Source organism: Sphaerisporangium rufum (assembly GCF_016863395.1).
Taxonomy (GTDB): Bacteria; Actinomycetota; Actinomycetes; order Streptosporangiales; family Streptosporangiaceae; genus Sphaerisporangium; species Sphaerisporangium rufum.
Genome location: NZ_BOOU01000024.1, coordinates 1 through 113238, shown reverse-complemented (window position 1 = coordinate 113238; position 113238 = coordinate 1). Strand labels below are relative to the sequence as shown.

The 113238-nt window shown below is 72.1% G+C and carries 106 protein-coding genes, 1 tRNA gene, 3 pseudogenes, 3 CRISPR repeat arrays and 1 riboswitch (1 of these 114 only partly in view); of the genes and pseudogenes, 42 read left to right on the top strand and 68 right to left on the bottom strand.

Annotation, left to right across the window (positions count from 1 at the left end; all coding sequences use genetic code 11):
- Together Sru01_RS08285 and Sru01_RS08280 are read left to right on the top strand one after the other, a co-directional pair.
- Positions 1 to 876: the 3' portion of a lytic transglycosylase domain-containing protein gene (locus tag Sru01_RS08285; protein WP_203983291.1), read on the top strand. Its footprint begins 96 nt before the window's first position; 876 of the gene's 972 nt are visible here — the last part of the coding sequence; the start codon falls outside the window, past its left edge; it ends in the stop codon at positions 874 to 876.
- A 140-nt stretch (positions 877 to 1016) separates the two neighbouring features.
- Positions 1017 to 1640, top strand: a complete 624-nt coding sequence (locus Sru01_RS08280) for an SSI family serine proteinase inhibitor (RefSeq protein ID WP_203983290.1) — start codon at positions 1017 to 1019, stop codon at positions 1638 to 1640.
- A 247-nt stretch (positions 1641 to 1887) separates the two neighbouring features.
- On the opposite strand, the gene Sru01_RS08275 is transcribed toward Sru01_RS08280, so the two are convergent.
- The 4 genes from Sru01_RS08275 to Sru01_RS08260 form a co-directional block, all read right to left on the bottom strand.
- Positions 1888 to 2724 (bottom strand): hypothetical protein, encoded by an 837-nt coding sequence (locus Sru01_RS08275; protein WP_203983289.1) that lies wholly within the window; start codon positions 2722 to 2724, stop codon positions 1888 to 1890.
- A gap of 1 nt (position 2725) precedes the next feature.
- Positions 2726 to 3319 carry a hypothetical protein gene (locus Sru01_RS08270; RefSeq protein WP_203983288.1) on the bottom strand — a complete coding sequence of 198 codons (594 nt, stop codon included), beginning with the start codon at positions 3317 to 3319 and terminating at the stop codon, positions 2726 to 2728.
- Entirely contained in the window at positions 3316 to 3990 is a 675-nt protein-coding gene (locus Sru01_RS08265) for a Rab family GTPase (RefSeq protein WP_203983287.1), read from the bottom strand. The genes Sru01_RS08270 and Sru01_RS08265 overlap by 4 nt, the downstream gene beginning before the upstream one ends.
- Positions 3991 to 4248: 258 nt before the next feature.
- Positions 4249 to 5289, bottom strand: a complete 1041-nt coding sequence (locus Sru01_RS08260) for a LacI family DNA-binding transcriptional regulator (protein ID WP_239137111.1) — start codon at positions 5287 to 5289, stop codon at positions 4249 to 4251.
- A 168-nt stretch (positions 5290 to 5457) separates the two neighbouring features.
- On the opposite strand from Sru01_RS08260, the gene Sru01_RS08255 reads away from it, so the two are divergent.
- Positions 5458 to 7731: a glycoside hydrolase family 9 protein gene (locus tag Sru01_RS08255; RefSeq protein WP_203983286.1), complete on the top strand. Its 2274-nt coding sequence runs from the start codon at positions 5458 to 5460 to the stop codon at positions 7729 to 7731.
- A gap of 201 nt (positions 7732 to 7932) precedes the next feature.
- Here Sru01_RS08255 and Sru01_RS08250 read toward each other — a convergent pair whose 3' ends face one another.
- Positions 7933 to 9537 (bottom strand): RICIN domain-containing protein, encoded by a 1605-nt coding sequence (locus Sru01_RS08250; protein WP_203983285.1) that lies wholly within the window; start codon positions 9535 to 9537, stop codon positions 7933 to 7935.
- Positions 9538 to 9799: 262 nt separating this feature from the next.
- On the opposite strand from Sru01_RS08250, the gene Sru01_RS08245 reads away from it, so the two are divergent.
- Complete coding sequence (locus Sru01_RS08245) at positions 9800 to 10624, top strand: SAM-dependent methyltransferase (protein ID WP_203983284.1); 825 nt, start codon at positions 9800 to 9802, stop codon at positions 10622 to 10624.
- A 154-nt stretch (positions 10625 to 10778) separates the two neighbouring features.
- Here the strand turns inward: Sru01_RS08245 and Sru01_RS08240 are convergent, their stop codons facing one another.
- The 3 genes from Sru01_RS08240 to Sru01_RS08230 form a co-directional block, all read right to left on the bottom strand.
- Positions 10779 to 12122 (bottom strand): pectate lyase family protein, encoded by a 1344-nt coding sequence (locus Sru01_RS08240; protein ID WP_239137109.1) that lies wholly within the window; start codon positions 12120 to 12122, stop codon positions 10779 to 10781.
- A gap of 297 nt (positions 12123 to 12419) precedes the next feature.
- A complete protein-coding gene (locus Sru01_RS08235) occupies positions 12420 to 12578 on the bottom strand; it encodes a hypothetical protein (protein ID WP_203983283.1) in 159 nt (52 codons plus the stop codon).
- 64 nt (positions 12579 to 12642) lie between these two features.
- A CRISPR array of direct repeats spans positions 12643 to 13072; the repeat unit is 30 nt; unit sequence GTTGCGACCCCTCGTAGGGGCGATGAGGAC.
- A 167-nt stretch (positions 13073 to 13239) separates the two neighbouring features.
- Positions 13240 to 14319, bottom strand: coding sequence for a hypothetical protein (locus tag Sru01_RS08230; RefSeq protein WP_203983282.1), 1080 nt, complete (start codon positions 14317 to 14319; stop codon positions 13240 to 13242).
- A gap of 163 nt (positions 14320 to 14482) precedes the next feature.
- Here Sru01_RS08230 and Sru01_RS36550 point away from each other — a divergent pair.
- Positions 14483 to 15599, top strand: a pseudogene (locus Sru01_RS36550) (IS701 family transposase).
- Between the two features lie 753 nt (positions 15600 to 16352).
- On the opposite strand, the gene Sru01_RS08220 reads toward Sru01_RS36550, so the two are convergent.
- Together Sru01_RS08220 and Sru01_RS08215 are read right to left on the bottom strand one after the other, a co-directional pair.
- A complete protein-coding gene (locus Sru01_RS08220) occupies positions 16353 to 17102 on the bottom strand; it encodes a hypothetical protein (RefSeq protein ID WP_203983281.1) in 750 nt (249 codons plus the stop codon).
- Positions 17102 to 17479 (bottom strand): mCpol domain-containing protein, encoded by a 378-nt coding sequence (locus tag Sru01_RS08215; RefSeq protein ID WP_203983280.1) that lies wholly within the window; start codon positions 17477 to 17479, stop codon positions 17102 to 17104. The genes Sru01_RS08220 and Sru01_RS08215 overlap by 1 nt, the downstream gene beginning before the upstream one ends.
- A gap of 148 nt (positions 17480 to 17627) precedes the next feature.
- Between Sru01_RS08215 and Sru01_RS36675 the strand changes: the two genes are divergently transcribed.
- Both Sru01_RS36675 and Sru01_RS08205 read left to right on the top strand, forming a co-directional pair.
- Positions 17628 to 17876, top strand: a complete 249-nt coding sequence (locus Sru01_RS36675; RefSeq protein ID WP_203983279.1) for a transposase — start codon at positions 17628 to 17630, stop codon at positions 17874 to 17876.
- 308 nt (positions 17877 to 18184) lie between these two features.
- A pseudogene (locus tag Sru01_RS08205) lies at positions 18185 to 19546 on the top strand (IS256 family transposase).
- Between the two features lie 542 nt (positions 19547 to 20088).
- Here Sru01_RS08205 and Sru01_RS08195 read toward each other — a convergent pair.
- The 14 genes from Sru01_RS08195 to Sru01_RS08130 all read right to left on the bottom strand — a co-directional run bounded on the left by Sru01_RS08195 (position 20089) and on the right by Sru01_RS08130 (position 34177).
- Complete coding sequence (locus Sru01_RS08195) at positions 20089 to 20496, bottom strand: hypothetical protein (RefSeq protein ID WP_203983276.1); 408 nt, start codon at positions 20494 to 20496, stop codon at positions 20089 to 20091.
- Between the two features lie 79 nt (positions 20497 to 20575).
- Positions 20576 to 20785: a DUF397 domain-containing protein gene (locus Sru01_RS08190; protein ID WP_203983275.1), complete on the bottom strand. Its 210-nt coding sequence runs from the start codon at positions 20783 to 20785 to the stop codon at positions 20576 to 20578.
- A 119-nt stretch (positions 20786 to 20904) separates the two neighbouring features.
- On the bottom strand, positions 20905 to 21075 hold the full coding sequence (locus Sru01_RS08185) for a hypothetical protein (protein WP_203983274.1): 171 nt from the start codon (positions 21073 to 21075) through the stop codon (positions 20905 to 20907).
- Between the two features lie 107 nt (positions 21076 to 21182).
- Positions 21183 to 21533 (bottom strand): hypothetical protein, encoded by a 351-nt coding sequence (locus Sru01_RS35400; protein WP_239137107.1) that lies wholly within the window; start codon positions 21531 to 21533, stop codon positions 21183 to 21185.
- Positions 21534 to 21597: 64 nt separating this feature from the next.
- On the bottom strand, positions 21598 to 22803 hold the full coding sequence (locus Sru01_RS08175; RefSeq protein ID WP_203983273.1) for a helix-turn-helix domain-containing protein: 1206 nt from the start codon (positions 22801 to 22803) through the stop codon (positions 21598 to 21600).
- 211 nt (positions 22804 to 23014) lie between these two features.
- A CRISPR array of direct repeats spans positions 23015 to 23308; the repeat unit is 30 nt; unit sequence GTTGCGACCCCTCGTAGGGGCGATGAGGAC.
- A 131-nt stretch (positions 23309 to 23439) separates the two neighbouring features.
- The gene (cas2, locus tag Sru01_RS08170; protein ID WP_203983272.1) at positions 23440 to 23703 is read right to left on the bottom strand and encodes a CRISPR-associated endonuclease Cas2; all 264 of its coding nucleotides are present in this window, start codon (positions 23701 to 23703) and stop codon (positions 23440 to 23442) included.
- Positions 23704 to 23709: 6 nt separating this feature from the next.
- Positions 23710 to 24690: a CRISPR-associated endonuclease Cas1 gene (gene cas1 / locus Sru01_RS08165; RefSeq protein ID WP_203983271.1), complete on the bottom strand. Its 981-nt coding sequence runs from the start codon at positions 24688 to 24690 to the stop codon at positions 23710 to 23712.
- Positions 24691 to 25188, bottom strand: coding sequence for a CRISPR-associated protein Cas4 (locus tag Sru01_RS08160; RefSeq protein WP_203983270.1), 498 nt, complete (start codon positions 25186 to 25188; stop codon positions 24691 to 24693).
- A gap of 43 nt (positions 25189 to 25231) precedes the next feature.
- Entirely contained in the window at positions 25232 to 27589 is a 2358-nt protein-coding gene (cas3, locus tag Sru01_RS08155; RefSeq protein ID WP_203983269.1) for a CRISPR-associated helicase Cas3', read from the bottom strand.
- Positions 27586 to 28254 (bottom strand): CRISPR-associated protein Cas5, encoded by a 669-nt coding sequence (gene cas5 / locus Sru01_RS08150; protein WP_203983268.1) that lies wholly within the window; start codon positions 28252 to 28254, stop codon positions 27586 to 27588. Before cas5 ends, cas3 begins: the two co-directional genes overlap by 4 nt.
- Positions 28251 to 29285 carry a type I-B CRISPR-associated protein Cas7/Cst2/DevR gene (gene cas7i, locus Sru01_RS08145; RefSeq protein WP_203983267.1) on the bottom strand — a complete coding sequence of 345 codons (1035 nt, stop codon included), beginning with the start codon at positions 29283 to 29285 and terminating at the stop codon, positions 28251 to 28253. Before cas7i ends, cas5 begins: the two co-directional genes overlap by 4 nt.
- Positions 29286 to 30704: a Cas8a1 family CRISPR/Cas system-associated protein gene (locus Sru01_RS08140; protein ID WP_203983266.1), complete on the bottom strand. Its 1419-nt coding sequence runs from the start codon at positions 30702 to 30704 to the stop codon at positions 29286 to 29288.
- On the bottom strand, positions 30701 to 31429 hold the full coding sequence (locus Sru01_RS08135) for a CRISPR-associated endoribonuclease Cas6 (RefSeq protein WP_203983265.1): 729 nt from the start codon (positions 31427 to 31429) through the stop codon (positions 30701 to 30703). The genes Sru01_RS08140 and Sru01_RS08135 overlap by 4 nt, the downstream gene beginning before the upstream one ends.
- A 265-nt stretch (positions 31430 to 31694) precedes the next feature.
- A CRISPR array of direct repeats spans positions 31695 to 33304; the repeat unit is 30 nt; unit sequence GTCCTCATCGCCCCTACGAGGGGTCGCAAC.
- Positions 33305 to 33460: 156 nt separating this feature from the next.
- Entirely contained in the window at positions 33461 to 34177 is a 717-nt protein-coding gene (locus Sru01_RS08130; RefSeq protein ID WP_239137105.1) for a DUF433 domain-containing protein, read from the bottom strand.
- Between the two features lie 484 nt (positions 34178 to 34661).
- On the opposite strand from Sru01_RS08130, the gene Sru01_RS08125 reads away from it, so the two are divergent.
- Positions 34662 to 34895 carry a hypothetical protein gene (locus tag Sru01_RS08125; protein ID WP_203983264.1) on the top strand — a complete coding sequence of 78 codons (234 nt, stop codon included), beginning with the start codon at positions 34662 to 34664 and terminating at the stop codon, positions 34893 to 34895.
- A gap of 55 nt (positions 34896 to 34950) precedes the next feature.
- On the opposite strand, the gene Sru01_RS08120 is transcribed toward Sru01_RS08125, so the two are convergent.
- On the bottom strand, positions 34951 to 35157 hold the full coding sequence (locus Sru01_RS08120) for a hypothetical protein (protein WP_203983263.1): 207 nt from the start codon (positions 35155 to 35157) through the stop codon (positions 34951 to 34953).
- 99 nt (positions 35158 to 35256) lie between these two features.
- On the opposite strand from Sru01_RS08120, the gene Sru01_RS08115 reads away from it, so the two are divergent.
- Positions 35257 to 35871 (top strand): hypothetical protein, encoded by a 615-nt coding sequence (locus Sru01_RS08115; protein WP_203983262.1) that lies wholly within the window; start codon positions 35257 to 35259, stop codon positions 35869 to 35871.
- 374 nt (positions 35872 to 36245) lie between these two features.
- Here Sru01_RS08115 and Sru01_RS08110 read toward each other — a convergent pair whose 3' ends face one another.
- Both Sru01_RS08110 and Sru01_RS08105 read right to left on the bottom strand, forming a co-directional pair.
- On the bottom strand, positions 36246 to 37421 hold the full coding sequence (locus Sru01_RS08110) for an MFS transporter (protein ID WP_239137102.1): 1176 nt from the start codon (positions 37419 to 37421) through the stop codon (positions 36246 to 36248).
- Positions 37406 to 37870 carry a GNAT family N-acetyltransferase gene (locus Sru01_RS08105; protein ID WP_203983261.1) on the bottom strand — a complete coding sequence of 155 codons (465 nt, stop codon included), beginning with the start codon at positions 37868 to 37870 and terminating at the stop codon, positions 37406 to 37408. Before Sru01_RS08105 ends, Sru01_RS08110 begins: the two co-directional genes overlap by 16 nt.
- A gap of 465 nt (positions 37871 to 38335) precedes the next feature.
- Between Sru01_RS08105 and Sru01_RS08100 the strand changes: the two genes are divergently transcribed.
- A complete protein-coding gene (locus tag Sru01_RS08100) occupies positions 38336 to 38698 on the top strand; it encodes a PRC-barrel domain-containing protein (RefSeq protein ID WP_203983260.1) in 363 nt (120 codons plus the stop codon).
- 399 nt (positions 38699 to 39097) lie between these two features.
- On the opposite strand, the gene Sru01_RS08095 is transcribed toward Sru01_RS08100, so the two are convergent.
- The gene (locus Sru01_RS08095) at positions 39098 to 39733 is read right to left on the bottom strand and encodes a nucleotidyltransferase family protein (RefSeq protein ID WP_239137100.1); all 636 of its coding nucleotides are present in this window, start codon (positions 39731 to 39733) and stop codon (positions 39098 to 39100) included.
- A 74-nt stretch (positions 39734 to 39807) separates the two neighbouring features.
- Here Sru01_RS08095 and Sru01_RS08090 point away from each other — a divergent pair, with 74 nt between their 5' ends.
- The 4 genes from Sru01_RS08090 (at position 39808) to Sru01_RS08075 (ending at position 41750) form a co-directional block, all read left to right on the top strand.
- Entirely contained in the window at positions 39808 to 40338 is a 531-nt protein-coding gene (locus Sru01_RS08090) for a DUF1360 domain-containing protein (RefSeq protein WP_203983259.1), read from the top strand.
- A complete protein-coding gene (locus Sru01_RS08085; RefSeq protein ID WP_203983258.1) occupies positions 40335 to 40589 on the top strand; it encodes a hypothetical protein in 255 nt (84 codons plus the stop codon). Before Sru01_RS08090 ends, Sru01_RS08085 begins: the two co-directional genes overlap by 4 nt.
- Entirely contained in the window at positions 40586 to 41242 is a 657-nt protein-coding gene (locus Sru01_RS08080; RefSeq protein ID WP_203983257.1) for a DUF6328 family protein, read from the top strand. The genes Sru01_RS08085 and Sru01_RS08080 overlap by 4 nt, the downstream gene beginning before the upstream one ends.
- 358 nt (positions 41243 to 41600) lie before the next feature.
- Positions 41601 to 41750 carry a GPGG-motif small membrane protein gene (locus tag Sru01_RS08075; RefSeq protein WP_203983256.1) on the top strand — a complete coding sequence of 50 codons (150 nt, stop codon included), beginning with the start codon at positions 41601 to 41603 and terminating at the stop codon, positions 41748 to 41750.
- Between the two features lie 227 nt (positions 41751 to 41977).
- On the opposite strand, the gene Sru01_RS08070 is transcribed toward Sru01_RS08075, so the two are convergent.
- Positions 41978 to 42718, bottom strand: coding sequence for a metallophosphoesterase family protein (locus tag Sru01_RS08070; protein ID WP_203983255.1), 741 nt, complete (start codon positions 42716 to 42718; stop codon positions 41978 to 41980).
- Positions 42715 to 43002, bottom strand: coding sequence for a BON domain-containing protein (locus tag Sru01_RS08065; RefSeq protein WP_239137098.1), 288 nt, complete (start codon positions 43000 to 43002; stop codon positions 42715 to 42717). The genes Sru01_RS08070 and Sru01_RS08065 overlap by 4 nt, the downstream gene beginning before the upstream one ends.
- A 319-nt stretch (positions 43003 to 43321) precedes the next feature.
- Between Sru01_RS08065 and Sru01_RS08060 the strand changes: the two genes are divergently transcribed.
- The 3 genes from Sru01_RS08060 (at position 43322) to Sru01_RS08050 (ending at position 45980) form a co-directional block, all read left to right on the top strand.
- On the top strand, positions 43322 to 44539 hold the full coding sequence (locus tag Sru01_RS08060; protein WP_203983254.1) for a glycosyltransferase: 1218 nt from the start codon (positions 43322 to 43324) through the stop codon (positions 44537 to 44539).
- Positions 44540 to 44707: 168 nt separating this feature from the next.
- Positions 44708 to 44965: a hypothetical protein gene (locus Sru01_RS08055; RefSeq protein ID WP_203983253.1), complete on the top strand. Its 258-nt coding sequence runs from the start codon at positions 44708 to 44710 to the stop codon at positions 44963 to 44965.
- Positions 44966 to 44981: 16 nt separating this feature from the next.
- Positions 44982 to 45980, top strand: coding sequence for an SDR family oxidoreductase (locus Sru01_RS08050; RefSeq protein WP_203983252.1), 999 nt, complete (start codon positions 44982 to 44984; stop codon positions 45978 to 45980).
- Between the two features lie 327 nt (positions 45981 to 46307).
- Here the strand turns inward: Sru01_RS08050 and Sru01_RS08045 are convergent, their stop codons facing one another.
- From Sru01_RS08045 to Sru01_RS08035, 3 genes are all read right to left on the bottom strand, one after another.
- The gene (locus Sru01_RS08045; RefSeq protein WP_203983251.1) at positions 46308 to 46562 is read right to left on the bottom strand and encodes a DUF4235 domain-containing protein; all 255 of its coding nucleotides are present in this window, start codon (positions 46560 to 46562) and stop codon (positions 46308 to 46310) included.
- A gap of 11 nt (positions 46563 to 46573) precedes the next feature.
- Positions 46574 to 46984, bottom strand: a complete 411-nt coding sequence (locus Sru01_RS08040; protein WP_203983250.1) for a hypothetical protein — start codon at positions 46982 to 46984, stop codon at positions 46574 to 46576.
- A 344-nt stretch (positions 46985 to 47328) separates the two neighbouring features.
- Positions 47329 to 47607, bottom strand: a complete 279-nt coding sequence (locus tag Sru01_RS08035; protein ID WP_203983249.1) for a DUF6458 family protein — start codon at positions 47605 to 47607, stop codon at positions 47329 to 47331.
- A gap of 361 nt (positions 47608 to 47968) precedes the next feature.
- Between Sru01_RS08035 and macS the strand changes: the two genes are divergently transcribed.
- The gene (macS, locus tag Sru01_RS08030; RefSeq protein ID WP_203983248.1) at positions 47969 to 49099 is read left to right on the top strand and encodes a MacS family sensor histidine kinase; all 1131 of its coding nucleotides are present in this window, start codon (positions 47969 to 47971) and stop codon (positions 49097 to 49099) included.
- A gap of 9 nt (positions 49100 to 49108) precedes the next feature.
- Complete coding sequence (locus Sru01_RS08025; RefSeq protein ID WP_239137097.1) at positions 49109 to 49756, top strand: response regulator; 648 nt, start codon at positions 49109 to 49111, stop codon at positions 49754 to 49756.
- Positions 49757 to 49925: 169 nt separating this feature from the next.
- On the opposite strand, the gene Sru01_RS08020 is transcribed toward Sru01_RS08025, so the two are convergent.
- The 4 genes from Sru01_RS08020 to Sru01_RS08005 all read right to left on the bottom strand — a co-directional run bounded on the left by Sru01_RS08020 (position 49926) and on the right by Sru01_RS08005 (position 52241).
- Complete coding sequence (locus Sru01_RS08020; RefSeq protein WP_203983247.1) at positions 49926 to 50216, bottom strand: YiaA/YiaB family inner membrane protein; 291 nt, start codon at positions 50214 to 50216, stop codon at positions 49926 to 49928.
- A 44-nt stretch (positions 50217 to 50260) separates the two neighbouring features.
- Positions 50261 to 50710 (bottom strand): DUF6069 family protein, encoded by a 450-nt coding sequence (locus tag Sru01_RS08015; RefSeq protein WP_203983246.1) that lies wholly within the window; start codon positions 50708 to 50710, stop codon positions 50261 to 50263.
- Between the two features lie 254 nt (positions 50711 to 50964).
- On the bottom strand, positions 50965 to 51624 hold the full coding sequence (locus Sru01_RS08010) for a VC0807 family protein (RefSeq protein ID WP_203983245.1): 660 nt from the start codon (positions 51622 to 51624) through the stop codon (positions 50965 to 50967).
- On the bottom strand, positions 51621 to 52241 hold the full coding sequence (locus Sru01_RS08005) for a TetR/AcrR family transcriptional regulator (protein ID WP_203983244.1): 621 nt from the start codon (positions 52239 to 52241) through the stop codon (positions 51621 to 51623). Before Sru01_RS08005 ends, Sru01_RS08010 begins: the two co-directional genes overlap by 4 nt.
- 125 nt (positions 52242 to 52366) lie before the next feature.
- On the opposite strand from Sru01_RS08005, the gene Sru01_RS08000 reads away from it, so the two are divergent.
- Positions 52367 to 54553, top strand: a complete 2187-nt coding sequence (locus Sru01_RS08000) for a glycoside hydrolase family 6 protein (protein WP_203983243.1) — start codon at positions 52367 to 52369, stop codon at positions 54551 to 54553.
- A gap of 292 nt (positions 54554 to 54845) precedes the next feature.
- Here the strand turns inward: Sru01_RS08000 and Sru01_RS07995 are convergent, their stop codons facing one another.
- The 7 genes from Sru01_RS07995 to Sru01_RS07965 form a co-directional block, all read right to left on the bottom strand.
- Entirely contained in the window at positions 54846 to 55832 is a 987-nt protein-coding gene (locus Sru01_RS07995) for a C40 family peptidase (protein WP_239137095.1), read from the bottom strand.
- A 241-nt stretch (positions 55833 to 56073) separates the two neighbouring features.
- Positions 56074 to 56778 carry a hypothetical protein gene (locus Sru01_RS07990; RefSeq protein WP_203983242.1) on the bottom strand — a complete coding sequence of 235 codons (705 nt, stop codon included), beginning with the start codon at positions 56776 to 56778 and terminating at the stop codon, positions 56074 to 56076.
- A 51-nt stretch (positions 56779 to 56829) separates the two neighbouring features.
- Entirely contained in the window at positions 56830 to 58116 is a 1287-nt protein-coding gene (locus tag Sru01_RS07985) for a hypothetical protein (RefSeq protein WP_203983241.1), read from the bottom strand.
- Between the two features lie 30 nt (positions 58117 to 58146).
- On the bottom strand, positions 58147 to 58887 hold the full coding sequence (locus Sru01_RS07980; protein ID WP_203983240.1) for a hypothetical protein: 741 nt from the start codon (positions 58885 to 58887) through the stop codon (positions 58147 to 58149).
- On the bottom strand, positions 58884 to 59651 hold the full coding sequence (locus Sru01_RS07975; protein ID WP_203983239.1) for a hypothetical protein: 768 nt from the start codon (positions 59649 to 59651) through the stop codon (positions 58884 to 58886). The genes Sru01_RS07980 and Sru01_RS07975 overlap by 4 nt, the downstream gene beginning before the upstream one ends.
- A 369-nt stretch (positions 59652 to 60020) precedes the next feature.
- Positions 60021 to 61667 (bottom strand): ABC-F family ATP-binding cassette domain-containing protein, encoded by a 1647-nt coding sequence (locus Sru01_RS07970; RefSeq protein ID WP_203983238.1) that lies wholly within the window; start codon positions 61665 to 61667, stop codon positions 60021 to 60023.
- 10 nt (positions 61668 to 61677) lie between these two features.
- Complete coding sequence (locus Sru01_RS07965; RefSeq protein WP_203983237.1) at positions 61678 to 62892, bottom strand: Cmx/CmrA family chloramphenicol efflux MFS transporter; 1215 nt, start codon at positions 62890 to 62892, stop codon at positions 61678 to 61680.
- Between the two features lie 501 nt (positions 62893 to 63393).
- On the opposite strand from Sru01_RS07965, the gene Sru01_RS07960 reads away from it, so the two are divergent.
- A complete protein-coding gene (locus tag Sru01_RS07960; protein WP_203983236.1) occupies positions 63394 to 64764 on the top strand; it encodes a hypothetical protein in 1371 nt (456 codons plus the stop codon).
- Between the two features lie 313 nt (positions 64765 to 65077).
- Entirely contained in the window at positions 65078 to 65836 is a 759-nt protein-coding gene (locus Sru01_RS07955; RefSeq protein WP_203983235.1) for an NUDIX hydrolase, read from the top strand.
- 52 nt (positions 65837 to 65888) lie between these two features.
- Here Sru01_RS07955 and Sru01_RS07950 read toward each other — a convergent pair whose 3' ends face one another.
- From Sru01_RS07950 to Sru01_RS07940, 3 genes and pseudogenes are all read right to left on the bottom strand, one after another.
- Complete coding sequence (locus Sru01_RS07950) at positions 65889 to 66398, bottom strand: NsdA family TPR-like regulatory protein (protein ID WP_507763312.1); 510 nt, start codon at positions 66396 to 66398, stop codon at positions 65889 to 65891.
- Positions 66298 to 66909: pseudogene (locus Sru01_RS07945) on the bottom strand (NsdA family TPR-like regulatory protein); the annotation flags it as partial. The gene Sru01_RS07950 and the pseudogene Sru01_RS07945, both read right to left, overlap by 101 nt.
- Before the next feature lie 12 nt (positions 66910 to 66921).
- Complete coding sequence (locus Sru01_RS07940) at positions 66922 to 67260, bottom strand: hypothetical protein (RefSeq protein ID WP_203983232.1); 339 nt, start codon at positions 67258 to 67260, stop codon at positions 66922 to 66924.
- Between the two features lie 223 nt (positions 67261 to 67483).
- On the opposite strand from Sru01_RS07940, the gene Sru01_RS07935 reads away from it, so the two are divergent.
- From Sru01_RS07935 to Sru01_RS07900, 9 genes are all read left to right on the top strand, one after another.
- A complete protein-coding gene (locus tag Sru01_RS07935; RefSeq protein ID WP_203983231.1) occupies positions 67484 to 68278 on the top strand; it encodes a 2-keto-4-pentenoate hydratase in 795 nt (264 codons plus the stop codon).
- 345 nt (positions 68279 to 68623) lie between these two features.
- Entirely contained in the window at positions 68624 to 68812 is a 189-nt protein-coding gene (locus tag Sru01_RS36540; protein WP_373869505.1) for a sterol carrier protein domain-containing protein, read from the top strand.
- A 203-nt stretch (positions 68813 to 69015) separates the two neighbouring features.
- The gene (locus Sru01_RS07930; protein ID WP_203983324.1) at positions 69016 to 69867 is read left to right on the top strand and encodes a metallophosphoesterase family protein; all 852 of its coding nucleotides are present in this window, start codon (positions 69016 to 69018) and stop codon (positions 69865 to 69867) included.
- On the top strand, positions 69864 to 70535 hold the full coding sequence (locus tag Sru01_RS07925; RefSeq protein WP_203983230.1) for a 4'-phosphopantetheinyl transferase family protein: 672 nt from the start codon (positions 69864 to 69866) through the stop codon (positions 70533 to 70535). The genes Sru01_RS07930 and Sru01_RS07925 overlap by 4 nt, the downstream gene beginning before the upstream one ends.
- A gap of 118 nt (positions 70536 to 70653) precedes the next feature.
- Positions 70654 to 70971 (top strand): putative quinol monooxygenase, encoded by a 318-nt coding sequence (locus Sru01_RS07920; RefSeq protein ID WP_203983229.1) that lies wholly within the window; start codon positions 70654 to 70656, stop codon positions 70969 to 70971.
- A gap of 188 nt (positions 70972 to 71159) precedes the next feature.
- Positions 71160 to 71696, top strand: coding sequence for an NAD(P)H-dependent oxidoreductase (locus tag Sru01_RS07915; protein WP_203983228.1), 537 nt, complete (start codon positions 71160 to 71162; stop codon positions 71694 to 71696).
- A gap of 182 nt (positions 71697 to 71878) precedes the next feature.
- Complete coding sequence (locus Sru01_RS07910; RefSeq protein WP_203983227.1) at positions 71879 to 73570, top strand: SpoIIE family protein phosphatase; 1692 nt, start codon at positions 71879 to 71881, stop codon at positions 73568 to 73570.
- Positions 73567 to 74712, top strand: coding sequence for a cobalamin B12-binding domain-containing protein (locus Sru01_RS07905; RefSeq protein ID WP_203983226.1), 1146 nt, complete (start codon positions 73567 to 73569; stop codon positions 74710 to 74712). Before Sru01_RS07910 ends, Sru01_RS07905 begins: the two co-directional genes overlap by 4 nt.
- Positions 74713 to 75051: an STAS domain-containing protein gene (locus Sru01_RS07900; RefSeq protein ID WP_203983225.1), complete on the top strand. Its 339-nt coding sequence runs from the start codon at positions 74713 to 74715 to the stop codon at positions 75049 to 75051.
- A gap of 16 nt (positions 75052 to 75067) precedes the next feature.
- Here Sru01_RS07900 and Sru01_RS07895 read toward each other — a convergent pair whose 3' ends face one another.
- The 3 genes from Sru01_RS07895 to Sru01_RS07885 all read right to left on the bottom strand — a co-directional run bounded on the left by Sru01_RS07895 (position 75068) and on the right by Sru01_RS07885 (position 78780).
- Positions 75068 to 76384, bottom strand: a complete 1317-nt coding sequence (locus Sru01_RS07895) for an alpha/beta hydrolase (RefSeq protein WP_203983224.1) — start codon at positions 76382 to 76384, stop codon at positions 75068 to 75070.
- A gap of 78 nt (positions 76385 to 76462) precedes the next feature.
- Positions 76463 to 77581, bottom strand: a complete 1119-nt coding sequence (locus Sru01_RS07890; protein WP_203983223.1) for an MBL fold metallo-hydrolase — start codon at positions 77579 to 77581, stop codon at positions 76463 to 76465.
- Between the two features lie 173 nt (positions 77582 to 77754).
- Entirely contained in the window at positions 77755 to 78780 is a 1026-nt protein-coding gene (locus Sru01_RS07885) for a D-2-hydroxyacid dehydrogenase (protein ID WP_203983222.1), read from the bottom strand.
- A gap of 150 nt (positions 78781 to 78930) precedes the next feature.
- On the opposite strand from Sru01_RS07885, the gene Sru01_RS07880 reads away from it, so the two are divergent.
- The 3 genes from Sru01_RS07880 to Sru01_RS07870 all read left to right on the top strand — a co-directional run bounded on the left by Sru01_RS07880 (position 78931) and on the right by Sru01_RS07870 (position 82805).
- Complete coding sequence (locus tag Sru01_RS07880) at positions 78931 to 80895, top strand: hypothetical protein (protein WP_239137093.1); 1965 nt, start codon at positions 78931 to 78933, stop codon at positions 80893 to 80895.
- Between the two features lie 231 nt (positions 80896 to 81126).
- Positions 81127 to 81873, top strand: coding sequence for a helix-turn-helix transcriptional regulator (locus Sru01_RS07875; RefSeq protein ID WP_203983221.1), 747 nt, complete (start codon positions 81127 to 81129; stop codon positions 81871 to 81873).
- Positions 81870 to 82805, top strand: a complete 936-nt coding sequence (locus tag Sru01_RS07870; RefSeq protein WP_203983220.1) for an aminoglycoside phosphotransferase family protein — start codon at positions 81870 to 81872, stop codon at positions 82803 to 82805. The genes Sru01_RS07875 and Sru01_RS07870 overlap by 4 nt, the downstream gene beginning before the upstream one ends.
- 79 nt (positions 82806 to 82884) lie before the next feature.
- On the opposite strand, the gene Sru01_RS07865 is transcribed toward Sru01_RS07870, so the two are convergent.
- From Sru01_RS07865 to Sru01_RS07845, 5 genes are all read right to left on the bottom strand, one after another.
- On the bottom strand, positions 82885 to 83670 hold the full coding sequence (locus tag Sru01_RS07865; protein ID WP_203983219.1) for an HAD family hydrolase: 786 nt from the start codon (positions 83668 to 83670) through the stop codon (positions 82885 to 82887).
- A complete protein-coding gene (locus Sru01_RS07860; RefSeq protein ID WP_203983218.1) occupies positions 83667 to 84194 on the bottom strand; it encodes a nucleotide triphosphate diphosphatase NUDT15 in 528 nt (175 codons plus the stop codon). Before Sru01_RS07860 ends, Sru01_RS07865 begins: the two co-directional genes overlap by 4 nt.
- The gene (locus tag Sru01_RS07855) at positions 84191 to 85522 is read right to left on the bottom strand and encodes an NAD(P)-binding protein (protein WP_203983217.1); all 1332 of its coding nucleotides are present in this window, start codon (positions 85520 to 85522) and stop codon (positions 84191 to 84193) included. The genes Sru01_RS07860 and Sru01_RS07855 overlap by 4 nt, the downstream gene beginning before the upstream one ends.
- 130 nt (positions 85523 to 85652) lie before the next feature.
- Positions 85653 to 86813 (bottom strand): LD-carboxypeptidase, encoded by a 1161-nt coding sequence (locus tag Sru01_RS07850; RefSeq protein ID WP_203983216.1) that lies wholly within the window; start codon positions 86811 to 86813, stop codon positions 85653 to 85655.
- Positions 86810 to 90595: a non-ribosomal peptide synthetase gene (locus tag Sru01_RS07845; RefSeq protein ID WP_203983215.1), complete on the bottom strand. Its 3786-nt coding sequence runs from the start codon at positions 90593 to 90595 to the stop codon at positions 86810 to 86812. Before Sru01_RS07845 ends, Sru01_RS07850 begins: the two co-directional genes overlap by 4 nt.
- A 432-nt stretch (positions 90596 to 91027) precedes the next feature.
- Here Sru01_RS07845 and Sru01_RS07840 point away from each other — a divergent pair, with 432 nt between their 5' ends.
- From Sru01_RS07840 to Sru01_RS07830, 3 genes are all read left to right on the top strand, one after another.
- Positions 91028 to 92374 (top strand): TrkH family potassium uptake protein, encoded by a 1347-nt coding sequence (locus tag Sru01_RS07840; protein ID WP_239137091.1) that lies wholly within the window; start codon positions 91028 to 91030, stop codon positions 92372 to 92374.
- Positions 92367 to 93035, top strand: coding sequence for a potassium channel family protein (locus Sru01_RS07835; RefSeq protein ID WP_203983213.1), 669 nt, complete (start codon positions 92367 to 92369; stop codon positions 93033 to 93035). The genes Sru01_RS07840 and Sru01_RS07835 overlap by 8 nt, the downstream gene beginning before the upstream one ends.
- A 103-nt stretch (positions 93036 to 93138) precedes the next feature.
- The gene (locus Sru01_RS07830; protein ID WP_203983212.1) at positions 93139 to 94068 is read left to right on the top strand and encodes a dioxygenase family protein; all 930 of its coding nucleotides are present in this window, start codon (positions 93139 to 93141) and stop codon (positions 94066 to 94068) included.
- Between the two features lie 39 nt (positions 94069 to 94107).
- Here the strand turns inward: Sru01_RS07830 and Sru01_RS07825 are convergent, their stop codons facing one another.
- The 6 genes from Sru01_RS07825 to Sru01_RS07800 form a co-directional block, all read right to left on the bottom strand.
- On the bottom strand, positions 94108 to 94800 hold the full coding sequence (locus Sru01_RS07825) for a glycoside hydrolase family 12 protein (RefSeq protein ID WP_203983211.1): 693 nt from the start codon (positions 94798 to 94800) through the stop codon (positions 94108 to 94110).
- Positions 94801 to 95017: 217 nt separating this feature from the next.
- Complete coding sequence (locus Sru01_RS07820) at positions 95018 to 95707, bottom strand: CHAP domain-containing protein (RefSeq protein ID WP_203983210.1); 690 nt, start codon at positions 95705 to 95707, stop codon at positions 95018 to 95020.
- Positions 95708 to 95961: 254 nt separating this feature from the next.
- Positions 95962 to 97134, bottom strand: a complete 1173-nt coding sequence (locus tag Sru01_RS07815; RefSeq protein WP_203983209.1) for a WXG100 family type VII secretion target — start codon at positions 97132 to 97134, stop codon at positions 95962 to 95964.
- Positions 97135 to 97138: 4 nt separating this feature from the next.
- Positions 97139 to 97462: a hypothetical protein gene (locus Sru01_RS07810; RefSeq protein WP_203983208.1), complete on the bottom strand. Its 324-nt coding sequence runs from the start codon at positions 97460 to 97462 to the stop codon at positions 97139 to 97141.
- Positions 97463 to 97532: 70 nt separating this feature from the next.
- The gene (locus tag Sru01_RS07805; RefSeq protein WP_203983207.1) at positions 97533 to 99695 is read right to left on the bottom strand and encodes a beta-galactosidase; all 2163 of its coding nucleotides are present in this window, start codon (positions 99693 to 99695) and stop codon (positions 97533 to 97535) included.
- Between the two features lie 115 nt (positions 99696 to 99810).
- Positions 99811 to 100806, bottom strand: a complete 996-nt coding sequence (locus Sru01_RS07800; protein ID WP_203983206.1) for a LacI family DNA-binding transcriptional regulator — start codon at positions 100804 to 100806, stop codon at positions 99811 to 99813.
- Between the two features lie 301 nt (positions 100807 to 101107).
- On the opposite strand from Sru01_RS07800, the gene Sru01_RS07795 reads away from it, so the two are divergent.
- The 4 genes from Sru01_RS07795 to Sru01_RS07780 all read left to right on the top strand — a co-directional run bounded on the left by Sru01_RS07795 (position 101108) and on the right by Sru01_RS07780 (position 105647).
- Complete coding sequence (locus Sru01_RS07795; RefSeq protein ID WP_239137089.1) at positions 101108 to 102172, top strand: carbohydrate ABC transporter permease; 1065 nt, start codon at positions 101108 to 101110, stop codon at positions 102170 to 102172.
- Entirely contained in the window at positions 102169 to 103092 is a 924-nt protein-coding gene (locus Sru01_RS07790; protein ID WP_239137087.1) for a carbohydrate ABC transporter permease, read from the top strand. Before Sru01_RS07795 ends, Sru01_RS07790 begins: the two co-directional genes overlap by 4 nt.
- Before the next feature lie 24 nt (positions 103093 to 103116).
- Positions 103117 to 104493, top strand: a complete 1377-nt coding sequence (locus Sru01_RS07785) for an ABC transporter substrate-binding protein (protein ID WP_203983205.1) — start codon at positions 103117 to 103119, stop codon at positions 104491 to 104493.
- A 377-nt stretch (positions 104494 to 104870) separates the two neighbouring features.
- Entirely contained in the window at positions 104871 to 105647 is a 777-nt protein-coding gene (locus Sru01_RS07780) for a DUF8757 domain-containing protein (RefSeq protein ID WP_203983204.1), read from the top strand.
- Here Sru01_RS07780 and Sru01_RS07775 read toward each other — a convergent pair.
- Positions 105625 to 106077, bottom strand: coding sequence for a DUF488 domain-containing protein (locus Sru01_RS07775; protein ID WP_203983203.1), 453 nt, complete (start codon positions 106075 to 106077; stop codon positions 105625 to 105627). The genes Sru01_RS07780 and Sru01_RS07775 overlap by 23 nt on opposite strands.
- A gap of 256 nt (positions 106078 to 106333) precedes the next feature.
- Here Sru01_RS07775 and Sru01_RS07770 point away from each other — a divergent pair, with 256 nt between their 5' ends.
- A complete protein-coding gene (locus Sru01_RS07770) occupies positions 106334 to 107575 on the top strand; it encodes an IS256 family transposase (RefSeq protein WP_203983202.1) in 1242 nt (413 codons plus the stop codon).
- A 151-nt stretch (positions 107576 to 107726) separates the two neighbouring features.
- Here the strand turns inward: Sru01_RS07770 and Sru01_RS07765 are convergent.
- The 6 genes from Sru01_RS07765 to Sru01_RS36150 form a co-directional block, all read right to left on the bottom strand.
- A tRNA-Lys gene (locus Sru01_RS07765) sits at positions 107727 to 107800 on the bottom strand.
- Positions 107801 to 107964: 164 nt separating this feature from the next.
- Positions 107965 to 108735: a hypothetical protein gene (locus Sru01_RS36535; protein WP_373869500.1), complete on the bottom strand. Its 771-nt coding sequence runs from the start codon at positions 108733 to 108735 to the stop codon at positions 107965 to 107967.
- Positions 108736 to 109046: 311 nt separating this feature from the next.
- Positions 109047 to 109178, bottom strand: a riboswitch (cyclic di-AMP (ydaO/yuaA leader).
- 944 nt (positions 109179 to 110122) lie between these two features.
- Complete coding sequence (locus Sru01_RS07755) at positions 110123 to 110521, bottom strand: OsmC family protein (protein WP_203983201.1); 399 nt, start codon at positions 110519 to 110521, stop codon at positions 110123 to 110125.
- 30 nt (positions 110522 to 110551) lie between these two features.
- Positions 110552 to 110827, bottom strand: coding sequence for a hypothetical protein (locus tag Sru01_RS07750; protein WP_203983200.1), 276 nt, complete (start codon positions 110825 to 110827; stop codon positions 110552 to 110554).
- Between the two features lie 52 nt (positions 110828 to 110879).
- Positions 110880 to 111884: an NADP-dependent oxidoreductase gene (locus Sru01_RS07745; protein ID WP_203983199.1), complete on the bottom strand. Its 1005-nt coding sequence runs from the start codon at positions 111882 to 111884 to the stop codon at positions 110880 to 110882.
- Between the two features lie 56 nt (positions 111885 to 111940).
- Positions 111941 to 113233: an RNA polymerase sigma factor gene (locus Sru01_RS36150; protein WP_275412145.1), complete on the bottom strand. Its 1293-nt coding sequence runs from the start codon at positions 113231 to 113233 to the stop codon at positions 111941 to 111943.
- Positions 113234 to 113238 lie beyond the last annotated feature (5 nt).

Sequence of the window (113238 nt, the reverse complement as noted above, 5' to 3'; positions counted from 1 at the left end):
GCGCCGGCCGCCGCGCCACCCTCGTCCGGCGGAGAGGGCGCCACCGGCACCACGGCCGCCACGTCCGCGCCGCCGTCGGCCACCCCGGCGGCGAGCACCACCGAGCAGGCCGGTCTTCCCGACCCGGAGGAGAAGATCCCGCAGGACCCGGCGAAGCTGGCCGCCGCGCTGAAGACCACCACCGCCCGGCTGTACCGGGCCATCGACGACTGGACCGGCGGCGACGGCGGCGCCAAGGGCCGCCCGCCGGAACCGGTGGTGCTGCTCGCCCTGTACCAGCAGCGCATCTACCGGCACGCCGCCTACCACCCCGAGCTCGCCCGCAAGGCGTTCGCCCGGCTGCCGGACCGGCTCGCCGCCGCGGCGAAGGACGACGTCACCGCCATCCGCGAGATCATCTCGCTGGCCCGCCCGGTCAAGAAGGGCGTCCCGTTCAAGACCCAGGAGCCGCCGCCCGCCGCCACCCTGCTCGGCCACTTCAAGAAGGCCGAGCGCCGGTTCGGCGTCGAGTGGGAGGTGCTGGCCGCGGTCATGTTCGACGAGACCAAGTTCGCCCGGGTGAAGTCCGCCAGCCACGCCGGCGCCCAGGGCCCCATGCAGTTCCTGCCCGCCACCTGGAAGGCCTACGGCCTCGGCGGTGACATCCACGACCCGGGCGACGCGGTGATGGGGGCCGCGAACTACCTGCGCGCCTCCGGCGCCCCGCGCGACTACCGGCGGGCGCTGCACGCCTACAACCCCTCCGACGCCTATGTGAACGCCATCCTGGCGCACGCCCGGCAGATCAAGCGGGACGTGCGCAACTACTACGCCTACTACAACTGGCAGGTCTTCGTCCTCACCACCACCGGCGAGCGCCGCCTCACCGGCCCCTGACCCGGACGCCCCGGCCACCGGGGGTTCCGCTCCTCCCGCGCTCGGCCACCGCGGGGAGCCGGACCGCCGCCCCGGCGCGTCCGCTGGAGGCCGCCGGGCCGTAGCTGGCAGAGTTCCGGTCCGAGGCGAAGGGGAATGAGGTGGCCGGCACCGCACGGCTGGCCGGCGCGGCGCTGTGCGCGGCCGCGCTGACCGGCCACGCTTCGGCTCCGCTCGCCGGACCGGCGAGCGCGGGCCCGCCGGCGGACCGCCCGCCGGCCGCCGGCCACGACCGGGTACCGCCGCCCCGGGCCACGACGCGCGCCGCCCACCCCGGCGATTCCCATGCCGGCCGGCCGGCCGCGCCGGCCGGTGACGCCCCCCGCCACCGACCGGCATCCCCCGCCCCACCGCCCGGCCCCCGCGCCGCGCCGCCCGCCCTGTCGCGCTACTGGGTCACCCTCGGCGTGAACGGCGGCGGCCTGGAATGGCCGCCGGTCTACGTCACCTACCTGAACTGCGATCCGGCCGTTCCCCCGGTCGCCCCGCGCGCCGCCTGCGCGAAACTCGGCGCGGTGCGCGGCGACATCGGCCTGCTGCCGGTACCGGCGAACCTCGTCTGCCCCGAAGATTACGATCCGTCCCGGGCGTGGGTCATGGGCCGGTGGGGCGGCAGACCGGTCAGCGGAGAACGCGTGTTCGGCAACCCCTGCCGGATGTACGCGATCATGAAAGACATCGTGCCTGCCCGGGAACTCCCCCTCCCCCGGCCGGCGGGCGGCTGACCCCGCCCCGGGCGGCACGACGCCGCTCGAGATCACCATCTGCTCCCCCGGTGGCGGCCGCCCGGACCGCCCCGGCCGGCGTGGACCGGCTCAAGATCACGCTCTGTTCCCGGGCGGCCGGGCACCAGGCTCACCACCGCTCCCGGACGGCGGCCGCGCCGGCTCTGGCCCGCCACAGCGGATCACCTACGGCGGGTCACGGCCGGCCCCTGGCCGCGCCGGGTACCCGACCGGCCGGGGCGGCCCTTCAGCCGGGCGGGGCGGGGCGGGTGAACCAGACCTCGACCGAGACCTTGGCCTGCCGGCGCTCGGACCGGGTGCGCTCGAAGGCGTTGCTCAGCTTCACCCCGGCGGACGCCGACTCCGGCCCGGCGGCCAGCTCCAGCCGGGCCGCCGCGTCCAGCAGGAAGGTCAGGTCCCGGTCCAGCTCGCTGAGGAAATCCACCCGCCGCGACCAGCGGTCGATCCGGTTCCCCGGCGCGGCACGCAGGTCGATCAGCTCGCGCAGGTCCCCGGCGACCGCGCCGGACCGGCCCTCGACCGCCGCGCGCGCCTCGGCGATGTCCGGCTCGCCGCCCGGCCACTCGCCGGCCGTCTCCAGCAGGTACACCAGCTCCTGCCGGACGTCCCGGGTGAAGGTGGCCGACACATCCCGGGTGAGCCCGGCCCGCACCCGCCCGGCGTCCGGCCCGGCCGCGGCGTCCTGCCCCGTTCCGGCGTGGAAGGTGTTCTTGGTGGAGTCCTTGCCCAGGTGCGACCCGGACTCCAGCGAGGTGACCTTCACCGCGCCGAGCAGCCCGCAGACCCGCAGGAACAGGTCGCCGTTCGCCCGGGCCTCCTGCTGGAACGCCTCGGCCAGCGTCAGGAACCGCCCCGGGTCGGCCGGGTCGCGCAGGTAGGCGCCGCCGGCGCCGAGCCGGGCGCCGCGCAGGCCGGCAAACTCGTGCCACCGGCCGAGCAGCGGGACCGGGACGATCGTGACGTGCTCGTCGTCCAGCGACGAGCCCCGGTCGTCCATCGCCCGCACGTAGTCCTCGCGGGACACCACGATCAGCCGGTCGGCGAGCCGGCGGGGAACGCGCATGTCAGTCTCCTCCCCCCAGGGCGGGACGCCGGCCGGCATCGCGAACCGCCGCGCGGAACCGGGCGAACCATCCGGCGAGCCGGCGGACGGGAAACGGGCGGGCCAGCTCGGCCCAGCTCCCCTCCAGGGCTTCGGCGAGCAGCCCCTCGTCGGCGTGGATGCCGGCGCCGGCCAGCAGCCGGCCGGCCCGCGCGGCGACCGGGGCGGCCCACCCGGCCCCGGCCCTGCTCCCGGCCCTGCTCCCGGCCCTGTTCCCGGCCCCGTCCCCGGCCCCGTCCCCGGCCCCGGACAGCACCAGCAGCACGCCCTGGTGGCCGCCATCGGCGTGCCGGACGCCCCAGGAGGTCTGCAGCAGCAGGTCGTCGTTGGTGCGCACCGCCGTCCCGTACCGGCCGCGCGCGGTGCGGTACCGCCCGGCGGTGGTGATCTTCCGCAGCAGGGACCGCTCCCCCGCCCGGGCGAAGTGCCCGACCAGCCGGTGCGCCGCCAGCTGCTCGCCCGGCGGCAGCTCGCGCCCGTCCAGCCAGGCGTACGGCGGCCGGCCGCTCTCGTACTCGGCGTAGACCAGCCGTAGCCGGGCGCCGCGCCCGCTCACAGCAGGCTCCGCACGACGCTCTCGGCCAGCTCCTCGGCGGCCGGCCGGGTGGCCAGGCTGCCCGCCACCACCCGGGTCCGGCCGGGGGCGCCGATCGCGTCGATCACCTCTTTGAGCTGCTGCCACACCTGCGCCTGGTACTCCTCCGGGCCGAGGGACGCGTGCCGGGGGTCCTGGTCGGTGTGCGTCACGACCAGCACCACCCGGTCCGCCTCCCGGCCGTAGCGCTTGATCCGGTAACCGTCGTCGATGATCCGCACCCACTCGTCGGCGTGCCCGTGCTCCGGCGGGCGCCGCTCCTCGGCGTACAGGTGGTTGGCGTCCACCAGGTAGATGATCGCCTTGGCCGCCTTGACGTCGGTGCGGAAGTTGAACATCGTCTCGTCGCGGCCGGAGATGTCCACGCCGTTGCGGAAGATGAACTTCTTGTTCACCAGCAGCGTCTTCTCCCCGGTCTCCACCTTGATCGTGCGGACCGTCTCGGGGTTGAGGCTGGTGCGCGGGAAGTTCGCCGACCAGTTGCCCATCCAGGTGTTGAGCAGCGTCGTCTTCCCGGTCAGCGCCTGCCCCAGCACGATGATCTTCATGGGCCGGCGGACCTTCCGCACGAACAGCGCGGTGCCGATCGCGCCCGCGCCCGCGACCACGGCCGCGGCGAGGATCCCATACACCGTCGGACTCCCTCCTTCGACCGGTGTGCGTGCCACCAGCCAACCCGCGCCGCCGCCGCGCCACCTCGTCGAAAGATGAGATTCCGGCCGGCCGCGCCCGGTGGATCCGGCCGGTCCGCCCGCCGCGTCCGTCCACCAGATGAGCGGGACGGATCCCCGCGTAGACCGCAGGCTCCAGGGCGGCGTGCCGGACCCGTGCGCCAGGTCCGTTCACCGGTCCCGGCGGGACCGGCCGGCGGGCCGGGGCAGCGGGCCTGGTCAGCGGGCCGGCGGCGCGGTGCTGGCCCGGACCACCAGGCCGCAGGCCAGCTCGACCCGGTCGTGCTCGGGCCGCTCCCCGGCGGCCATGGCCAGCACCAGACCGGCCGCGGCGGCGCCCATCTTCGCCAGCGGCTGCCGCACCGTGGTCATCGGCGGGTCGGCCCACCGCGCGAGCGACACGTCGTCGAAGCCCACCACGCTCAGGTCCTCCGGCACCCGCAGGCCGGCCCGCAGCGCCGCCTGGTAGGCGCCGAGCGCCTGCAGATCGTTCGCCGCGAACACCGCGGTCGGCGGGTCGGGCAGCGCCAGCAGCTCCACCGCCGCCGCCCGGCCGCCCTCCACGTAGAGCGGGCGGCGGCGCAGCAGCGCCGGCTCGACCGGGACGCCCGCGGCCTCCATCGCCGACCGGTAGCCGTCCTGCCGGGCCCGGCAGCACAGCAACTCTCCCGGTCCGTTGATCATGGCGATCCGGCGGTGGCCCAGCTCCAGCAGGTGGCGGGTGGCCAGCAGGCCGCCGTTCCAGTTGGTCGCGCCGACCGAGGGCATGTGATGGTCCGGCTCGCCGTACGGGTCGACGGCCACCACCGGGATGGCCCGGCTGGCCAGCCGCTCGTGGTCCCGCTCGCTCAGCATGGCCGACACCGCGATCACCCCGGCCGGGCGCCGGGTGAGCACCCGGTCCACCCACTCGCGGTTCGGGGTGTGCCCGCCGCGCATGTCGGTGAGCGCGACCGTCATGCCGGCCTCGCGCACCGTCTCCTCCACACCCTGGATGATCTCCAGGGCCCACAGGCTGTCCAGCGCCCGGAAGAGCAGCTCGACCATGGTCGCCGGCTCGGCCCGCTCCGGGCGCCGCTGCCAGCCGTGCTCCCTGATCAGCTCCTCGATCCGCCGCCGGGTCGCGGTGGACACCCCGGCATGGCCGTTGATCACCTTGGACACGGTGGGCGGGGAGACGCCGGCCATCTCGGCGATCCGGGCGACGGTGATATCGCGGCGGCGGCGGGCCGTCCGCGCGGTCGGGTCGGGGACGGTCACGGTGCGCAGTCTACGCAGACCCGCGAACCGTTCCTGAAATATTCAGAACCGTTCGTCCGGCGCACCGGGGTGAGCTGCGACGTTTCCCCGCCCGGTGTTCCGGGCCTGTCTCCGGCCGGTCGCGCGGCCCCATGATGCCGCCACCAGCAGACGTCGGAGGTTCACATCATGCAGTCACCAAGGCGGCCCCGCCGCCGCACGGTGGTGTCACTGGCGCTCGCCGTCGCCGCCGCATCGTTCGCGGTGGGCGCGGCGCACGGCGCCCAGGCCGCGGCCCGGCCGCCGCTCGGCCAGAACATCAAGGTCAACCAGGTCGCCTACGCCCCCGCCGAGGCCAAGCAGGCCACGGTGATCAGCAACAGCGGGTCCCCGCTGGCCTGGACCCTGCTGAACGGGTCCGACCAGGTGGTGGCCAGCGGCACCACCACCGTGTTCGGCCAGGACTCGCCGTCCGGCGACAGCGTCCACAAGATCGACTTCTCCGGGTACACCGGGACCGGCACCAACTACGTGCTCACCGTGGGCAACGAGTCCAGCCGGCCCTTCGACATCGGCACCGACGCCTGGAAGAAGCTGCCCTTCGACGCGCTGGCGTTCTTCTACCACCAGCGCAGCGGCATCGCGATCAGCTCGCAGTACGTGGGGAACCAGTACGCCCGGCCCGCCGGCCACGTGAACGTCTCGCCCAACCGCGGTGACAACAGCGTTCCCTGCCGGACCAGCTGCGGCTACACGCTGGACGTGCGCGGCGGCTGGTACGACGCCGGCGACCACGGCAAGTACGTCGTCAACGGCGGCATGTCCGCCTGGCAGCTCGTCAACATCTACGAGCGCGCCAAGTACGCGGCCGGGGCGAGCCCGGCGGCGTTCGGCGACGGCACCATGGCCATCCCCGAGCGGGCCAACGGCGTGCCCGACGTGCTGGACGAGGCCCGCTGGGAAATCGACTTCATGCTCAAGATGCAGGTGCCGGACGGCCGGCAGAACGCGGGCATGGTGCACACCAAGATCACCGACCAGGCGTGGACCGGGCTGCCGATGCGGCCCGAGCAGGACCCGCAGCCCCGGGTGCTGTCCACCCCGTCCACCGCCGCCACGCTGAACCTCGCAGCGTCCGCCGCGCAGTGCGCCCGGGTCTGGACCGGCATCGACGCGACGTTCGCGAACCGCTGCCTCACCGCGGCCGAGAAGGCCTACGCCGCGGCCAAGGCCAACCCGTCCATGATCGCGCCGGCCAACGACGACCAGGGCGGCGGCGCCTACTCCGACAACAAGCTCACCGACGAGTTCTACTGGGCCGCCGCCGAGCTGTACGCCACCACCGGCAAGCAGAACTACCGCACCGACCTCACCGGCTCGCCGCTCTACTACGGCAAGAGCTTCACCGGCGACGGCCCGTCCTGGCCGGAGGTCGCCCCGCTCGGCGACATCACCCTCGCCCTGGTGCCCAACGGCCTCACCTCGTCCATCGGCCCGGCGCTGCGCGACCGGTTCGTCAGCGCCGCCGACTCGCTGCTCAGCTCGATGCGCGGCCAGGGCTACCCGGTGCCGTACGCGCCGACCGGCGGCGGGTACGTCTGGGGCTCCAACAACGCGGTCATGAACAACGCGGTGGTGCTCGCCCTCGCCTACGACTTCTCCCAGCAGGCCCGGTTCCGTGCCGGGGTGTTCGAGACCATGGCCTACGCGCTGGGCCGCAACCCGCTCGGCCGCTCGTACGTCACCGGGTACGGCGACCTGCCCGCGCGCAACGTGCACCACCGGTTCTGGGCCAACCAGTCCGACGGCTCGCTGCCCATCGCCCCGCCCGGCGCGCTGGCCGGCGGCCCCAACAGCGCCCTGCAGGACCCGGTCGTCCAGGCCCAGCTGGGCGGCTGCCGGCCGCAGAAGTGCTACCTCGACGACATCGGCGCCTACTCGGTGAACGAGGTCGCGATCAACTGGAACGCGGCGCTGGCCTGGGTGAGCGCCTGGACCGCCGAGAAGGCCGGCGGCCCCACCCCCACGCCGACCCCCACCCCGACCCCGACGCCTACTCCCACGCCGACTCCGACTCCGACGCCTACTCCCACTCCCACTCCGACCCCCACGCCGACGCCGACCCCGACGCCCACGCCCACCCCGACCCCCGGTGACCAGGGGTGCACCGCCACCTACGCCGTCACCAGCCAGTGGCCGGGCGGCTTCGGCGCGACCGTCACGGTGAAGAACACCGGCTCGGCCCCCATCAACGGCTGGACGGTCACCTGGACCTTCCCCAGCGGCCAGACCATCACCCAGCTGTGGAACGCCTCGCACACCGTCAGCGGCGCCACCGTCCGGGCCACCAACCTGTCCTGGAACGGCTCGCTCGGCGCCGGGGCCACCGCCTCGTTCGGCTTCAACGGATCCTCGACCGGTAGCAACACCACCCCGTCCCCGGTCACCTGCACGGCCGGCTGAACCACCCGGGCGCGTGCTCCCGGGCACGCGAAGGAGGGCGCCGGACTTCCCCGGCGCCCTCCGCCGTTCCCGACCCGGAGCTCACCAGGTCCACCGCCGTGCGCTCGACCTTCCGCTCACCGGGTGCCGGCGGGATCCGGCGTCGTCGGCGCCGGGGCCGCGCGGGTGGTGCCGGGCCCGCGCGCCCCGGTGCCGGGCCTGTCAGGGCACGATGTCCGCGCCGCCGACCCCGGCGCCGGCGGCCGGCGGGGTGGCCGAGGCGGATCCGGCCGAGTAGCTGTACGACGGACGCGAGACCGAGCCGTCCGCGCGCAGCCAGTCGCTCATGGTGCTGCCGCTGGAGTTCGCCCGGGTGATCGTGGCGATGTTGTAGTAGTTGCTGGACGCCCAGGTCAGCCGGGTGTCACCGAAGTCCTCGGTGATGGTCTTGGCGCCCTTCACGTAGTTGCTCTCGGCGTAGATCCGGCCGCCGACGCCCAGGCCGAGGAAGTAGTCGGTGACGCTCACGTAGTTGGCGTACCCGTGCGCGTACCCGAACCGCACCCGGGGGTGCCGGGTGTTCGACCCGTCGAACCAGTTGTGGTGGTAAGTGACGTTCAGGTAGCCGGTGTCCTGCGCGGCGTTGCCGTCGCTGTGGCCGAGCAGCATCGACTTGTCGGTGCCGACGTACCGGTTGTAGGACACCGTGGCCAGGTCCGAGCCCCGCTTGATGTCCACCGAGCCGTCACCGGCCGGGTAGAAGGTGTTGTGGTCCACCCACACGTGGTGCGAGTAGCACTGCATGTTGACCGAGTCGTCCGGCGAGTTACGGAAACTCAGATTCCGGATGATCACGTTCTGCGTATGGGTGAACCGGTCCCGCTCCGCCGGATCGCAGATGTCACCGCCCCAGGCCACCTCGTCCGGTCCCCAGCCGTTCACGTCGAACCCGAATCCGCTGATCGTGGCGTTCGTACCTACCCCGATGATGGTCTTGTTCGACCCGACGTCCAGCATCTCGGCTCCGGTGCCGGTGATCGTGCCGGACACCTTGACGATCCGCGGCGCGTCGTCGGCGACCGCCGCCGCCAGCTGCGCGTAACTGGCGACGGTCACGGTCGGCCCGCCCGCCCCGCCGTTGGTGCCGGTCCGGCCGTACCCGCTCGTCGTGGCGAACCCGACCAGGCCGCTCGCGCTGCCCGGCGGGCTGGTCGGCGTGGACGTCGGCGTAGGTACCGGGGTGGGCGTCAGGTTCGGGCCGGTCGGGGTGGGCGTCGGCGTCGGCCCCGGGCCGCTCCCGGTCTCGAAGGCCCACAGCTTGCTGGTCACCGAGTCGCACGAGTTCTGCTGGAGCAGCGCTCCGGCCGCGGTGGAGCCGTCCTTGACGTTCAGGCACTTGCCGCCGTTGGCGTTCACCACCCGATACCGCTCCCCGGACGCGGTCAACGTCCAGGTCTGGGACGCGGCACCGGTGCAGGCCTCCTGCTGGACCGCCTTGCCCGCCGAGGTGCTGGCGTCCCTGACCCCGAGGCACCTGCCGCTGTGCGCGGCCACCAGCCGGTAGCCGCCGCTCACCGCGGCCAGGGTGAAGGTCTGCCCGGCGGCGCCGGAGCAGGCGTCCTGCACCAGCTGGACCGCGTCCCCGGTGCTGCCACCCGGCACCGCGGCGCACAGGCCGCTGGCCGCGTTGACCAGCCGGTAGCTCCCGCCGGCCACCGGCACCGCGGCGGACGCCGGCAAGGACGCCGCCACCGCTCCGGCGGCCAGCAGCACGCCACCGGCCAGCACCGCGCCGAACCGCGTGGCCGCCCTCCTGGTTCCTGCCATGGTCAGGGCTCCTCCTGTTCATGTATGTGAATCGCATTCATCCTCATGAACGTTGCCCGACCGTAGACACCACCTCTCCGCCCGTCAAGCGCCTTATCGCCCCGTCCCGACCTGTGGTGCGATCCCGCACCTCACCATCGGGGCGGCCCCCGCCATCGCGGGCCGCACCGGAAACTTTCAATCGATCAACCACCCGGCGCACCTGCCGCGGGCGCGGTCCCCCGGGATAGCCTTCCGACCATCACCCAGGCGAGGAGACCCAATGGCCGACGACTTGTCCGTCCCGCGCCCGGCGTCCGGCGGTGCCGGGCCGGTGGAGATCGACACCTCGGTGCCGCACTCGGCGCGGATCTGGAACTACATGCTCGGCGGCAAGGACAACTACCCCGCCGACCGGCAGGCCGGCGACCGGATCCGCGAGATCTTCCCCGGCATGGCCGACGTCGCGCTGCACTCCCGGCACATGCTGCGCCGCTGCGTGCGCCACCTGGCCGAGGAGGCGGGCATCCGGCAGTTTCTCGACATCGGCACCGGCCTGCCCACCGTCGACAACACCCACGAGGTAGCCCAGCGGGTGGCGCCCGAGTCGCGGATCGTCTACGTCGACAACGACCCGCTGGTGCTGGTGCACGCCCAGGCGCTGCTCACCAGCACCCCGCAGGGCGCGACCGACTACATCGAGGCCGACGTCCGCGACCCCGAGCTCATCCTGCGCGAGGCGGCCCGCACGCTGGACTTCACCCGGCCCACCGCGCTCATGCTGATGGGCATCCTCGGGCTCGTCCCCGACTACGACGAGGCGCGCTCGGTCGTGGACCGGCTGATGGCCGCGCTGCCGTCCGGCAGCTACCTGGCGCTGTACGACGGCAGCGACACCGACCCCGACTACGTCCAGGCCCTGAGCACGCACAACGCCCGCAAGGGCGTCACCCCCTACACCCCGCGCAGCCCGGAGCTGATCGCCGGCTACTTCACCGGCTTCGACCTGGTGGACCCCGGCGTCGTCCCGGTGACCCACTGGCGCCCCGACCCCTGGGACACCCCCCGCGACATCGCCTGCGCCGGCGGCCTCGCCCGCAAGCCCTAGCCCCGGACACCGAAACGGCCACCGCCCGCCCCGGCCGGCCTGACCCGGCGCGGCCGGCCGGCTGCGCACGCCCGGCCCGGCCAGGTGCGCGCCCGGTTCCGGCGCCGGATGCTCCGGCGCCGGAACCGCCCTGGGAGTCGGTGACGCGACGGGATCAGCGCGCGCCGGCGCCGCCCGTCACGACGGACTTCACGCTGGAAGCGCTGTCCAGCGTGTACGAGTACGGAATGGACGCGACGCTGCCGCCCGTGTCGCCGGCCCCGGAGTTCACCTTGTAGTTGTCCCGGGCCACCAGGCTGCCGCCCGGCGAGTCGCCCTCACCCCGGTGGTAGGGGTCCTTGACGTTCTCGAAGTAGTTACCCTCGACCAGCACGCCGGCCTCCATCGTGGACGCCACGCCGTACCCGCTGTTGTTGTAGTAGTAGTTGTTGAACACGTGCACCGGGTTGCCGAACCGCACCCGCGGGTGCCGCTGGGTGGTGCCGTCGAACCAGTTGTGGTGGTACGTCACCCGCAGGTGCCCGCGGTCCTCGCTACCGTTGCCGTCGTCGTGGCCGAGCAGCATCGTCTTGTTGTGGCTGAACACCTTGTTCCACGACACGGTGACGTAGTCGCTGCCGCGCTTGACGTCGACGGCGCCGTCGTACCCGTTGGACAGCGTGTTGTGGTCGATCCACACGTTCTTCGAGTACTGCACGTTGATCGCGTCGTCGTCCCAGTTCCGGAAGTTCAGGTTCCGGATGATGACGTTCGACGCCTGGTTCACGTTCAGCCCGCAGCCGACGATCGCCGCCCCGGAGGCGCCGACGATGGTCTTGTTCGACCCCACCTTCAGCATGCCCGAACACGAGATCGTGCCGGACACCTGCACCACCGAGGCGTTGGTCCCCTGGATGGCCGAGGTCAGCGCCGAGGCGTTGTTCACCGTCACGGTGCCGGCGCCGCCACCGCCGGTGGTCCCGCCGTTCTGCGTCGCCCAGCCGACCAGGCCGCTCGGCGGTGGCGGCGGGGTGGGACCGTGCGTGGGCGTCTGGGTGGGCGACTGGGTCGGGGACTGCGTCGGGCCGGGGCCGCCGACGTCACCGGTGCAGGCCACCCCGTTCAGGGTGAACGCCGCAGGCACCGGGTTGGCCGAGCTCCAGCTCCCTTGGAACCCGATCGACACGCTCGCACCGGTGCCGAGGGACCCGTTATAGGAGACGTTGGTGGCGGTCACCGCCGCGCCGCTCTGGGTGAAGCTCGCGTTCCAGCCGCTGGTCACCTGCTGCCCGGCGCCGAAGGACCAGCCCAGCCGCCAGCTCGACACCGCGTCCCCGAGATTTGTGATGTCGATGCTCGCGGTGAACCCGCCGGCCCACTGCGAGCCGATCGTGTACTTCACCGCGCAGCCCGCGGCGGCCGTCGCCGCCCCGGACGTCGCCGCCACGACCCCGGCCGTGGCCGCCACCATCGCGGCGGCCGCCGCCAGGATCGACCGGCCCTGCTTGCTCGATGCCATGCCTGACTCCCCTTCCAGGAGGGCATGCGGGACCGGACGGCACCGGACATTGCGGAGTCTCTCCGCCGGCCCCGGGACGGCGACCGATCGGCCTCGCGTAAGGATTCGCCACGAAAGTACGGGCATCTCCGGTTAACCGGTCAACAACGCCTTAACGTAAGAGCCGCGAACCCTTCAGCCGGGCAGCATTCGCCCTGGTAGCAGCCCGAGACCACCGAACCGCCATTTGTAAATTTCAGCCCCCGCCGCCGGTGCCCCGGCACGGCCGACCAGCCATGCCCTGCGGGACGCCCGCTTTCACGGGGTGTGCGTAATGCCCAACCATTCGGCGACGGTCAGCGTCAACGCCTCACGCGGCACCCGCAGGGGCAGAATGTGCGGGACGACGAGCAGGTTGTCGTCCGCGCCGACGTGCACGGACGCGACATCGGTCCGCCCGGAGCAGGTGTCCATCATGGTCCCCCATCCTGGCAGCCCTCACCGACAATTGGATCTAGCCAACGAGCCGGACGGCAGCAGAATTTTGACCCCTCGTAGGAGCGATGAAGACTGGAACATACTGCAGCCCAAGGGGACGCTCTGGAAGCTGCGACCCCTCGTAGGGGCGATGAGGACGCAGCTCAAGACGCGCGTCGCGGCCGGCGAGCTGTCGTAGTTGCGACCCCTCGTAGGGGCGATGAGGACCCGGACGCCGCGGTGGTCGACGGGCCCACCGTCACCGCGTTGCGACCCCTCGTAGGGGCGATGAGGACGACGAAACCCACATCTACCACGGCCAGCACATCGGTTGCGACCCCTCGTAGGGGCGATGAGGACGCAGGTCATCACTCATCGTCGGCGCCTCCCCAGCGCTGTTGCGACCCCTCGTAGGGGCGATGAGGACTGGACGTACTTCGCGACGGCCGGCACCCCGTACAGGCGTTGCGACCCCTCGTAGGGGCGATGAGGACCCCAGGGTAAAGAACCTGGTTGGGGCGCCTTGCGATGGGGTTGGGCGGCGGTGTTTTGCAGTGGACCTCCGGTTGTGCAGAATACCCCGGAGGTTCGCTGCAATTCCATAATCATAAAGGCGTCGCGACGGGCCTTACGTGTTCCTGTTGGTGTCCCTCCGACCCCGCTATGACGGTTCGCATGCCGCGGGCTCCGGACGGGAGGTCCGGCGGCGGGGTGTCGCCGAGGTCTGGGTCTCGGTCCAGTCGAGGCCGGCCTGGACGGCGAGGTGGACATGGGCCCGGACGAAGGTGGCGGCCTTCGCTTCGTCGTAGGAGAAGGTGCGCGCCGTCCACGGGACGACGCCCTCGCCGCCTCGGGTGTCGGCGGCGCAGATCCGTGTCAGGAGGGCGCGGTACACGGTGCCTTCCGAGCCCTGGATGAGCTTGGTGACGGCGTGACGGGCGTCGGACTGATCTTCCGCTTCGATCAGCAGCTCCTCTGGGGTCTGCGGAGGGTTGATGAGATCTCCGGTGGCGGCGTCCTTGTCGATGTGGACGGCGACGTTGGCGATGTAGAAGTCGCGGCGTACGGCGCGCAGCCGGTCGAAAGCCGCGCGCAGCAGTTGCCAGGCGGCCGGCAGGTCGAGGTCGTACTGGTCCAGCAGGCGGCGAGGGATGGCGTACGGGTCGGTCGCGCCGCACCGGAGACGCTCGATCGCGTCGATGAGCAGGTCCAGGGCGGCGGGGTTCTCCCGGAGCGGCGTGGCCCAGCGGCTGGCGGTGAGGTCGCGACGGGGGTGGGCCGCACCGCCGCGGCTGATGGCGTCGGCTCGCCGGGTCTCTGCCTCCAGCTTCTGCAACGGGTAGTAGACGAGCTGCGCGCGGGCGGCGCGCAGGCCGGCCGGTTCGCCGTCCACCGGCCGGTTGCGGAGCCGGCGAATGGATCGTTCCCAACCCGCCGGGTCGGCTACCAGCGAAGTCATCCAGCGCACGGCGGGCTCCATCTCGTGGACGGTCTCGCCGGTCCGGGTACGTGGTGGACGACCGTCAGTGGCCCGTCCGAGCCGCTCATAGCCGGCCAACATTCGGTCGTGAATGTCGGATACGCAGTCGTCACAGAGGTATCGCCGGTCGATGCCACCGCAGGGGGCTCCGTTGTGCCGGGCCCGCCGGAGGGGCACGCGTGCGGCGTCCCGCATGGCCGGGAACACCAGCGAGTAGTAGGCGCTGAAGGCGACAGGGTGCGACGCGGCGGCGAAGTTCATATCGGACCCCTCCGAGGCATGCGGAAGAACACCCTAATACTCCAGCCGCACGTGGAGATCTCGGGTTGATGGAGGCCGGGACGTGAGACGGCCACCGCTGTGATCATGTGGGTGTGTTGGAACCATATGACCGGTGGTGGCCGTGCCGTCCACTGTAGTGGAGATCGACCCGTCGGTTTGGGCCGATGGGCTGGAGGAGCTGTTCGCGCAGGTGGTGGCCTCCTGCTTCGGGAGGCGTGAGCCACGGCTGCGGGCTCGGGGCTATCTGGGGGGCCTGCTGAGCTCGCTGGAGCGCAAGAACGGCTGGTCGCTGGAGGAGTTCGCCGGTGATGCGACTCCGGACGGGATGCAGCGGCTGCTCAATCACGCCCGGTGGGACGCCGATGAGGCGCGGGACGCGTTTTGGGCCCAGGTCGCCGAGCGGATCGGTTCCCTTGCCGGTGTGCTGGTGGTCGACGATACCGGTTTTGAGAGGCAGGGCCGGGTTCGGCGGGGGTGCAGCGGCAGTACACCGGCACCGCCGGGAAGATCACCAACTGTCGGATCGGGGTGTTCTGCTCGTATGTGACCCCTGATCGGCAGCGGGTGCTGATCGACCGGGAGTTGTACCTGCCCGAGTCGTGGTTCGGTGCCCCTGATCGGCTGGCCGATGCGGGGGGTGGCGGCCGGGACGGAGTTCGCCACCAAGCCGGAGTTGGCATGGCGCATGATCGAGCGGGCCGCCGATGATCCGCTGCTGGTGTTCGGGTGGGTGACCGGGGATGAGGTACGGCGACAACCCCACGCCTCGTGCGCGCTGCCGGCGGCGGGGCCTGAATCACGTGTTCGCCGTCTCGCGGGCTCATCCGCTGGTGGTCGCGGGTGTCAAGACGCGAGCCGATCGTGCTTTCGCCGCGGTGGGAGCCGATGCCTGGCAGCGGTACTCCTGCGGGCCGGGGGCCAAGGGCGAGCGGTTGTACGACTGGGCGTGGATCGGGCTGGGCGTGCGGGAGTGGATGCTCGCCCGGCGGTCGATCACCGACCCCACCGATGTGGCCTTCTACCGCTGTTATGCGACGCGTCCGGTCGGCTTGCCCGAGTTGGTACGGGTCGCGGGGTCCAGATGGAGTGTGGAGGAGTGCTTCCAGGCAGCCAAGAACGAGGTCGGCCTGGATCACTACCAGGTCCGTAAGCACATCGCCTGGTATCGGCACGTCACCTTGGCGATGGTCGCCCACGCCCATCTGGCCTTCCTTGCCGCGGCGAGCCCACCTGCCACTTCGCGAGGTGATCATGGCTAGGTCCACGACGGCCCCGCCACACAGGGGGCCCAAGACGAACGGACAATCAGCAACCAACAGTGCGAACAAGGATGATCCCGGCGAGCTGATCCCGCTCACCGTCAACGAGATCCGCCGCCTGCACGCCCACCTGAACCGGCCCCGCCACCCTGCCGGGCACCGCATCCACTGGTCACACTGGCGAGGCCGCCACCAAGCACGTGCTCGCCGCTGCCACCACGACCGCCAGCGGCAACGCCTCATCGATCACTAAATGCGGCTGGAGTACTGATGGGGTGATCTTGCATAAGTCGGTCTCGGACGTTTCCGAGGCTTCTCAGACGGAGGACGACGACCGGCCATGGACCCGTCCACGGTCGAACCGGACGAGACGGCGATAGCCCTCGAACGCCGCGTCTCGTTGATACAGGATTCATCGCCTTGCCCGCGAGATCCTGCCACGGCCTGATCACGAGGTCATCGCCCCTCCGCGTCCATCCCTTGCTGCAACACGCCCCAGGACCGTACCGGCCGGTCAGATGCATCCTCCGGGCTTGAGGGGGGATCACGGGATGCGCCCGGCCTTGACACGGGCGAAGAACGCGGAGAGCGCCTTGTCCAGACGGCGCAGCGTGGCCTGCTAGGAGGAGAGCGATCAGCGGCCCTGCCCCTCGCTGCCCTCGGCGCGGATGTGCTTCAGATCGGCGAATGCTCACCTTACTTGATGCTCACCCTGGCCTTGCCATAGGCGATGCAGCGGTGCTCCAGCGCGGCTTACGGTCCAGATCTTGTCGCCAAGGCCTGCAATGCGCCGCTAGCAATGCCTATGATGTTGGCCGCGAGGCCAACTACCGCCAACACGGTGTTACTTGAATCAATAAGTAACAACGTTGCAAAGCAAACGACTCCCACCAGCGACACCATGGCAGTTATCCATAGAACTCGCCTCACATTAATGAGCTGTCGAACACTATTATGCACGGCGAGATCTCGCGCAAGCGGAGGATAGTCAAAAGCGCCAGGCGGCATCGCAAAATAGAGAGACCGCTCCGGGAATTCGCGATCAACCCGGTGTCGCAACTCAAAGGCGTAAACATGGAAACCGCCAACAAGACATACTAGCAGCACACGCGCCATAAGGATCTTCGGCAAACCTGTAACGTCCACGAAGAGTTTGGCTCGCCCCGTCTCCGCTACCTGCTTAGCTAATAGATCGGGTAACTCATCCAACGATACGACCTCAGTGGATCTTGAGTTCGATTTCAAGTTGGCAGCAAGTGTTGCATATTGCCCGGCAGTCCGAGCGTCGATCTCCACGCACCTTTTCTCATAGGTCCCGCTGGCTAGATCCTCCAGGGCCAGCACAATAGTCTCGACAAAACTTGTTTGCGGCCCTTCAATCATTGCACCAGTAACAAAAACGAATTTAAAGTCGGAGATATTGTGCTTGTCACTCAGATACGCTAGGGCATTAAGATAGGGCCCCACATCATTCGAGCAGACAAATATTAATGCAGCACTCATTAAAGTTCTCCCGAATCGGCGGCAATGACCCTGTCTTTGCCGGACGCCTTAGCGAGTTTAAGAGCAAAATAGGCATCTCGAAGCGTCCGACCATATCCGCCAGAGAATGTAAAGTCCGTTCCGTCTGTCGCATTCCGGATTATCCTTATTACGCTAGAGATCTCGGCCTTCGATAGCTCCAATAGGAGACTGTCACCACCGCGGAGTAGCGCAACGACAGACGAGCAGTCTTCGATATCTCGATAAATTTTATCAAGAACGACACCAAACGCTGACGCGAACGCCCTGAGGCCGTCGACGTTCTCCGTTAACATGCGTAGTTCTAGATGACGGCCGATGTCATCACCATCAAGGGCCAGGAACCACTTGTCCACCACCCTGCACATCTTGCCAGAAGACTGGCTCTGATAAAAGATTCGGCCTACGAGAGGCTGCCAACTTATAGCCCCCCCCCGCTGGGACGGTCCCCTCCCTCACCCGGTCTACGAAGGTTGCGGCGCGCGCACCGTATACGCACCTGGTACCGTGCTGCACATCGTCCGCAAAGCGCCGGGACAGATCGGGTTCGCGGTGATCGAACGGCGATGGGTCGTCGAACGATCCCTGGCATGGCTGACCAGCCACCGCCGCCTGGCCCGCGACTACGAACGCCACCCCTCCACCGCCGAGGCCATGATCCGCTGGGCCGCGATAAGCGGCATGGCACGCCGCCTCACCCGGGGAAGCGCCGCAGCCCGCCAGCAGCGTTTCACCCTTACTCATCCAGCAAAGTAGCCCTTCTCAAACATGTTCTTAGAGAGCGGACAGGCAGGGTGCCACAAGGGCCATTTTGGCATGATCGAATGGAGTGCTTAAGCGAGAGCTCATCTTTCCACTTGGTGTCCCGTGACAGCATGGCGCGTGCCGCGTTCTCGCTTACGATTCTCACCGCCGATTTGGTGTGCCCCGAGTTCCGTGGGGCTGAATTACTGGATCTCATGCCACGGTGGTGGGGTCGCGTCCGAGATGCGGTGTAAAAGAGAACGAGCGTAGGTTGCCGTGCTGAACCGACCAAAGTTCGCACAACGCAAGGACCTACGCTCGTGGCACGCACACTACCGCCCGTTCAGGCCATCCGCGCCGAGATCGACGCCCTGTTCGCCGAGGGCCGTGACCTGGTCGAGGTCATCGAAGACGTCGCCCGTCTCGGTGCCCGCCTGATCATCCAGACCGCCGTCGAAGCCGAGGTGGACGCCTTCCTCGGCCGCGCCCGATACCAACGGGCCACCGCTGCCGACGACGGCCGGCAGATCGTACGGCCCGGTCACCGCAACTGGCACTGCCCGACCACGATCAAGACCACCACCGGTCCGGTCACCATCGCGCGCCCGAAGTTGCGGGGCACCACCGAGAAGTTCACCTCCAGCCTGTTCGGCACCGGCGTGACCCGCACCAACGCGCTGGAGACACTGGTCATCGCCTCGTTCGTGCGCGGCTTGTCGGTACGCGACGTCGAGGGCGCCCTGGCCGACGCCCTCGGCCCGGAGGCCGCGCTGTCCAAGTCGACGGTCTCAGCCATCTGCCAGGCCATCGTCACCGAGTACGACGCCTGGTGCCACCGCGACCTGCGCGGCGTCGAGCTGGACTATCTCTTCTGCGACGCCTTGCACTTCAAGATGCACGATGGGCAGCGCGCCGAACCCATCCTGGCCGCCTGGGGCATCACCACCGACGGCAAACCCGTCTTCATCGACCTGGCCCCGGCCGCCGCGGAATCCACCGACGCCTGGCACGACTTCCTCACCGGCCTGGCCACACGCGGCCTGCGCCCGCCACTGCTGGTCATCTCCGACGGCGCACCCGGCCTCATTACCGCCGCCGAGCAGGTCTTCCCGGCCTCGCTGCGTCAGCGCTGCGTGATCCACAAATGCCGCAACGTCCTATCGAAGGTCAGCGCCGGCGATCAGGCCGAGGTCAAGGCCGCCTTCTGGGACATATTCGACACCAGCGGGCTGCAACAGGGCGATCAGGAGATCGAGCCGGGCCACGACCTGGTCACCTGGGTGCAACGGCGCATCGACGCCTTCGCCGATACCTGGGGAGGGCTCGCTACCCGGCGGCGGTCAAGAGCCTGCTGGCCGACCGCGCCTCGCTGACGACCTACCTGCGCTTCCCGCTTGAGCACCACAAGCGCATCCCGCCACTCCAACTTCATCGAGCGGACCTTCGGTGAGACCCGCCGCCGGGTCAAGGTCATCGGCCGCTTCCCCGGCGAGACCTCCTGCGTCAGCCTGGTGTGGGCGGTTCTCGACCGGGCAGCCCGCGGCTGGCGCGGCTTCACAATGACCTCCAAGGGCCTGCGCATCCTGCAGGACCTGCGTCGAGTCCTGCTTACCCCGCCCAGCCGGCTCCGCCCGGCAACCACCCCAGCCACCGACTCGACACCCGAAACGGCAGCCGCCTAAGATCAACCGACGGCACCTACCTCGTTGAGCTTTTACACCGCTCCGAGGACGCGACCCCGGGGCGATGAGGACGTGGGCTAGTTGCTGGGGAGCAGGATGGCCATGGGTTGCGACCCCTCGCAAGGGCGATGAGGACCCCACGGTAAAGGCGCAGGTGGGGAACGGCAAAAGCGACACGCTGGAGGAGGGTTTTGCAGTGAACCTCCGGTCGTGCAGAAAACCCGGGAGGTCTGCTGCAAAAACATGATCAACAACGTCCTCCACGAGGGTCAGCGTACGCCACTGAGACGGGCCGCTAAGCGCCCACTGGGGTACCGGATCAACGCGATACCGAGCCGCGAACTGCTCCAGAGACCCAGAGGCAGACGCGGAGAACCCCTTTCACTTGCCGCGCTCGCCACGGTGGATCATCCAGGCGAGGAGCAGGCAGGTGACGATCCACAGTCCGGCTATTGCCAGCGCGGTGTGGTGGCCGTGCACGAGGTGTCCTCCCGATTGTGGATCGCGGCCGGAGGGTGGTGGAGTGCTCTCCGCCGGAAGAATTACGAGCCAGAGGGGCAGGGGTGGTCGGCGTGGCGGTTCGGGGAGCAGCAGATGACGGCGGGGGTGGTGAAGTTCCCGCCACGGAGCCAGATCCCCCACTGCACATCGACACCGTCGGCAAGGTGCTGCTCGGCGAGTTCCAGCCGGAAGTCCAGCCCGACGCGGGCTTCACCGCCCGGGTGCAGGAACGAGGGCTCCGCCGCGCGGTAGCGTGCGGCGAGCCAGGTCAGCGCGTCGGGCACGGTGGCCGGCGAGGCCGCGATCCGGGTGCGCGGCTTGAGCAACCAGTCGCAGGTCCGCATCGGCGGCAGCGGTGACGCCATGAACCCCGGGTGCAGCGGGCGCCGCTCACCCTCGCGCGCCCGTTCCGCGCCGGGCCCGGTCCAGGTGTAGCAGTGCAGGTGCATGGCGACTCCCCCACTTCGTACAGTGGTAGGCGGTCCCTGCCTGTCGCTAGCGGGCAGGGGCCGCCTACCATGCGAATCGCTAGATGGTCATCCCGGCGGCGCGAAGCTCGTCACCGGTGAACCGCAGGGGCGCGGCGGCCGGGTTCTTGCTGTCGCGCAACGCGAAAGCGTCGGCGACACCGGGAATCGGCGCGACCTCCACGCAGGCCTCACCGCCCTCGGTCCCGTTGTTGCCGCCGCACCGGCGCTGGTATCGCGCACCGGTGAGGTCCTGCTGGTAGAGGTCCATCAGGACTCCTTTCGGACAGGTCCGGCGGTTCCGCCGGACAAGGTGGGCACCCTCCTCATGGAGGACGCCGGCCCGGTCGAAGGGCAGGGGGAAGTCTTCGACCCGGGAGTCTGCGGGGTCTATACGGCGTCGCCGAGCAGGACGCGCCGCCACAGCTCCCTGGCGTGGACATGACGCATCCGCTCGGTCTCGACCCGGCCACCCGGCCCGGTGCGCGCGATGTACATCTGGCCACCGGCCGCGATCAGGTAGTAGACCGTGCACCGGCACTGGCACGTCCAGCGCAGCACGCGCTGGCACCCCTGGTGCGGCCGAGGTGACTACCATCGGATGGACTCGGCCGTCGTGTTGGGGCGTGGGAAATGCGGTCCGTGTTCCGCGTGATCCGTGGGCGCGTTCATATCTGGGAGGCAGCGATGCTCTCCTGCTCAGAGATGGCGCGCCGCACTTCAACCTCAGTGTCGCCGTCTACAGTCCGCGCGGCACCGTCACGCGCGGCCTGCGCATCGAAGGGACGGTCTCGGGTGGCCCACCAGCGGCCGTGGTCCGACCGCCAGATGTGCCATCCCTCCGTGAAGCCACGCAACACCGTGCGCAGAGCGGCCAGGCTGTCCGCGCGGTGCTGCTGATCCCCCTTGGTGGCCGTCCACCCGGCGGTCGCGTGGGTGAAGGACCATCCCGGAAACTCGTGTTTCGTCTCAGCAAGCAGACGGCCCATTACGGCGTCTTCCTCGTCGGTCAACATCATGACCGTGACCGTAGAGTGACTCACTGTCACTGAACCGAACAGCTAAGTACGAACTTTGAGTTCGTCACATGGCGATGCGATGACGGTCAGCGAGGTGGCGCACTTCGGATGCCCATGACGGGCGGGCGCGCAGCCCCAGGGAGCGGATCATGTCCCTCAGGCTGAGCTTGTAGTCCAGTTCCTCGGGGCACTCCCGCTCTATCCGCAGCAGGTACACCAGGCTGGCGGCGTCGTCCCCGGTGTCCTCGCAAGCGCGGGCGACGTGGCCAAGATGGGTGGTACGGCGCTCCAGCGACGGGCTGCGACTCACCTCAACGTCATCAGCGATTTGCAGCAGGGCCTCCGGCCGCCGCTGCTCGTACGCGACGCTGGCCATATGAATCGCCACGTTAGTCGGCCCGAAAGCAAATCCGCCGTAATTGACACGTTCGTCTACCCGGCGGGCCAGGGCCAGCGTGGGGCCGGACAGCAGCTCCCGCACCGCCTGTTCCTCGCCCGTGCGGGTCATGGCAATTGCAGAAAGCAGATGAAAGGCGCCGTAAACGGCCAAGTGTCGCTCGTCGCCGTCGTGCAGTTCCGGCTCCATGAACTCCATGCCTTTTCGGGCTACGTCCGCAGCGACCTCCGGCATATCGTCGGCGAGCACGGACTGCCCCAGGTTCCACAACGCGCCACCGATCATCAGCGGATCCTCCGCTTGCTCGGCATAGCGCATCGCACGGTCCGCGGCAAGGTGGGCCAGGTCAATGCGGCCGAAGTGCTTGAGCACGCCCCGGGCGAGAATGTAGGCATCGGCGGCGACGCCGCAGGCCCGCCGTTCGGCGTCGGGCCTGCCGCTGCTGTTCAGGATGAGCCGCTCAACATCGCTGATGAGCTTGGGTAGCTGGTTCATGAGGATGGAGTACCGGCGATGTGATCCCATCCAGGCCGCACGGGCGGCTGTAACGCTCTCGGCCAGTTGGTCGACGTCGGGCGGCTCGGCGTCATCGCTCAGCGTCTTGTAGGTGAACAGCGCGCGCTCGATAGGACCTACACCGACCCGGCCAGGCTCCTGACTCTCCCGCGGGCTCTCCCCGAGCAGCACGGCGGTACGGACGCCGAGCGCCTTGGCGATCTCACGGAGCAGGGGCAGCGAGGGGATTCTCTTGCCCTGCTCGATGAGCTCGATATGGCGAACGGTGCAGCCGGCCCGCGCGGCCAACGCGGTGGTGCTCATGCCCATCCGCTGCCGCTGAAGACGAATCATGTTGCCGGTGTTGTTGTCGCCCATAAGCCCCGCACCTCCTGAGACCTCGACACTCTCAGGCTAGGTGCAGGGCGTCTTGTTGTCTCGGGCCTTGGACATGCCATACGGCACGAGTGACCGAATAAGAAATACAGCCGATCGGGGACACGGCATTTGTCGGGTTGATTCACCGATAGGACCCGGGCAGGGGCGATGAAGACCTCCTCGCCATCAGCATCATCTCGTGAGGCGCTCGGTTGCGACCCCTCGTAGGGGCGATGAGGACCTTCGCATCGACTGGGCCGGCCACTTCCGTCCCGAGTTGCGACCCCTCGTAGGGGCGATGAGGACCGGGCTGCTGGTCATCGGCACGGTGGACGAAAAGATGTTGCGACCCCTCGTAGGGGCGATGAGGACCACCCCGGGCATCCAGACCTACACGGGGCTGTCGGCGTTGCGACCCCTCGTAGGGGCGATGAGGACACGACACCAGACGCCTGGGCAGGCTCCTCGGCATCACGTTGCGACCCCTCGTAGGGGCGATGAGGACCCCACGGTAAAGGCGCAGGTGGGGAACGGCAAGATGGACGCGGTAGAGCCGGTTTTGCAGTGAACCTCCGGTCGTGCGGAGAACCCGGGGGGTCTGCTGCAGAAACATGATCGTTCGCCCCGCTGTAGCCGTTAGATTATGTCGCTCGGGGCGGGTTGCGGGACGCCCCATTCCTGGCGTTCCGGGGTGGTGCCGGGTGGGAAGGTGAAGACGAGGACGCTGTCGTAGCCGGCGTCGATGACGCCTTCGACGCCGTGACGGAAGCGGCGTAGCTGGGCCGGGCTGAGGGCGCCCTCGAAGACACTGCGCTGCACGTGGTGAAGGTACTGGCGGCAGAGCCGCAGGATCGCGGCGTTGCGTTCGGCGAGGGTGTCGTAGACCACCACCACATACACCGACGATCACCACCAGATCTTGAAGGGCTTGTACGGGGTGCCTTCCAGGCAGGTGCGGGTGAGCTGGAGTGCCTCCAGGTACAGCAGCTCGTCGTAGGCGACGTTCCGGCCGAGGGTGCGGTGCTGGACGGTGACGGCCAGCTCGTCCCGGACGGTCTGCACGACGAGCTTGCGGCCGGACTCGCTCAGCATGGCCTGGTTCACCTCTACATCGAAGTGGGCCGGTTTGAGCTGGCCCCGGCCGGCCAGGCGGAGAAGTAATCGCTCGGCGAACATGGGCTTGAACACCTCGGCGAGATCCAGCACCAGCGAGTGGCGTTGCCGTTCCATGCTGCTGTGCAGGAAGGCGACGCCGGTGTGCAGCGGCGTCAGGCGGATCGCCGAAAGCACGCGGGCATAGATGATGCCGTTGACGTAGCTGACGAAAGCGTTGCCGGCGTTGAGCGGCGGGCGGCGGCTGCGGCCGCCGAGTCGCAGCCATTCGGGGAGGCGGGTGTCCAGCACCGCCCAGGCGGAGCGGCGGAAGGTGCCTTCGGCGCCCATGAGTTCCTCGCGGGTGGTGGCGCCGGCGACGGAGGTCTGCAGTACTTCCATCGGCCGGGTGAGCAGCTTGCGGTCGACCACCCGCCGGACGTTCGCTCCGGCGCTCAATACCAGCGAGCGGGCGACCGCGAGTGACGCCGCCGGGTCGCCGGCCAGCCTGGCCTGGGCGATGACGGTCTGCCCGGAAGTGCTGGTGTCGGAGGTCAGCAGCGAGCCGGCGTAGTCTCCGTACGCGCTGAGGAAGTGCACGTTGATGCGGTGCCGGTTGAGCAGGCCGATAACCGCGGTGTTGATGTCGACGGATTCGCACGCGACGATGTCCCGCACGTCGGTGACCGGAATGTGCACCGGGGAGCCGTCCACCCGTTCGATACGCAGTGACTGGTCCTTGCGGCGGATCCGGCAGGCGGTGGTGAGCCAGTAGGTCCTTGCGGCGGTGGGCATCTACTCGTTCCAGCAGTAGTCGAGGTAGGAGCACCCCTTGCACCGCGAGCGGGCGAGGAGGGGTGGGGAGGTGGCCGCGGACACGACGTCCAGGACCTCGGCGATGTCGGCTTCGGCCTGGGCGGCGGTCTCGGGCGTGTAGTGGACGCGTTCGGTGCGCCGCGTCTTGGGATAGTGCAGGATTCCGCCCTGCGCCGGCACGCCGATGGCGTGCAGCCGGTGGCAGTAGTGGATGGCCTGCGCGGTGTCCGCCCGGCTCGGCCGGGACGATGACTTGACCTCGTGTACCCAGGCGGCGCCGTCCAGGTGGTCCAGCTTGGCCGCCCCGAGGTCGACCGGTGAGCTGCGCGAGTAGGACGTCTCGTGGACCGCCTCGCCGAGTTCGACGGTGGCGTTGAGGTACTCGGGGCGGAACCCGCGCGCGTAGAGCCACAGCTGGCGGCGACAGTGGTAGAGGTACTTGACGTGCACTCCGCCCACGTCGTCGGCGTCGATCACAGCACGTCACCCGACTGACGGTTCGGCCGGCACCCTGGACAGATCACAGCACCTCGCCTGCCTCGTATCTCTGCGCGGCCGGGCCGTGTACCTGGCCGAGGCCGAGCCGCTCGTCGTAGTCGGCGTTGACGATGCGCGCACCGATCCGCTTCTCCCAGGTGGTGAGCGGCGTGGTCCAGTGCGGCATCGGGACCAGGTAGCGTTCGGCCAGCAACCGGCCGGCGGCCGCCGAGCCGTCAACCTGTCGCAACGCCGCCTGGTAGGCGTCACGGTCCTGTTCTAGGACGGCTTCGGTGCCATCGAACAGCTTGTCGAAGAGCTGCGCCAGGTCGTCCCGGGCGACGAAGGGGTGCGCGAAGCGCAGGAACGCGTCCTCGAATGTGACGCGGCTCCGGGTCACCTCCGCGTACCAGTCGTGGCCCCACGTGGAGTCGTACACCTCGTCCAGCCAGGTCCGGGCTTCTCCCTCATCGACGTCGGCCCCTTCGTGCCGGCCGAGGATGCGCCAGGTGATCTCAACCGGTGCTCCGAGGTAGACACCGTCGGCGTGCTCGGGACCACCGCCCTTACGGGGCGCGAAGGCGGCCGGGTGGACGATGACGTCGGCGGGTGGCCGGGCGGCGATCCGGTTCACCCGGCCGAACCGCTGGAGGAGCGCCTCCAGCGGCGCCGCCGAGGTGAACAGGACGTCGAAGTCCACGTCCAGGCTCACCTCCACCACCTGGGTGGCCACCACCAGCCCGCCGCGGCGCGGCCGGTCGACGCCGAAGCGCTCGGTGATGGCCTGCTCCAGCGCGGCCCGGTCCATCCGGCGGAAGCGCGAGTGCAGCAGGTAGGCGTCCTCGGGCTCGCGGCCGGAACCCTGGGTCAGCTCGGCGTACAGGTGCTGGGCGTCGGCCACGTTGTTGGCGACCACGAGCACCGCCCGCCCGGCGTCGAGCGACCGGCCGATCTCTTCGATCGTCGCGGGGTCGGTGAGATGCCGGTCGCGCAGCCGCAGCCGGTGGCGCCGCCGGGAATCCGTGGTGTCGGCTTCCACCAGCTGGACGTCGCCATGGAGGGTGTCGCGGAAGAGCGCGGTCAGCGCGTCCGGCAGGGTGGCGGACAGCACGGCGATCCGGCCGCCGAGCCGCTCCCACAGCCGGGCCGTGGCCAGGATGTAGCCGAGCCGCCGGGGGTCGTAGGCGTGCAGCTCGTCCAGGACGAAGACGGAGTTGGCCGCGTCCACCAGGATCCCCGCGTGGGCCGGTCCGGCCAGCGCGCCGCGCAGGATCTGGTACGGCGTGCCCACCCGGAGGGTCTCCTGGAACAGCCGGGTGGCGGCGGCCCGGGAGGCCGCCTTTCTGGCCGCCGTGGCCTCGGCCTCGTCGCCGTCCTGCGGGCAGATGGCGGTGGACAGGTGGTAGGACCCGGCCCGCGAGTGCATCACCCCGACCGCGCTCTCGTCACCGAGCAGCCGGCCCAGCCGGCCGGCCATGGCGTTGATCGAGGCCAGGTAGGGAAGGGTGAAGAAGACCCGCGGCACGCCGCCGACCCGGCCGGCGGTCGTGACGACCTGGGACGCCGCCCACAGCAACCCCGATTCGGTCTTGCCGGACCCGGTGGGCGCGCGCAGCAGCAGATGTCCATCGACCTCGGCCGCCCGCGCCTGGTGGGGGTACAGCGCCCGGCCCTGATCAGTGAACTTCTTCTCCAGCAGCGAGCGGAATCCGGCGCCGAGCGGCTGGCGGGTGTCGAGCCGTCCGTGGGCGGAGGAGACATGATCGGCCAGGGTGACGGCGCCCTGGAGTAGGACGGCGGTCAGCCCGGTGTCGGGATCGACCGGCAGCTCCCAGGTGTCGAGCAGGTGGTGGAACACCTGCCAGGATGCCTCGACCAGGTCACCGGCACCGGACGAGGCGGGAAGGACCGGCAGGCCGGCGGAGGCGGCGGTGCCGGCCAGCCAGGTCGTCAGCTCTGCCACCGCCTCCGGCGGGATGGGGTGCAGCCGCTCCCGCCACTCCTCGACCGGGACGGCGTAGAAGGGGGTGAGCGGTCCGCGGCCGCCTTCGAAGGACCGGTGGTGGGTGACCACCCCGGTGGCGACCCAGGTCAGCAGCGGTCCTTCCGCGATCAGCCGGGGAAGGAAGCCGAGGGACACGACCTCGTGGCGCTCCCCCCAGGACCGGATCCTTCCGGCGAGCATGGCCTGGAACCCGTCCGGTACCTTTCCGGCGTCGTGGCAGAGCGCGGCCAGCCGCACCGCCGTCCAGAAGATGGCGCCAGTGACCTGCTCCGCCACCGCGATGCGTCCAACGCGTTCTTCCAGCGCGCCGGCGCCGGCCAGGGTCGCCGCGAGGTGGCCGGTCAGCAGCTCCTTTGGTGAGCTCTTGGCCAGCATCCGGCCCAGCGTCGCCGTCATGCGATCCGGGCCGGATGCACCGGCGGCAGCAGCGCGACGGCGCGCCCCTCCTCGTCCGCCCAGTCGGCGGGCACGATCGTCGTCGCGGTGCCGGAGGCGTCGAAGCGGTAGGCGTCCCAGCGGGTCCGATCCCGGTGCGCGGACACCGCGGTCGGCAGCCGGAGCAGCGTGCCGGCCGCGGCTTGATCAGGTGCGGGCGAGTCCGGTTCGGGCAGCAGCGCCGCCGCCTGGCGGCCCGGTCCGGGACGCAGGGCGACCGGGCGGGTCGCGACGGCCACCAGATCCTGGCTGCGACCGAGCCGGAGGGGCCAGACCGGCCGGCGCAGCCGCCTGGACCATTCGGCGAGCCGGTCGAAGATCCACACGGTCAGCGTGACGTCCACCAGGAACCCTCGCTCCCGGGGGGTGGGGTCCGCCTTCTTCCCCGAGCCGTCCAGCGGGTGATAGGTCTCCAGGTCGACCCCCTGGCCGCGCGCGTGGAAGGCCATGGCGAACCGGAACTCCGGATCGACCGCCGGCCAGCCGCCCGCCGCCGCGGCCAGCATGCCGCCGACCGTCGACGGCGGCGGGCACGGCAAGGCCACCTGCACTCCCGCGTACAGCGGGTTGCGGAAGGAGGCGATCGGCGCGGTAACCGTCACCTCCAATGCCTCCAGGCGGGTCATTCCTTGGGGTCCTCGAACCAGCCGTCCCGCTCGCCGCGCTCGATCCGGGCGGCCAGGTCGCCGAGCAGGACCCGCGGATGGTCGATCACCAGGCTGCCCGCCTCGACGAGGTCGGCCAGGTCCGCCTTGACCTGGTCGCGCTGGTCACCGAGGAAGCCGGGCGCCCAGCCGAGCAGGACGGGGCCGTCCAGCTCGTCCGCCCAGGCCGCCATCTCCGCCCGCAGTACCTCGCCGTCGAACCGGGTGCGCTCGTTCCGCACGCCCAGCACGCGGGTGAATGGGTTCACCCCGCCCTTGACCGGAGCCAGCAGGACAAGTCCCGGCGTGCGGTCGCCGTAGTGCAACGCCTGCTTGGCGCCGCCACGGACGGCGGTAAGCGTCCGCAGCAGCAGCGCGGCCCGCCGGCGACGCTCGGCGATGTCCAACCGGAGCGCCGAGCAGCCGCGGAAGGTGAGCCGCTCCGCGCCGGCCGCCTGGACCTCCTCGGCGGCGGGCGCGGGCAACGCCACCTTCAAGCCGGCCCCGTCGACCTCGAACACCCCGATGCGGGGCAGGTCCAGCAGCACGTCCGCCGCCAGCTCGGCGCTGTAGAACTCGTGCTCGTGGATGACCGGGTTCTCCCCCGCCGCGAAACCGCGGCTCATCGTGCCGAAGTCCTTCTGCGGGGTGCGCGGGGCGACCGAGATCAGCGTCCCGGTGGCGAACACGGTGTCCCGCTGGCACGTCTTGGTCTTGTCGCCCTTGACCGCGACCATGTAGCCGAACAGGTCGTCGTCCACGTACTGGTCCGGCCGGCCGGCCGTGTACGCCTGCTGCTTCTGGCCGGTGCCGGCCCGGGTGACCAGGGAGACCGGTTCGCCGGGCGGCAGCGAGTCGCGCACCCAGCGGCGGAACGCCTGCGCCGACACGTACGGATGCACGGCGCGGCCGACCCGCAACTGCTTGACCCGGGCCACGTTGTCCTCGCCCAGCCCGTTGTTGGGCGCCCCGGCCACCACGTCCAGGGCCACCTTGCCCACCAGATAGGTCATCTACGACTCCTCGCCGTTCAGGAACGCCTTGTCTTCGGCACGCTCCAGGTCCTCGTCCTTGAGGGCCGCCGCGACCTCCGCACCGTCCGCCGGGCGGAAGTCCAACTCGTGCAGCCGCTGGACGACGGACACGGTCAGTAGCTGGCGGTGGAACCAGGCATGCTCCACCTCGGGGTCGAACAGCAGCCGGAACTGCTCCTCGGTGATCAGTGGGCCCTCGATCGGGCTCTTAGGGTCCAGCAGGGCGTCCAGGTTGCGACGCCTCAGCCAATGCTGCATCCGCGACTTGTCGCGCACGGTCGCGTTGAACTGCCGGAGCGCACCGGCCGAGTTCTCCGCCGCCACCCAGGCGGCCACCTGACGGCCGGCCGCCCTGATCTCGTCGGTCTCGTGCTGGTTCATGGTCAGTACCTCGGTGACTAGGGAGAAGCACAGTTCGGCCAGGTCGGCCGTGTCGTCCCGGACGACCCCACGGTCCAGGCCCGCGATGAGATACCGGGCGCATGCTCCGGCGATCCGGTCCGGGGAGCGGAAGGCGTTACGCGCCAGGCCGACGATCCCGGGCGTGCCGGGCCGGGCGTGTGCTCGTAGCAGCGCGGGGAAACCTCGCCGGCGGGGCGGCCGGGCCGACCGCCGCAGCCATTCGGCGAGCGGCTGCTCCATCGACTGGATCTCCAAGGTCTGGCCCCGGTTGTTGTTGCTGAAGACCATCAGCTCCACCCCGGCCGTCATCCGGTCCTCGTGCCCGCGAAGCGCTTGAAGCGCGACCACCTCACGGGCCGGGATGCCGCTGCTGTCGGGTTTCCCCAGGGCGATCAGCATCTTGTTGCGCTCGACCCGCCGCGACAGCGTCCGGGCCATGAACTTCTCATCCCAGCTGTACAGGGCGATGGACGGCCCGCCGGTCAACCGGCACCCGTACGGCAAGGCGTAGAAGGCGGACAGGCAGGGGTGGCAGAGCGCCATTCCAGCGTGGCCGCGTGGCGTGCTGTTGCGGTACAGGTCACTCTCGGCCAGCGGGACGTCCACCTTGCCGTAGAACCCGACTGCTCGGCGTCCGCACAGCACACAGGCCGCGTCCGGCCAGGATTCCGGCGCCGGGCACTTCCGCCACGTCTGGACCGCTTCGGTGACCGTCGCGTCGTCCTTCTTGGCGTTGCTGAGATGGTTCATCTTGGAGTTCGGGAAGAACGACATACTCGCCTTGAGCCAGAATCCGTTGTCCCGCTTGGTGTTCCGGACCAGCGCGGCGTGCAGCGCGTCTTTGGTCATGGTCTTCACGGCCTGGTCGAGCGCCTCCGGGGTCAGCCGGTCCGGCGTCGGCACCCCGCCGAGCACAGCCAACGCGTACGCGCCGACCCGCTGCAACGGGTGTGCGGTGAGCCGGACCGGTGATAGTGCGGCCTCGCGGTCCGTCACGCCGTGACCCAGCCGAAGCCGGCGGCGTTCGCCTGCCCCAGGCCCCAGCTCCAGATCGCCTGCAAGGTCTCCGGCGGGCCGGTCAGCTCGACCTCCACCGGGGCGCCCGGCTTGAGTCCGTGACCGACGGAGAACGAGCGCTTGGCGCCGATCCACGAGATGCGCGTCAGCGACACCTCCGGGTCCAAGCCCAGCGTCTCGGCCTTGCGGCGGAGGTTGCGCTGGAAGAACACCGGGAACTCGGTGTCCGCCGGCAACAGCCACGCCTGGCGGGTGGACCGGGCGCCCGTCTCGTCACGGCCGGTGCCCTTCATCACCACCGGGGTGGTCGTACGGAACCGAGCCCGGCCGGACGCGAACGACGGCGGCTCCACGATGGCCACGCTGAGCACCCGGAAGGCCGCCCCGCCCCAGTCGAGCAGTTCCCGCCGCTTGACGCCCTGGGCCAGCACGTTCACCACCTCGAACAGCGGGCTGCCCAGCTCCACCTGGCCGCGCCCGCCGACCGCGTACCTCCCCTTCGCCTTCGCGGCCCGAGGGAACACCGGGGCTCCGTGACCCAGCGGTACCATGCCGTACGGCCCTGCGCCCGCGGCGTGCAACTGCCGGCCGACCGCCGGCGCCTCCCGCGCCAGCAGGTCGTAGATGAGCGACCGCCCCGGTGCCAGGACCTTCGGCCACGGCAGCTCCGTAGCCGTGGTGCTGACCTCGACCCGCACCCGCATTCCGCCTCCCCTTTCCTTCGCCGTCACCCAACACAGACGGACGGAAGTCACCGGAGACGCGCTTCGACGCGTTTCCGCAGGTCTACGTGCATCCACCGGGATACGATCGAAGAGAGTCCGCCGCGAGCAGCCAGCTCGACACGCAGGAAGAGGATCATGAATTTGCAGCAGACCTCCCGGGTTTTCTGCACGACCGGAGGTTCGCTGCAAAACACCCCGCCAGCGCGTCCCTCTTGCCCTCCCCCACCAGCGCCTTTACCGTGGGGTCCTCATCGCCCCTACGAGGGGTCGCAACACCATCTACCTCGACACGCGCCCCCTGATCAGCAGTCCTCATCGCCCCTACGAGGGGTCGCAACCCGCGAGCTTCACCCCGCCGTTCCCCGGATTCCAGTCCTCATCGCCCCTACGAGGGGTCGCAACTTGTTGACGCTGTCGGACGACGAGCGGCTGCTGCCGTCCTCATCGCCCCTACGAGGGGTCGCAACCGCGTCAGCGAAGCGCGTGACTGACCGTTTCACGGTCCTCATCGCCCCTACGAGGGGTCGCAACGCGCCGTCCAGCTCGCCGTTGGGGGTGATGTACTCGTCCTCATCGCCCCTACGAGGGGTCGCAACGAGTACAGCCCCCCGAACAGGGTGTTGTCGAGGCTGGTCCTCATCGCCCCTACGAGGGGTCGCAACACGTCTGGCCGGCGCTGGTCCCGGTGACCGCCACGGTCCTCATCGCCCCTACGAGGGGTCGCAACCGCGTAGCGCGATCTTCTGTCCGGGGGCATCGAGTCCGGGTCCTCATCGCCCCTACGAGGGGTCGCAACTGCGATCCTCGCGACCTTGCCGGCGGTGCGTACGAGTCCTCATCGCCCCTACGAGGGGTCGCAACGCGAGCGACTGCGGCTGGACGGGAGTCGTCTGGGTGTCCTTATCGCCCCTACGAGGGGTCGCAACGCGCGGTGTCCTTCGCGGACGGCGTCGCCCGCGTCGTCCTCATCGCCCCTACGAGGGGTCGCAACGGTAGATCCTGCCGAGAATCCCGGTTGCCGTAGTCGTCCTCATCGCCCCTACGAGGGGTCGCAACCCAGACTTCCGCCCGCGCGCCACCTGCGACACGTAGTCCTCATCGCCCCTACGAGGGGTCGCAACAGAAACCGGCGCCGGCGCTGGCCGTAGGGATCGCCTGTCCTCATCGCCCCTACGAGGGGTCGCAACGAAAGTATTGGGAGGAGACCTCCGAGCTTCACAAGTCCTCATCGCCCCTACGAGGGGTCGCAACACCGGCGGCGCAAGCTCGTCAACGAGCGAGAGCAGCGCGGTCCTCATCGCCCCTACGAGGGGTCGCAACACCGTCCACCAGCCGGGGCCGCCGCTCAGGATGCCGGTCGTCCTCATCGCCCCTACGAGGGGTCGCAACCCGGGACCGCTCTTGCTGAGGGCGGGGGTCGTCCTCATCGCCCCTATGAGGGGTCGCAACGCGATGGTGGGGCGGCGGCCGCGGCCACCGGCCAGGGCGTGTCCTCATCGCCCCTACGAGGGGTCGCAACGCTTCCGTGACATTCTCCTCAGGCCACCACCTTTGTCCCGTCCTCATCGCCCCTACGAGGGGTCGCAACACGAACTCGACACGCTGGAACCGGCGTTCACGGCCGTCCTCATCGCCCCTATGAGGGGTCGCAACATCAGGACTGGGTCTCGCCCGAGGACCCCGCTGCCAGTCCTCATCGCTCCTACGAGGGGTCGCAACCTGCTGGTCCCACCCGGGACGGCCGTGACGGCGATCGTCCTCATCGCCCCTACGAGGGGTCGCAATGTGATGTCCTTCAGCTTCGCGCCGAGCTTGCCGCGCCGGGTCCTCATCGCCCCTACGAGGGGTCGCAACCATCCGGCGGCATGGCGCGCGGCGGCGTCGAGGCGGTTCTGCGAGAGGTGCGAGTGATCAACGGCGCGAGGATGGAGTGGCCGCCGGCCCTCGCCCTCATCGCTCCTACGCAATCGTCCTATGAGGTGACAATGTCACCGTTCACCATCATGCTGATCAGGGCCTGATAGAGAGGGCGAGGGCAGTCGCACTGCTGTTCCCCTGGAGGTCGCAACTGTCCACGTAATCCGCGAAGTCGGCGGCGTCCAGCGCGGCCGTAGCCGAAACGCTCGGGTAGTACTCCGCGATGCGCTCGGCCGGCACACCGTCGCGCAGCAGCTCAGCGATCTCGTCGTACGGAACCCGGGTTCCGTCGATCACCGGCATCCCGCCACGGATCGACGGGTCGACGGTGACGTGTTGCCGAGGGCGAAGCAGATCGGGGATGTGGCGCCCATCGCGATAAAAGGGCCGAAGGACGTCGACCAGTTCGTGGATGACGATGTTGGCCTTACGGTGCACCAGGTCGGTGACCTGCCCGCGCTCGAGCAGATAGATGGTCGAGCCATCGGCCACCAAGCGGTAGGCCGACAGATGGTCGCGTTCCTGGAGGTCGCCGCGGAGGGTGTCCAGCGCCCGGCGGATCTTCTGCAAGGACGCGTCGTTGCGCAGTTTCACGCAGGTCCGCAGGGCCACCACATCCCGGAACGAGTACAGCACCGGACGCACCGGCGAGATCTCCGGCACCAGCACCGCCCCGCGGCTCACGCCCGTTGTGCGCCAGTGCGCGAGCTGGCGAAGGGTGGCGCCAGACAATGCCGCCGCCAGCTTTGGGGTGTAGGACACCGGCTTCACCTCCTCCGATCCCACCGGCCCGCCCATCATCGCAAACATCGTCGCCGTTTACTTAAAGTCGCCGGATAAGGCCTCTGGGTAACGATCTCTGTCGCCTGGTCACGACGCCACCGGCGGCCATTGGTCATCAGGCACGCAGGGGCATCGGCGAGCGAGCGGCCGCGACTCCTCATCACCCCTGGGCGAAGTGGAAGCCGTCAGTCCGTTCGTTCACCGCTGCTCACACATGCGGAGTTTCTACTTAACGTCACCGATCCGATACCGAACGTTGGCAACCGGTCCGACGTGTGCAGCGTCTCCTATTGGTCTATCCCGGCAGTCTCAGGAGGCGCATATGTGGATCTCGGGTGGCCTTGGTCCGGTGCGACTAGGAGTCAGCAGCAGGGGCCGGGTGTCCGGCAGTATCGGTGTTGGCCCCATCCGCGTTGGGGGGTCCACGCGGTCGCGACGGCGATCCAAGGACGGTGAGGGCCTGGAGGCCGCGGTCCAGCTGCAAGCCCAGTGGGCTGGTGCCATCGAGCGGATGTGGAAGCGCCCGCTTTGGGGTCATGCGCTTCAGGGTGCGGTCGGGGCCGTCTTCCGCGTCATCTTCGGCACCCTCTGCATGGCCTGGCGTGTGACGAGCACGGTCCTGTTCGCCTGCTATTCGCTCGTGCTCATAGCAACAGTTCTCGCTCTGCTCCTACTGCTGGTGTCCGCCGGTCTCGGACTTCTCTACGCCGCCGGAAGCGTGATCTACACGCTGCTCACCTCCTGATCTCCAGGAAGTAGCAGCTCGGCTACGTGAGCCTTCCTCTCCAGCGCGGCCTTCTCTACCGTGTCCTCGGCCGCACCTCGTAGATGTCGGCCACAGCGCCGTCCTCGCACACCTCGAAGCGGCGCATCGGCACGCAGCTCGCGAAGACGTTGCTCTTCTCCTCTGCGGCGAGAAGCAGCAGGTGCGGAGGCTTGCTGATCCACAGGCCGCCCAGAGGTGCGGACAGGAGTCCGGGCGGCAGGTCGTCGGCGGCGCGCAGCACAATCCACTAGGCTGCGGGCCCGTCGCCGGCCCGGCGCGTGCCGTCGTACCGGACGGGAGAAGGGTTCGCCGGGTGGGCGACTGCTGGGACAGTGGTCCCATGACACGTGTCATTCTCATATCCCTGGGCCTCGCCATTCTGATCGTTGCCCTGGTGGTCGGCGGCCGTGCCTTACTAAGAGGACGAGAGTCCCCCGGCCCGTTCAGCCAGGCCGCGGCCGAGCAGGCTCTCCACCAAGGCGTGGCGCCTGACTTGATCTACGCGGTCGAAGTGAAGGGATTCGCCATCCAGAACATGTCCGTCGGCGCCATCGGTGACGAAGGGTTCGGCGCCCTCTATGCGTCCAACGATGGACGAACAGTGCAGTTGCGTATCGATCGCGGCGCGATGACGGACGCCACCTGCGCCGGTACTCCGGTGACAGGCACGGGACCAGGGGCGCCGGTGCGATGCGAACGCGACGAGGCCGGCTGGTACCGGGTGAGCGGCGAGCAGCACGAGTACGTCGCCGCGCACGGAGATCACCTGATTAGGCTGGCCGGCCGGCTGCAGGATGTGGACCGGGCCATTCTGAAGGCGGCCATCACCGGAGCGCGCCAGGTCACCGTGACGTCCTCCACCGGTACATCGCCCGGTACCGGCCCGGTGCCGAGAGGTGACCTGCCCACCACCGGCGACGGGGCTCCCATCCAGAACAACGGGCCAGGTGGCTGATGGACACCCTCGCGCCGACCGCCGGACCCGACAGGCACGGCCCGTTGCAAGGCCTCGACATGTCATCCACGCGCGAGCGGCCGAAGATGAACGTTGCGACCCCTCGTAAAGGCGATGATGACGCCGCCGCTGCGAGGGACTGTACGGTCTCGACTGGACATTCCCAGGACCGCTGGGCCCGCCGAACGTGAGCGGACCGGCCGGCGGGACGCCCATCCGTAATGCCAAGCCACTCGGCGACGGTCAGCGTCAACGCCTCGCGCGGCACCCGGAGGGGCAGGATGTGCGGGACGACGAACAGGTGGTCGTCAGCGCCTCGCTGAGAGGACGCGAGTCACCGGGCCTGGGGCTACAGCGGTTGCCGTCCGAACTGGTCACAGCCGGGCTGTTGTCGTCAGCGTGGCAGCGGTGAGCGCGGCGAGCAGGGCCCAGGCGGGAGCGAAGCTGTTGGTCATGTCCGTGAGGAGGCCGAGCATAGGGGGTGCCAGGATGACCGCCACCTGGTTGACGGCCATGGCCAGGCCGAGCGCGGATCCGGTGCGGTCCGGCGGCGCCGATTCGGCGGCGTAGGCGACCCAGGGGCCATACCAGCCGATCCCGAAGAAGCCGAGCCAGATGAAGAGCAGGCAGGCCGCGATGGTGGATCGGCCGATGGGGGTCGTCAACATCGTCATCCCGACGACCACGGCGGTCAAGCATGTCAGGACGCAGGCGTAGCGGCCAGATCTGTGGTGGTCGCTCCAGGTCGCCAGGAGGATGCGGCCCAGCGCACCGGCGCACTGGACCGCGACGTATACCAAGGCCACCGAGGCGGAGTCCATGGACGTCACCTCATGCAGGTACAGCACGGTGAGGACGCCCACGCCGCCGTGCACCGACACCATGCTCGCGCCGGATAAGATGATCTTCTTCATGTACGATTCGCGGAGCAGCTCCAGACTCACGCGGGATGTGGTCGGTACGGGGCGTTGGTCCGGCGGGTGCCGGTAGAAGGCCATGAAGGCGACGGCTCCTGACAGCGCGACAAGCGCACCGGCCATGAGCGTCGACCGCCAACCGCAGGCCGTTGCCAGTGCGGGAAGTGCGACGGCGGCGAGGACGCCCCCGAGCGGGAGCCCTGCCTGACGGATACCCATGGCCAAGCCACGCTGGGAGGCGTCGAACCAGGACGCCACAGACTTACTGCCACCCGGTTGAATAGTGCTGTACCCCGCACCGACGATCAGCAGAACGACGAGCAAGGAGACGTACCCTGGGGCCGCGCGTCCAGCGGCCAGCGCGAGGGCGACCACAAGAGCACCGGTCCCGACGATCCAGCGTTCGCCGTAGCGGTCCAGCAGCCTTCCCGCCACGAGTAACCCGGCCAGAGGAAGTAGCTGAGCCGCCGACAGCAGCAGCCCCAGCCGGGTCGTGTTCAGCTCCAGATCTCGTTGCAGATGGACACTCATCGCGCCGATGCCCTGCACGAAGAACGCGGCCGCGGCCTGAGTGAACGTCGCGATTCCCAGAATGACCCAGCGGTATCGCGATGTCGTCACGGCTTCCAGCACAGCAGGGGATCGGGATGGTCGGAGAAGCCGAGTCGGCGGTAGAGCGGTTCCGCCTCGTGGGAGGCGGTGAGGTCGACCCGTACGGCATTACAATCGCGGAACCAGTCGAGCAACCCGAGCATGATCGCCCGGCCGTACCCACGCCGCCGGTACGACGGGTCAGTGACCATGCCGATGACGTGGCCGATCCTCCCGTTGCGAGAGTGAGGTCCGGGAAACCACTGTTCGATCGTGCCGATCCCGCAGGCGGCCAGGCCGGTGTCGCCGTCCACGACGAGGATATGGCAATCGGGTTCGGTCAGCTTCTGCTGGAAAACCCGTGCGAGGGCGTCACGCCAGTCATCCCCGGCGTTCGAGGGGTTGAAGAAGTCGCCGCCGAGGTCATCGAAAAGCAGTGCCCGCAGGCGGACGAGTTCTGGAATGTCGTGCTGTGTTGCTGCTCGCGTCATGATGTACAGGCTGACGTAATGAGCTTGTGCATCTCAACCCTTACAGTCCGGACGTCATGAACTTCGCCGCGGAATCGGCGAACCGCCCGCCGGCGAGCGCCGATGAACCCGTCGACCGCCTGACGCGCGGCCGGTCAGGTACTGGAACGTCCCGCTCGTTCATGCCCCTACCTGAACCGGCCGGCGGTCGACCGTAGCTGACGTCGCGGGAGCCGGTCGTCACCCCTGCGAGGGGCATAGAAATGTGCGTGTCGTGCTCGCCGCCCGTCCAGAGTCCGTTCCTTCGCGCCAAGGCTCGGCACGATCTTTCAGTTGCCGGAGGCGAATAGTTCGGTCTGCACCAGGGGCGACGTGCCGAGGTCACCTTTGGTAAGACGGTCCTGCCGTGGGCACGGCGTTTGCGGGCAGGGCTTTGGGTAGTCGGGGGGTTGTCCGAACGAAGCGGATCGAAAGGAGACGTTGACAGTGCGGGATCTTTGGTCCTACGACGAGACCGTCACCGGCGCCGATCAGACCTTCGATGTGGTGGGTTACCACGTGGAAGCGACCGACGGCAAGATCGGCTCTGTGGACGATGCCACGCACGAGGTCGGCGAGAGCTACCTCATCGTGGACACGGGCCCGTGGATCTTCGGCAAGAAGGTGCTTTTGCCGGCGAGCACGGTGACCCGGATCGACCCGCAGGAGAAGAAGGTCTACCTGGCTCGTACCAAGCAGGAGATCAAGGACGCCCCGGAGTTCGATGAGGCGACCTTCAAGGAGCCGGAGTACCGCAACCAGATGGGCGAGTACTACGGCCGCTTCCCCCACGGGCCGGGCACGCTCTAGTTCCGCTGAGGTAGTAGAGCGTCCGATCGGAGGGCCGCGCCACCCGGCGCGGCCCTCCGCCGCGTCCATGGGCAGGCGATCATGCCGGCAAGGCCGGCGCCTGTCCCGCCATACGGATGACCGCGGACTGCCGGTGCGTGTCCCGCCGTACGGATGACCCCGCCGGCTCATGCCCCGCCGTACGGATACCGGCGGACACCCGGCGCATGTCCCGTCTTACGGGTTCCGCGTGGACGCGGTCGTTGCGGGCCGTGGTGATCGCGCCTGTCGGGTGCCGCGCCTGGCCTCGCCGCCAGGCCTCGCCGTTTCACCGGCGGCGTCCTCGCCCACGCCGGCCCAAGAACGGGTGCGCCCGCCCGCCGGGGCGGTGGCCGGCGGGCGGGCGTGGGTGCGCGGGGGTCAGGGCCAGGTGGTGTCGGGGTGGTCGCCGGGGGGTTTGGGGCAGGCGACGCCGAGGCGGTCCAGCAGGGTGAGGAAGGTGGAGGCGTACGGGGAGACGGAGGCGACGGCGGCGACCCGGTCCCAGTCGACCTGCTCGCGCAGCGCCCGTACCTGGGGCAGCATGGCGCCGTAGTTGCAGCTGTGCTCGGACATCGGCAGGATCCAGGAGATCACCAGGTCGGTGGCGTCCAGCACCGGCAGGCTGAGCGCCGCGGTGTTGATCAGGTCGGACCGGTCGATCATCTCGGCGGTGACGTCCCGCTCGTGGATGCGGAAGATCAGGTCGACCAGCCGGTCGCCCTCGTCGAACGCCTTGACCAGCCAGTCCTCCGGCGGCTTCTCGGTGCGGAAGCCGGCCTGGCGCAGCGTCTCCAGGGCGCGCGGCACGTCCTCCTCGACCAGCACGAAGTCGACGTCGTGCAGCGAGGGCGCGGCGCCTCTGGCGTAGGCCGCGCAGCCGCCGCAGAGCGCGAACCGGATGCCTTCCGCCTTCAGGGCGGACCCGGCGCGCTTGAGCGTGTCGATGATCGCGTCGGTGACCTCGTGCGAGTGGCTGCCCACCTGCCGACCCCCCTGCTGGACGATACGTTCCAACGATCTTCGCTACCCGCCGATATCCGGGTCTAACGCCGGGCATGGACGGGGGCTGCTCGGGTACTTCGCGCGCTATGACCAACGATTTCGTGGATTCATTGCGTAAGGAGGAACGCGCTTACGAGAACGGGACAGAACGGCCTCTCGGCTCCTATCTTCGCGTTCTTGGCGTCTATGGCGCCGCGGTGGCCGGCCTGTTCGCGGCGGGACGGGTCACCGGTGCCCGGCTCCCGAAGCGCATCTCCACCAAGGACCTCGTCCTCATGGGGTTGAGCACCCACAAGCTCTCCCGGACCATCACCAAGGATCCGGTGACGAGCCCGCTGCGTGCTCCCTTCACACGTTACGCCGGGGTGAGCGGCCCGGCCGAACTGCACGAGGAGGTGCGCGGGCACGGCATCAAGCACGCCGTCGGGGAGCTGATCACCTGCCCGTTCTGCGTGGCCCAGTGGGTCGCGACCGCGTACGCGGCGGGCATGGTCTTCGCGCCCAGGTTCACCCGGCTGGCCGGGGCCACCATGACGGCGGTCACGATGTCGGACTGGCTGCAGCTGGGCTATTCGCGTCTCATGCAGTCCGCCGAGGGAAAGGGGGATGACTCGTGACGGAGCTGTCGCTCGCGTCGCTGAAGGCTTTACAGCACAACCCGTACGGGAAGTGGGCGGGGTTCGCCCTGCTGGCCGTGCTGGCCTGCCCGTTGCTCGCCGTCGCGGCGGGCCAGGCCGGGTTGCTGTGGCTGACCGTTCTGCTCGGCGTAATGGCGTACGCCGCGCTGGCGGGGTCGCTGTTCTTGGTCCGACGGATGGTACGAACGCACCGGCGCCGTGCCGGGCGCAAAAGCAGGATGGATAGATGACAGTGAGTGACGTTTCCGCCCCCCACCCCCCATCGTCACCGGAAAAGACCACCGATCCCGGCCAGCAGGGCGAGACCTCCAAGGAGGACGCCTCCGCCCGGGAGACGGCGGTCCCTCCGCAACGGGCCGAGTCGCCCAGCTTCTTCGGGTTGCCGGACGAGAGCCCGCGTGATCCGGACGAGAGCCACAAGGAGCGGGTGGACCGCGAGCTGGGCGAACTGTTGCAGGGGCTGCGGGTGTCGGCCACCGGCGTGCAGGTGCTGTTCGCGTTCCTGCTGACGCTGCCGTTCGCCAGCGGGTTCGACAAGGTGGACGAGACCGGGCGCTGGCTGTTCTACGTGGCGATGCTGAGCGCGGCGGTGGCGTCGATCTGCTTCATCGCCCCGGCGACCCAGCACCGGATCCTGTTCCGCAGCGCGCTGAAGGAGCTGATGCTGCACCGGGCCAACCTGCTCGGCGTGGTCGGCGGGCTGTCGCTGGCGGTGTCACTGACCTGCTCGACGGGGTTGGTGGTGGAGGCGTTCCTCGGGGTGCTGCCCGCGGTGTTGCTGGCCGGCGCGGTGGCTTTCCTGAGCTGCTGGCTGTGGTTCCTGCTGCCGATGATCTCGCGTTACCGGCAGCGCAAGCGGGTCGCGAACGGCGAGGCCGGGTAACGGCCACCGAACGGCGTACGGCGCCTCCCGGGCGGTGAGCTCGGGAGGCGCCGTTGCGTTTTCCAGGGTCCTCCCGGCCGCCGCCTCCTATAGCGCGCCGTTCGGTTTCCCGAGGTCTTGACGCCATCTCCAGGCCGTCTCCCGGCCGCCGCCTTCCGTGTCGCGCGGTCACGTTTCCGAGGTCTTCCCGGCCTCCTTTCTCGGGCGTCTCCTCCTCCGGCCGGTCCGCCGTTCCCCTATGGCGGGTCGTTCCGTTCGCCGTTCCTTGATCGCGCTGTTACCGAAATGCGGCCTAATCCAGGGGAGAAGTTGGTTCGCCGACGCGTTAAGGCGTGATTTGTCAGGGCAGTGCATTGCCATGGCTACACTTCTTTGGATCATCGCCGTCGTACTGGTCATCGCCGGGATCTACGTCATCCTGGCCCGTCGCGATCTCCTATGGGGGATCGTCCTCATCGTCCTCGGGTTCCTCGTCGGCCCGGGCGGCGTCAGCATCTTCAATCCATAACCGGTAACGGTTCTCAAGACGAAGAGCGCTGCGGCACGCGGGACCGGCGGACCGGGATTGACCGGTCCGCCGTCCGCGCCACCTTCGGGTGACCGCCGTGTACGACCCGGCCTCGGCCCGATGGCCGGTCTCCACTGAATCCTCGACCTTGATTCCCACGACCACGAAGAAAGAGGCGGTCAGGGCGTACTGCCCGTGACCGCCTCTTCGTCGTCACCGGCCGCCGTTCAGCAGCTCTCCGGGTCCTCGCCGCCCAGGCAGTAGACGGCGTACGCCCTCCCGAGCACGGGCAGCGCGACGTTGCGCACCCGCACCCCGCCCGGGGTGACGCCCTTCTCGGTGCCGTGGTGGGCGTGCCCGTGCAGGAACAGGTCGGCGCCCTCGGCGTCGGCCGCCTCGGCGAGCAGGTAGCTGCCGAGGAACGGGTAGATCTCCAGCGGCTCACCGGCCAGGGTGTCCTTGGTGGGCGAGTAGTGGCTGAGCACGACCCGGTGGTCGACGTCGTCCAAGCCCTTCAGCGCCTTGTGCCACCGCTCGGCGATCTCCCGGGTGTGCCCGACGAACGACTTCATCTGCGGCTCGCCGAACTCGCTGGCGCACTTGCCGGCGAACCCGCCGCCGAAGCCCTTGCCGCCGGCCACGCCGAGGCGCGTACCGTCGTCCAGGGAGATCACGGTGGCGTCGTCCCGCAAGACGTGGATGCCCGCGTCGTCGAGCATCGCGCCGATCTCGTCCTCGGCGTCGGAGTGGTAGTCGTGGTTGCCGAGCACGGTGACGACCGGCACCGGCAGGCCGCCGAACTCCTCGGCGACGATGCGGCCCTCGGCGGGCGTGCCGTGCCGGGTGAGGTCGCCGGCGAGCAGCAGCACGTCGGCGTGCTCCTCGATGCCCTGGAGTTTCTCGCGGTAGCGCCCGCGGATGTCCTCGCCGAGGTGGACGTCCCCGACCGCCGCTACTCGGATCTTCACAGGGTCTCCTCCTCCCCCGGTCCTCTTACCTCCATCACGGTGACCTCGTTGTGCACCTTCAGCCCGGGGGCGTTCTCGCCGGCCACGTCGGTCATCCGGGCGCGGCGCTCGGCGCACTCCACCTGGCCGCGCAGGTAGAGATCGTCGCCGCGGACGTCCACCCGGACCCCCAGCTCGCTGGTCCGTTCGTCCTCGGCGAGCGCCTGCTGCACGCGGGCGGCGACGTAGTGGGGGGCGTCGTGGCTCGAGGCGGCCTGCTGCCTGGCCTCGTCTGACATGGTCATCCCTCCCGTCGGATACGTGATCTCGCCTGCCCGGGCGGGTCGCGGCGAAACCGGAGGGGTTTGATCCTTCTTCCCCAGGATAGGTGCGATGCCTGACGGAACCGCCCGCCGGCGACGAGCCATGCACCTTGACGCCCGTGCACCCGCCACGAGCCGGCACTCCGGCGGCCCGCCGTCGCCTTGCCCGCGTGGCCGCCGGTGAGCCGGCCGGTGCGCGGCATCGTTCGACGCGAGCCGCTCCGGCGTCCCGGGCGGTCTTCCTGGCTCCCTGCGCCCCGAGCCGGTGACCCGGCAGGACCGGTCGAGCCAGAGGAGACCAGTGAAGATCGCGATGGTGTCGGAGCACGCGAGCCCGCTCGCCACGCTCGGCGGGGTGGACGCGGGCGGGCAGAACGTGCACGTGGCCGCGCTGGCCCGCGGCCTGGCCGCCGCCGGGCACGAGGTCACGGTGTACACGCGGCGGGAGTCCCTCGACGCGCCGGAGGAGGTCGTGTTCGCTCCGGGGGTGTCGGTGGTGCACGTGCCGGCCGGGCCGCCGGCCCCGATCCCGAAGGACGACATCCTGCCGTGGGTGCCGGACTTCGCGCGATATCTGCGGCGCCGATGGGCTTTCCAGCCGCCGGACGTCGTGCACAGCCATTTCTGGATGAGCGGGCTGGCCGCGCTGGAGGCCGCGGCGGGCACCGGGGTGCCGGTGGTGCACACCTTCCACGCGCTGGGCGTGGTGAAGCGCCGCCACCAGGGGCGGGACGACACCAGCCCGCGGCAGCGGCCGGCGCTGGAGGCCGCGGTGGCCCGGGGCGCGGACCGGATCGTGGCGACCTGCGCGGACGAGGCGGCGGAGCTGGCCCGGATGGGCGCGCCGCGCAGCGCGGTGCGGGTGGTGCCGTGCGGGGTGGACGGCGCGGAGTTCCGGCCGGCCGGGCCGGTGGCGCCGCGGCCGCGCGGCCACCGGGTGCTGTCGCTGGGGCGGCTGGTGCCGCGCAAGGGGGTGGGCACGGTGATCGAGGCGATGCGGCTGGTGCCGGACGCCGAGCTGGTGGTGGCGGGCGGTCCGCCGCCGGGGGCGCTGGACGGTGACCCGGAGGTGGCGCGGCTGCGCGCGCTGGCCTCGACGGCGGGGGTGGCGGGCCGGGTGCGGTTCACCGGGCAGGTGGGCCGGGCGGACGTGGCGGCGCTGATGCGGTCGGCCGACGTGGCGGTGTGCGTGCCGTGGTACGAGCCGTTCGGGATGGTGGCGCTGGAGGCGATGGCCTGCGGGCTGCCGGTGGTGGCGTCGGCGGTCGGCGGGCAGCGGGAGACGGTGGTGAACGGGGTGACCGGGCTGCTGGTGCCGCCGCGCACGCCGCGCACGCTGGCCACCGCGGTGAACATGCTGCTGGAGGACCCGGATCTGCGGGCCTCCTACGGGCTGGCCGGGGCGGAGCGGGCCCGGGAGCGGTACGGCTGGCCGCGGATCGCCGCCCGGACGTGCGCGGTGTACGAGGAGGTGCTGGCCGAGCGGGGCGGGGTGCCGGCCGGCCGCCGGGCGTCGTGATCGGCTGCCGGCCGTCCGGTCAGGTTTGGCGGGCCGGGCGGGCGGTAGCTGGAGATGGATCGATGAGCACCACGGATGCGACGCGGGGCCCGGGCCGACGCTTGCCCGGTATTGGACATGGCGTGCGGTTCGCCGGGTAGGGGAAGCGTTCAGCGGAAAGGGGGCCCGATGACGTACGAGACACCGGAACAGCGGTCGGAGCGCGGCAGGCCCATGACCGCGGCCACGCCCCGGGATCTGATCCATGTCCGGCTGGGGTCGTTCGTGATCTTCTTGGCCTTCGCCGTCGGCGTGCTGTCACTGATCATGGGGCTGACGGTCGTGACGATCGTGGCGGCCGTGGTGGCGGTGGCGGCCGTCGTGGACGTGGTGCTCGCCGTGCGGCGCCAGCGCCGGCTGGGCACTGGGCCGCAATCCACCGGCTGACCGGAAGGAACCGAACATGTTGAGCGGCAAAGTCGTCGTGGTGACCGGCGCCAGCGGTGGCGTCGGGCGCGCGGTCGTCCGGATGCTGGGCGTGAAGGGGGCGAAGGTCGCCCTGATCGCCCGGGGGGAGACCGGGCTGGCGACCGCGGCCACCGAGGTGGGGGTCGAGGGCGGGACGGCCAAGGTCTTCCCGGCGGACATGGCCGACCACGAGCAGGTGGACGCGGCCGCCGACGCGATCGAGCGGGAGCTCGGCCCGATCGACGTGTGGATCAACGTCGCGTTCTCCTCGGTCTTCGCGCCGTTCCTGGAGGTGGAGCCGGCCGAGTTCGAGCGGACGACGGCGGTGACGTACCTGGGGTACGTGTGGGGCACCCGGGCGGCGCTGAAGCGGATGCGCGAGCGCGACCAGGGTGTCATCGTGCAGACCGGGTCGGCGCTGGCCTATCGCGGCATCCCGCTGCAGGCCGCGTACTGCGGGTCCAAGCACGCGATGAAGGGGTTCACCGAGTCGGTGCGCACCGAGCTGCTGCACCAGGGCAGCGGCATCAAGATCACTATGGTCCAGCTGCCGGCGGTGAACACCCCGCAGTTCGACTGGGTGCTGTCGCGGCTGGGCCGGCATCCGCAGCCGGTGCCGCCGATCTTCCAGCCGGAGGTCGCCGCCCAGGCGATCGTGTACGCGGCCGAGCATCCGGCCCGCCGGGAGTACTGGGTGGGCGGCAGCACGGCGGCCACGATCATCGGCCAGAAGTTCATCCCGGGGCTGATCGACCGCTACCTGGGCAAGACCGGCGTCGGGTCGCAGCAGACCGACGAGAAGCCGCCGACCGGGGTGGGCAACCTGTGGGAGCCGGCCGACGAGGACCGCGACTACGGGGCGCACGGCAGCTTCGACACCAAGTCCAAGGACCGCAGCGTGCAGGTCTGGCTGTCCCAGAACCGCAACAAGGTGGCGGCCGGGGCGGGTGCCGCGGCCGCGGCGCTGCTCGCGCTGCGGGCCGCCCGCCGCTGACGTCGCTTCGCACCGGCGCCGGCGTCCCTCCGGGGGCGCCGGCGCCGCCGTGTCCGGCACGTGCCGCCGGACGGGCAAAAGCGCGCCCGGCCGTCCGGAAGGGGCACGACAGCGCGCCAGGCGTCCGGGAGGGCGCGATGGCGCGTCAAGCGTCGTGCGCCGTGGAAGCGCCGGAAGGCGGGAGAACGCCCCGGGCCCAGAAAGGCCGGAAACGCTCAGGTATCTGGCAGGCGGGAGCACAGGCGGGCATTCGGAAGGCGTGAAGAAGGCCGGTGGGCGGCGGAGATGCTCCGCCGCCCACCGGCCTCCCGGGCTGCCGCCCGGCCGTCAGTCGCCCGGCCAGGTGCCGGTGGCGCTGTGCACGGTCTCGGCGCTGGCGCGATCGATCGCGGCCCTGACCACGCCGAAGATCGCGCCCTGCACGGCGGCCGCGACCAGCACCTCGCCCCAGCCGTACTCGGTGGAGGTGGCCTCCGGGGTGTCGTCCTTGCCGGCGACCAGCTTCCACACCTGCTTGAACACCAGACTCGACAGGTAGCCGCCGACCACACCGGACAGCAGGCCGACGGACCTGTAGGCCATCTTCTTCACGATTACTTCTTCCTCCGCAGCATCCGCAGCAGGAGCAGCACGCCGGCGACCGCCGCGGCGGCGGCCCACGGGCGGTTCCGCGCCTGGGCGACGGCCTTGTCGGTGAGGCCGCGCACCTCGTCGGGCAGGTTCTCGCGGGCCTTGCCGGCCAGCTCGCCGGTCTTGCCGCCGGCCTTGGCCGCCAGCACCTCGGCCTGCGCACCGACCTTGGCGGACAGCTCGCCGGCCTTGTCCCCGGCCTTGGCGGCGATCACGCTCGCGGTGTCGCCGGCCTTGGCCGCCAGCTCGCCGGCCTTGTCGCCCGCCTTGGCGGCCAGCACGCCCGCCTTGTCTCCTGCCTTCGCCGCCAGATCGCCGGCGTTCTTCTTCACGTCGGTCAACGTGTCCTGCGTACGGTTGGTGATGTCCGCCATCGCGCCCTCCTTTGCCGTGAAACCCCAGCTACCCGCAGGGACGGGCCTCTAACCGGTCCGGCCGGACCTGGTCCGCGCATGAAAAAGGCCGGCCCGTGGCCGGCGTCGTCCCGGGCTCCGGTCCGGCCGGACCGGAGCCCTCGCTGTCTGCCGGCGGGCCGGGCCCGCCGGTGCCTCCGGCGGGGCCCGCTCGCCGTCGAACGGGGCGGCCGTGCCGCCGCCGGGGAAACGCGCTTCCCCTGCCCCGCCATCCGGTGCCATGGCACCGGCTGTTCTTCCATGTTCTTCACACCTGCCCGGCGCCGTGCCGGGCCACCCGCCCGCCCTGCCGTCGGCGTGGCGGGTCAGACGATCGGGTCGTCGTAGCGGCGCTCCTCGTAGACCTGGGTCCGGGCGGTCTCGCCGGGGTACACCTGGCCGGCGGGCGCGACGCCGGTGCGGGTGGTCACGGCGGTCCGGCGGGCGTTGGTGAGCCGCCAGATGCCGAACAGCAGACCGGCGATGCCGCCGAGCATCAGGATGACGCCGACCACGTTGATGTCGACACCCGCGAGGTCGAACTCGACCGCCCATGTGAGGATGGCGCCGAGCATGATCAGGAAAATGCTGCCGGCTATGGTCATGGAATTGCCTCCTTCGTTCCTCGCCACCCCCTCTTTCCCGTACACGGATCTCAAACGTAAAGAAATGCGCACCTCTCCCTGAGCTGGGCCGGTGATGGTGGCGGATCGGCCGGCGGCGGGGTGATCGGATTGCCGCCGCCGGCGGCGGGTGGTAGCCATCTCCCATGGCTTTCGCCGACGAACCCCCCCTTATCGGCAGGCGGGTGGTACTACGGCCGGCCGGCCCTGCGGCCGTGCCAGGGCTGCCGGAACCGCGCGCCGGCGAGGGGCCGGCGCGCGGGGAGGGCGGGCGGTACGACGCCGTCCTGATGCCCGTTCTCGCCCCGGCACGGCCCCGGCGCCGGGGCCGGCCGGCCGGCTGATGGGCGTCGAGGCGTCGTTCTGGCGCGCCGTCGCGGTGTTCCGGGTCGCCTCGCTCGGCTACGCCGCGCTGCTGCTGGCCGGGGCGGACGGCTACCCGCACCCGGCGGCCGGCTGGCTGGTCATCGGCGTGATGGCCGGGTGGACGGCGGTCACCGGGATCGCCTACCCGGCGCGGCGCGCCCGGCCGCTGCTGGCCGCCGACCTGCTGGTCACCCTGGCCTGCCTGCTCGCCTCGCCGTACGTGCAGGGTCCCGCGGCGGGGTCGGCCGGGGTGATGCCGCTCACCGCCACCTGGGTGGCGGGCCCGGTGCTGGCCTGGGCGGTGCACGGCGGCCGCCGCGCCGGGATCGCCGCCGGCGTCGTGGTGGCCGCCGCGAACCTGTGGCTGCGCGGCCTGGCCGGCGCGCGCGGCCTGGACCTGTCTGCGCCGGCGAACGGAGCCGTGTTGCTGCTGCTGGCCGGTGCCGTGGTCGGGCACGTCTCCCGGCTCAGCCGGCGTGCCGAGGAGCGGATGCAGCGGGCCACCGAGATGGCGGCGGCCGGCCGGGAACGCGAGCGGCTGGCCCGCGGCATCCACGACTCGGTGCTGCAGGTGCTCGCCCTGGTGCAGCGGCGCGGCCTGGAGATCGGCGGCGAGGCGGCCGAGCTCGGGCGGCTGGCCGGCGAGCAGGAGGCGGTGCTGCGCGAGCTGGTCCGCGGTGGTCCGCCGCCCGCGGACCGGCCGGGCGGCGCCGGGCGGGCGGATCTGGCCGCGCTGCTGCGCGGGCACGGCTCGGCCTCGGTCACCGTGTCCACCCCGGCCGGCCCGCTGCTGGTGCCGGCCGCGGCCGCCCGCGAACTGGCCGCGGCCACCGCGGCGGCGCTGGACAACGTGGCGCGGCACTGCGGGCCGGACGCCCGGGCGTGGGTGCTGGCCGAGGAGGGGGACGGCGAGGTGACCGTGACGGTCCGCGACGATGGGCCGGGCATCGCGCCGGGCCGGCTGGCCGAGGCGGCGGCCGAGGGCCGGCTCGGGGTGGCGCAGTCCATCCGCGGCCGGGTCGCGGCGCTGGGCGGCCGGTCGCGCTTCGTCACCGTCCCGGGGCAGGGCACCGAGGTGGAGCTGACCGTCCCGGTGGATCCGCTCTAAGGTTGGCCCGTGAGCGGGCTGCGCGTGATGGTCGTGGACGACCACCCCATGTGGCGGGACGCGGTGGCCCGCGACCTGGCCGAGGCGGGATACGAGGTGGCCGCCGCCGTCGGCGAGGGCCGGCAGGCGCTTCGGGTGGCGGCGGCCGTCCGTCCGGACGTCGTGGTGCTGGACCTGCGGCTACCCGACCTGCCGGGCGCCGAGGTGGCCCGCGGGCTGGCCGCCCTGCCGGACCCGCCGCGGGTGCTGGTGCTGTCGGCGAGCGCCGAGCAGGACGATGTGCTGGAGGCGGTCAAGGCCGGCGCCTCCGGTTACCTGGTGAAGTCGGCGGGCCGGGCGGAGTTCCTGGACGCGGTGCGGCGGACGGCCGGCGGCGACCCGGTGTTCACCCCCGGCCTGGCCGGGCTGGTGCTCGGCGAGTACCGCCGGCTGGCCGGCCGGGCCGCGCCGGACGACGGCCCCCGGCTGACCGAGCGGGAGACCGAGGTGCTCCGGCTGGTGGCCAAGGGCCTGTCGTACAAGCAGATCGCCGAGCGGCTGGTGCTGTCGCACCGCACCGTGCAGAACCACGTGCAGAACACCCTCACCAAGCTGCGCCTGCACAACCGGGTGGAGCTGACCAGGTACGCGATCGAGCGCGGCCTGGATGACGCCTGACGGCCTCCGCCGCGCGGCGGCCATGGCCGAGATCCCGGCGGGGCCGGGGTGAGGGTCCCGCTCGGCCCGGTCGTGGCGGCCGGCCCGGACGGCACCGCGTACGAGCGGTTCTGGACGGGGCGCGACCCGTCCCGGCGTCCTGACCGGGCCGCCGGGACGGCGGCCGCCGTCAGGGGGTGTCGACCTTGAAGGGGTCGTGCTCGGAGAGCAGGCGGTCCAGCCGCGCCTGGTCGACGCGGCTGGACATGGTGGTGACCTCCTGCCGGTCGCGCACGCACTTGGCCAGCACGAAGGCCGAGGTCACCGTGTAGAGGACCGCCACGGCGAGAAAGGCGCGCACCCAGGGGCCGACCGGGAGGTAGGCGATGCCGAGGACCACGCTCACCAGCGAGAGCCCGAAGGACAGGACGCACTGCGCGTAGTAGGCGCCGGTCATGGTGTTGTGTATGGGACGGCTCATGGATCGATGGTGCGGCGCCGGCCGCCTCCGGCGCCTGAGTACGGCTACTCGGTCCGGGCGGGTACTTCACCCCGGCCGGGGCGCCGGCGGGCGGGGAGCAGGAAGATCAGCACCGCGCCGACCGCCAGGTGCAGGGCGAGCAGCACGACCATGGCGGCCGGGGTCGCGGCGGCGGTGACCGGGCCGGCCAGCGAGAGCACCAGCACGATGCCGGCCAGCGCGGTCCAGACGGTGCGGGCCCGCCGGGGGGCCGTCCGGTCCAGGATGGCGAGTGCCGCCCAGCCGGCCAGGCCGGCGGCCAGCGCCACCCCGGCGACGGCCGCCGGGCCGACCTCCGTGACGGCGCCGTTCTGGTGGACGTCCAGCCGGACGCCGGCGACGACCGCGACGGCCCAGATGGCGAGCGCGGCGGCGGCCGCGCCGGCCACGGCCAGGGCGCGGGCCCCGCGCCGGGTGGCCGCCGGGGTGCGCGGCGGGGAGGTGGTGGCGGACATGGGTGTCTCCTTACGGGTGGGCTTGCGGATCGGCCCTGGGGCCGGCGAACGGATCAGGGTGGCCCGGCGGCTTCGGGCCGCTCCAGGCTCAGGCGGCTTCGGGGTCACGGCAGGTTCGGGGTCCAGGGCGGGTTCGGGTCACGACAGGTTCGGGGTTCAGGACGGGTTCAGAGGCACGGCAGGTTCAGGGCTCAGGGCAGGTTCGGAGGCACGGCAGGTTCGGGGAACGGAGCGGCTCAAGGATCAGGGCGGGTTCAGCCGCCGGCCCGCTGCCGGGCGCGGAGCGGCTCGTACAGGCGGGACCACTGGTTGTAGACGCCGGAGGGCACCAGGTAGACGTTCATGACGACCTGCATGAGCAGCACGAACACCACGTACTGCGCGGCGGTCAGGCCGGGCACGGTGTCCAGCGGCAGGGTGTAGGCCATGACGACCCGCACCGCCGCGTCGGCCAGCAGCCCGATGCCCCACAGCACCGTGCAGACCCGCCAGATCCGGCGGAAGCGCGGCAGCTCCCACATGACCTCCCAGCGCGGCCGCCCGGGGCCGATCCGGCCCTCCAGCAGCAGGCGGGTGAACGGCACGGTCAGCGGTTGCCGGCTCCAGGCGCTGGCCAGCATCCACAGGCCGGTGACGCCGGTGAGCCAGCCCTCCTTGGCCAGCACGAAGCGGGGGTCGCCGTTCAGCAGGGACACCAGGGCGCTGCCGAGCATCATCACGGTCATGAAGACGGCCACCGCTTCCGGCCGCCGGCGGCGGACCAGCGCGGTGACCAGGTCGAGCCCGGGCACCAGCGAGCTGATCAGCGCCGCCGCGTGCACGTCCTGGCCGGCCAGCCGCAGCAGGTAGTACAGGGCGATCGGCCCGGCCAGGTCGACCAGCAGCAGCAACCGGTGCCGCCGCCGGCGAGTCATGGCTCGGCCCTGGTGGCCAGGTCGAACGTGGTGACCAGTTCCTCGGCGTAGGCGCCGATGTCCCGGCCGGGCTCGGCCTGGAGCAGGAACGGCAGGCCGTCCAGCGACCGCTGGATCGCGAAGGCCATCACCCTGGTGTCGAACGCGCGGAACTCCCCCGCGCGCTGCCCGCGGCGCAGGATCTCCTCGACCCCGTTGAGCACGTCGGCGTCGTCACCGGCGTCGTAGGAGCCCTCGCCGCTCTCGTCGCGGTGGTTGAGGAAGATCTCCATCAGCGCGGCCATCCGCGGCCGGTTGTCCGCGTTGTAGCCGATCACCGCCCGGATGTAGGCCCGCAGCGCCCCCGCGGCGGTGGGCTCCCGGCGCAGGCGCTCGGTGACGTGCCGGCCGATGTCGCCGACGACCGCGAGGACGACCTGGCGCATCAGTTCGTCCTTGCCGGCGAAGTGGTACGAGATGAGCCGGGTGCTGCTGAGGCCGGCCCGCTCGGCGATGCGGGCGAAGCTCGCCTGCCGGTAACCGAGCTCGGCGATGGTGTCGATGGCGGCCGCGACGATCTGCGCCCGCCGGGCCTCGCCGGTGAGGGTGCTCCGGCGACCCCCGTCAGTTACTCGCATGGGTAAAAATTACCTCGTCCGAGTAAATCAGGCAACACCCCCCCGCCGGCGATGGTGAGATTCAGGCCCCTCGCGGCGTTCGTCCGGATACGATCGTTTGCGGGCGGGTCCGGCATCTAGCACAGGTGGGCGGGCTATTGAAGCGCGGCAGCGGACAGGCCGGGTCACCGGGTCACGCACCTGGTGACGGCGGCCCCTGGGAGGTCGGCGGGTACCGGATCCTGCGCCGGCTGGGCGAGGGCGGCATGGGCGTCGTCTACCTGGCCGAGGGACGGTCCCGCCGGCAGGTGGCGATCAAGGTCATCCACCGGCACCTGGCGAGCGACCCCGATTTCCGGCGGCGGTTCCGCCGGGAGGTCGCGGCGACCCGCCGGGTCGCCCGGTTCTCCACCGCGCCGGTGCTGGACGCCGACGTGGACGGCGAGCTGGCCTACCTGGTCACCGAGTACGTCCCCGGGCCCACGCTGCTGGAGAAGGTGCACCGGGAGGGCCCGCTGTCGGGGTCCGCGCTGGACGGGCTCGCGATGAGCATGGCGACCGCGCTGCGGGCCGTGCACGCCGCCGAGGTGATCCACCGCGACCTCAAACCGTCGAACGTGCTGCTCTCCCCGGTCGGGCCCAAGGTGATCGACTTCGGTCTCGCCTCGCTGCCGGACGGCGCGACCCACTCGGTCACCATCATGGGGACGCCCGCCTACATGTCGCCCGAGCGGGTGCGCGGCCTGACGATCACCCCGGCCTCCGACGTCTTCTCCTGGGCGGGCGTGGTGGTCTTCGCCGCCTGCGGCCGGCCGCCGTTCGGCACCGGCGCCGGCCACGAGGTGCTGTACCGGGTGGTGCACGACCCGCCGGAGCTGCCGCCGCTGGACGGCGTGCTCGGCGAGCTGGTCGTCCGGGCGCTGGACAAGGACCCGGCGAGCCGGCCGACCCCGGCCGAACTGGTGGACGCGCTGGCCACCCGGGCCGGGGTGCCCGAGCCCAACGCCCCCACCGCGCCGGCCGACCCGGCGCCGCCCGCCGCCCCGCCGGCCCCGCGCCGCCGGGCACACCGGCTGCGCTGGGCCGGGGCGGGCACCGCGCTGGCCGTGCTGATCACCGCGGGGACCGTCGCCGCCACCCGCGCCGGCCTGGCCGAGCTGCCCATCCTGCCCGGCGTGCCCGCCGAGGCGGCCGGGCGAGCCCCGCTGGCACCGGACACCGGCACGACCGGCACCCCCGCCCCGACGGGGCGGCCCTTCCCGATCCGCGACGGGCGGGCCAACCCGTTGCGGGCCCGCAACGTGCGCTTCTACGTGCAGCCCGGCACCGACGCCGCCCGCCAGGCCGACACCTGGACGGCGCAGGGCCGGCCGGCCGACGCGGCGCTGATGCGGTCGCTGGCCGCGGTGCCGCAGGCCATGTGGCTGGACGGCGGCTCGCCGGACGACATGGCCCGCCGGGCCAGGGAGGCGACCACCGAGGCCGCCGCGCGGCACCAGGTGCCGGTCTTCGTCACCAACCACATCCCCGGCCGGGACTGCTGGAACGGCGGCGCGCCGGACAGCGGCGCCTACCGCGCCTGGATCGAGGGGGTGGCCCGCGGCATCGGCGACCGCCCGGCCGTCGTCGTGCTGGAACCGAACAGCCTGTCCCGGCCGCCCGGCACCGCCGAGTGCCCCAAGGGCGGCGAGGAGGCGGCCAGGCGCCGGTACGCCGACCTGTCCACCGCCGTGTCGGCGCTGGCCGGCCTGCGCCGCACGGCCGTCTACCTCGACGGCGGCCTGGCGGGCTGGCCGGAGCTCGACGAGATCGCCGACCGGCTGCTGGCCGCGGGGTTGCGCCGGGCCGACGGGTTCCATCTCAACATGACCGCCCACCGCGACACCCAGAGATCGCTGGCGCACGGCCGGGCGCTGGCCCGCTGCCTGTACCTGAAGGCGGGGGTGCCCGAGACGGGCTGCGCCCCCGAGGAGATCGCCGCCGTGCACGGGGACGCGCCCGGCCTGCCGCATTTCGTGGTGGACACCAGCCGCAACGGCGCCGGGGAGTGGACGCCGCCCAAGGGGCGGTTCCCGTCACCCGACGAGTGGTGCAACCCGCCCGGGCGCGGCGCCGGGCCGCGGCCGACCACCGGCACCGGCGACCCGGCGGCCGACGCGTTCCTGTGGCTGAACAGCCCCGGGTTCTCCAACGGGCAGTGCACCCGCGGCACCGCCGGCCCGGCCGATCCGGTGTACGGGTTCGTCACCCCGCAGGCCGGCCAGTGGTGGCCGGACCGGGCGCTGGAGATGGCGCGCAACGCGGTGCCGCCGCTGGCCGGCGGCCCGCGCTGACCGGAATCACGCCCCCCGGCGGCCCCGCGACGGCGGGAGGCCGCTCGCTGGACGGAGACCGCCCGCTGAGCGCGAGCGACAGACCGCGCGACGACCGGGCCGGCGCGCTGCGGAACGATGGCCGGCGCCGAACGGCGGCCGCGCGGAACGGTGGCCGCGCGGAACGGTGGCCGCGCGGAACGGTGGCCGCGCGGAACGGTGGCCGGCGGCCCGGGCCGCCGGCCGGCCCTCCGCGCCAGAGGGCCGGACGACGGCCGGGCGCCATCGGGCGCCGGGGGGGCGACGCCCGAGATCAGGGACGGACGGCGCCGACGAAGCGGCCCCGCCCGTAGGAGGCCAGGGTCACCACCTTGACGACGTCCCCGGTGCGCGGGGCGTGGATCATCTTGCCGTTTCCGGCGTAGATGCCCATGTGGCCGAGGCCGTTGCTGAAGATCAGGTCACCCGGCTGGAGCTTGTCCATCGGTACCCGGCGTTTGGCGCCCCACGCCCACTGCTGGTAGGTGGTGCGCGGCAGCTTCACCCCGGCCTTCGCCCACGCCGCCTGGGCGAAACCCGAGCAGTCGTAGGCGCCCGGGCCGGTGGCGCCGTAGCGGTAGGGCTTGCCGGCCTGCGCGAAGGCGAAGGTGAGCGCGGTGCGGGCGTTGCCGGACGCCGGGCCGTCGTACCTGATGCCGCGGCTGTTGGGGTCGCCGGCGTTGAACTGGTTGAGCCGGCGCAGCAGGCGCTCCTGCTCGCCGACGAGCTTCTCCACCCGCTTGCGTTCGTCGCCGACGTCGCCGAGCAGCTCGGCCACGTCGTCGTAGGCCGCCTTGGCCTTGGCGTGCCGGGCGCGCAGGCCGCGGGTGGCCGCCTCGAACGCGGCCATGGCGTTCGCCTGGCCCGCCGACATCTGGTCGGCGACGGCCAGGCCGGCGAGCACGCCGGATGGGTCCTGCCAGCTGAGCATGCCGGGCAGGCCGGTGGTCACCCCGTTGGACTGGTAGAGGTGCGCGGCGGTCGAGCCGATGTCGGCGCGCAGCGTGTCGACCTTGCCGCGCTCGCGGGACAGCTCCCGGTCCAGCGCGTCGTACCGTTTTTTCGCCCCCTTGTAGCGTTCGGCCACGGTGTTGTACCGCTCGACCGTCTTGTCGGCCTGGTCCTCCAGCTTGGCCAGCCGGGCGCGGGCCTGCGCGGCGGTGGGGCGCGGCTCGGCGGCCGCGCCCTGCTGCGCGACCAGCACCATGGCGGCGGCCAGCCCGGCGACCGCCGGAACGACTCTCTTCCGGACGCTGCGCACGGGCACGCGCACCCCTCCCCTGGCGAGGCCGGGCCGGCGGGCGGCGGGCCGGACGGCCGGCCCGCCCGCCGGCGGTTCGTGCCAGCAGGTACGCGCGGGGCGGGCGACCGGTTCACCCGACTTTGCGGCCGGTCGCGAAATCCCGGAGCCACGGCGGCACCGGGCGGCCGGGATTCGCGCTCAGGCCGGCCGGGTGCGGCGCGCGAGCGGGCCGGCGGGGATCGGGTGGCCGCACTCGCGCTCAGGCCGGGCAGGTGCGGCCGTCCAGCGTGGAGTCCGGCGGGCGGGCGCCCTCGACCGCCGGCAGGCCTTGGCGGGCCAGCGCCCCCTGGGCCACCACCGCGCAGGCCCGCCCGGTGAGGGTGATCCACACGTCCTTTCCGTCCGGGTAGGGGTCCAGCCGCAGGTCGGTCACGCCGCCGCAGATCCGCTCCTCCTGGGGCGTGTTGTTCTCCGCCGCCTTCATCACCTGGCGCACCGATTCGCCGTCGAGCCAGTACTCGCAGCCCGCGCCGTTGTAGGACAGCGTCAACCGGCCGGTGGCGGTGGTGTGCGGCCCGCCGGCCGAGACGGTCAGCCTGACGTCCGCCCGGCCGCCCGCCGAGTGGGCGAGCCGGCCGTGCCAGCTGCCGGCGGGCAGCGGCCGCTGGGCCCGCGCCGGCAGGGCCGGGAAGGCGATCACTCCCGCCAGGGTGGCCACCCCCAGCGTGAGCAGGCTGCCGACCAGCATGCCGGTCAGGCGGCGCAGCGGCGCCCGGCGGCCGGAGCCGTCCAGCGCCAGCATCACCAGGACGATCACCACACCGGCGGCGGCCAGCCCGGCCCGGGTCGGCCAGTCGACCGGCCGCACCTCCACCACTTTCATGATCGTCGCGGTGCGGGCGAAGACACCGGCGATGATCAGTCCCAGTCCCAGCATGGCCAGGCACGGCCGGACGCCGTCCATCAGCCCTCCCATGATGTGCGCGCCGGCTCGGGCCGGCCGGTCGATCCGCCGTCACCCGGCCGGTTGCCGGGCCCTGGCGCGTTCCTGCAGCCACTGGCCCACCGACTCGGTGAACGCGGGGTTGCGCATCCGCTGCGCGACCGCCTCCAGGTAGTCGGCCACGCAGACCTCGTACGGCTCGCCCCGGGCCGCGATGCGGGCCGCCCAGCGCTCGCCGTGCCGCCTGGTCCGCTGCTCGGCCAGGCTGACCAGGTCCGCGTCCCGCTTCCTGCGGCCCTCCAGCGCGGCGAGCGCCTTCTCCAGCCGGCGGCGCTGCCGCTGGATGTCGCCCAGCCGCGCGGCGTAAGGGTTCTCGCCGAGGAAGCCGAAGGTGAAGGTGACCGTGCCGCCGAGCAGCAGCAGCGCGGTGAACAGGATCGTCACCGGCACCCGGCCGACGCCGAGCGCGTCCGCCGTCGACCTGATCGCGGCGCCGGTCTCCGAATCGGTGCCCGGCGCGAAGAGCACCGAGGTGCGCAGGTGGGCGAGCAGGCCCACCCCGGCGAGCCAGGCCACTAGCACGGTCGCCGCGGCGGGCAGCCGCGGGGACCGCCATCCCATCACGCTCATGTGCTTGGTCCAGCCGCCGGCCAGGTGCGGCGCGATCAGCATGGCGGCCGCGGTGCCCAGCACGAACGCCCAGGTCATCGTGGGGCCCTCGTTGAAGTAGATGAACGTCGCGTACTGGATCGGCAGTTCCACCGCGGCGAACAGCGCGAGCACCGCCCAGCGCGCCGCCCGGACCAGCGCCTGCCGGCGCAGGCTCCGGGTGGGCTCGGCCCACCGCGCCGCCGGGTGCGGCGGCTCCTCTGGGCGCGGCGCGCCGTCCGATGCCGCCGCGGCGCGCACCCCGCCGAGCGCCTCCTGCAGCCGCCGCTCGTCGGCGGCGACCTGGTCCAGCTCCGCCCGGGTACGGGCGGCCCGTTCCTCGCAGGTCTGCAGGTCCTGCCGGGTGACCGCGATCCGGTCCTCCAGGCGCTGCAGGTCGCGCAGCTCGCGCACCTTCTCCTCCGCGACGGCCTCGTTCCGCATGGCCTCCAGGGTCACCAGGAACGGCGGGCGGCTGCCGGCGGCCAGGCTCCACTCGTCGTACATGCCGGATCCGCCGTCCCGCTCCCCGTTGCGCCGGGCCTCGGCGCGCAGCCGTTTCAGCTCCTTGGCCGGCGGCGGCCCACCGGGGATCGGGCCGCCGTAGGGGTCCTCCTCCATGTCCAGTTCCAGGTCGAGCGCGGCGTCGCCCCGGTCGCCGAGGTAGGGCTTGAGGCGCCACCACAGGGCGCGCCGCTGGTTCCTGCCCATCGGGTTCTCCTTCCGGAAAGGTCGGCGAGGCTAGGTGTAGGTGACGGCGAGCGCGCCGCAGCGGTCGAAGAGCAGGGTCCAGAACTCCTGGATGTGCTGCCGGCGGGCCGGGTCGCCGGTGAGGTGGATGCCGAACCCGACGACCTGGATCCGGGCGCCGGCCAGTTTCGGCAGCCGGTCGGCCACCCGGTCGACGTACCGGGCGCGCCGGTCGGGGGTGCTGAGGTCGTCGTGGTAGACGTCGAGTTCGGGGGTGCGCTGCCCCAGGTCGCTGAGGACGAGCAGCCGGCCGGAACGTTCCAGCGCGCCGAGCTGGTCGGTCAGGTAGCGGACGGCGCCGATGACGTCGGAGCCGGGGCGGAGCTGCTTTTCGGCCCGGGAACAGGCCAGCAGTCGCTTCATGGCCGCGATCGCGGTGCCCCGGCGGCCCGCCTCGACCTGCGCGGCGCGCTTGGGATTGTCGTTGGGGTTGTCCTTCGGACCGGCGACCAGGTCCAGCGGGGCCTGCCGGCAGTCGGTGGCGCCGGGCGAGCCGTTGACCACGCCGAATGCCACCTGGTCGCATTCGGCCAGGAACCGCGGCACCGCCTCGTCGATCTTCCGCTGCACGTCGGTGTTGCGGCTGAAGGAGGTGGCGTCGACGGCCATGCCGCACGGGCGGGCCGCGGCCGGCGGCGGCGGGGACGCCTGGCAGCCGGCGAGCAGGGTGACCGCCGCCAGCAGCACCAGTACCACCGGGAGCAGCAGGACGACCGTGCGGAAGGCTCTCACCCGGCACCTCCTTCGGGGATCGGGCGGCCGAGGTGACCGAGCGCCTCGTCGATCACTTCGCGCACCTTCGGCGGCAGCAGGGTGAGCAGGTCACCGGACAGGGCCAGCCGCTCCTCCTCGGAGTCGGCCCGGATGGGGGCCGGTTCCCAGCGAGGTAAGGACGTGCCCGGCGTGCTCTGGCGGGTCAGGTAGGCGTGGTCCAGCGACCGGCGGTAGCGGGCCACCAGCTGCCCGGCCCAGCTGTTCACCTCCTCGGCCTCGGCGCGCATCCGGCGGACCGCGCCCGCGTAGTCGGCCAGCCGGCCGGCCAGCGCCTGCCGGGCGGTGGCCAGCTCGGTCTCGGCGGACCGTCGCCGGTCGGCGGCGGTCCGGCGGGCCCGGGCGGCGGTCACCTCGGCCAGCGATCGCGGCTCCGGGGTGCCCGGCGGGTTCCCGGGGCCGGCCGGCGCCGGGTCGGTGGCCGCCGCCCGGCGGGCGAGGTCGTTGACCAGGCCGGCCGCCTGCAGCAGCGCGCTCTCCTGCCGGCCGGCCTCGCCGATGAACCGTTTGCGGACGCGCAGCCGGCGCTCGCGGGCCTGCTCGGCCACGGACGTGATGTAGTCGGTCCGCCGGTCGTCGGCCGGCCCGCCCGGGGACGCCCCGGCCGGCAGCCGGTCGTAGGGGACGCCGAGCCGGCCGTCCCGGCGGCCGGCTCGGGCGGCGGCGAGGCCGGCCAGGCCGCGGACGATCGGCGGGGGTAAACCGGGATTGCGAGTGATCTTCATGGGGGGCACCACCCTCTCGCACCAAAAGGGCCGTACATGGTGTGGAACGATCCTGCGGGTTCGCTTCTCTTTAGTCCACTACATTTCCTGCCTTCACAACGCAGCCCAATATGAGATCCGTTCCCGGGGATTCGGACATCACAGAAAGTCGGCAAGAACCGGGGAAAGCCGGGATCGCCGCCGCAGAAAATGCTGAATCGGCCACCAAAAACCCGAAAAATCACTGTCGGTGACGTCAAGATCGCCGAGAGTACCGACTGCCGGGGCGGGGCAGCCGGGGCGGGGCAGGTGGCAGGGCAGGCGGGGCCGGGCAAGTGAGGCCGGGCAGGTGGCAGGGCAAGCGGGGCCGGCAGGCGGCCGGCCCCGGGGTCAGGCCGGCACGTCCTCCGTCACCTGGCCGGCGGCGACCCGCAGGTGGCGGGTAGTGCGCACCGCGGCCAGCATCCGCCGGTCGTGCGTGACGAGCAGCAGCGTCCCCGGGTAGGTGTCGAGGGCCGACTCCAGCTGCTCGATCGCGGGCAGGTCGAGGTGGTTGGTGGGCTCGTCGAGGACCAGCAGGTTGACCCCGCTCGCCTGCAGCAGCGCCAGCGCGGCCCGGGTGCGCTCCCCCGGCGAGAGGGTGACCGCCGCGCGCAGCACATGATCGGCCCGCAGCCCGAACTTGGCGAGCAGCGTGCGCACGTCGGCGGGCATCAGGCCGGGCGCCGCGGCGCCGAACGCGTCCAGCAGCGGCTCCTCGCCGAGGAACCGGCCGCGCGCCTGGTCGATCTCGCCGACCACCACGCCCGGGCCGAGCGCGGCGTGCCCCTCGTCCGGGGCCAGCCGGCCGAGCAGCGTGGCCAGCAGCGTCGACTTGCCCGAACCGTTGTCGCCGGTGATCGCCACCCGCTCGGCCCAGCCGATCTGCAGGTCGACCGGGCCCAGCACGAACGGGCCGCGCCGCACCACCGCGCCGCGCGCGGTGGCCACGACCGCCCCGGCCCGCGGCGCGGCGGCGATCTCCATCCGCAGCTCCCACTCCTTGCGGGGCTCCTCGACCACATCCAGCCGCTCGATCATGCGCTCGGTCTGCCGGGCCTTGGCCGCCTGCTTCTCGGTCGCCTCGGTGCGGAACTTCCGGCCGATCTTGTCGTTGTCCGGGGCCTTGCGCCGGGCGTTCTTCACGCCCTTCTCCATCCACGCCCGCTGGGTGCGCGCCCGGGCCCGCAGGTCGCCCAGCCGGTCGGCGTACTCCTCGTACTCCTCGCGGGCGTGCCGGCGGGCGACCTCCCGCTCGGCCAGGTAGGAGTCGTAGCCGCCGCCGTGCACCCGCACCTGCCGCTGGGCCAGGTCGAGCTCGACCACGCTGGTGATCGTGCGGGCCAGGAACTCGCGGTCGTGGCTCACCAGCACGGTGCCGGCGCGCAGCCCGGTGACGAACCGCTCCAGGCGGTCCAGCCCGTCCAGGTCGAGGTCGTTGGTGGGCTCGTCCAGCAGGAAGACGTCGTACCGGCTGAGCAGCAGCGCGGCCAGCCCGGCCCGGGCCGCCTGGCCGCCGGACAGCGACGTCATCGGCTGGGCCAGGTCCACCGCCAGGCCCAGGTCGGCGGCCACCTCGCCGGCCCGCTCGGCCAGGTCGGCACCGCCCAGGCCGAGCCAGCGCTCCAGCGCGGTGGAGTAGTCGTCGTCGGCGCCGGGCCGGCCGGCCACCAGCCCCTCGGTCGCGGCGTCCAGCTCGCGCTGCGCGGCGGTCACCCCGGTGCGCCGGGCCAGGTAATCGGCCACCGTCTCGCCGGGCCGGCGCTCCGGCTCCTGCGGCAGGTAGCCGACCGTCGCCGCCGGCGGGGTCAGCCGCACCGTGCCGTCGTCCGGCACGGCCAGGCCGGCCAGCAGGCGCAGCAGGGTGGACTTGCCCGCGCCGTTCACCCCGACCAGGCCGATCACATCCTGCGGGCCGACGACCAGGTCGAGCCCGGAGAACAACACCTTCTCCCCGTGCCCGGCGGCCAGGTCCTTGGCGACGATGGTGGCACTCATGCCGCAAACGCTATCCCGGGTGCGCTCCCGGCGCCGAACGGATAACCCGGGCGGGGGCCGGCGTCGCCGAGATCACCCGGCGAAAGAGCACCGCGAGGAGCAGGACGATCGCGACCAGGACGCCGCTCGCCCACAGCGGCCCGGCGGGACCGGCCGCGCTGTCCAAGGTGGCCGCGGCGACGACCGGCCCGGCGGCGGCGCCGACGTTGAGCGCGGCCGTCGCGTACGAGCCGGCCATGGTCGGCGCGTCCGCGGCCTCGTAAAGGACCCGGGCGATCAGCGTGCCGCCCAGCGCGAACGACAGCGTGCCTTGGACGAACACCAGGACGAGCAGCGCGGCCGGCAAGCCGGCCAGCAGGGCCAGCGCCGGCCAGCCGGCGAGCAGCAGCGGGCCGCCGACCATGATCACCGATCCGGGACGCCGGTCGGACAGCCGGCCGGCGACGGTGACCCCGGCCAGCGAGCCGCCGCCGAAGAGCATCAGCACCACCGGCACCCACCACTCGGCCAGCCCCGCGGTCCCCGTCACCACGGGGGCCAGGAAGGTGAAGCCGCCGAAGGTCGCGGCGTTCACCAGGGCCCCGAGCAGCATCACCAGGACCAGCCGCGGCCTCGCGAGCTGCGCGAGCTCCGCACGCAGGGCCGGGCGCCCGGCGCCGTCCGCGCCGTCCGCTGCGGCCCGGCGCGCCGGGATCCCGGCGAGGATGCCGGCCGCGGCGGGCAGGCAGAGCGCGGCCACCGCCCAGAAGGCGGCCCGCCAACCGAGCAGCGTGCCGAGCGCCGCCCCGCCGGGGACCCCGGCGATGGTCGCGACCGTGGTGCCCGACAGCAGCACGGCGAGCGCGCGGCCCTTGCGGTCGGCGGCGACCAGGGCGGCGGCGGTCGTCAGCGCCACCGCGAGGAACCCGGCGTTCGCGACGGCCGCGACCACCCGGGTCACCAGCAGGACCGGGAAACTCCCGGTGACGGCGCCCACGAGGTGCGCCGCCGCGAACGCCAGCACGAACCCGAGCAGGCTGGACCGCCGGGGCCAGCGGCGGGTCAGCGCGGCCGCCAGCGGGGCGCCGGCGACCATCCCGGCCGCGAAGGCCGAGGTGAGCAGGCCGGCCGTGCCGACCGGGACGCCGAGGTCGGCGGCGATGGCCGGCAGCAGGCCGGCGAGCATGAACTCCGAGGTGCCCATGGCGAAGACCGCCACGGCCAGCAGGTACAGGGGAAACGGCATCGAGTGACTCCGAGGCGATGAAACGGACGAGGAAGGCGTCTCGTCATCGCGGCCGGCACCCATGGCCACGCCCGTCCAGGCCGCACGCGCGGCGGGACGGCGAACTCAGGTGTTCCGGGGGCCGGCGGCGTGACCGCGGGCCCCCACCGTGTCCGCCTCAGGGCTCGACATGCCCCGCACCCTACCCACCCGCCCCGCGCCCCCGCACCCCGGTTTCGTTCGGCCGGCACCGCCTGGCCCGGTGGGGTCGGATCCGGCGGAGGTACGACCGGGGCGGCACCGGCCGCCGGCCGCCCGTTTCGCCGGGTTCGCGAAGGCATATGCCGACATGCGTATCGCACTCCTGATCGAGTTGGGACCGATTTCCAGAACTGGCGTACGGTAACCAGATCGTCATTTACAGTTACCAGCAGGTTGTTCCGCAGCCGACCCCGGGACAAGAGCCGATCCCCTCCGGCGATCTGCCGCTGATTCCGGACCACATCAGGAGGTGGAAAAGGCATGCCCGCACCACGGAAGAACCATGACCGATATAGGTCGATGGCCCACTATTTCGGGGCACTGGTCCGCGATCTCCGGGACAGCTATGAACTACGGGTCGGCCACCGGCTCACCGTCGACCTGCTCGGCGCCCGCACCGGCTATTCCGCCTCCATGCTGGGCTCCATCGAGCGCGGCGAATGCCTCCCGGAGTCCGGCACCCGCGTCCAGTCCCTCGACGACGCCCTCCGCGCAGGGGGCCAGCTGAAAATCCTGTGGCCGGTGGTACAAAGGCTCGGACATTGTCCATTGGACGACCTGGCCGCCGCGACAAACGCCGCAAAGCCGGGTTACCGTGAAAGCGGCAGTAACGCCCTTTTCCCGGGAGACGACGTGGAACGCCGAGAGCTATTCCAGCTGGCCGCGGCGGGCCTGCTGGCCCAGACGCCGCTGATCAATCACGGCGAGCCGATCCGCAACCTGGCCGAGCGGATGCTCGGCACCGCCGCGGGCAATTCGGTGGAGGACTGGGGGGTCACCTGCGCCGACCACATGCACGCGGTGCAGACCCAACCGCCTGCCACCATCCGTGACGACCTCGTCCTGGACTTCGCCACCGTCCAGCATTCGATCACCCGGGCGACCGCAGAGAAGCTCCCCGGCCTGCAGCGGATCAGCGCCTGGCTGTCCGTCATGCACGCGAACGTCCTCACGCGACTCGGCGAGCACGGCGCCGCCCGCCGCTGGTGGACCACCGCCCGCCACGCCGCCGACGCCTCCGGTGACCGCGACATGCGCGTATGGGTCCGCGGCTATGAGGCGGTGTTCGGCCTCTATACCCCTCGCTCCCCCGAGGCGCTGTTGATCCTCGCCCGGAACGCCCAGGACTTGGCAGGCGACCGCCTGTCTGCCGGGGTGTTGATAGCGGTGGCTGCCGAGGCCCAGGCACTGGCCGTACTCGGCCGGCAACCGGAGGCCTTCGATCGCGTCCGCCACCTCCGCGGGCTGGCGGACCGGTTCACGATGTCCGGTGAGAGCTACGGCTGGGGCACCTCCTCGACGGCCTTCACCAGCGCCTGGGTCCATGCCTTCGGCGGTGCGACGGAGGCCGCGCGAGAGGCCCGGGACCAGGCGCTGGCCGCCAACCCCAACTACCAGAACGCGGTGAACGTCCGCCTGCACGAAGCGATCAGCGTCGGCCGGAGTGGCGGCTACAACGAGGCGCTCCTGCTGGCCACGGCGGTCATGGCCGACCTCGATCCGGCATACCGCACCCACATGATGACCCATACCGCCCGCCGCGTCCTGGACACCGTCCCCCTCGACAAGCGCACCACCCTGCCTGCCCTCGGTGACTACCGGCTGGCCCTCAACGCCCCGATCCCGAACTGATCGAGCCGGCCGGCGTTGCCAGCGGCAATGGCAGGCCGACCGTAACGAGAACTCTGATGATCCATGGCGCCACGTCCCATCCTGACGACGCGGCGCCCGGCCAGCCGTTCGAGGCTGGAACGCGAACCGGCGGCATCCCGGGCAAGGTCGTCGCGAATACTCCTATTTGCCGGGAAGGGCACGTAGGAGTGCGCGCTACGCGGGCTCCTGCGTGATAGGTCGCCGGGCACGACCCGGCCCGAGGCCGAGACCAGCCGACCTGGTGAGGCCACGTCATCCCGGCAACGGCGACCCCCAGCCCTACGATGGGCCGGTGGCCAAGACAGTGCCTGCCCTGAGTGTTGACCTGTTTGAGGTTGATCGGCTCCGCTTGACGGAGGTCGAAGCGCCACGTCTGTCGTCCGATGACGCGGCGGCCAGGGACCGTGTGTGGGATGAGGCCGTCAGGGCGAATCCGAGTCTCTTCGATGGTCCAGTGGTGGCTTGCGCGGGGCTGGAGTGGGAGGGTCCGCGGAGTCTCGTCTTGCTGTGGGCGCGGGTGACTTACCGGCACTACGCGCTGCGTCGGGTCGCCGGCAACAGTTCCTGGTTGCCGTCGTTGTTCGTGAACGTTGTTCAGCCGACGGCAGACGCACGTGTGCTGGTGGGGCGAATGTCGCCTTCGACTGCCGCTCCGGGGCGTTGGCAGCTTCCAGGTGGTTCCGTCGAGCCGCCCGAGGAGGGTGCGGCACTCGATGAGGATGCGTTGCGGCGCCACGCTGCGCGGGAGTTGGCTGAGGAGACGGGTGTGGACCTGTCCTCGAGCGAGCTGGTCCTGTGGGCCGTAACTCGCGGCGAGCATCGGAGCATCGGTTTCACTTTTCTCGCCTCGCCGCGGCCGGCGTCGTTGCTGGGTGAGCGGTTCGAGGCGGTTACGCGCAGCGAGCACGCTCAGGGGCGTAAGCCGGAGCTGGACAGGTTCGCGTTCGTGGGTTCACCGGCCGAGCTTGCAGCTCTGGATGGTCCGCGCGTGGACTACTTGGATCCGATCGTGCGTCGTCACGCGAGGGAATCGCTTCGGCGGGACACCTGAGCCGGGTCGGCTGCCTGAATCGTGCGGTGCCGGCCGAGCGTGGGATCGGTCGTCAGGTCCCGGTGATGAAGTCGCGGGCCCTTTCATCGAGTTCGGCTGCGCACCGCAGGCCGCGGGCGCGGAAGCGGGCGAGGGCTGCACGCATACGGCGGATGGCTCTGAGGGTGCGCATGGACCGTACGCCGTCCATGTGATCGATGGCCTGGTGCCAGGTGGCGCACGCCTGCTCGATGCCGCCGTTTGTGAGGTGCATCTCGGCGCCCGCCACCAGGTCGAGAGCGACGACGCGGGCGTAAGTGCTGGGGCGGGACGCGGCGGCGAGTGCGTAGTGCTCGGCGGCTGCGCGGTGCTCGCCGAGGGTTTCGTGAACCTTGGCGGTGCGAGAGTACACCGAGGAGGCCGGGGGTCCCCAGGCCAAGGCCCAGTACGGTAGCTCATCGCCGGGGGCCGTCGTGAGCAGGTTACGGGCTTGCTCGACCTCGGTGAGGGGCCGCTCGGCGCTTGCCGGTCTTGGCAAGGGTATGGGCGTGAACAACGCGGAAGAGGGCCTCGGTCTGGGCATCAACACGGCCTTTTGCCCGATTCAGGCCGGTTTCGGCGAGGGCCCGGCAGTGTTCGGGGTGGTGGAGTTTGAGGCCCTGCATGGCCATGGTGCGCATGACGAACCCGTCGTGCCCGATGATCCCGGACTCGGCGGCCAGAGCGTAGGACTGAAGGTAGTGACGCTGAGCGAACCCCTGCTGTCCGGCGTCGTAGCTCTTCCAGCCGAGCAGGTGCACGCCACGGCTGGCGGCCGAGAGCATCTGCCGGCGAACCTCGTCGGTTCGGAATCGGGCTCGGCACATCGGGGCGACATCGTCGCGCAAATATGTGACCAGGGCGCTGCGGCCGTGCTGGCCACCGTGACGTTCGTCGATCTCAGAGAACGCGGTGATCATGTCGCGTACAGCGGTGACGTCGGCCATGCCGACGATGTGCCCGGTCCGGGCGGCGGTGGAGCGGGCAACGATCTCTTGAACGTGGGAGAGCGGCAGAGCGGCGGCGGCCACGGAGTAGGCGGAAGTCGTCAGGAAGTCGCGGCGGTCCTAGTCGTACCTCCACATCGGCAGTAGGACATCCAGCGGGTCGGCTCCGAGCGATAGCCCGATGGTGTCATTGGCCGGATCGTCCGTGTCCGGCAGGCCGAGGTCGACCAAGCTGAGGAGCCGGCCGAGACGTCGGGTTAGGGCGACGGCAAGGTAGCGGCCGGTGTCTCCTCGGGGTGCCGTTCCGGCGATCCAGTGTTCGACCGTGGATCTGTTGGTCCGTAACACGACGCCGCATTCGCCGGCGACAGCGCGGACTGCGGCGGCAAGCGCCTCATAGGTCAGTCCGGTTTCGGCGACCAGGTTGCGGAGCTTGTGGTTCGGCCTGCGCGTGGTCATGGGCACCTGCCCCCTGTATACGCGATATACCGCTTGACCTGCTCGTCACCGTACCGCCGCGGCGCCGCCTGGGTTTGACTATTCGTCAGACAAGGAGAAACCGGCGCGGTCGGCTCGCAGATGTTCGCTCTGCCGGGTTGCATCAGCAGGCGCGGCGACCTCGCCGCTCGATCTGCGCGCTCTTACTGGGATCTCCACCCACTGCACGATCTGGGGGGAAACGGTGTATGAGCAGAAACGGCGGTGGAATTCCGTCGCGACCGCGCTGCTCGCGGCAGAACGAACTCGGGTTCCGATGACACCGCTGACCACGCGGCCCGTTGGACTGACCATCGAGAACGCCTACCGCATTCAGGCTGCGGCCATCGCGCGCCGCACCGCTGGCGGCGCCCGCGTCGTCGGCCACAAGGTCGGGGCGACCTCCCGGGCCATGCAGGAGCAGATGGGTGTCGACGAACCGGACTCGGGCGTGCTCATGGGCGACATGGTGCTGCACAGCGGGAGTGAGCTGGTCAGGAGCGACTTGATGGCGCCGAGGGTGGAGGCGGAGATCGCGTTTCAGCTGGGCAATGACCTGCGAGGTCCCGGCCTCACCCTGGAGGCGGTCAAGGCCGCGGTGTCGCAGGTGTGCCTCGCCATCGAGGTGATCGACACCCGGTTCACCAGCTGGCGGATCGCCCTGGCGGACAGCATCGCGGACAACGCCTCGTGCGCGCGGGCCGTCATCGGGCCCATGGTCCCGCACGATCCCGCATGGGATCTGGCGGCCGAGCAGTTGATCCTCAGCATCGACGGCAGAACTGTCGCCTCGGGGAAGGGACGAGCCGTCCTCGGCGACCCGTTCCGGCCCTTGGTGTGGCTGGCAGATCGGTTGAGCCGCGTCGAGTCCTCGCGGACACTGCGGGCCGGTGATCTCGTCCTGGCCGGCGCCGTGCACGCCAGCATCCCCTTGAACGCGGGGGTCACGGTGCGGGTCCTGAGCCCCCATCTGCCGCCGGTCCACCTGCGAGTCACCTGACCTGGGTTCATGTCCGCGATCTATCAATCGTCCGTCGTGGGCGATCAACCGCCGACGGCGCACATTCTTTACACGAAAAGGAGGGCTCATGACCTATAGAAGGTCAAGCGTGGCAGTACTCGGATCCGGCCTGATCGGCGCCGACCTCGCCGGCAAGCTCCAGCGCTCGCTGACCCTGGACTGCCGTCTGGTGGCGGGCCGGAATCAGGAGAGCCTGGGACTGAGGCGTGCGGCTGAGATGGGGTGCCCGACGTCCGACCGCGGACTGGCCGCCCTACTGGAGTCCGGGCCCTTCGACGTCGTCTTCGACGCCTCCAATGCCGATGATCACGCCGCGCAGCCGAAATCAAGCCGACAAACGCCGAGGGCGAGGCCGCCCTCACCCGCAGGCAACTCGCCGCCTGGTACGCGGGCGGCTACCGAACTCTCGCCTCGGCCCGCATAGCAGGCCTCCGCGCGACCTCCGACAAGGCACTCGCGATACTGATCCGTAGCACGACAGACCTCGAACCATGGCTGCCCGACCATTTCTAGGAGGCGGCTCATTGGTCAGCCCCACAAGATCCATCTGCCGAGCGTTATTCCGGCAATCGACAGACGGCGCCCAGTCGCTCCCGGCCCAGCAGGTCGCTCGATAACCGTTGTCATCCGGCTAGATGACAATCCGAGCCGGGCGGGGGACCAGGGCGGCGATCTTTTGTGGGCGGGGGCGGCGCGGTTACGATCGTCGGGTGATTATGGGCGGTACGGCTCCGGGCAGGTTGATGGCCGTCAGCGACCTCCATGTCGCCTATCCCGCCAACCGGGCGATCGTCGAGGAGCTGCGGCCGGAGTCGCCGGACGACTGGTTGCTGGTGGCCGGGGACGTCGGCGAGTTCGTCGCGGACATCGAGTGGGCGCTCGGCCTGCTGGCCGGGCGGTTCGCCACCGTGGTGTGGACGCCGGGCAACCACGAGCTGTGGACGCCGAAGGACGACCCGGTGCGGCTGCGCGGCGAGGAGCGCTACCGCCACCTGGTGGAGATCTGCCGCCGCCTGGGCGTGCTCACCCCGGAGGATCCGTACGCGGTGTGGACCGGGCACGGCGGCCCGGTGACGATCGCGCCGCTGTTCGTGCTGTACGACTACACCTTCCGGCCGCCGAACACCACCAAGGAGGAGTCGCTGGCCTGGGCGCACCGCAGCGGCGTGGTGTGCACCGACGAGTTCATGCTGCACCCCGATCCCTATCCCAGCCGGGACGCCTGGTGCCGGGCCCGGCTGCGCGAGACCGAGCGGCGGCTGGCCGAGCGCGACCCGGCCATCCCGACCGTGCTGGTCAACCACTTCCCGCTGGTGCGCGAGCCGACCGACGTGCTGCGCCATCCGCAGTTCGCCCAGTGGTGCGGCACGGTGGAGACCGCCGACTGGCACCTGCGCTACAACGCGGCGGCCGTGGTCTACGGGCACCTGCACATCCCGCGCACCACCCGGTACGACGGGGTGCGCTTCGAGGAGGTGTCGCTCGGCTACCCGCGCGAGCGGCAGATGTACGGGATGGACGGCGCGAAGGCGATGCGGCCGGTCTTCCCCGAGGAGCCCGCTCCTTGATCGAGGCCATCCTGCCCGCGGGCGTGGTGTCGGCCGAGCTGTTCGACGACCCGGTGGACGCGGTCCTGTTCCCCGAGGAGGAGCAGGCGGTCGAGCTCGCGGTGGACAAGCGGCGCCGGGAGTTCACGACGGCGCGGGTGTGCGCGCGGCGGGCGATGGCCGCGCTCGGTGTCCCGGCCGCGCCGGTGGTGCCCGGGCCGCGCGGCGAGCCGCGGTGGCCGGCCGGGATCGTCGGCAGCATGACGCACTGCGCCGGGTACCGCGGCGCCGTGCTGGCCCGGGCGGCGGAGGTGACGGCGATCGGCATCGACGCCGAGCCGGACCAGGAGCTGCCGGAGGGGGTGCTGGACGTGATCGCCCGGCCGGAGGAGCACGGGCTGCTGCGCGAGCTGCGCGGCCACCCGGCCGGGGTGTCGTGGGAGCGCCTGCTGTTCTGCGCCAAGGAGGCGGTGTACAAGGCGTGGTTCCCGCTGGCCGGGCGGTGGCTCGGTTTCGAGGAGGCCTCGCTGTCGATCGATCCGGACGCGGGCGCCTTCTCCGCCCGGTTGCTGGTGCCCGGCCCGCGGGTGGCCGGCCGGGAGGTCACCGGGTTCACCGGCCGCTGGACGGCCGGGGACGGCCTCATCCTGACCGCCATCGTGATCCCGGCCGGCCACCCCGCCGGCTAATAATCAGGAAAAATCCGCTAATTTCCCGTTAAGTCGCCGTTCGCCGCTTTTGTCAGCGGGTATCGACCTCTGTTGGACGGCGCCGGACCCCCGGCCGGCCGGAATGGAGGGGGTTCGAATGCTCAGCTGTGGTGCGCTGGTCCGGGTGCACGCCCGCCCCGGCAAGGAACACGAGGTCGAACGCCTCCTGCGCGACGCGGTGCGCATGGTCAACGAGGAGACCTGGACCGAGACCTGGTTCGGCCTGCGGATCGACTGCGTGACCTTCGGGATGTTCGACGCCTTCGACGATCCCGCCGCGCGGCGGGCGAACCTGTCCGGCGCGATGGTGGGCCGGCTGCTCGCCCGGTCCGACGAGCTGTTCGTCCGCCCGCCGACGGTCGAGAAGGTGGACGTGCTGGCCGCCAAGCTGCCGGCGCGGATCGACCGGTTCTGACCTGCGGAAAGGAAATCAGTCACCGGACGGATGTTCATCGCGCGCGCTGTGGGGCATCGAGCGTTGCGGATCACATGTCGTTGGGGCGGGCAGTGCGGCCGACGGTCCCGTGCGGGGGGCGCCATATCTCCGGGCGTCTCCGCGGCCCGCTCCGGTCGTCGCCGCGTCGCGACAGAGGCGAGGTCGAGTTGAGGGTCGTAGGTATCGCGGGCAGCCTGCTTCCGGGAGCGCACATCCGGAGGCTGCTGGAGGCGGTGGGACGGGAACTCCCGCCGCCGGCGGAGTTCGAGATCTGGGAGCGGCTGGCCGAGGTGCCGCCGCTGGAGGACCGGGCGATGCCCGCATGCGTGGCGGACCTGTGCCAGACGCTGGCCGGGGCGGACGGGCTGCTGGTCGCGGCGCCCGCGCACAGCGTGATGCCCGCCCAGCTCGGCCACGCCCTCGACTGGCTGGCCTCCCAGCACGGCGGGACCGCGCTGCTCGGCAAGCCGGTGGCCGTGGTCACCGCCTGTGCCAGCCCGCACGAGTCGATGTGGGCGCAGATCCAGTTGCGGCGGGCGCTCGGCGCGGCCGGCGCCGCCGTCCAGGGGGCCGACCTCGCCACCCCGCCGGGGACCGTGCCGCTGGACGCCGACGGCCGGATCGGCGACCCGATGGCCCGGGAACGGCTCCAGTCCGTGGTGGCGCACCTGCGGTCGCCGTCGCTGGCCAGGTTCCTGGCCTGAGATCCACGGGTTCCCTGCCCAGGGAGCCGGTGGACCCGGGGACGACGATCATCCGATCTCCGCCAGGTTTCCCGCCGATTTCCCTGGGCATGGCCTGCCACCTCGCCCGCCGGTATCCCCACAGGCCGGATGCCAGGTGAGAAATAGGTAGGCTGGTGGGATCCCCTGCGGAAGGTCCGGTAATGACAGAGACACGGCCGACGGCCGGCGCGGTGCGCCCGGCCGGGGTGTCGCGGACCGGGCAGGCGGGCAAGACCCCGCCCGTACCAGACCCTGCGCTGCTGCATGCCATCATCGAGGCCAGCACTGAGGGCGTGGTGCTGTGCGACGCCGACGGCCGGTTCGTCATGGTCAACTCGGCCGCCGCCCGGCTGGTGCCCGAGCTCGCGGCCGGCGACCCGCCGGCCGCCGCCCGCTCCCTGTTCGACCGGACCTGCCCGGTCGGCGAGACGCGGCACACCGCGCACGGCGACCGCCTGCTGCAGGTGCGCCGGGAGAGGTTCAGCCTCGTCCACCACGCGTGGTACCTGCGCGACGTCACCGGTGACTCCGCGCGCACCGACGCGCTGCTGGAGGAGCGCCGCCGCAACGAGTTCCTGGTGGAGGCGAGCCGGCGGCTGTCGGCCTCGCTCAACACCCGCCGCTGCGCCCGCGCCACCGCCGAGCTGGCCGCCTCCTTCCTCACCGACGCCGCCATGGTCGTCCTCCCCCCGACGGGCCGGCACGCGTCCTGGCTGCGCGCCCTGCCGGACGGCACCCTCCAAGAGGGCACCATCGCCCTTGGCGACACCGCCGCGGTGCCCGGCCTGAGCGAGGCGCTCGCGGGTTTCCCGCCGGTGCCGAGCCGCTGGCTGGACCCGGCGCAGGCACCCGCCTGGCTGATGCCCGAGGGCTTCGGGCAGGCCGGCCACCTGCTGGTCACCCCGCTCCCCGGCAACGGGGTGCCCGCCGGCGCGCTGGTGCTCGCCCGCCGCGAGGACGGCCCCGCGTTCGACGAGGCGGACGAGATCCTGGTGCGGGTCTTCGCCGCCCGGGCCGGCGCGGCGATCTCGGCCGCGGTGCTGTACCAGGAGCAGAGCGCCACCAACGCGACCCTGACCGGCGACCTGCTGCCGCCCGCGCTGCCGCCGGTGCCCGGCGTGGAGATCGCCGGCTCGCTGCGCGCGTCCCAGCAGACCGGGCTGATCGGCGGCGACTTCTACGACGTTTACCTGCCCGACGCGGTGACCGCCGCCGCCGACCCCGGCCGCCGGCCGCTGCTGACGCTCGGCGACGTCTGCGGCAAGGGCACCGGGGCCGCCGTTCTGGCCGGCCAGGTCCGCCAGTGCCTGCGCGCCCTGCTGCTGCTGGAGGGTGAGCCGGAGCGGCTGGTCCCGCTGATCAACCGGTCGCTGCTCGCCTCGCCGGCCCGCAATGCCTACGTCACGCTGGTGCTCGGCGCGCTGCGTCCCGAGCCCAGTGGGCACACCCAGGTGGAGCTGGCCGTGGCCGGGCATCCCGCGCCGCTGGTGCTGCGCGCGGACGGCACCGTCGAGGAGCTCGCCTCCTACGGGTCCATGCTCGGCGTGCTCAAGCAGATCGTGGTCACCATCGTCACGGTGGACCTCGCCCCCGGCGACGTGCTGCTGCTGTACAGCGACGGCATCACCGAGGCCTTCGGCGGCCCCGCCGGGCGGGAGATGTTCGGCGCCGAGCGGCTGAAGGCGGCGCTGGCCACCTGTGCCGGGATGCCGGTGGCCGCCGTGGTGGAGCGGCTGGAGCAGATCAGCACCGAGTGGCTGGCCCACGGCGAGCACGACGACCGCGCGCTGCTCGCCGTCCAGGCGGTCCGGCCCGCGCCGCGGGCCCGCGACCGGGAGAGGGCCGCCCGATGACCGGCCTCACCGTCGCGACCGCCCGCTACGTGGAACTCATCGGCGAGGCCGACGAGTACGGCGCCATCGACCTGGTGCTGGACATGATCGACGCCGGGGTACCGGCCGAGCGGGTGCTGCTCGACATGATCGCGCCGGCCCAGCGCCGGGTCGGCGAGCTGTGGGCGGCCAACGACTGGTCGGTGGCCCGCGAGCACGCCGCCACCGCGATCAGCGAGCGCGCGGTCGCCGCGGTGGCCGGCAAGGTGCGGGTGCCGCCCGGCCGGGGCCGGGTCACCGTGGCCTGCACCGACGGCGAGTACCACGCGCTGCCCACCCGGCTGCTGGCCGAGGTGCTGCGGCTGCGCGGCTGGCAGGTCGACTTCCTGGGCGCCAGCGTCCCCGGCCCGCACCTGATCACCCACCTGCACCAGCGCGGGCCGGACGCCGTCGCGCTGAGCTGCGCGCTGCCCACCCGCCTGCCGCGCGCGCACGCCACGATCACCGCCTGCCAGGCGGTCGGCATCCCGGTGCTGGCCGGCGGGCGCGGATTCGGGGAGGACGGCCGGTTCGCCCGCCTGCTCGGCGCGGACGGGTGGGCGCCGACCGCCGACGCCGCCGCCGACCACCTGGCGAGCGGGCGGCTGCCGCATTTCCCCGCGCCGATCGACGCGCTCGCCCATCTGGCCGACGAGGAGTACACCCAGCTGGCCCGGCGCCGGGCCGATCTGCTTACCACCGTGATGGGCACGCTGATGGGCGCCTTCCCGCCGATGGCGACCTACTCCCAGCAGCAGCTGGAGGCCACCACCGAGGATCTCGCGCACATCGCCGACTTCCTGGCCGCCGCGCTGTACGTCGACGACACGCGACTGTTCACCGACTTCGTCGGCTGGACGTGCCAGGTCCTGCGGGCACGCGGCGTGCCCGCCGCCTCCGTCGCCCTGGGGCTGCGCGTCTTCCACGACGAGCTCGCGGAGTTCCCCCGGGCCCGCCGCATGCTGGCGGCGGGTGCGAAGGCGGCGCGGACCGCCGATGATCGAGCCGACGACGGAGCCGGTGACACGGCCGTCGAAGGAGCCGGTGACAGGGCCGGTGACAGGGCGGGTGATCGGGCCGGCGCGTCCGCGCCCGCCGACGCGTACTCGGAGACCGGACACTAGATGCAGGAGAAGACGCAGTTGAACGTCGAGGTCGTGCCCGCCGGGCCGGGCGTGACGCGTCTGGTCATGACCGGGGACCTGGATTACCACACCGCCGGTGACCTCAGCGCGCTGCTGCCGGGGCTGTTCGGGGCGCAGGCGGGCCAGGGCACCGTGATGGAGGCGGACCTGTCCGGCCTGGAGTTCATCGACTCCTCCGGGGTGGCCGCGCTGATCCACCTGTACCAGGCGTGCGAGCAGCATGAGATGGCGCTGCGGATCGTCGCGCTGACCTCCTACCTGCGGCACCTGTTCCAGGTCACCGCGCTGGACCGGCTGTTCGACCTGCCGACCCTGTGACGCCTGAGCCGGCCGGTCAGGCCGGCCCTTCGTAGCCGGGCGGCGGGCCGGGCTCCGGGTGGTCCGGCAGCCCCGGCGGCCGCCCGGCCAGGAACTCCTCGATCGCCGCGACCACCTCCGCCGGACGGTCGATGTGCAGGTCGTGGCCCGCGCCGGGCAGGTACACCAGCCGGGAGGCGGGCAGCAGGCGGCGGTACTCGGCCGCCGAGCGCCACGACAGGTAGTCGCAGGATCCCTTGAAGACCAGCGCCGGGACGCGCACCCCGGCCAGCCCCGGCCGCAGGTCGCGGGGCCGCGGCGCGGACGCCGACTGGGGGTACTGCGCCGCGTAGAAGCCGGTGCCGCGGGCCGGCGGCGGAGCCGGCGCGCCATGGCAGTGCAGCGCCGGCCCGGCCAGGGTGAGCACCCGGTCGTTGCGGGCGTCGGCCTCGGCGTCCGGCAGGAAGGCGTGCGCCGCGGCCGGGTTCACCTGGAGCAGCAAGTACCCGAGCATCGGGCGCGGCGCGCCCACCTCCGCGTACACCCGCAGCCGGCGCGCGGTGTCCAGCCGGCTCTGTGCCAGGTCGCCGCTGCGGTCGGCGGGGTCGGGCGGGCCGGGCGAGGTGAGCACCAGCCGCGCCACCCGGCCGGGGTGCTCGGTCAGGTACTGCGCGGCGACCGTGGCGCCGTAGGAGTGGCCGAGCAGCACCATCCGGTCGAGGCCCAGCCGGGCGCGCAGCGCCTCCAGGTCGGCCACGTCCCGCTCCCGGGAGTACCCGCGCGGGTCGGCCGACCGGGTGGACGCCCCGGTGCCGGCCTCCGCGTACAGATAGACGTCGCGGCCGCGCTCGGCCAGCCGGCCGTAGGTGCGGCCGAGCTGGGCGAGGTCCGGCACGCCGGGGCCGCCGTGCACCACGACCACCGGCGGGCCGCCGCCGGCCGCGCGGGCCGGGACGCGCACCACCTCCAGCGTGCTGCCGGTGGCGACCCTGACCAGGCGCGCGCCGGGGAAGGCGGCGGGCGGCGGGACCGGCGGCGGGACCAGCGCGGTCCAGGCGAACAGCGCGAGCAGCGGGACGGCGGTCCAGGCGGACAGCCGCCACCGCGCGGCACGCCGGCGGGCCGGCGGCGACCGGCGGGCCACCAGCGCCATCCCGGCGACGTCCAGCAGGACGAAGGTGACGATCCCGGCCGCCACGAAGACCGCCGGTACCGCGGTCAGCGCGGCCACGGCGAGCAGCGCGGCGATGCCGCCCAGCGCCGCGGCCAGGACCACCCCGGCCACGGCCAGGACGGTCACCGCCCGCGAACGGGGCCGGCCGATCACGGGGGCCGGCTCGGTCTGCACGATCATGGCGACCAGTAAAGCGTTCTCGCGGATCCGGCGACTCGGGGAGGTCCCGGATATCGCCCCGGACGCCTCCCCGGGACGTCAGCCGAGCGTCTCCCACCAGCCGTCCACCGCCGGCGCCGCGCCGGCGTCGACGCGCTCGCCCGGCCGGGGCACCACGATGCGGACGTCGCGCGCCTTGGCCTCGCGCCACAGCCGGTCCACCGGCTCGCCCCAGGAGTGCAGGGCCAGCGAGAACGTCGCCCAGTGCACCGGCAGCATCAGCCGCCCGCCCAGGTCGAGATGGGCGTTGACCGCCTCCTCGGGGTTCATGTGGATGTCCGGCCAGGACGGGCTGTAGGCGCCGACGGGCATCAGCGTCAGGTCGAACGGCCCGTGTGCGGCGCCGATGCCGGCGTACCCGGCGAAGTACCCGGAGTCGCCCGCGTAGAAGACCCGGTGCCGGGGGCCGGCCACCGACCAGGAGCCCCAGAGGGTGTCGTTGCGGCGCAGCGTGCGCCCGGAGAAGTGCCGGGCCGCGGTCGCGGTGAACCGCAGGCCGGCGACCTCGGCCTCCTCCTCCCAGTCCAGCTCGATGATCCGGTCGGCCGGCACGCCCCACCGCTCCAGGTGGGCGCCGATGCCGAGCGGCACCAGGAACGGCGCCGACTGCCGCACGGTGAGCGCGCGGACGGTGGCCCGGTCCAGGTGGTCGTAGTGGTCGTGGGAGATCGCCACCGCGTCCACGGCGGGCAGCGCGTCCAGCGGCACCGGCACCGGGTGCAGCCGGCGCGGGCCGGCCAGCTGGGACGGCGAGACCCGCTCGCTCCACACCGGGTCGAACAGCACCCGCCGCCCGTCGATCTCGACCAGCGTCGAGGCGTGCCCGTACCAGACGACGCCGAGCCCGTCCGCGGCCTGCCCGGCCGGCGGGGTGCGCAGCGGGACCGGCCCGGCGGGGCGGCGGCGGTCGCGGTCGGTGACGAACTCGCGCAGCAGGCCGGCCGGCGGGCCGTCCAGCACCTCGGTGTGTTCCGGCATGGGGTTGAAGAACGCGCCGTCCCGGAACTGCGGTGACCGCCGCACCCGGTCGGCCCGCGACGGGCCGCTGGAGAGCGGCCGGACGCCCAGCTCCGCCGGGATGTCGCGCAGCGCCCACCCCGCGGCGGCCGCGATCAGCCCGCCGGTCAGCAACCGGCGCGCGGTGCGGATCCCCGCCATGATCTACCTCCCTGGATCGGTTCCATCCTCGGCAACTCCACGGCGGCCCGCGGCGTTCCCGATTCCGGGAGATATATCGATGACATATCCGTAACACCTGGTCAGTCGGCCGGCGGATTTTCACCGCCCCTCCCCGGTGGCCCCGCGGGCCGCCCACGCTCTCCGGTAACCGGTCAGTAGCCGCGCTCGCGGTCGAACCGGTTGTGCAGCGGGCGGCCGGCCAGCCAGCGGCGCAGGTTGTCGGTGAAGATCTCGGTGACCAGCCCGTTCTCCGCCGGCACCGTCGCGGCGGAGTGCGGTGACACGATCACGTTGTCCATCGCCCACAGCGGTGATCCGGCGGGCAGCGGCTCCTCGGCGAACACGTCCAGGCACGCGCCGGCCAGGTGCCCGCTCGCCAGCGCCTCGACCAGGGCCGGCTCGTCCACCACCGGCCCGCGGGCCACGTTGACCACGACCGCGCCCGGGGCCAGCGCGTGCAGCCGGGCGGCGTCGATCAGCCCTTCGGTCTCCGCGGTGAGCGGGCAGGCGAGCACCAGCGCGTCCGCGCCGGCCAGCGCCGCGTCGATCTCCGGATAGGGATAGGTCTCGGCCAGCGCGGGGATGGCGTAGGAGCGGCCCGGCCGGCCGACGCCGGTGACCCGGACGCCGAGGGCGGCGAACGCCTCGGCCACCCGGCGTCCGATGCCGCCCAGCCCGACCACGACCAGCCGCGAGCCGGCCAGCCGGCGGCCGGCGTGCCGTTCCCAGCGCCGCGCGGCCTGCGACCGGCGCAGCCCGGGGACGTCCTTGACGAAGTGCAGCACGCCCATGACGGCGAACTCGGCGAGCGGCACCCCGTGCGCGCCGGCCGCGGTGGTGACCACCAGGTCGGCGTCGATCAGCCCGGTGCGGCGCAGGAACTGGCCGACCCCGGCGCTGGTGCTCTGCACCCAGCGCAGCTCCGGGCAGTTGGCCGGCATCGCGGCCGGGTCCCACCAGTCGAAGTCGAGGCTCACCTGGGCCCGCCGCAGCATCTCGCGCCACCGCCGCAGGCCGGCCGCCGGCAGGTCCCGGGGCGTGCCGGCGTGGTCGGCCGGGAAGCGCGGGACCGGCAGCAGGTCCGGCTCGTACAGCACCTCCAGCCGCGGATCGACCGCCTCGATGGCCCGCACATGCTCGGCCTCCAGCGGTGAGGCCACCAGCACTGGGATCGCCACTCTTCCTCCAAGGACCGCCGCGACCGGTGAATAGGTAGAAATACCTGATACCTCACTAATTACGCGCCGGTCGGGTCAGGAACCCGGGTACCGGGTTATCTTCGCGGTGAGCGCACGGGGCGGCGCTGGGCCGCGACAGGAGGGACCGCTTTGTTACCGGCACAGGACCTGGAGGCGGACGGGATCCGCCAGGACCGCGAATCGCTGCTGCGGGCCGGAGAGCGGGCGCTGTCGGAGGAGGGGGACCTGCGCGCCGCCCGGCGATCGTTCGACGCGGCCTACCGGGCCGCCGAGGACGCGGGCGACCACGAGGCGCTGGCCCGGGCCGCGCTCGGCCTCGGCGGGCTGTGGGTGAACGAGCACCGCACGGCCGCGGACGCGCTGCCGGTCCAGGCCCGCCAGCGCGGGGCGCTGCACGCCCTCGACCCCCGCTCCCCCCTGGCGCTGCGGCTGCGCGCCCGGATCGCCGCCGAGGCCGACTACCGGGCGGGCCGGCACGACTCGGTGCTGGCCGTCCTGGCCGACGTGCGGCAGGCCGGCGACCCGGTCGCGCTGGCCGAGGCGCTGAGCCTGGCCCACCACTGCGTCCTCGGCCCCGGCCACGAGCGGTTGCGGCTGCGGCTGGCCGAGGACCTCACCCGCGAGGCCGCCCGGACCGGCCGCCGGGGCGATCTGCTCATGGGCCTGCTGTGGCGGACGGTCGACCTCTTCCTGGCCGGCGACCCGCACGCCGAGCGCTGCCTGTCGGAACTGCGCGAGCTGCTCGCCCGCCGGGACCACCTGGCGATCGGCTACGTGGTCAGCGCGATGGAGGTGATGCTCGCCATCCGGACCGGCCGCTTCGGCCACGCCGAGGCACTCGCCACCGGCTGCGCCGAGCGCGGCGAGCGGGCCGGCGACCGGGACGTCCCCGCCTGGTACGGGGTACAGATGCTGACGATCCGCTGGTACCAGGGCCGGGTGGCGGAGATGGTCCCCGCGCTGTCGGAGCTGGTGACGTCGCCGATGCTCGGCACGATCGACAACTCGTACTTCGCCGGGCTGGCGGTGGCCGCCGCCGCGGCCGGCGACCGCCGCCGCGCGGCCGGCGCGCTGGCCCGGCTGGGCGGCCGCGATCTCGCCGCGCTGCCCCGCTCGCGCACCTGGCTGGTCTCGATGTACGGCGTGGTGGAGACGGCCCACCTGCTCGGGGACACCGATCGAGCGGCACAGGCGTACGAACTGCTCGTTCCCTGCGCGCGACTGCCGGTCGTCGCCAGCCTCGGGGTCACCTGCCTCGGATCGGTCCAGCACGTCCTGGGCACGGCCATGCTGACCTGCGGCGACCTGGACCGCGCGGTCGAGCACCTGCGGGCCGCGGTCGAGGAGGACCTGGCGCTCGGGCACTGGCCGGCCGCCGCGCTGGCCCGCCGGCGGCTCGCCCGGGCGCTGGCGCTGCGCGACGGGCCGCACGACGCCACCGCGCGGCGCGAACTCGCCCTGGCCGACCAGGAGATGGCCGAACTCGGCATGGCGCCGCCACCCGAGCCGGAGCCCGGTCCAGGGCACCCGGCCCGCCCCGAACCGCGCGCGGTGACCTGCCGGCGCAGCGGCCGACAGTGGCGGCTGGAGTCGGGCGGGCGGGCCGTGCTGGTCGACCACAGCGTGGGCATGCGGTATCTGGCGGTGTTGCTGGCCAACCCCGGGCATGAGATCCCCGCCGCGGACCTGGCGGCCGGTCCGGCGCATCCCGGTGCGGCGCTCGCGGACCCGGCGCTCCCGCACGCCGGCGGCGGCTCGGTCCAGCCGGTGCTGGACGAGGTGGCCCGGCGCGAGTACCGGGAGCGGCTCGCCCGGCTGCGCGCGGAGATCGACCGGCTGGCGGACGCCGGACGGCTCCAGCAGGCCGCGGCCGTCCAGGCGGAACGCGACTGGCTGATCTCCGAGCTGGCCGCGGCCACCGGCATGGGCGGGCGCCCGCGCCGGTTCGGCGGCGAGGACGAGCGGGCGCGCGTCTCGGTGGGCAAGGCGATCCGGCGGGCGCTGGCCCGCGTCACCGAGGCCGACCCGGACATCGGCGAGCACCTGCGCGCCACCGTGCACACCGGCCTCTACTGCTGCTACCGCCCCGGCTGACCCCCGTCCCGCGCCGGTGGAACGGCGATGGCACGAGACGGCACGAGATGGCACGGCTTGGCACGCCCCTACTGATGAGCCGGTCGAAGGTCGACCGGCGGGGCCGCTGACCGCCCCGGCGCAGCGTGGCACCGTCCGTGCCGCGTCCGGGCGGCCCGGCGGCCGTCCCGGGCCGGTGCCGCCGGGACGGCCGCTCCGGATGAGGAAAAGCCCGGAAGAGGAAGAGAAGAAATGCTGACCGACGTGCACGACCACCGGCTGGCGGGCGTCTCCCCCGAGTGCCGGCAGATGCTGTACACCGCCGCCGTACTCGGCCCCGAGATCGTCCCCGATCTGCTCGCCCAGATGCTCGGCCGGACCACCGCCGCCCTGCTCCCGGTCTGGGAGGAGGCGCTGGGCGGCGGGCTGCTGGTGTCCGCGGGCGGCGAGCTGCGGTTCGCCCGGGAGACGCTGCGCCAGGCGGTGGCCGGGTCGCTGCCGGCCGCCATCCGCGACGCGCTGGCCCGGCAGCACGCGGCCCTGGGCCACGCCGGGAACGCGGCCCTGGGCCAGACCGGGAACGCGGCCTTGGGCCACGCCGGGAACGCGGCCTCGGGCCTGGCCGGGAACGCGGCCGCCGAACCGCACCGGGCCGGTGTCGCCGGCGACGGCCCGGTGCGGCCCACCGCCCGCGAGCGCACGGTGCTGTCGCTGCTCGCCCGCGGCCGGAGCAACCACCAGATCGCCCGCGAGCTCGGGATCTCCGACCACGCGGTGAAGCGGCACGTGTCCAACCTGATGCTGAAGTTCGGCTGCGCCAACCGCACCGAGGTCGCCCTGCTGGCCGTCCGGCGAAGGTGGCACGAGCCACCCGCCGCACCGACCGATCCGGTCGCGGCCGGTAGGGGCATGACCGCCGTGCCACCCGATCCGGTCACGGCCGGGGGCACGATGACCGCCGCGCCGGGCGGCCCGGTCACGGCCGGGGGGCGGGCATGACGCCGGCGGCGGCAGGTACGGCCATCCGCCGGCGCTTCGACGACCTGCCCGCGGCGGTCCGGCACGGCGTCGAGGAGCTGCTCGGCGCCCCGGTGGCCGCGGCCGCCGACCAGAGCGGCGGCTTCACCCACGGGACGGCCGCCCGGCTGGCGCTGGCGGACGGCAGGCGGGTGTTCGCCAAGGCCATCCGGAGCGACGACGGGCTGGCCGGCGCCTACCGCGCCGAGGCGGCGTGCGCGGCCGCGCTGCCGCCCGCCACCCCCGCGCCGCGGCTGCGGCTGGACGCGGAGCTCGCCGGCTGGCTGGTGCTGGTGTTCGACGACGTCGCGGGCCGGCATCCGGACGTCACCGTGCCCGCCGAGCTGGACGCGCTGCTCGGCGCGGTGACCCGGCTCGGCCGGGCGCTGACGCCGAACCCGCTGGCCGGGGCCGCCCCGGCCGGGCGGGAACTGGCCCCGCTGATGTCGGGCTGGCGCCGGTTCGCCGCCGCCGGCCCGCCGGCCGACCTCTCCCCCTGGTGCCGGCGCCACCTCGACCGGCTGGCCGCGCTGGAAGAGGGCTGGGCGGCGGCGGTCGCCGGCGACACGCTGCTGCACGCGGACCTGCGCCCGGACAACACCCTGCTCACCGCGGCCGGCGAGGTCGTGGTGGTGGACTGGGCCTGCGCCTGCGTGGGCGCCGCCTGGGCGGACCTGGTCATCCTGCTGGCCTCCGTCCCGGGCATCGACGCGGAGGCGATCACCCGCTCGCACCCGCTCACCCACGACGTGCCGGCCGGCGCGATCGACGCCTTCCTGTGCGCGCTGGCCGGCTGCTGGGCGTACGAGTCCCGGCAGCCGCCGCTGCCGGCCGCCCCGGCGCTGCGGCCCTTCCAGGCACGTAACGCCGCCCACACCGAGGCCTGGCTGGCCCGCCGCACCGGCTGGCGATGACCCGGCCGGCCGGTCCGCCGGCGGCGGGCTTTCAGCGACGTCCGCCGCCCGCGGGCCGGCGGCGGACGGGCCGGGCGCGCTAGCCCGGCCAGGGCCCGCCCAAGGGGACGCCCTCCAGAGAAACGCCGCCCACGGGGGCACCATCCACAAGGGCGCCGCCGTCCACGGGGGCGGCGTCCACAGGGGCGGCGTCCACAGGGGCGGCGTCCACAGGGGCGGCGTCCACAGGGGCGGCGTCCAGGCGGGCGCGGGCGAGGGCGTAGGCGCCGCGCAGGTCCCGGCCGGTGTAGCGGGCGAAGGCGCGGGCGGCCAGCGCGGCGTCGGCGTTGACCGCCACCCCGCCGCCGAGCGCCTCGAACAGCGGCAGGTCGGACCGGGAGTCGCCGTAGGCGACGCACCGGCCGGCCGGTAGGCCGTGCCCGGCCAGCAGGGCGCGGGTGATCCGCACCTTGCACTCGGGGGTGAGGATGCCGGCCGGGTCCACCGGGCCGGCCATCGGCGGCGGCGGGAAGGCCGACGCCGCGACGTGGCCGAACCCGAACCCGCGCAGCAGCCCGGCGAAGAAGTCCGGCGACAGCGTGATCACCGCCGCGTGCTCGCCCCGCGCCCGGATGTCGGCGCACACCTCGGCGATGCCGTCCAGCCACGGGCCCGCGCGGAACGCGCGGGCCACCACCTCGGGGGTGAGCGCGCGCCACAGGTCGTGCACGCCGGCCGCGAACCGGCGGGTGGTCAGCCGTCCCGCCGCGAACTCGCGTTCCAGCTCGGCCACGCCGGCCCGGCAGCCGAGCGCCGCGGAGATCTCCAGGCCGGCGGTGGACGCGAGCAGCGTGCCGTCCATGTCGAACACGTGCAGCGCACTCATCCCGGCCTGCCGTCCTGGGTGAGCGGGTGGCGGGCCGCCGTTCCGGAGCCGGACACCGGACCGTCATCCGGCCGCCCGGCCGGGGCGACCGGGTAGCGGGTCGCGCCGGCCGGCGGCGCCGCCGACAGCAGGTGCGCGGTGGCCGGGAACAGCGGGCCGGGCGGCTCCTCGGGCGGGAACCACCGCCAGGCCGCGAACACGTGCGGCTCGGTGACGGCCGGCGCGGCGGCGCCCGCGGCCACCGCGACGCCGGCGGTGACCCGGACCGTGGCCGGTCCCGGGCGGTCCAGCACCACCGCCACCGTCCGGGCGCCGGTCACGTCGGTGATGCCGGTCTCCTCGGCCAGCTCGCGCAGCGCCGCCTGCTCGAAGGTCTCCCCCGGCTCCACCGCCCCGCCGGGCAGGCACCAGCAGGGCTCCTCGCCGGCCTTCACCCGGTGACCGAGCAGGATCCGTCCCGCCGGGTCGGTGACCAGCACGCCGACGCCGATCACCCGGTCCGGTACCTCGGGCGTGCCGGTCACCGCGCCTCCTTCAGGGCCGCGGCCAGGGTGCCCGCGGCGTAGTGCCCGCTGATCATGGCGGCGATGATGCCACGGAACAGCCCGCACGCGTCCCCGGCCACCCAGGCCGGCACGTCGGACAGCCGCAGGTCGCCGTCGACCCGCGGATAGCGGCCGACGCCCTCCAGGGTCGGGCCGATCAGCGTGGTCCCCTCCCCGGCGATGGCCGGGAACTTCGCGATCAGCCGCTGCAGCCCGTCGTGCAGCAGGTGCCACAGGTCGGCGCCGTACACCGCCTCCAGCCGCGCCCGGGCCGCCCGGTCACCGCCGCGCACCGCCGCCAGCGGGATCGCGAAGTGGCAGCCGGGGTCGGCCAGCGAGGCGAGGAACGGGGCCAGCAGCTTCTCGGCGAGCGCCTCGTCCAGGACCCGCACGTTGAAGCCGGTGTTGGACCGGCCGGTGGGCGGGCAGTCCGACCGCCCGGACACCGTCCACAGCCCGCCGGTCTCGGTGGCGACCGTCTCACCCGACCGGCAGACGCAGAACGTCCGCCATTCGGCCTGCCGGCCGGCGTCGCGGAACCGCAGCTTGGGGTCGAGCTGCGGCATGCCGGCGAAGAACGCCTGCCGCTCCGGCTGCTCGACGCGGACGCCGGCCTCCATCCGGTGGAAGTCCCAGGCGCCGGTGAGCCCGTCCAGCGCGAGCGGGCCGAACCGGCCGGTGGCGACCAGCAGGCGGCGCGCGTGCAGGGTCACCCGCCGCCGGTCGTGCTCCATCGTGACGGTGAACGCGTCCGACAGCGGGTCGTAGGCCGTCGCGGTGACCTGGTGGCCGGTGAGCACGGTGGCGTCCACCCCTGCCACCATTCCCTCGGTCAGCGCCAGCCGGGCGGGCAGCGACAGGTAGTCGCTGGGGTAGTCCTTAAGCACCCAGGCGCCGTCGCCGAAGGCGTAGGCCTCCGGCCGGTCCGGGAACGGCGGGCAGGCCAGCCCGGCGGCGGTCAGCACGCCGGTCGTCCAGTCGTAGGCGGCGCGCAGCTCGGCCGCGCGCGGCAGGCTCCACAGCGCGGTCGCCGACGGGTAGAAGGAGAACTTCCCGTCGGAGAACAGGCCGGCGCCGCCGTGCCCGCGGGTCGCCTGGTGCGGGTCGTGGCGGTCGCGGTCCCCGACCCGCGGGCCGGCGTCGATGAGCGCGACGCGGTACCCGCCGCCGGTGAGGCGGGCGGCGGCGGCCAGCCCGGCCGGGCCGGCGCCGACGATGGCCACGTCCACGGCGGCGCCCGCCGGGCCGCCCGGGGCGGCGCCGGCGACGATGTCCGCGGCGGTGGGTGATGCGGTGATGAACGGCATGACAGAACTCCTCGAAGGTGTGCGGATAGCGGCACGCGGGCGCGTGCCGGGGCCGGCCGGCGGCCATCGCCGGCCGGGCGGGAACCCGCCAGGGAACCCGGGACGGGACCCGGCGGGGAACAGCGCGCGGCTACCGCCCGGACGCGGCGGTCCGCGCCGCCGGGACGGCCGGGGCCGCCACCGGGCCGGCCGCGTCGTGGCCGCGGGGGAAGACCAGGCCGCCGGGCGACGCCAGCACGGCCTCCGCGCCGAACGGCACCGTCCAGGACGGGCACAGGTGGCTGAGATCGGCGTTCGCCAGCACCGGGAAGTCGGCCCACGGCAGGTGGCGGTCGAGCAGGCCGGCCACCGTGGCCGCCCACTCCCCGTCCGGCACCAGCGGGTGGGCGCCGACGACCATGCCGGCCAGCCGGCCCAGGTCGGCGCTCTCGCAGAGCTTCTCGAACAGCGGCGGCACCGGGAGCCGGTGGTAGGAGACGTCCCAGAACAGCACCGCGCCGTCCAGCGACATCCCGAAGGAGCGGACCAGCTCGGGGATCAGGGTGATCTCGCCGCCGAGGAACGGGCCCCGGCCGGCGCCGGGGCGCAGCCAGGTCCAGCCGCCGGGCAGCCGGCGGCGCGGCCGGGACTCGCGCTCCGGGACGTACCAGTCGATCACCTCGCCGGTACGGGACGGCATCGGCGGGCAGGCCAGCGGCCCGGCCCCTGACAGCGCCCGGCCGAGGTGGTCCAGCGTCTCCGGGTACGCCCCGCCGGCCTCGCCCAGGTGCACCATCAGCGTGCACCCGTACAGGGAGCCGATTCCGGCGACCGAGGCCAGGTACTGGTTCAGGAAGACGTTGTCGCAGTACCCGATGAACGGTTTGGGGTTGGCGGCGATCGTCGCCGCGTCCAGCCGGTCGAGGATGTCGCGGGTGCCGAGGCCGGCGTCCGCGGCCAGGATCGCGTCGACCGAGGGGTCGGCGAACGCCGCCATCACGTCGGCGGCGCGCTGCGCCGGGGTGCCCGCGGTGATGCCGTCCGCCGCCACCTGGAAGGCGTTTGCCCCGTAGCTGAAGGTGTATCCCGCCGCGGTGAGCGCCCGCTCGGCCCGGCGTACCCGGTCCGGCAGGTAGGACAGGGTCGGCATGGCGGGACTGACGATCCTGAGATGAAGGCCGGCGCCGTCCGGTCCCACGGTGGCCGGCGAAACGCCCGGCGCCGTACCCGGCGAGATGCCGTTCCGGGTTCCCGGCACGCCGTCCGGCACGGCGACCGACGGCGAGCCGGGGACCGTGATCGACGGGGTCATCGGGGGCTCCGGGCGAGCAGGCGCCCGGAGAGCGCGCCGATGGTCTGGCAGGCGTACAGGTCCTGGATGGTGACCTCGTGCCGGGGCAGGTCGCGGCGCAGGCTGGCCGCCACCCGCAGCAGCCGCAGCGAGTCGCCGCCGACGTCGAAGAAGCGCTCGTCGGCGCCGAACCCGGCGGCGCCCAGCGCCTCCTGCCAGGCCCGCGCGATGACCCCCGCGATCTCCTCCCCCGCCGCCACACCCCCGGCCGGGACCGGGCCACCGCTCGGGATCAGGTCGCCGGCCCGCTCCGGGGCGCCGGCCTGGGCGGGCGGGCGGGTGAGGGCGAGCTCGCGGAGCCGGGCGGCGTCCACCTTGCCGTTGCGGGTGACCGGCAGCTCGGCGACCACCGCCCACAGCGAGGGCACCTCGTGGCCGGGCAGCCGCCGCGCGGCGGCCTCCCTGACCCGCTCCAGTGCGACCGCACCGCCACCGTCCACCGGGGCGGCGCCGCCAGTGATCGCGGGCCCGCCCATGGCACCCGGTCCATCCGTCGCGACGTGTCCGGCCAGGGCGGGTACGGATGGGGCGGGTACGGACGGAGTGGGTACGGGCGGCGCGGGCAGGGACGGGGCGGCTACGGCGGGGGCGGCCAGGACGAGGGCGGCCAGCAGGCGGCGGTCGGCGCCGGTGCCGGTGACGACGACCGCGGCGTCCCGGATGCCCGGGCACTCGCGCAGCACGCGCGCCACCGCGTCCGGCTCGATCCGGAAGCCGCGGATCTTCACCTGGCCGTCGGCGCGGCCCAGGAAGCGCAGCCGTCCGGCACCGTCCCAACGCACCAGGTCGCCGGTGCGGTACAGCAGGCGATCCGACCCGGCCTGGAAGCGCCCGAACGCGCGGGCGGTCGCGGCGGGCGCCCCGGCGTACCCGAGGGCCAGCCCGTCACCGAAGGTGTACAGCTCGCCGATGCCGCCGGGCGGAACCAGGCCGCCGTCCGCGTCCAGCACCACCACTCCGGTGCCCTGGATCGGGCGGCCGATGGGCAGCGGGTCGGTCACCTCGGCAGGGTCGTCCACGTGGTGCACCGTGGTGAACGTGGTGTTCTCCGTCGGGCCGTAACCGTTGGTGACGCGCAACCCCGGGCAGGCCCGCAGCACCCTGGACACCTGGGCCGGCGGCACGACGTCCCCGCCGGTGAGGAGCTGGCGCAACCCCTGGAAGGCGTCCGGCCGGTAGTCGGCGACCAGGCGGAACAGCCCGGCGGTCAGCCACAGCCCGGTGCTGCCCCGCTCGCGCAGGAAGCCGGCCAGCCCGTCCGGCGTGACGTGATCGTCGGGGAAGACGTCCACGGTGCCGCCGGCCAGCAGCGGCGCGAAGATCTCCAGGGTGGAGGCGTCGAAGGCCAGCGGCGCCAGCCGGACGAACCGGCCGGCCGCGCCCGGCCGCAGGAAGTCCGGGCCGGCCGCCAGCCGCACCACCCCGCGGTGCGGGATCAGCGTGGCCTTGGCCGTGCCGGTGGAGCCTGAGGTGAAGGCCACGTACGCGACCCGGGCCGGGTCGGGCCCGGCCGCCGCGGGCACCGCCACGCCGCCCGGCGCCGCCGAGCTCGCCGGGTCCACCGGATCCACCGGCACCGCAGGGTCCACCGGATCCACCAGCGCCGCCGGGTCCGCCGGGTCCGTTCCGGGCACCGGTGTGCCGTCCGGCGCCGCCGGGGGCGATGCGGGCAGCAGCCGCCGGCCGTGGCCGGCCTCGCCCAGCGCGGCCAGCCGGTCGGCGTCTCCGAGCACCACGGCCACCCCGGCCGCGTCCAGCATGGACGCGGCCGCGGCCGGCGGCACGTCCCGCTCGATGCCGACGTAGGCGGCGCCGAGCCGCAGCACCGCGAGCACCGCGACGATCTCGCGGGCCGACCGGCGGACGGCGAGCGCCACCCGGTCACCGCATCGCACCCCGGCGGCGGCCAGCCGCGCCGACTCCGCCTCGGCGGCGCGCAGCAGTCCCCGGTAGCTCAGCGTGCCGCCGGCGTCCGCCACCGCGACGGCCGCCGGGCTCCGGTGCGCGGCCGCCGCGAAGAGCTGCCACAGCCCGGCGCCGGCGTCCACGTCCGGACCGCTCCGCGGCCCGGCGGCCCGCCCGGAGGTGATCGTCCGGACCTCGGCGAGCGGCCGGTCCGGCGCGGCGGCCATCTCCACCAGGGCCCGGTCCACCGCGCCGGCCAGCTCGGCGGCCTCGTCCGGGCGCAGCACGGTGGTGGCGTACTCCAGTGCCAGCCGCGGCCGCGTCCCCCAGCGCTGCACGTAGAGCACCGCGTCGTACCCGGTGCCGCCGCAGTGCCCCTCGTGGATCTCCATGCTCAGCCCCCCGGCGCGCAGCGCGCCGGGGACCAGCTCGTCGTGGGCGGCGAACGCGACCTGGACCAGCGGGTTGCGGGCGTCGTCGCCGCCGAGTCCCAGCGCGGCGACAACGTCCTCGAACGGCACCTCGGTGGCCGACAGCGCGTCGCGCACCGCGGCGGCGGTCCGGGCCAGGTGGCCGGTGACCGGGCCGGAGCCGTCGATCTCGCAGGCGACCGGCAGCAGTTTCATGCAGGGGCCGACGATCTCCATGGTCTCCGCCGAGGTGCGGGCGGCGGAGACCATGCCCATCACCAGCCGCGAGGTGGCCGCCCGCCGGGCCACCACCAGCGACCAGGCGGCGATCAGCACCATGTTGCGGGTCACCCCGGCGGTGCGGGCCAGGCTCTCGCAACCGGCCCGGGCCTCGGCGGTGAGGCCGAACACCAGCCGGGTGCCGGTCCGGGCCTGCCGCGCGGGGCGGTCCAGGTCGCCGGGCAGGCTCACCGTGGCCGGCCAGCCGGCCAGCTCCCCCGCCCGCCGCGCGGCGGCCCGGCGCACCTCGGCCGACCGCTCCCGGGCGACCACCGGATCCAGATCGGCCGCCGGGCCGCGATCGGCCGGTTCCGGGCCGAGCTCGGCGGCCAGCTCGCGCCAGAGCAGGCCGACGCTCCAGCCGTCCACGACCGCGTGGTGCGCGACCATGGACAGCACCGCGCGCCGCTCCCCGGCCCGGCTCAGCACGAAGACGACCGGCGGCCGCTCGTACGGCCGCAGCAGGCCGGCGCCGGCCGCGCCGAGCTGCGCGTGCACCGCGGCCACCGGGTCGCCGATCCCGGCCGGCAGCGCCTGCTCGACGAGGACCGGTTCCCATCGGGACAGCACCCGCCGCCCCGGTGACCCGCCGCCCGCGTCCCGGACGAAGACGGTGCGCAGCCCCGGGTGCCGGCGGGTCAGCCGGTCGAGCGCGGCCCGCAGCGCCGCCGCGTCCAGCGGTCCGCGGATGTCGGCGCTGAACAGCAGGTGGAAGGCGGTGCCGCCGTAGAGGTCGTCGCTGAACAGCATCGCCTGCTGGACCTGGGTCAGTTCGCCGGATCCCGTCCCGGTTTCGCCCGCGTCACGAGCTTCCCCCGCGTCACGGGCTTCGCGGGCGTCAGGCGCTTCGCCGGTGTCGAGAGCTCCACGGGTTCCGGCGGCGCCGGGGGTGCCCGGCGCGGCGGCCGCCGGCGGGGCGGCGGCGACCACGGCGGCCAGCGGGCGCGGGCCGAGCAGCGCCGCCACGTCCACCGCCCGGTCGCAGCGCCGGGCCAGCACGGCGGCGAGCTCGACGGCCCGCAGCGACGTGCCGCCCAGCCGGGTGAACGAGGTGCCGGCGGCCAGGTGCCGGAGGTCGCCGATGTCACGTTCCAGAATCTCGGCCGCCACTGTGATCCAGTCGGCGGCCACCAGTCGAAGGTCGTTCACGTCCGAGTCCCTTGTCCGTCGGTGGCGGCGCGCGGCGGCGACCCGTGCGGGAGCGGTGCCGGCCGGCCGGTGACGGTCCCCGTACGGAGCCGCCGGCCCGATCTCCCCCCGGGCCGCGGCGGCCGCCGCGTCATGATGCGGGCACGGCCCGCACGTTCGATTCACACCATGGTCGAGGGCGCCGGGCCGCCGGCCAATGCACCTATGGCGCCCCTTAGGCGCGCCCGATCGGGCACCCGATCAGGCACCCCGGCCGCCGGCCGAGGGCGGGACGGCACCGGCGGCCGGACCCGCCGGGGCGGCTGTTACGGTAGGCGCGGTGAGCAGGGAAGGGCGATCGGCGGCCGGCCGCACCGGCCGGAACGCACGGCGCCGGACGGGCGGCGGGCCACGGCCGGGCGGTGGTGGACGGTGCCGTTAATGGTGCGAGGAATGCGCAGAGGCGCGCCCGCGGAGAAGTTCCGCCATCCGGCGCAGGTCGTCGCGATCGGCTTCGGCACCGCCGGGCTGGTGGGCACCGGGTTGCTGTCCACCCCGATGGCCGCCGCCTCCGGAGTCCCGTCCGACTGGACGACCGCGCTGTTCACCGCGACCTCCGCGGTGAGCCTGACCGGCCTGGCGGTCGTGGACACCGGCGCCCACTGGTCGGTGTTCGGCGAGGTCGTCATCGCGGCGCTGTTCCAGATCGGCGGCCTCGGCATCATGACCTTGGCCACGCTGTTCACCGTGCTGCTGTCCGGCCGCCTCGGGCTGCGCGCCCGGCTGCTCGCGCAGGCGGAGACCAAGGTGCTCGGCATGGCCGGCCTGCGGCGGGTGGTGCGCAACGTCGTGCTGTTCAGCCTGCTGTGCGAGGCGGTGACCGCCGCGGTGCTCACCGGCCGCATGATGGTGGGCTACGACGAGTCGCTCGGCCGGGCGCTCTACATCGGCGTCTTCCACTCGGTGTCGGCGTTCAACAACGCCGGGTTCGCGCTCTGGCCGGACAGCCTGACCCGGTTCGCCACCGACCCGTGGATCTGCCTGCCGATCGCCCTGGCGGTCATCGTGGGCGGGCTGGGCTTCCCGGTGGTGTTCGAGCTGCTGCGCTCCTGGCGGCGCCCGCGCACCTGGACGGTGCTCACCCGGATCACCCTGGTGATGACCGTCGTGCTGCTCGCCGGGGGCACCCTGGTGTTCCTGGCGACCGAGTGGCGCAATCCGCGCACGCTCGGCGCGCTGGACGACCCGGGCAAGCTGCTGGCCGGCTTCTTCACCGCCGTCATGCCGCGCAGCGGCGGCTTCAACTCCATCGACATCGGCGCGATGTACCCGTCCAGCTGGCTGGTCACCGACCTGCTGATGTTCATCGGCGGCGGCAGCGCCAGCACGGCCGGCGGCATCAAGGTCACGACCGTCGGGTTGCTGGCCTTCGTCATCTGGGCCGAGTTGCGCGGCGAACCCAGCGTGAACGCCGGGCACCGCCGGCTGGCCTCCTCCACCCAGCGGCAGGCGGTGGCCATCGTCTTCATCAGCGGCACGCTCGTCGCGCTGTCCACCTACGTGCTGCTGGTGCTGACCCCGCACAGCCTGGACCAGGTACTGTTCGAAGTGCTGTCCGCGACCGCGACCGTCGGCGTGTCCGCCGGCATCACTCCCGAGGTGCCCCCGGCCGGGCGGCTGCTGCTGGTGGTGCTCATGTTCGTGGGCCGGATCGGCCCGCTCACCCTCGGCTCGGCGCTCGCGTTGCGCGAGCGGGCCCGCCGGTACGAACTCCCCGAGGAGCGGATGATCGTTGGCTGACAGGAGAAACGACCCGGTGGTGGTGATCGGCCTGGGCCGGTTCGGCACCTCGATCGCGCTCGAACTGGCCCGCCGGGGCACCGAGGTGCTGGCGATCGACAGCCGCGCCAAGACGGTCCAGGCGCTGTCCGGGCAGATCACCCACATCGCCACCGCGGACGCCACCGACATCGAGGCGCTGCGCCAGCTCGGCGTCCAGGACTTCTACCGGGCGGTCGTCGCCATCGGCAGCGACCTGGAGGCGAGCATCCTGACCGCGTCGCTGCTGGTCGAGCTGGAGATCGACGACATCTGGGCCAAGGCGGTCAGCCAGCAGCACGGCCGCATCCTGAGCCGGCTCGGCGTGCACCATGTGGTGCTGCCCGAGCACGACATGGGCGAGCGGGTGGCGCACCTGGTGAGCGGGCGGATGCTCGACTACCTGGAGGTGGACGAGAACTTCGCCCTGATCAAGACGCGCCCGCCGAAGGAGATCGTCGGGATGCCGCTCGGCCGGACCGGGCTGCGCCGCAAGTACGGCGTCACCGTGGTGGCGGTCAAGAGCGAGGGCGAGGAGTTCACCTACGCCAGCGCCGAGACCGAGCTGATGTACGGCGACATCATCGTCGTGGCCGGCCCGACCGACCGCGTCGAGCGGTTCGCCGAGCTCGGCTTCACCTGATCGTCCTTCCCCGCGCGACCCCTCCCGGGCGGCCCGGCGCCCCGGGCGGCCGGCGGCGGGCGGTACGCTCCGGCGGGAGCACGAGATCGTCCAGGGAGGCCGGATGACCGGAACCGGGGAACAGGCGGGCACCGGCGCGGACGACGGAGCGCTGTCGCGGCGGGTGCTGGGCCAGGTGGCCGGGCCGGATCCGCGGACGAACGAGATCGTGGCCGCGCTGGTGCGGCACCTGCACGCCTTCGTCGCGGAGATCCGGCCCACCGAGCGGGAATGGGCCGCCGGGCTGGACTTCCTGGTGCGCACCGGGCGGCTGTGCACGGCCGAGCGCGACGAGTTCATCCTGCTGTCCGACATGCTCGGCCTGACCACCGCGGTCGACGACGTCAATCACGCGGGGCCGGCCGGCATGACGCCGTCGTCGGTGGAGGGGCCGTTCCACTCGCCGGCCCCGCCCCGCGCGCCGGGCGACTGGATCAGCGCGGGCCCGGAGCGAGAGCGCGGGGTCGCGACGGTCGTGCACGGCCGGGTGCTGGACTGCGACGGCACCCCGCTGCCCGGCGCGACCGTCGACCTGTGGCAGGCCGACGACGCCGGGCGGTACGACACCCAGGACCGGGAGCAGCCGGCCGGGAACCTGCGCGGCCTGTTCACCACGGACGCCGCCGGCCGGTACTGGTTCCGCACCGTGCGGCCGGCCAGCTACCCGGTGCCCACCGACGGCACCGCCGGGGAGCTGCTGCGGGCGATCGGGCGGCATCCGATGCGGCCGGCCCACCTGCACTACCGGGTCACCGCGGCCGGATACCGCCCGCTGACCACGCACGTGTTCCTGGCCGGGGATCCCTACCTGGACTCCGACGCGGCGTACGCGGTCAAGGACGAGCTGGTGCGCGCGCCGGTCCCCCGGCCGAAGGGCGACGAGCGGTGGGGCATGCCCGGGCCGCACGAGGAGATCGAGTTCGACGTGCGGCTGGTACCGCTCGGCTGGACGCCGGACGGCGAAGGCCGGCCCCGACCCGGTGCCGGGCGGTGACGCACCGGGCCAGGGGGCTCATGCCGCCGGCCCGCCGGTTCAGCTCGCCGACACCGAGAAGCCGTTGGTGGTGAAGTTCATGCCGCCGGCGGAGGAGGTGATCTCGTACCCGAACTGCACGTCGCCCAGGGTGACGTCACCGAACCAGTTCTTGCCGCGTAGCCAGTTCAGCACGGCCTTGATGTCCACCGTGCCGGAGTTGACGTTGCCCTGCCGCACGAACGAGAACACCTGGTTGGAGCCGTTGGAGCCGCGGTAGACGTCCCAGTTGTGGCCGCCGACCGACGCGCTGGTCTGCCGGGAGCCGATCGGCCCCACCGGGCCGTACTTGTTCATCCACAGCATGATCTCGTAGGTGTGCCCGTCGCACCAGATGTCGTAGGCGGTGGTGTAGGCGCCGCCGTTCGGCACCGAGACGTTGAAGCTGCTGCTGGCGCTGCCCAGCTGGCTGATCCGCCGGTTCACGTTCCTGGTGGCGTTGGGGTAGGACTTCACCCCGCCGGTGTTGGGGTGGTTCGCCCACACTCCCCAGTTGCTGTAGGAGTTCGCCCAGATGGTCTGCGGTCCGGCGCCGCCGCCCCAGATGTTGTTGTAGAGGGTGTAGCCGCCGTTGGTCCAGGTGCCCCACTGGGCGGAGGAGGACCAGGTGGCCGCGTGCGCCGGCGCGGCGAACAGCCCGACGAACACCATGAGCATGGAGACCGGGAGCAGGAGACGGAGTGTCCGGAGCATTGATCTTCCCTTCTCGCCGTCGTGGCGGGTACCCCGGCCGTCGAAGCGCCGTCGAAGCGCTTCGACGGTGTTTCGACATGATCGGCGGTGGTTCCCGCGCGGAGTCCGGTCACGGTAGGTTCAGCGCGCCAGGGACGCAACGCGGACCCTGACGGATTTCCACCGCGCCAGGTCAACCCGGCGGCGGGCCCGGCGGCCGGTGAAACTTCCAGCGGGGTCAGCCGCCGGCGCGGCGGTGCCGGCCGGCCGCCGGCCGGCGCCGGGCGAGCGCGAGCAGCGACAGCAGCACCGCGGCGGTGACGCCGGTGGCCGACGCCGCCCCGACCAGGATCTGCTCGGGACCCAGCGCGCCGCCGACCGGCGCGGCGGCGGCCATCGCCCCGGCGGCGGCGCCGCGGGCCCCGTCACCGCCCGCGGCGGCGAGCGAGGTGGCCGCGGCCTGGTTCTCCTGGACCTTGCGCGGCAGGCCGTACCCGACCACCTTGTCCTCGTCACGGACCTTGCGTTTGAGCCATTTGCCGTCCACGTTGGCCTCGATGGTGTGCAGCCGGGCCCCCTCGACCCGCTCGACCACCCCGACGTGGTCGATCTTGCGGATGTCCTTGCTGCCCGACCAGTCGTAGAACACCAGGGCACCCGGCTCCGGGGTGTCGGACCAGGCGCCCTGCCGCTCGAACCACCGGGCGTGCGACGGCGTCCAGGCGAACGAGCCGACGTAGTCGGTCACCCCGGCCCGGTCGGCCGCCCAGGAGATGAACATGTCGCACCAGGGCGCCTTCTTGTACTTGGGGTCGCCGACGCTGCGCGCGTACCACTCACCGAACTTGGTGAGCTGGTCGGCTTTCTCCTTGTAGCCCAGCTCCGCGCGGATCGCGCCGAGCAGGTCTTCGGCCACCTGGTCCACCACGCCTTGACAACTCCTCTACTCCATCGGGGAGACGGCGCGCCGGCGGGAACGGTCCACCACCAGGCACGCCGCGGCCGGGCATGGCGTGGCACGGCATGGCACTGGATGGTCCGCTCCGGCCCCGTGGCCGCGTCCCGGGCCCGCACCCCCCGCGGTCCCGACGATGAACAGTAATCGATCAGAATCGGCGCCCGATCCAGAAAGCGGACGAACCCTACTATCTCCCGCGCCACTCTGTTGATCCCTGCCACCGGTCAGAAGGAGCCCGTCCCGTCCCCGGGCAGCGGGCCGGACGGCGGCAGGTCGAGCGGAGCCGGCCGCCCGGCCCAGGGCACCGCCACCCGGACCGCGGTGTTCCCGGGAAACCCGACCACGTAGCCCTTGAGCTGGTACGGAAGCACGGCCCACCAGGTACGCAGGCCGCGGGGGACCAGGGCCCCCGCGGCCCTGCTCTCTCCGACGCCCACATAGAGCATGTTGAGCCCGCCGCCCATCGCGGCCGTGGTCGCCATCTCCCGGGCCGTCTGCGGCCCCGGCTTGCCCTCGACCCGGTCGTTGACGAACGTGGCGGCGGCGCCCGCGCTCGCGCCCTGTACCAGGTTCCGCTTCCAGGGCTTCATGCCCTCGAAGACCGCCATGCCGGCGGTGCCGCCGACCACCCCGGAGATGATGGCGGAGTTGCTCGCCTCGGCGAAGGACAGCAGCGACCGGTCCAGCGGGCCGCGCCCGTGCGGCAGGCCGGCCACCGCGTTGATCAGCAGGTTGCCGCCCATCCCCCAGCGGTAGAGCCGCCAGTAGGTGTGCCAGGACTTGTGGGCGGCCTGCCAGAAGGCCGCCGTCCCGCCCTCGGTCTTGGTGCCCAGGGCGGTGACGAGCCGCGACCGCCCGGCAAGGATCGTGCCGTTGCGGAGCAGGGCGGCGAGCGTCCGGTACACCAGCCGCAGCCGGCCCATGATCTGCGCCGTCGCGGCGGCGGTCTCGCCGGTCAGCTGCGCGGTGCGGGCCCAGGCCGCCAGGCTGCCCAGCCCCGCGGTCGCCGCCGAGGTGAGCATGGCCACGGCGACCGCGGCGAGCAGGCTCTTCAGCAGTTCGGCGAGCGCCCTTTTGGTCTCGGCGGACACCTCGGCCGCCGTGTGGAGCACCTGGGCCGCCTGGTCGAGCCGGGCCACGGCGTCCGCCAGGTGGCGGTCGTCGAACCACCGCGCCCAGCTCTCCCGGTAGGCGTCGGCGTCCCTGCCCACCCAGTCCGGGATGCGCAGGTCCACCGCGTCGAGTTCGTGCCGGGCCTGCCGCAGGTCCGCCCCGACCTGCCGGCAGCAGGCCTCCATGCTCCTCAGCCGGACGACATCCTGGTCGTCGCCGATCCGGCGGATCGCGTTGGCCAGGACGGTGACCAGTTGCAGGGGAGCGTCGTACCACTCGGACACATGATCACCGGCCGCCGCTCCGCCGGACGGCGTCCGCGGTCAGCTCCTCGGTCCGCTCGATCCGGTCCGCGGCGGCGGCCAGTACGGTCGCCGCCGTCTCCAGGCCGGAGGACAGGGCGCCAAGGAAGTCGCCCACCTCGGTGTGGAAGTCGCGGTAGTGCCCGGCGAGCTCGTCGGAGGCGCCCTCCACCAGCCCGAAACAGCGGGCGGTCGGCGCCGCGTTCCACCGGAAGAGGTCGTCCGTGCAGACCAGCGCCTCGCCGGCCGCCGTGCAGGCCGCCGCGGCGGCCCGCAGCCGCCGCGGCGTCACATCGATATGGCCGCTCACCCCGCACCCCCGGCCGTCGCGATCGCTCCGCGGAGCATCTCACCTTGATCATCGAGTATGCCAGCACGGCTTACGCATTTGGGCAAACCGGAGAAATAATTCGTCGCGTCCGAAATCGCGATCGCTCGGCCGGATCCGCCCCTCGGGGACGGTCCCGCAGCACCGCGACGCCGGACGGCGGCAGGTGGAGGGTGCCGACCGGCTCGCCGGACGGGCCGAGCGCGTCGTACCACATCCCCGGCAGGGTGACCTCGTGCCGGTCGGCGGAGTGGTTGAGCAGGATGAGAAAGGCCAGGCCGTCACCGGTGCGGACGCTCGCCTGGACGCCGGGCGGCAGGCCGGCGACGGCCGGGGCCACCCCGGCCTCCCGCAGGGCCCGGCCGAGGACGGCCCGCATGGTGGCCTCGTCCAGCCGGGTGGACAGGTAGCGGGCGACCCCCCGGCCGTGGGCGTGCCGGGTCGCGGCCGGCCAGGCCGGCTCGCCGGGCGCGTCGAAGACGAACTCCGCCTCAGCGCCGCAGAGCCGCAGATCCTCCCGCCACAGGTCGGCGACGCCCCTGGCCGCCGCGAACGGGCCGCACCCGCGCACCGGGAAGGTCTCGCGCTCGGCCGCCGGCCAGAACTCCTCGACCCGCACCCCGAGGACGTCCCGCAGCGGCGCGGGATACCCGCCCAGGTGGACACGGTCGTACTCGTCCACGATGCCGCTGAAGAACGAGACCACCAGCGCCCCGCCCCCGGCGACGTAGCCGTCCAGCCGCCGGGCGTCGGCGGCGGAGAGCAGGTACAGGCTGGGCACCACGACCAGCGCGTACTCCGACAGGTCGGCCCACGGCGGCAGCACATCGACGCCGGCCCCGAGGTCGGCCAGCGGCGCGTAGTGGTCGATCATGCGGTCCAGCTGTCGCACGCCGTCGGAGGGGTGGGAGTCCAGCTCCAGCGCCCACCAGCTGTGCCAGTCGAGCAGCATCGCGACCTGGTTGCGGACCCGGGTGCCGGCCAGATCCGGCACCGCGGCCAGCTCGCGGCCGAGCTCGACGATCTCGCGGAAGACCCTGCTGTCCGGGCCGGCGTGCGGCACCATCCCCGAGTGGTACTTCTCGGCGCCGCCGCGGGACTGCCGCCACTGGAAGAACATGACCGCGTCGGCGCCGTGCGCGACGGCCTGCCAGCTCCACAGCCGCATCTGCCCGGGCCGCTTCACGGCGTTCTTGGCCCGCCAGTTCACCGCGCTCGGCGCCTGCTCCATCAGGATCCACGGCGCCCCGCCGCCGGCGCCGCGCATCGTGTCGTACGTCAGCCCGGGCCACAGGTGCGGGCGCGCCTGCTGGGGGTCGGGGTAGGAGTCGACGGCGACGACGTCCATCTCCGGCGCCCAGCCGAAGACGTCCACCGACTTCAGCCCGCTCAGGAAGTTCGTAGTGACCGGCACGCCGGGAGTGATCCGCCGCAGGATGTCCGCTTCGACGGTGAAGCACTCGCGCAGCGCGTCGTCGCTGAAGCGCAGGTGGTCCAGTCGCTGGGCCGGGTTGGGGAACGCCGGAGCCGCCCGGGGCGGCAGGACGTGGTCGAACGTCGCGTAGCGCTGCGACCAGAAGTCGGTCGACCAGGCGTCGTTGAGCAGCTCGATGTCATCGTCGTACCGCGCCCGCAGCCAGCGCCGGAAGTCCGCCGCCGACACCTCGCAGTAACAGGCCGCGACGTGGCAGCCGTACTCGTTGCCGACATGCCACATGCCGAGGGCGGGATGGTCGCGGTAGTGCTCGGCCAGCCGCTCGACCAGCATCGCGGCCCGCTCGCGGTAGACCGGGCCGGAGGGGCAGAAGTGCTGGCGCGCGCCGGGGCCGAGCACGGTGCCCTCCGCGGTGACCGGCAGGATCTCCGGGTGCTCGTGCACCAGCCACGGCGGCGGCGAGGCGGTCATGGTGGCGAGGTCGGCGGTGATCCTGTGGGCGTGCAGGTCGTCCATGACCTGGTCGAAGAACGAGAAGTCGTACGCCCCGCGCGCCGGTTCCACCCGGGCCCAGGCGAAGACGCCGACGGTGACCAGGTTGACCCCGGCCTCGGTCATCAGGCGCATGTCCTCGGCCCGGGTCTCGGCCGGCCACTGCTCGGGGTTGTAGTCGCCGCCGAAGGCGATGCCGCCGAGCCGGCGCCACAGCCGGTCCCGCGGGGACTCGGCCGGCCGCGGGGGGCGGGAACGGCGAATGCGGTCACGGGGGTCGGCGTTCATCGTCGGCGCGGTCCGCCCCGGCGTGCCGGAGCGGGCCGCTCCTCCCTTCGGGTGGATCGCGGTGCGTTGGGGCCGGCCGGGTGGCACGGCGTGCCGGGCGTTCACACCGGCCGGCTCAGCGGCGGCCGGCGGGCGGCGGCGCCCCGGTGCTGGCCCGGACGATCAGCCGGGGGGCGACGAAGGCGGTCGCGGACGGGGCCTCGCCCGTCTCGATCTGGCCGAGCATCAGCGAGACGATCTGCTCGGCCAGCACGTCGAAGTCCTGGCGGACCGTGGTGAGCGGCGGGGAGAAGAAGCCGGACTCGTCGATGTCGTCGAAGCCGGCGATGCTGATCTCGCCCGGTATGTGCCGGCCGGCCTCGGTCAGGGCGCGCATCACCCCAAGGGCCATCTGGTCGTTCCCGGCGAACACCGCGGTCACCTCGGGCCGGTTGAGCAGGTGCCGGCCGGCCTCGTACCCGCTGGCGGCGCTCCAGTCACCGAACAGCACCGGGGGCACCGGCGCGCCGGCCTCTTTGAGCGTGTCGTGCCAGGACGCGGTGCGCCGCCGCGCCGCGTAGGAGTCCTCGGGGCCGGCCACGTGCCAGACCGTCCGGTGGCCGAGTTCGAGCAGGTGGCGGGTGACCAGCCGGGCACCGAGCGCCTGGTCGGTGTCGACCGTGGGATGGCGGTGGCTGACGTCGCCGTCGGCCATCACCACCGGGACGCCGGGCGGCAGGCGGAGCGCCGGGGTGTCCAGGGTCTGCGCCTCGACCAGCACGATCCCGTCCACGGCCTGCAGCCTGAGCTGGTCGAACGCGTCGTGGACCGCCCGCTCGGTCTGCGACTCGATGGAGATCATGTTGACGGTGTAACCGGCGCGCTGCGCGACCTTGATGACCGCGTCGACCGTACGGGCGTTGCCGAAGCGGCTGAACCCGAAACTGATCAGGCCGAGGGTGCGGAACTGGCCGGTGACCAGCGCGCGGGCGGCGGTGTTGGGCCGGTAGCCGAGGACGCGCATGGCCGACAGCACGCGCCGGCGGGTCTCCGCCTCGACGTTGCTGCGGTTGTTGGCCACCCGGGAGACGGTCTGGCTGGACACCCCGGCCATCGCCGCGACGTCCGCCATGGAAGGCCTGCGCGGCGGCCGCCGCCCGGCCGTGCTCCGCGTCTGCTGGGTCGCCCCGTCCACCGCCACCACCCGTCGTCCGATGGCCGCCCAGAAGGCCCGCCCGTCGTGGGCGGGCCCGCTGTCCGGGCGGGCTGCTGCCCTGATGTTTACGTAAACACAAGGATCCGTCAACAGGACGAGCCGGATCCGCTCCGGCTGGCAGTCATGGCCTGAAACGGCACGGTTGTTACGTTCGAGGGAACCATTGACACGCTCTGGTGGCCGGGACAAACTACTGGACACCTTCCCTCATGTTCACGTGAACACGGCCCCGAGCGTCATGGCGACCATCCTCCCCACCCGGCAGGCGACGGCCGAGGTGGCGGCGTCGGCGGCCGGCCGCGACGCCCGACAAGGAGAGTTCTGTGCCACTCCTCATGGCAACGCGAACATCACCGGCCCGGAGCGCGGGGTGACGGCGCCGAGCGCGCGGCCCGGCACCGGTCACGTGCTGCTCCGCCAGCACCTGGCCGGGTACGCCTTCTTCCTGCCGTTCCTGGTGGTCTTCCTGGTCGCGATCGTCGCGCCGCTGGCGTACGCCGTCTACCTCAGCCTCTTCCAGGACCGCATGATCGGCGGCACGGTCTTCGTCGGCCTGGCCAACTACGCGCGGGCCATCGGTGACGCGGTGTTCGGCACCGGCCTGCTGCGCGTCGCGCTCTTCCTCGCCGTCCAGGTGCCGATCATGCTGGGACTCGCGCTGTTCTGCGCCCTGGCGATCGACAGCGGCCGGCTCCGCTGGCCCCGGCTGTTCCGCATCACGATCTTCATGCCGTACGCGGTCCCCGCGGTCGTGGCCGCGCTGATGTGGGGATACATGTACGGCGACCAGTTCGGCCTGACCGGGCAGATCGGCCGAGCCCTCGGCCTCGATCTTCCCGACCTGATGTCCCGCTCGTGGATGCTCGCCGCGATCGGCAACATGGTCACCTGGGAGTTCGTCGGCTACAACATGATCCTGCTGTACGCGGCGCTGCGGGCCGTCCCCGGAGAGCTCTACGAGGCCGCCGAGGTGGACGGCGCCGGCGCCGTCCGGATCGCCTGGAGCATCAAGCTCCCCGCCCTGCGCCCGGCCCTGCTGGTGGCGACGATCTTCTCGATCATCGGCAGCTTCCAGCTGTTCAACGAGCCGAACATCCTGCAGAAGCTCGCCCCCGCCGTCGTCACCACCGGTTACACGCCCAACATGTACGCCTACAACCTGGCGTTCAACGGCCAGCAGATCAACTACTCGGCCGCGATCGCCGTGGTCCTCGGCCTGGTCACCGTCGTGGTGGCGTACACGGTCCAGCTCGCCACCGCGAGAAGGGAGCGCGCGCTGTGACCGCCGCCACCGAGACCCCGGCCGCGACCGGGCGCCACACCGCGACCAGGCCGGCGCGGAGCCGCCGGCGGGGCGCCAGGAGCCCCGCGCTCACCGTGGCCATGCTGCTGATGTTCGGTTACACCGTGCTGCCGCTGCTGTGGCTGCTGATGAACGCCGGCAAGAGCGACGGGGACCTGTTCTCGACGTTCGGGCTGTGGTTCGGCGACGACTGGCAGCTGTTCACCAACATCGGTGCCACGTTCCGCTACGGCGACGGCATCTTCCTGCGCTGGTTCGGCAACACCGTGCTCTACTCGGTGGTCGGCGCGGGCGGCGCGGCCGTCCTGGCGACCCTGGGCGGCTACGCTCTGGCGAAGTACCGGTTCCCGGGCCGCAGGCTGCTGTTCGCGCTGGTGATCGGGGCCATCTCCATCCCCGGCACCGCCCTCGCCGTACCGACCTACCTGCTGTTCAGCCGGATCGGCATCGTCGACTCGCCCTGGGCGGTGCTCATCCCGTCGCTGGTCAGCCCGTTCGGGCTCTACCTGATGCGGGTGTACGCGGCCGACGCGGTGCCCGACTCGATCCTCGAATCGGCCCGCATCGACGGGGCCGGCGAGCTGCGCATCCTGCGCACCATCGCGCTGCGCCTGCTGGCCCCCGGCTTCGTCACCGTCCTGCTGTTCTCGCTGGTCGCGACGTGGAACAACTACTTCCTGCCGCTGATCGTGCTGAACACCCCCGAGTGGTTCCCGCTGACCGTCGGGCTCGCCCAGTGGAACGCCCAGGCCAACAGCGGCTCCGCCGGTCTCGGCGAGGCCACCTACTCGATCATCCTGACCGGCAGCCTGCTCTCCATCGTGCCGCTGATCATCGCGTTCCTGCTGCTCCAGCGGTTCTGGCAGTCGGGGCTCGCCACCGGAAGCGTCAAGCAGTAGTCCTCCAATGAAGAAGGAAACGCCATGAAGACGATCGCCACCCGGCGCGGCGCGCTGACCGCCGGCGTCGCCGCAGCCCTGTCGCTCGCACTCGCCGCGTGCGGTGGCGGCGGCGACGGCGCCACGGACGGCACCGGGTCGGGCGCCGCCGCCCCCGGCGCCTCGGCCGCCGCGCAGGACGCGCTGAGCAAGCCCGCCGAGCTGACCTTCTGGACCTGGGTGGCCGGCATCGAGAAGACCGTCGACAAGTTCCAGCAGAAGTACCCCAACATCAAGGTCAAGGTGGTCAACGCCGGCCAGTCCGCCGACCAGTACACCAAGCTGCAGACCGTTATGAAGGCCGGCACCGGCGCGCCGGACGTCGCGCAGATCGAGTACTTCGCCCTCCCGCAGTTCGCGCTGTCCAAGCAGGTGGTGAACCTCGCCGAGCACGGCGCCGACAAGGTGAAGGACCGGTTCAGCCCGTCGGCGTGGGGCCAGGTCTCCATCAACGGCGGCGTCTTCGGCATCCCGCAGGACACCGGCCCCATGGCGATGTTCTACCGCAAGGACATCTTCGACAAGCTCGACCTGAAGCCGCCGGCGACCTGGGCCGAGTTCGTGGAGACCGCCCGGAAGGTCAAGAAGGCCGAGCCGGACACGTTCATGGCCTCGATCGACCCCGGGGACGCCGGCGGCGTCGACAGCATGATCTGGCAGGCGGGCGGCGTACCGTTCAAGTCGACCGGCGCCACCGACGTCAGCGTCACCCTCGCCACCGACCCGGGCGTCAAGCGCTGGGTGGACACCTGGACCCCCCTGCTCACCGAGAAGCTCGTCGACGTGCAGCCCGGCTGGACCGACGAGTGGTGGAAGAGCATGGAGTCCGGCAAGTACGCCACCTGGCTGGCCGGGGCCTGGGCCCCGTCCCCGCTGACGTCCTCCATCCCCAAGTCCAAGGGCAAGTGGGCGGTGGCCCCCATGCCGCAGTACGACGCGGCCGCCCCGGCCAACTCCGAGAACGGCGGCTCCTCGGTCGCGGTCACCACCCAGAGCAAGAACATCCCGGCCGCGGTGGCCTTCGCCGAGTGGCTGAACTCCGACCCCGAGGCCGTCCGGTCGCTGAACACCGAGGTCGGGCTGTTCCCGGCCACCAGGACGCTGCTCGACGACCAGGCCTGGCGGGGCACCGCGTTCGACTACTTCGACGGGCAGCAGGCCAACGAGGTGCTGAGCGCCGCGTCCAGCGCCGTCCGGACCGACTGGCAGTACCTGCCCTTCCAGGTCTACGCCAACAGCATCTTCAAGGACACCGTCGGGCAGGCCATCGACGGCGGCGACCTGGCCGCCGGCCTGAAGACCTGGCAGGACCGCATCACCGCCTTCGGCAACGAGCAGGGCTTCACCGTCACCAACGGCTGACCCTCACGGATGTGTGGGCCCCGTAGGAGTGGGCGGGGCCCACACATCCGCCGGCCCTACCATCCGGACGTCGCCGACACCGCGCTGAGCGCGGCGCTCAACAGCGGGGTAATGCCCATGATCGGGCCAGCCGATCGGCTGCTCGGCGTTTCCGCCGCACGCAGGTGCGGCACCACCCCAGCGTGCCGGGGTGACCATGAGCGGACAACTTCGATCAACGAGAAGACGTCAGAATCTCGTCAAGCTACCGTGCAAGAGGGGGCACACTCGCTAGTCAGGACGAAGGACCCTGGATGACACAGCACTCGTTGTTCGGCCCTGATCTCGGAACGCTCCAATCCAAGCCTCGCGGGTCTCGTCCACAGCAGATGAGGGTATTGATCACCGTCAAGGCAGCGCCCAACCCGTCCGCCACCTACGGCGAAACCGTCTGCGTCGCCGGACTCAGCCTGGACATCAACAATCCCGGTTGGATCCGCCTCTACCCCATCAACCACCGCGAGCTCGAAGGCGACAGCAAGTTCAAGAAGTACGACATCGTCACCCTGGAAGCCCAACCCAACGAGCGCGACCCACGAGTCGAGAGCTGGCGGCCAGGCGCGGACCGCTTCGAGGTCGTCAGACACCTCAAGACCTGGGACAAACGCATGCCGTACCTCGACGACTACGTCGAAGAATCGATGTGCGACCTGCTCAACGACGTACGCGAATACGCCGGAGCCCGATCCCTGGCGGCCGTCCGCCCGCAGGAAGTCCTTGGCCTGGACATCGAACCCCACCCAGGCTGGACTCCGGACGAACAGGCGAAGATCAATCTCTATGTGAACCAATGCGCCCTATGGGACTCCGGCCCGCGATCAACCCTGCAGGCTCCACGCTTCAAGGCCTGGTACCGCTACCGCTGCCACAGCCCAGCCTGCAAAGGACACCGCCAGGGCATCATCGACTGGGAACTCGTCGGCCTCCAGCGCAGCGTCCACGATCGCGAGGACGCCGGCGTCGTCGAAGCGATTCGCGACAAGTTCTGGGACCTGATGTGCGCCCCAGACCGCGACACCATCTTCTACGTGGGCAACCAGCAGGCCCACCCCAGAAGCTTCCTCGTGCTAGGCGTCGTCTACCCCCGGCGGCCTACGCCGAGATCGCGAAGCTGAACCGCTCGCGGACAGCCTCCAACACCAGGTCGCGGTGGCAGCGGTGTTCGTCAGCCTCGAAGCACATCACCGCCACCTTCCCCTCCCGACCAGCAGCGATGATCCGCTCCACACAGTCCCGGGCCTCATCGCCGTCGAGAAACCCGGCGTAGATCCCGCGTGCAGCGCCCAGTTCGGCCGGGCTGCCACCGAATCCGGCGCGGTTCCACTTCGGGTTACCCAGTTCACGCATGTGCTCGTAGCCGATACCCGCCTCGGCCAGCGCCGTCGCCAAGGCCGTCTTGCTGAATCCCCGCTTACGCGAGATCGGGTTCAAGCGCACGTCAATCAGCAAGGTGATGCCCTCACGGCGTAGATGACACACGAAGCCGTCGAGGTCGTATCCCTCATAGCCGACGCCGGTCACGGCTGGCTGATTGATCGTCAACATGCCCTGCACCCTTTCACGAGAAGATGTACCCGTCACCCCGTTCCACAACAGGTGACTCCGAATCGTTGCCATACACTCACGATGCGTCATCACCGATGGGCGCGGCTACGTGCGAGCACACCCACGAGCGCGACGGAGCGGTTGCGTCCACGGAGGTGGTGTACGAGTTTCCGCTGGTAGTCAGCGTGGCGTCGTGAAATGAGAACGGCCATCGCGTGATCCTTCGAGTGCATGATCAAGAGCGAAGGAGGACAGGATGGCCGTCAACGACAGTGTGGACGCTGCGGACTGGCTGGCGAAGCAGATCGAGCAGGGCGACCCGGATCTGTTGCGATCCATGGTGAAGACCATGGCCGAGACGTTGATGTCGGCCGACGCCGACGGGCTGTGCGGCGCCGGGTACGGCACCCGCAGCAGCGAGCGGACCAACCGGCGCAACGGGTACCGGACCCGTGAGTGGGACACCCGCGCAGGGACGGTGGAGCTGGCGATCCCCAAGCTGCGGCAGGGGTCCTACTTCCCCGACTGGCTGCTGGAGCGGCGCCGCCGGGCCGAGCAGGCGCTGATCAGCGTGGTGGCCACCAGCTACCTGCTGGGAGTGTCGACCCGGCGGGTGGACAAACTGGTGGAGCAGCTGGGCATCAAGCACATCTCCAAAAGCCAGGTCTCGCAGATGGCCGGCGTGCTGGACGAGCAGGTGGAGGCCTTCCGCACCCGCGCCTTGGACGCCGGCCCCTACACCTTCCTGTGGCTGGACGCCCTCACCCAGAAGGTCCGCGAGGGCGGGCGGACCATCAACGTGCACGTGCTGGTGGCCACCGCGGTCAACGCCGACGGCCGCCGGGAGATCCTCGGCCTTGAAGTCAGCTCGGCCGAGGACGGTGCCGGATGGCTGACCTTCCTGCGCGGCCTGGTCGCCCGCGGCCTGTCGGGCGTCCAGTTGGTCATCTCCGACGCCCACACCGGGCTGGTCGGCGCGGTGGCCGCCGCCCTGCCCGGGGCGTGCTGGCAGCGGTGTCGCACCCACTACCTGCGCAATCTGCTCACCGTCGTCCCCAAATCCGCCCAGCCCTGGGTGGCCACCCTGGTGCGCACCATCTTCGACCAGCCCACCGCCGAGCAGGTGCGCACCCAGCACGCCTGGGTCATCGACGCGCTGTCGGCGAAATACCCCGCCGCCTGCGACCATCTGGACGCCGCCGCCGACGACCTGCTCGCCTTCGCCGCCTTCCCCCGCGAGATCTGGAAACAGATCTGGTCCAACAACCCCCAGGAACGACTGAACAAGGAGATCCGCCGCCGCACCGACGTGGTCGGCATCTTCCCCGACCGCCCGGCGATCATCCGCCTCATCGGCGCGGTCCTGGCCGAACAGACCGACGAATGGACCGAAGCCCGCCGCTACATGGGCCCCGACATCCTGGCCAAGACCCGACTCCGCGTCATTTCCAGCGACACACCACAACCAAACCCGACCCCCCAGACACTCACCGCTTAACCTGCAGAAACAGGATCACGCGGAGATCAACTCATACACCACTCCGCTGGACGTGACCGACGGAGCTCGGCAAGCCCTCAGATGGACGTACATGGCTAGACGTCAAACAAAGAAACCCCAGCTCAAACGCTTGAGCTGGGGTTTCTCGCTGTGCGCCGCCAGGGACTCGAACCCCGGACCCGCTGATTAAGAGTCAGCTGCTCTAACCAACTGAGCTAGCGGCGCTTGGCTATGGCGACTCTAGCAGCCCCGGACGCGGCACGCACATCGGCCGGGAGGGCCGGCGGCGCCGGTGGAACCGCATGAACGACGAGACCCGGATCGGCGGGAGCATGGGCGATCCGGGCGGGGACGGGGAGACGCGCTCTCCCCGGGGAGGGCGGACGCGGTCAGTCGTGCGCCTCGGCGAGCACCGTCGTCGGTTTGGCCGGGCTCGAGTCGAAGACCCGCCAGGCACCGTTGGAGAACGGCACCGGGCGGTTCTTGCGGCCCGGGCCCTTACCCCACTTGGTGATCACGTAGTCCACCTTGATGTGGCCGGAGCCGAACCCGGTGACCGTGAGGTTGCTGTCGTTGAACCTTCCCCCGGTCAGCTCGGCGAAGGTCTTGCCGTCGATGTCCAGCATGATGCCGCGCTCGGACGGGATGCCCGGCCCGCGGTCGCCAATGAAGAACGGGGCCTTCTTACCGTTGTAGACGACGTAGCCCTCGGTGCCGAGCGGCCAGCTGGGGCTGGCGAACATGCCCTTCTGCATGGGCTTGCCGCTGGCGGGCAGGCCGGTGTCGCCCATCCGGCCGGAGGAGTCGTCCCAGAAGTAGGAGGCCGTGGTCGACCCCTTGAGCATGACCCGCTTGGTGGCCGGGGCCTTATCAGCCTTATCAGCCTTATCAGCCTTGTCGGCCTCGTCCTCCTCGGCGTCCGCGCGCTCGTCGCGCTCGGCGCTCCGGTCGTCCTCGGTGCTCTCGGCGGCGGCCGCCGGGGGGGCGGCGTCGTCGCGCGTCTCGTCCGCGGCGGCGGACGTCTCGTCCACGGCGACCGCGGCGGTCTCATCGTCCTGCGAGGTCAGGTCGGTGGCGGCGAAGGCGGTGGTGCCGATGATGGCGGTACAGGCCACACCCGAGGCCAGCCAGCACTTGGGGGTGTTGGAGAAGAACGGCATGGGGGTAGGTCCTTCATCAGGAGACAGGGCGGTCCGCGCTCCGGGGGATCGACGGAATGTCGAAGAAACCTCGGTACGGGACGGTGCGCTCGTCAGGGGCCGCCGGACGCGAAAACAGGGAAGGCGTCAAGGGCACGGCGCTGTCAGGGGATGTCGCTACGGTCGTGGCATGCCGCCACGTGGTGGGTCGGGCGCGGGCCGCGGGTCACGCGGCGATCAAGGCCGCGCCGTCCGCCGCTACCTGCGGCGAGAGCCGGGACTTATGGTCGCCCGGGGGACGCACAGGGCGGGGTGGGGTGCTCCACTCGTGGTCTCCTCTCCATGGACGTCTACCGGGTTAGCTGACGGGTTCGGGCGTGGAGTTCGCCCTACCGCTGGCGCGGATTCACCCCAATGAGATTGGGTCCCCGGCTCCTGGACCGATACGGCCCTGGGACTCGACGACCGGCTGGCGGCCTTCCGGCTGAAGACCAGGTCACCACCCGGTCCCAGCAACATACCCACCAAGTGATGACAAAGCCAACCGAACGTCTACAACCAGCTAGAAAATCTACCTTTCACCCCAAAACCCCTTAAATAGCGCCATTCTCGCTGAAAATGGGCCAGCGATCAGCGCGCCAGTGTGACAAGGCGAGCCTCTGGTGACTCAAGAGGTTTGCCGTCCCTTTACCCGCCCCTTCGAACGATCAGTAAAACGCACCCCGACCCCTCCCCCGGCAATACTCTGCGCGTTAACAAAGTTACCCAACGTATCGCCGATCTCCCACAACCTGCCCCATCCGGCCACCACCCCACCCCCCGAGAGACCACCACCCCGCTCGCCCGCGCCCCAGAGCCCAAGATCACCCCAATCGGGACCCCACCCCTCGCGAGTCCAAAAGATCACCCCAACACCCACCCCACAGAGCCGGCGACGACCCCGCCGCTTCCCACCCCCGTGGAGCTCGCACTGACCCCGCCGCTGCCCCACCCCGGCGTTCGGGCGCGCCGGTGTTGTGAGGAGGAGGGAGTAAGCCTGAGGAACGAAGGCTTGCGAGCGACGCTCGAAGAACGCCGGCTGAAGGCGCCCGAACGCAGCGCGCGCGAAGCGCGCGCCGGCAAACACAGCGGGGCCGGGCAGTCCCCCGCCTGCCCGGCCCCGCGATAACGGTCCTGCGCCGATGTCTTCCCCCAAAAACACCGGTGCGGGTCCCGTTGATCGGACGCGTTCCCCCACCGCGTCCTTCTGGTGAAAAGCTTGTGCGTCGCCCTCGCGGGCGCGGTCGCATCCCTCTTGACCTGCCTTAACACTACATACCGGGTCCTGAGGTACTCGTCATCGCACGGTATAGATTCGGTCTAAGCCTGCGGGATGACCAGATACCGCGACGGCGCTCCGGGGCCGCCGCTAATCCGGTAGTTCGACGATCACCTGTGTGCCCTTCTCCAGCGAGCGGCTGACGGTGCAGTGCCGCTCGTGGACCCGGTGGGCCACGGCCCGGAAGACCTCGTCCGCCTTGGGGTCGCCTTCCGGGAGCTCCACCTCGTAGGTCACCGTGACCGGGCCGAGCAGGGTGGGCTCGACCTTCTCGGCGGCCACGGTCATCGCCAGCCGCACCAGCCGGTGACCGCGCTGGGCGGTCAGCGGCTCCACGGTGACGATGTTGCAGCCGCCGACCGCGGCGAGCAGCAGCTCCACCGGGGTGAATGCGCCCTGCTCGTCACCGCTGCCCATCTTCACCTCGGCTCCGCGGGCGTTGCGCGCCACGAAGCCGTCGTCCGTACGTTCCACGTTCACCGATGCCATTCATCGAGCGTAGAACGGCCCGCGGCCCGGTCAGGCGTCCGGGTGCTCGGCAAGGTAGGCGATGTACATGGGGCGCAGCGCCTCGCCGAGTTCGCCTTCGCCCGAGGCGATCGCGTCACTGAGCAGCGCCGAGACCCGGGTGAGGTCGTTGGCGGCCTCCTGCCCGTGGCCGCCGGCCGCCTCGGCGGCGGGGATGGCCTTGAGCAGCCTCCACAGGAAGCCGAAGTCACCGTGCGTGACCGCGTAGCGTACCGCGCGGTCGTGCAGCTCATCGGCCGGCAGCAACTCCAGCTGATCCTGGTTCATTGCCTCACACCTCCTGGTATGCACCTTTCCCGAGGATCAGCCGGATATGCCACTACGCCAGCTTGACGATCATCTTCCCGCGGTTCTCGCCGCGGAGCATGCCGAGGAACGCCTCCGGCGCGTTCTCGATGCCCTCGACCACGGTCTCGTCGAACCGGATGGCGCCGGTCCGCAGCCAGTCGCCCATCTCGTTGATCATGTCGGGCATCCGTGCGGCGTGGTCGCCCACGATGAAACCCCGCAACGTCAGCCGCTTGGTGACGATCTTGAAGAGGTTGCCCGGGCCGGGCGGCTGCTCGGTCTCGTTGTAACCGGAGATGGCCCCGCACAGCGCGGCCCGGCCGTGGTCGTGGAGGCAGTCGATCGCGGCGGCCAGGTGATCTCCGCCCACGTTGTCGAAGTAGACGTCGATGCCATCGGGCGCGGCAGACCGCAGCTGCTCGGTCAGCGGACGGTCCGTCTTGTAGTTGAACGCCGCGTCGAACCCGAGCTGCTCGGTGAGGTAGCGGACCTTCTCTTCAGAGCCCGCGCTGCCCACGACCCGGGAGGCGCCGCGCAGCCGGGCGATCTGGCCCACCAGGCTCCCGACCGCCCCCGCGGCGCCGGACACGAACACCGCGTCGCCCTCCTGGAAGCCGGCCACGTCGAGCAGCCCGACATAGGCCGTCAGCCCGGGCATGCCGAGCACGCCGAGATAGGCGGACGGCGAGATCCCCTCGGGCGGCCGGACGGCGCGTGCCCGCGCGGCGTCCACCACGGCCTCCTCCCGCCAGCCCCGGTCGTGCAGCACCAGCTCGCCGACCGGCAGGCCGTCCGCGCGGCTCTCCACCACCTCGCCGACGGCGCCGCCGTCCAGCAGCTCGCCCACCTGGAACGGCGGCACGTACGACTTACCCTCGTTCATCCGGCCGCGCATGTACGGATCGACGGACATGAACAGGTTCCGTACCCGGACCTGGCCTGCGTCGAGCGGGGTGACCGGCAGCTCGGCGAGCTCGAAAACGCCGGCGTCCGGCCAGCCCACCGGGCGGGAGCGTAGTTTGATGCCACGTGTCATGGTTTGCTTAGTTTCCTGGCGACCAGCGGATATTCACCGGCGAGCGGCGAGTTGCGTCACACCTCGCCCCGCGCCAGCCCCGCCCGGCGCGCGCGCAGGAATTCCCGTTCGACCTCGTTCCCGGTGCGCTCGATCGCCGCGGTGAAGGCCGCCGCGGCCTCGGCGGTCCGGCCCAGCCGGCGCAGCAGGTCGGCCCGCACCGCGTGCATGATGTGGTAGCCGGGCAGGTCCAGGCCGTCCACCAGGTCGAGCGCGGCGGCCGGCCCGGCCACCTCCGCCACCGCCACCGCCCGGTTCAGCGCCACCACCGGGCCGGGGGCCACGGCCATCTGCCGGTCGTACAGTGCCACGATCTGGGCCCAGTCGGTGGCCCCGGCGTCGGCCGCGTCCGCGTGCACCGCGTTGATCGCCGCCTGGATCTGGTACGGGCCGGGGCGATCCCGCCGCAGGCAGCGGCGGACCAGGTCCTGCCCCTCGGCGATCAGCTCCCGGTCCCAGCGGCGCCGGTCCTGGTCGGCCAGCGGCACCAGGCTGCCGCCCGGACCGGTCCGGGCGTCCTGGCGGGAGCGCAGCAGCAGCATCAGCGCCAGCAGGCCGAGCACCTCCGGCTCGTCCGGCATCAGCTCGGCCAGCAGCCGGGCCAGCCGGACGGCCTCGGCGCACAACTCGTCGCGGACCAGCCGGTCACCCGAGCCGGCCGCGTAACCCTCGTTGAAGATCAGCAGCAGCACCGCCAGCACCGGCCGGAGGCGGCCGGGCAGGTCGGCCTCCCGGGGCACCCGGTACGGGATGCCGGCCGCGCGGATCTTGGCCTTGGCGCGGACCAGCCGCTGGGCCATCGTCGTCTCGGGCACCAGGAACGCGCGCGCGATCTCCGTCGTGGTGAGCCCGCCGATCAGCCGCAACGTCAGCGCGACCTGGGCCGGCACGGCCAGCGCCGGGTGGCAGCAGGTGAAGATCAATCGCAGTCGGTCGTCGGGCACGGCCCCCTCCTCGATCGGGTCGTCGCCGCCGTGCAGCCGGACCGCCTCGGCCTGCCGGTCCGCGCGGGACGCCTCGCGGCGCAGCCGGTCGATCGCCCGGTTACGAGCGGTCGTGATGATCCAGCCCGCCGGGCTGGGCGGCGGGCCGGTGACCGGCCACAGCCGCACCGCCTCCAAGAACGCCTCCTGGATGCACTCTTCGGCCAGGTCGATATCACCGAACCGGCGCACCAGCGCGGCGACCGCCCGGCCGTACTCCCGGCGGAAGACCTCGGCGAGTTCCCTGGCACTCGCTCCGCTCGCGCTGCGTTCTGGCGCCTTCAGCCGGCGTTCTTCGAGCGTCGCTCGCAAGCCTTCGTCCCTCAGGCTTA

Bases quoted from the DNA above. Each gene is read 5' to 3' on its own strand.
- Sru01_RS08275 (WP_203983289.1), bottom strand. From the start codon at position 2,724: ATGCGCGTTCCCCGCCGGCTCGCCGACCGGCTGATCGTGGTGTCCCGC.
- Sru01_RS08255 (WP_203983286.1), top strand. From the start codon at position 5,458: ATGCAGTCACCAAGGCGGCCCCGCCGCCGCACGGTGGTGTCACTGGCG.
- Sru01_RS08250 (WP_203983285.1), bottom strand. From the start codon at position 9,537: ATGGCAGGAACCAGGAGGGCGGCCACGCGGTTCGGCGCGGTGCTGGCC.
- Sru01_RS08245 (WP_203983284.1), top strand. From the start codon at position 9,800: ATGGCCGACGACTTGTCCGTCCCGCGCCCGGCGTCCGGCGGTGCCGGG.
- Sru01_RS08240 (WP_239137109.1), bottom strand. From the start codon at position 12,122: ATGGCATCGAGCAAGCAGGGCCGGTCGATCCTGGCGGCGGCCGCCGCG.
- Sru01_RS08235 (WP_203983283.1), bottom strand. From the start codon at position 12,578: ATGATGGACACCTGCTCCGGGCGGACCGATGTCGCGTCCGTGCACGTC.
- Sru01_RS08230 (WP_203983282.1), bottom strand. From the start codon at position 14,319: ATGAACTTCGCCGCCGCGTCGCACCCTGTCGCCTTCAGCGCCTACTAC.
- Sru01_RS08220 (WP_203983281.1), bottom strand. From the start codon at position 17,102: ATGAGTGCTGCATTAATATTTGTCTGCTCGAATGATGTGGGGCCCTAT.
- Sru01_RS08195 (WP_203983276.1), bottom strand. From the start codon at position 20,496: ATGCACCTGCACTGCTACACCTGGACCGGGCCCGGCGCGGAACGGGCG.
- Sru01_RS08190 (WP_203983275.1), bottom strand. From the start codon at position 20,785: ATGGACCTCTACCAGCAGGACCTCACCGGTGCGCGATACCAGCGCCGG.
- Sru01_RS35400 (WP_239137107.1), bottom strand. From the start codon at position 21,533: ATGATGTTGACCGACGAGGAAGACGCCGTAATGGGCCGTCTGCTTGCT.
- Sru01_RS08175 (WP_203983273.1), bottom strand. From the start codon at position 22,803: ATGGGCGACAACAACACCGGCAACATGATTCGTCTTCAGCGGCAGCGG.
- cas1 (WP_203983271.1), bottom strand. From the start codon at position 24,690: ATGCCCACCGCCGCAAGGACCTACTGGCTCACCACCGCCTGCCGGATC.
- cas3 (WP_203983269.1), bottom strand. From the start codon at position 27,589: ATGACGGCGACGCTGGGCCGGATGCTGGCCAAGAGCTCACCAAAGGAG.
- cas5 (WP_203983268.1), bottom strand. From the start codon at position 28,254: ATGACCCGCCTGGAGGCATTGGAGGTGACGGTTACCGCGCCGATCGCC.
- cas7i (WP_203983267.1), bottom strand. From the start codon at position 29,285: ATGACCTATCTGGTGGGCAAGGTGGCCCTGGACGTGGTGGCCGGGGCG.
- Sru01_RS08135 (WP_203983265.1), bottom strand. From the start codon at position 31,429: ATGCGGGTGCGGGTCGAGGTCAGCACCACGGCTACGGAGCTGCCGTGG.
- Sru01_RS08130 (WP_239137105.1), bottom strand. From the start codon at position 34,177: ATGTTTGCGATGATGGGCGGGCCGGTGGGATCGGAGGAGGTGAAGCCG.
- Sru01_RS08125 (WP_203983264.1), top strand. From the start codon at position 34,662: ATGTGGAAGCGCCCGCTTTGGGGTCATGCGCTTCAGGGTGCGGTCGGG.
- Sru01_RS08115 (WP_203983262.1), top strand. From the start codon at position 35,257: ATGACACGTGTCATTCTCATATCCCTGGGCCTCGCCATTCTGATCGTT.
- Sru01_RS08105 (WP_203983261.1), bottom strand. From the start codon at position 37,870: ATGACGCGAGCAGCAACACAGCACGACATTCCAGAACTCGTCCGCCTG.
- Sru01_RS08090 (WP_203983259.1), top strand. From the start codon at position 39,808: ATGACCAACGATTTCGTGGATTCATTGCGTAAGGAGGAACGCGCTTAC.
- Sru01_RS08080 (WP_203983257.1), top strand. From the start codon at position 40,586: ATGACAGTGAGTGACGTTTCCGCCCCCCACCCCCCATCGTCACCGGAA.
- Sru01_RS08075 (WP_203983256.1), top strand. From the start codon at position 41,601: ATGGCTACACTTCTTTGGATCATCGCCGTCGTACTGGTCATCGCCGGG.
- Sru01_RS08065 (WP_239137098.1), bottom strand. From the start codon at position 43,002: ATGACCATGTCAGACGAGGCCAGGCAGCAGGCCGCCTCGAGCCACGAC.
- Sru01_RS08055 (WP_203983253.1), top strand. From the start codon at position 44,708: ATGACGTACGAGACACCGGAACAGCGGTCGGAGCGCGGCAGGCCCATG.
- Sru01_RS08050 (WP_203983252.1), top strand. From the start codon at position 44,982: ATGTTGAGCGGCAAAGTCGTCGTGGTGACCGGCGCCAGCGGTGGCGTC.
- Sru01_RS08045 (WP_203983251.1), bottom strand. From the start codon at position 46,562: ATGGCCTACAGGTCCGTCGGCCTGCTGTCCGGTGTGGTCGGCGGCTAC.
- Sru01_RS08040 (WP_203983250.1), bottom strand. From the start codon at position 46,984: ATGGCGGACATCACCAACCGTACGCAGGACACGTTGACCGACGTGAAG.
- Sru01_RS08035 (WP_203983249.1), bottom strand. From the start codon at position 47,607: ATGACCATAGCCGGCAGCATTTTCCTGATCATGCTCGGCGCCATCCTC.
- macS (WP_203983248.1), top strand. From the start codon at position 47,969: ATGGGCGTCGAGGCGTCGTTCTGGCGCGCCGTCGCGGTGTTCCGGGTC.
- Sru01_RS08020 (WP_203983247.1), bottom strand. From the start codon at position 50,216: ATGAGCCGTCCCATACACAACACCATGACCGGCGCCTACTACGCGCAG.
- Sru01_RS08015 (WP_203983246.1), bottom strand. From the start codon at position 50,710: ATGTCCGCCACCACCTCCCCGCCGCGCACCCCGGCGGCCACCCGGCGC.
- Sru01_RS08010 (WP_203983245.1), bottom strand. From the start codon at position 51,624: ATGACTCGCCGGCGGCGGCACCGGTTGCTGCTGCTGGTCGACCTGGCC.
- Sru01_RS08005 (WP_203983244.1), bottom strand. From the start codon at position 52,241: ATGCGAGTAACTGACGGGGGTCGCCGGAGCACCCTCACCGGCGAGGCC.
- Sru01_RS07990 (WP_203983242.1), bottom strand. From the start codon at position 56,778: ATGGACGGCGTCCGGCCGTGCCTGGCCATGCTGGGACTGGGACTGATC.
- Sru01_RS07985 (WP_203983241.1), bottom strand. From the start codon at position 58,116: ATGGGCAGGAACCAGCGGCGCGCCCTGTGGTGGCGCCTCAAGCCCTAC.
- Sru01_RS07975 (WP_203983239.1), bottom strand. From the start codon at position 59,651: ATGAAGATCACTCGCAATCCCGGTTTACCCCCGCCGATCGTCCGCGGC.
- Sru01_RS07970 (WP_203983238.1), bottom strand. From the start codon at position 61,667: ATGAGTGCCACCATCGTCGCCAAGGACCTGGCCGCCGGGCACGGGGAG.
- Sru01_RS07965 (WP_203983237.1), bottom strand. From the start codon at position 62,892: ATGCCGTTTCCCCTGTACCTGCTGGCCGTGGCGGTCTTCGCCATGGGC.
- Sru01_RS07960 (WP_203983236.1), top strand. From the start codon at position 63,394: ATGCCCGCACCACGGAAGAACCATGACCGATATAGGTCGATGGCCCAC.
- Sru01_RS07950 (WP_507763312.1), bottom strand. From the start codon at position 66,398: ATGCCCAGACCGAGGCCCTCTTCCGCGTTGTTCACGCCCATACCCTTG.
- Sru01_RS07940 (WP_203983232.1), bottom strand. From the start codon at position 67,260: ATGACCACGCGCAGGCCGAACCACAAGCTCCGCAACCTGGTCGCCGAA.
- Sru01_RS07930 (WP_203983324.1), top strand. From the start codon at position 69,016: ATGGGCGGTACGGCTCCGGGCAGGTTGATGGCCGTCAGCGACCTCCAT.
- Sru01_RS07920 (WP_203983229.1), top strand. From the start codon at position 70,654: ATGCTCAGCTGTGGTGCGCTGGTCCGGGTGCACGCCCGCCCCGGCAAG.
- Sru01_RS07910 (WP_203983227.1), top strand. From the start codon at position 71,879: ATGACAGAGACACGGCCGACGGCCGGCGCGGTGCGCCCGGCCGGGGTG.
- Sru01_RS07905 (WP_203983226.1), top strand. From the start codon at position 73,567: ATGACCGGCCTCACCGTCGCGACCGCCCGCTACGTGGAACTCATCGGC.
- Sru01_RS07900 (WP_203983225.1), top strand. From the start codon at position 74,713: ATGCAGGAGAAGACGCAGTTGAACGTCGAGGTCGTGCCCGCCGGGCCG.
- Sru01_RS07895 (WP_203983224.1), bottom strand. From the start codon at position 76,384: ATGATCGTGCAGACCGAGCCGGCCCCCGTGATCGGCCGGCCCCGTTCG.
- Sru01_RS07890 (WP_203983223.1), bottom strand. From the start codon at position 77,581: ATGGCGGGGATCCGCACCGCGCGCCGGTTGCTGACCGGCGGGCTGATC.
- Sru01_RS07875 (WP_203983221.1), top strand. From the start codon at position 81,127: ATGCTGACCGACGTGCACGACCACCGGCTGGCGGGCGTCTCCCCCGAG.
- Sru01_RS07870 (WP_203983220.1), top strand. From the start codon at position 81,870: ATGACGCCGGCGGCGGCAGGTACGGCCATCCGCCGGCGCTTCGACGAC.
- Sru01_RS07865 (WP_203983219.1), bottom strand. From the start codon at position 83,670: ATGAGTGCGCTGCACGTGTTCGACATGGACGGCACGCTGCTCGCGTCC.
- Sru01_RS07855 (WP_203983217.1), bottom strand. From the start codon at position 85,522: ATGCCGTTCATCACCGCATCACCCACCGCCGCGGACATCGTCGCCGGC.
- Sru01_RS07850 (WP_203983216.1), bottom strand. From the start codon at position 86,813: ATGACCCCGTCGATCACGGTCCCCGGCTCGCCGTCGGTCGCCGTGCCG.
- Sru01_RS07840 (WP_239137091.1), top strand. From the start codon at position 91,028: ATGCGCAGAGGCGCGCCCGCGGAGAAGTTCCGCCATCCGGCGCAGGTC.
- Sru01_RS07830 (WP_203983212.1), top strand. From the start codon at position 93,139: ATGACCGGAACCGGGGAACAGGCGGGCACCGGCGCGGACGACGGAGCG.
- Sru01_RS07825 (WP_203983211.1), bottom strand. From the start codon at position 94,800: ATGCTCCGGACACTCCGTCTCCTGCTCCCGGTCTCCATGCTCATGGTG.
- Sru01_RS07805 (WP_203983207.1), bottom strand. From the start codon at position 99,695: ATGAACGCCGACCCCCGTGACCGCATTCGCCGTTCCCGCCCCCCGCGG.
- Sru01_RS07800 (WP_203983206.1), bottom strand. From the start codon at position 100,806: ATGGCGGACGTCGCGGCGATGGCCGGGGTGTCCAGCCAGACCGTCTCC.
- Sru01_RS07785 (WP_203983205.1), top strand. From the start codon at position 103,117: ATGAAGACGATCGCCACCCGGCGCGGCGCGCTGACCGCCGGCGTCGCC.
- Sru01_RS07775 (WP_203983203.1), bottom strand. From the start codon at position 106,077: ATGTTGACGATCAATCAGCCAGCCGTGACCGGCGTCGGCTATGAGGGA.
- Sru01_RS07770 (WP_203983202.1), top strand. From the start codon at position 106,334: ATGGCCGTCAACGACAGTGTGGACGCTGCGGACTGGCTGGCGAAGCAG.
- Sru01_RS36535 (WP_373869500.1), bottom strand. From the start codon at position 108,735: ATGCCGTTCTTCTCCAACACCCCCAAGTGCTGGCTGGCCTCGGGTGTG.
- Sru01_RS07755 (WP_203983201.1), bottom strand. From the start codon at position 110,521: ATGGCATCGGTGAACGTGGAACGTACGGACGACGGCTTCGTGGCGCGC.
- Sru01_RS07750 (WP_203983200.1), bottom strand. From the start codon at position 110,827: ATGAACCAGGATCAGCTGGAGTTGCTGCCGGCCGATGAGCTGCACGAC.
- Sru01_RS07745 (WP_203983199.1), bottom strand. From the start codon at position 111,884: ATGACACGTGGCATCAAACTACGCTCCCGCCCGGTGGGCTGGCCGGAC.